The following is a 110,648-nucleotide window of genomic DNA, read 5'->3' on the forward strand; positions in this document are numbered from 1 at the left end:
AGGTCCTCCGCGTCCTGCTGGTTCCCCGACAACCGGTACGCCAGCCGGTACACCCGCGCCGAGTGCTCCCGCACCACCTGCTCCCACGACGGGGCGACCCAGGCCGCCTCGGCGGCGGGATCGGTGGGGGCCTCGGGCACGGGAGCAGGATCGCAGACGCCGACGGCCGGCACCTCCCCAGCGGGGGTGGTCGGCTCGGGGAGGCCGGCGCTGCCGGCACGCGTTCGGCGCACGTCCGGTCCAACGGACGGGCACTCGGCCGGTGTTCCCGGGCCGGCACGCGCACGGCACCCCGACCGGGCCCCCGCCCGGTCGGCGCGATCGGGTCCGCCCACTACCCTCGCCCGGTGACCACCGCCGCCGGACCACCGCCCGCGGGTGACGCCGGCGGAGCCGCCGTGTACGCCGACTCGTTCGCCGCCGAGTCGCCCGCGCTGGCGGCCGCCCGCGAGCGCGCGCTGACCTCCGCCGGAGCGTTCGGCACGCCCCCGCCGGTGCAGCCCGCCGTCGGCGCGACCCTGGCCGTGCTCGCCGCCGGCTGCAGCGCGCGGTCGGTGGTGTCGGTGGGCAGCGGCGGCGGCGTCGCGGGGCTCTGGCTGCTGCAGGGCATGCGCCCGGACGGCGTCCTGACCGCGCTGGACGGCGACCCCGCTGAGCTGCGCGCGGCGCGGCGGGCGTTCACCGAGGCGCGGGTGCCCAGCGGGCGCACCCGGCTGATCTTCGGCACGGCCGCGGAGGTGCTCCCCCGGCTCTCGCCCGGCGCCTACGACCTGGTGGTCTGCGACGGCCCGCCGGCCGAGTACGCCGCCCAGCTCCCCGGCCTGCTCGGGCTCATCCGGACCGGCGGCTCGCTGGTGTGCCACGGGCTGCTGTCCGACGGTCGGATCGCCGACCGGTCGGCGCGGGACGCGCACACCGTGGCCTGGCGGGACGTCGTCAAGCGGGTGCGCGAGGACGAGACGCTGACCAGCGCGGTGCTGCCGATCGGCGCCGGCCTGCTGGTGGCCACCAAGCGGGCGTGACCGCGCAGCCCGTCCCGGCGACGGTCGTGCGGGCCGCCGACGGCGAGGAGATCGACGTCGCCGGCGTGCGGCACCTGTTCAAGCTCACCGGCGGGCGGCTGGGCCTGGAGCGGTTCGAGCTCGCGCCCGGCACGGTCGGCGCGCGGCCGCACGTCCACTCCGCGCACGACGAGTACTTCTACGTGCTCACCGGCCGGCTGATGGTCGACACGACCGGCGGTGCGGTCGAGCTGGGCCCCGGCGACCTGGCCGCCGCCCCGCGCGGTGCCGTGCACGGCTACCGCAACGAGAGCGCCGACGTCCCGGTCACCGCGCTGTGCCTCTACACGCCGCCGGGGTACGAGCAGTACTTCCGCGACGTGCACGCGGCGGTCGCCGCCGGTGCGGAGCCCACGCCGGAGCTGCTGGCCGAGCTGCGCAGCCGCTACGCCACCGAGAGCCGCTGACCCGCACGGACCGCTGGACCCCTCCGACCCGGAACCGCCCCACTCCTGGGCCGCGGGGGTTCAACGGTTCAGCGCGACGAACACGGCGAGGGCCTGGCACCCGTCCGTCCACTGCTGGGCCGGGTTGACCCGGGCGGGGAGGGGTTGAGCCGCGTGCGCACGCGGCTCAACCCGTCCCGCTGCGGGTCGACCCGCACCGGGACGAGCACCGTGGCCGGTGCGGGAGCGGGCCGGGTCAGCGGAAGGGGAACTCCGCGTCGAGCTCCCAGGGCCCGCCGCGGTAGTGCCACAGACCGAGCCCGCGGGCGGTCGCCGTCCACCGGGTGAAGCCGGCCGACAGCTGGGCGTGCAGCGCCCGGGCGGCGTCCGGGGCGACCTTGTTCTGCACGGTCACGTGCGGGTGCCGCCACTGCCGGTCCTGCGGGGTGAGGTCGGCGGCGAACTCCGCCGCGACGTCGGCCCGCAGTGCGGTCAGCTCCGGCGCGGCCAGGTCGAACGCGACCCCGCGGCCCAGGAACCGCAGGCCGGTCACCGCCACCGCGAACGGCGGCCGGTCGGCGGCCAGCGCCAGGGCGCGGCGTACGTCGCCCACGCGCTCCCCAGGGAGCGCGTGGAACAGCGTGACGTGCGCGCCCACCACCAGCCGCTCGGGCGGGAAGTGGGCCGCGCGCAGGTCGTCGAACCGCTGCTGGGCCGCGGGGTCCAGCAGCAGGTCGACGATCAGCGCCGCGCTCAGGAGATGGCCCGGGCGCCCTTGCCGAGCACGGTGATCCCACCGGCGCTCACGTGGTAGCGCTCGCGGTCGTCGGCGAGGTCGACGCCGATCCGCGCGCCCGGCGGCACGTAGACGTTCTTGTCCAGGATCGCCCGGCGCACGATCGCGCCCTCGCCGATGTGCACGCCGTCCATCAGCACGCTCTGCTCGATCCGGGCACCCCGCTCGACGCGGACGCCGGGGCTGACCACCGACCCGGTCACCGAGCCGCCGTCGATGATCACACCGGCGCTGACCATCGACTCCTCGGCCCGCCCGCCGAGCACGAACTTCGCCGGCGGGAACTGGGGCGGCAGGGTGTGGATCGGCCAGCGGTCGTTGTAGAGGTTGAAGATCGGGCTGACCGAGACCAGGTCCATGTGGGCGTCGAAGTAGGCGTCGAGGGTCCCGACGTCCCGCCAGTAGCCGTGGTCGCGCTCGGTCTCGCCGGGCACCTGGTTGCTGCTGAAGTCGTAGACGTAGGCGTCACCGGACTCGGCCATCATCGGCATGATCGAGCCGCCCATGTCGTGCACCGAGTTCTCGTCGGCGGCGTCCACCCGCAGCGCCTCGAGCAGCGCGTCGGTGGTGAACACGTAGTTGCCCATCGACGCGAACGTCTCGTCCGGGTTGTCCGGCAGCCCCGGCGGGTCGGCCGGCTTCTCCAGGAACTGGCGCACCTTGCCGCTCTCGTCGGAGTCGATGACGCCGAACGCGGTCGCCTCCTTGCGCGGCACCCGCAACCCGGCGACGGTGACGCCCGCCCCGGTGGCCAGGTGCTGCTCGATCATCTGCGCCGGGTCCATCCGGTACACGTGGTCGGCGCCGAAGACGACGACGATCTCCGGGCGGTCGTCGTAGATGAGGTTCAGGCTCTGGTAGATCGCGTCGGCGCTGCCGGTGTACCAGCGCGGGCCCAGCCGCTGCTGCGCGGGCACCGGCGTGATGTAGCTGCCCAGCAGCGTCGACATCCGCCAGACCGTGGTGATGTGCCGGTCCAGCGAGTGGCTCTTGTACTGGGTGAGCACCGCGATGCGGCGGATGTCGGCGTTCACCAGGTTCGAGAGCACGAAGTCGATGAGCCGGTAGTTGCCGCCGAACGGCACGGCCGGCTTCGCCCGGTCCTGGGTCAGGGGCGCCAGGCGCTTGCCCTCACCGCCGGCCAGGACGATGCCGAGAACTCGGGGACCTCCACGCATGGGGGGAACGTAACCGGTCCCGGACCGGTTCGCCTGATCTTGGCCGCCTTCCACCACCTAGGGTGAGCCCGTGCGCATCGGCATCGTGACGCGAGAGTGGCCGCCGGACGTCTACGGGGGCGCGGGGGTGCACGTCGAGCACCTGGTCGCCGCGCTCCGCGGCCTGGACGACGGCCCGGCGGGCGGGTCGGTCAGCATCGACGTGCACTGCTTCGGCGGTCCACGGGACGACGCGACCGCCCACGCCGTCCCGGCCGGGCTGCAGGGCGCGAACGGCGCACTGCAGGCGGTCGGCATCGACGTGGAGATGGCCGCGGGCCTCGCCGGCGCGGACCTCGTCCACTCGCACACCTGGTACGCGAACACCGCCGGGCTGCTCTCCCAGCTGGTGCACGGCGCCGCGCACGTGGTGACGGCGCACTCGCTGGAGCCGCGCCGCCCGTGGAAGGCCGACCAGCTGGGCGGTGGCTACCGGCTGTCGTCGTGGGTCGAGCGCACCGCCTACGAGGCGGCCGACGCGGTGATCGCGGTCAGCCGCGGCATGAAGGCCGACGTGCTCGACGTCTACCCCGACCTCGACCCGGCGAAGGTGCACGTGGTCGGCAACGGCGTCGACGCGCAGGCCTACCGGCCGGTGCACGACCCGGACGTCGTCCGCTCGCTCGGCGTCGACCCCGACCGGCCCTACGCGCTGTTCGTCGGGCGCATCACCCGGCAGAAGGGCCTGATGCACCTGCTGGCCGCGGCCGAGCAGCTGCCGGCCGAGGCGGGGCTGGTGCTGTGCGCCGGCGCTGCGGACACCCCCGCCGAGCGGCAGGCCGTCGCCGACGCGGTGGTCGAGCTGCAGGCCCGGCGCAGCGGCGTGGTGTGGATCGAGGAGATGCTGCCGCGGGAGAAGCTGGTGCCGCTGATCACCGGGGCGACCGTGTTCGTCGTCCCGTCGGTCTACGAGCCGCTGGGCATCGTGAACCTGGAGGCGGCCGCCTGCGAGACCGCGGTGGTGGCCAGCGCCGTCGGCGGCATCCCCGAGGTCGTCGACGACGGCCGCACCGGGCTGCTGGTGCCCTACACCGAGGACGACCCGGCCGCGTTCGCCGCGGGGCTGGCCGCGCGGATCAGCGAGCTGCTCGCCGACCCCGACCGGGCGGCCGCGATGGGCCGCGCCGGGCGAGAGCGGGTGCTGGCGGAGTTCGGCTGGCCGGCGATCGCGCGCCAGACGGTCGACGTCTACCGGCAGGTGCTGGCCGCCCGCGGCTGACCACGCGCCGCGCGCCGGTGCGTTCCGCGCACCGGCCGCCGGTGGCAGCATCCGCGCATGCGGATCCGTCCCTCCCGGCTGCTGGTCCTCGCCGGCATCGCGCTGGCGCTGACGGTGGCGGTGCTGTCGGCGCTGGACGGTGACGTCCTCGGCCTCGTGGCCGGCGTGCTGATGGCCCTGCTGATCTGGTGGTGGAGCCGCCCGGCGGCCCCCTCGCCGGCGCACGTGGACGACGAGTGGGCGCGGGGCGTGCTCGCCGACGCCGGCCGCCCCACCGGCGTGGCCGCGGTCAAGGCCCTGCGGCAGGCCGAACCGGGGCTGTCGCTGGTGGACGCCAAGCAGCTCGCCGACCGCGTCGCCCGCTGAGCCGGGTCAGCCGCGGTCGATGCCGGCGGCGAGCGCGGTCAGCTCGTCGAGCACCCGGCGCACCACCCGCCGCTCGGCCCGGTCCGGCCGCAGCAGCGCGTCGACCTGCCGGCCGGCCGGCACACCGGTCAGCGGCAGCAGCCGCACGCCCGGCGGCAGCGCGGTCGTGTACCGGGGCAGCAGCGAGACACCGTGACCGGCGGCCACCACCGCCGCGGCGACCGCGAAGTCGTTGATCCGGTGCGTGATCGTGGGTGCGGTCCCCGACCGGGCGGCCACCGCGGCCAGCACCGGGGCCACCGGGAACCCCTGCCGCACCGTCGTCCACGGCTCGCCGGCCAGGTCCTCCGGCGTCACCGCCGCCTGCCCGGCGAGCCGGTGCCGTGGGCCGACGGCGACGTCGAGCGGCTCGCGGAACAGCGGCACGACCCGGACGCCGGGGCCCCAGGCCGCCTCGCCGTCCGGGCGGTGGGCGACCACGACGTCGAACCGGTCGGTGAGGTCGGGGAAGTCGACCAGCGCGACGTCCTCGTCGGTGCACTCGAGGACCACGCCGTCCATCGGGGCGACCGCGGTGAGCAGCCGCGGGAACAGCAGCTGCGCCGCGCTCTGGAACGCCGAGACGCGCACCGTGCCGACCGGCTGGTCGCGGAACGCCTCGCACGCGGCGCGGGCCCGCTCGACCGCGACGGCCACGTCGACGGCGGCGTCGGCCAGCGCCTCCCCGGCCGGGGTGAGCCGCAGGCCGCGGCCCACCCGCTCGGTGAGCGGCACGCCCATCTCGGCGGTCAGCGCCGCCAGCTGCTGGGAGACCGCCGAGGGCGTCAGGTGCAGCACGGGTGCCGCCGCGGTCACGCCGCCGTGGGTGCGCACCGCGCGCAACGTCTCCAGGGTCCGCAGGTCCATGCAGTCAGTCTGAACGGACCGTCAACAACTGTTCGCTGGAGTTGCACGTCGATCCGGGAGAGGGTCGTCGCGTGCCGATGCGTGACCGCCTGCTCGCCTGCCTCGTCGCCCTCCTGTGGGGCCTCAACTTCGTCGCGATCCACCTGTCGCTGGAGCAGTTCCCGCCGTTCGCGCTGGTGGCGCTGCGGTTCGCGGTGATCGCCGTCCCGACGCTGCTGTTCGTGCCGCGGCCCGACGTTCCGGTGCGCTGGCTGCTCGGGTACGGCACCGGCTTCGGCGTCCTGCAGTTCCTCTTCCTGTACCTGGCGATGGACACCGGGATGCCCACCGGGCTCGCCTCCCTGGTGCTGCAGTCCTCGGCGCCGTTCACCGTGCTGCTCGCCGGCTGGCTGCTGCACGAGAAGCTGTCCGCGCGGCAGCTGGCCGGCATCGGCACCGCCGTCGCGGGGCTCGGCGGGATCGCGCTGTACCGGGCGGAGGTGGGCGGTACCGCGCTGCTGCTGCCGGTCGTGCTCACCCTCTGCGGCGGGCTGGGCTGGGCGCTGGGCAACCTGTGCACCCGGCAGGCCCGCGCGACCGAGCCGCTGCGGCTGACGCTCTGGATGAGCGTGGTGCCGCCGGTGCCGATGCTGGCCGTCTCGCTGCTGACCGAGGGCCCCGCCGCGATCGGCCGCTCGTTCACCACGCTCGGCACCCAGCAGGGCGTGCTCGCGCTGGCCGGCCTGCTCTACACGGTCGTGGTCGCGACGCTGCTCGGGTCGGGCCTCTGGACGGCGCTGATGGCGCGGCACCCGTCGAGCACGGTCGCGCCGTTCTCGATGCTCGTGCCGGTCGTCGGCATCGGCGCCTCGTGGCTGCTGCTCGACGACGCCACGTCGGCGGTCGAGATCGGCTGTGGAGCGGTCGTCGTCGCCGGCGTGCTGCTCGCGACGTCCGCGCGCCGGTCCCGCCCGGCGGCCGGCGTCAGCACGCCGGTGGCGGGCCGGCCGGCACCGGAACCGGCCGGCTCGCGCTGACCGCCCGCGCTCCGCTCAGGGCCAGATGCTGGCGACGATGATCGCCGAGACGGCTAGCGTGGCGGCCGCCGTGACCAGGCTGGCCGGGTGGAAGTCGCGCTCCATGAGCACCGCTCCCAGCCGGCCGGGGGTCAGCAGGTCGAGCACCACGAAGGCCACCGCCTGCAACGCGATGCCGATGAGCCCGAACACCACCGTCCAGCCCAGCGCGTCGCCGAAGCCGCTGGTCGCGTTGGTCCAGATGGTGGTGAACGCGATCGCGCCCTGGCCGAGGAAGCCGGCCGCCAGCGCGATCGCGGCGTTGACCGAGCGCTCGGTGTAGATGTGCCGGGCCAGGTGGCCGGGGGTGAGCAGGTCGAGCGCGAGCGCGCCGAGGACGAGCAGCACGATGCCGACGGCGCTGTAGGCGACGGCGTAGCCGATGCTGGCCAGCATCGAGACCTCCGGGGACGGGAGCAGGGGGCCCGCGCAGCCTAGGGGCCAGGCCACACCGGGCGCCGGAATGGGCCCCGGTGGCGGCGCGCTGCACCCTGTGTGACCGACGCGCTGACCCTCTTCGACGTGCGTCCACCGGAGACCCCGGTCGACAGCAGGCTCCTGCAGGTCCGCACCGTGTACGCCGAGCCGGCCGCCGCGGCGTCCGCGCGTGGGCAGCAGGTGCTCGCCCGGTTCCCCGGCGCCGAGGTGGTCGAGGTGCCCTCGCACTGGCAGATCCCGGAGCTGCACGGCAACGAGGGCAACGTGGAGCGCTGGGTGCGGGTCAAGACCGAGACGCTGGTGCTCGGGGTGAAGAAGTCGGTGTCGGTGCGCCCCAACGGCCGGTCGGCGGACTTCATCGCGCCGTCGACCGCGAACGGCTGCGCGATGGCCTGCGCCTACTGCTACGTGCCGCGGCGCAAGGGCTACGCCAACCCGGTCACCGTGTTCACCAACATCGACCAGATCACCGGCGCCGTCCGCCGGCACGTCGCCCGCCAGGGCGTGAAGCCCGAGCCGAACGAGTGCGACCCGGTCGACTGGGTCTACGACCTCGGCGAGAACAGCGACTGCTCGGTCGACGCGCTGGTCAGCGACAACGTCGCCGACCTGGTCGCCACCTTCCGCACGCTGCCCACCGCCAAGGCCTCGTTCGCCACCAAGTTCGTCAACCGGCAGCTGCTCGACCTGGACCCGCAGGGCCGCACCCGGGTGCGCTTCTCGCTCATGCCCCACGACGACGCCACGCTGCTCGACGTGCGCACCAGCCGCATCGCCGAGCGGATCGCCGCGGTCGACGACTTCGTCGAGGCCGGCTACGAGGTGCACCTCAACTTCTCCCCCGTCGTGCTGCGCGAGGGCTGGGAGGCCGACTGGACGGCGCTGCTCCAGCAGCTGGACGACGAGCTCTCCGACGCCGCCAAGGCCCAGGCGGCCACCGAGATCATCATGCTGACCCACAACGAGCAGCTGCACGAGGTCAACCTCGGCTGGCACCCCAAGGCCGAGGAGCTGCTGTGGCGGCCGGAGCTGCAGCAGCCCAAGCGCAGCCAGAACGGGATGACCAACGTGCGCTACCGCAACGACGTGAAGCGGGCCGGCGTCGACCGGCTGCAGCAGCTGATCCGCGAGCACGCGCCCTGGCTGCGCGTCCGGTACGCGTTCTGATGCGGCTGTCGCTGCTGGACCGCTCGCGCACCCGCGCCGGCGAGCCCGACGCCCTCGCGCTCACCGGCACCGTCGAGCGGGCGGTGCGCGCCGAGCGGCTGGGCTACCGCCGGATCTGGGTCGCCGAGCACCACGGGGTGCCGGGCATCGCCGGCGCCGCGCCCGCGGTGCTGCTGGCCGCGGTCGCCGGGCGGACGACGTCCATCCGGATCGGCTCGGCCGGCGTGATGCTGCCGCACCACCAGCCGCTGGTGGTCGCCGAGCAGTTCGCCACCCTGACCGCGTTCGCCCCCGGCCGGGTCGACCTGGGCCTGGGGCGCTCCCCCGGCTTCACCCGGCCGGTGCGCCAAGCGCTGCGCTCGGACGCCGTCCGCGACTTCGCCGACGACCTCGGCGAGCTGCGCGACCACCTCACCGGCACCGCGCCGATCACCGTGCACCCGCGGCCGGTGACCGCCGTCCCGATGTACGTGCTGGCCACCGGCCGGGGGCTGGACGTCGCCGCGCAGCTGGGCCTGCCGGTGATCGTCGGCGGCCCGGTCCTGGGCGTGGCCGGCGACCCCGCACCGGGGCTGGCGGCGCTGGCCCGCTACCGCCGCAGCTACCGGCCCTCGGCGCAGGCGCCCGAGCCGGAGGTGGCGATCAGCCTGGACGTGCTGGTCGCCGACACCGCCGCCGAGGCCGCCGAGCTGGCGCTGCCCGAGGCGTGGGCGATGGCCCGGTCCCGGACAGAGGGCGAGTTCCCGCCGTTGCAGCCGGTGGCGGAGGCGCTGGCCGGCGCGACGACCGGCAGCCGGCGCCGCCACCTGGAGCAGACCCTCGCCATGGCGGTCACCGGCACCCCGACGCAGGTCGCAGCACGGCTGGCCGAGCTCGCCGAGCGCACCGGCGCGAGCGAGCTGGTCGCCTCCTCGAGCACGTTCGACCGGTCGGCGCTCGCCGCCTCGGACGCCGAGCTGGCCCGGCTGCTCGGCGCTCAGCCCAGCGCGGCCAGCGAGCTCGCCAGCTCGGCGCCGTCGGGCGCGTAGATCACCGGGACGCCGGCCACCCGCTCCTCCCGCCGCCCGCCGGTGACGTCGCGCAGCAGCACCGCCGCCACCCGGTCGGGCTGCTCCTCGACGAACTCCCGGTACAGCTGCGGGTCGTGCTCGCCGGTGTCGCCGACCAGCGTCCAACGCACCCCGGGCAGGTCGGCGGCGAGCCGGCGCAGCTCGGCCCGCTTGTGCGCCTGGCCGCTGCGGAACCAGCGGTCCGGCCGCGGTCCCCAGTCGGTGAGCAGCAGCGCGCCGGGCGGCAGGCCGTTGTGCTCGAGGAAGCGGGACAGCGGGCCGGCCAGGTTCCACGGGCCGTTGCTGAGGTAGAGCACCGGCACGTGCGGGGCGCCGGCGGTCAGCTCGCGCAGCAGCGCGGCCATCCCGGGCACCACCTGCCGCTGCCGCATCGGCTGCACGAAGGTGCGCCAGGCCGCCCGCAGCGGGCGCGCGATCCCGGTGACCAGCACGGTGTCGTCGATGTCGCAGACCACGCCGCGGCCGGCGTCCGGTGACGCCAGGTGCACCGGCGCGGACGCCGTCCGGCCGCCGGCGGAGAAGACGGCCGGGACCACCCCGACGTCGGCGAGCCCGGCCGGCAGGTCGACGGTGACGTCGACCAGGCCGTCGTCGTCGGCGCGGAGCCGGTGCCGCACGCCGGCGACCTCGACCTCCAGCTCGGCGCCGGGGCTCTCCAGGGTGAGGAACCGCTGCCAGCCGGGCACCGCGGAGCGGGCCGCCGGGTCGGTGCCCGGCGGGGCCAGCAGCACCCGGGCGAACAGCCGGGCCCGACCACCGCTGCCGTAGCCGGGGTGGGCCAGCACCGCCGGCGTCCAGCCGGAACGGCGGGCCGACCGGGACAGCAGCGCGCGCAGCGCGTCGTCGGCACGGCGGGCGAGAGCCGGCGGGGAGATCACCTGGTCAGCCTGCCACCGACCCGATGCGGACCGCGACGGCGCGCTTTGCCCCACCTGGGGCTGGGCTGTGCCACCGTGCACGCGCCCGACCCCCCGTGCAGCGAGGAGCCGAGATGCCGGCAGTGGAGATGCGCGCCGTGTCCAAGACCTACCGGCGCAGACGCCGGCCGCCGCAACGGGCGCTGGACGCGCTGGACCTGGTGGTGGAGTCCGGCGGCGTGCACGGCCTGCTCGGGCCGAACGGCTCGGGCAAGACCACGATGATCCGGGTGCTGCTCGGGCTCATCCGGCCCGACTCCGGCGAGGTCCGGCTGCTCGACCGGCCGGTGCCGGCCAGCCTGCCCGCGGTGATCGGCAGCGTGGGCGCGCTGGTCGAGACGCCGCTGTTCTTCCCCGGCTTCACCGGCCGGCGCAACCTCCAGCTGCTCGCCGAGACCGCCGGGGTGCCGCGGGCACGCGTCGACCAGGTGCTCGAGATCGTCGACCTCGCCGACCGCGCCGACGACCGGTTCAAGGGCTACTCGCTCGGCATGAAGCAGCGGCTGGCCATCGCCGCCGCGCTGCTCAAGCAGCCCCGGCTGCTCATCCTCGACGAGCCGAGCAACGGGCTGGACCCGGCCGGCATCCGCGACGTGCGCGAGCTGATCCGCCGGCTCGGCGACGACCCCGCGGTCACCGTGCTGGTCTCCTCGCACCTGCTCACCGAGATCGAGCAGGTCTGCTCCTCCGTGACCATCATGACCCGCGGCCGGTGCGTCGCGGCCGGGCCGGTGGCCTCGGTGCTGGCCGGCCGGTCGTCGGGCGACGTGCGGCTGCGGGTGGCCGACCGGGCCGCGGCCGCCGCCGTGCTCACCGGCGCCGGCTTCACCGTCAGCCCGGACGCCGACGCGCTGCTGGTCCGCGCCGTCCCGGCGCCCGCCGAGATCACCCGGCTGCTCGCGCAGTCCGGGCACTACCTGGAGGAGCTGACGCCGGTGGCGGCGGACCTGGAGAGCGCCTTCCTCGAGCTGACGGCGGAGCCGGCATGACCGCCGTCGCTCCCCCGCCGGACGTCGTCCAGCCCGCGGGCCGGTTCAGCGGGCTGCTGCGCGCCGAGGTGCACCGCTTCCTCGCCCGCCGGTTCATCGGGCTGCTGGTGGCGCTGGCCGCCCTCGCCGGGCTCGTCGGCCTGGTCATCGCGCTGCTGTACTTCCGCTCCCCGTCGTCCGAGGGGATCGCCGCCGCCCGCGCGGAGATCGACCGGGTGGTGGCCGAGCAGGAGCAGTACCGGCAGGAGTGCCTGCGCGACCCGTCGCTGCCGGCCGGGGCCGACCCGGCGGACTTCTGCGGCGGGCCGGTGCGCGCCGCCGACTTCTCGGTGGCCGACTTCCTGCACCCGGAGCCGTTCTCGCTGGCCGAGCTCGGCACCGGCGGCGCGATCGCGGTCGCGGTCGCGTGCTCCGCGCTGGCCTTCCTGGTCGGGGCGACGTTCGTCGGCGCCGAGTGGTCGAGCCGGTCGATGGTGTCGCTGCTGTTCTGGGAGCCGCGCCGCGGCCGGGTGCTCGGCGCGAAGGCGCTGGTGGTCGGCGGTGCCTCGCTGGTGCTCGGCGTGGTCGGGCAGGTCGCCTGGCTGGTGGCCTCGCAACTGCTGCAGGCGGTGGCCGGCGACGACCAGCCGCTGCCCGACGGCTTCTGGGGTGAGCTGAGCGGCGTCGCCGGCCGCGGCGTGCTGCTCACCGCGCTGGTCGGCCTGCTCGGCTTCGGGCTGACGAACCTGGTGCGCAACACCGGCGCGGCGCTGGGCGTGGCGTTCGTCTACCTGGTGATCGCGGAGAACGCCGCCCGGGGGCTGCTGCCCCGCGTCCAGCCGTGGCTGGTCACCGAGAACGTGGCCGCGCTGCTGCAGCCGGGCGGGATGAGCATCGTGCTCGACTGGGACATGCCGCCGGGGGCGAACCCCGCGACCTGGCAGCCGGAGGAGCACCTGATCACCAACCTGCACGCCGGGCTGCTGCTGACCGCGGTCACCGCCGTGATCGCCGGCGTGGGCATCTGGCTGTTCCACCGCCGCGACGTCTCCTGACGGCTCGCCGTCGTCCCGTGCCGCCTGTGTGCGCCCAGTGCTGCATCCCGGGCCGGGAGGCAGCACTGGGCGCACCCAGCCGGAGGGGAGCCGCCCGGTTACGGTGACCGGGTGGCCCGGGTCGTCGTGATCGGCGCCGGGCTCGGTGGCCTCGCCGCCGCCGCCCGGCTCGCGGCCGCCGGGCACGCGGTCACCGTGGTCGAGCAGGCCCCGGTGGTCGGCGGCAAGCTCGGCTGGTTCGCCCGGGACGGCCACGGCTTCGACACCGGCCCCAGCCTGGTCACCCTCCCCCAGGTCTTCCGCGAGCTGTTCGCCGCCACCGGCGACCCGCTGGACGACGTCCTCGAGCTGCGTCGCCTCGACCCGGCGGTCGCCTACCGCTTCGCCGACGGCACCCGGCTCGCCGTCCCCGGGTCGCTCGACCAGCTGCCGGCCGCCCTGGACGACGCCCTCGGCGCCGGCGCGGGCGCCCAGTGGACGGCGTTCCTCCGCCGCGCCGAGCGGATGTGGCAGGTCACCGAGCAGCCGTTCCTGCGCTCGCCGCTGGCCGGCCCCGCCACCCTGGCCCGGCTGGCCCGCAGCGCCCGCGACGTCGCGACCATCGCCCCCGGGCGCTCGCTGCGCGGGCTCGGTGCCCGGTACCTGACCGACCCGCGGCTGCGGGTGCTGCTGGACCGCTACGCCACCTACTCCGGCTCCGACCCCCGCCGCGCGCCGGCCGCGCTGGCCACCGTGCCGTGGGTCGAGCAGGCGTTCGGCTCCTGGTACGTGCCCGGCGGGCTGCGCCGGCTGGTCGAGGCGGTCGCCGACCGGGCCGTCGAGCGCGGGGCCGAGATCCGCACCGGCTGCGCGGTCACCGGGGTGCTGGTCGAGGGCGGCCGGGCCGCCGGGGTGCGGCTGGCGGACGGCGGCACGCTGCGCGCCGACGTGGTGGTCAGCAACGCCGACGCCGCCGCGCTCTACGGCGGTCTCGTGCCGGCGCCGCGGCGGGCCCGGGCGCAGCTGCGGGCGGTCACGCCGTCGTCGTCCGGGCTGGTGCTGCTGCTGGCGCTGCGCGGGCGCACCCCCGGCCTGGCGCACCACACCGTGCTGTTCCCGCAGGACTACGACGCCGAGTTCGACGCGCTGTTCGGACCACCGAAGCGGCCCGTCGCCGACCCCACCGTGTACGTCAGCGTCCCCGACGACCCGGCCACCCGCCCGGACGGCGACAGCGAGTCGTGGTTCGTGCTGGTCAACGCCCCGCGCCACGAGCCGGGCACCGGCGTCGACTGGACCGCCCCCGGGCTCGCCGACGCCGAGGCCGACCGGGTGCTCGCGACGATGGCGGCCCGCGGGCTCGACGTCCGCGACCGGGTGCGCTGGCGGGTGGTGCGCACCCCCGCCGACCTCGAGCAGGAGACCGCCAGCGTCGGCGGGTCGATCTACGGGACGTCGAGCAACGGCGCCCGGGCGGCGTTCCTGCGCCCGGCGAACCGGTCCCCGGTGCCGGGTCTGTTCCTGGTCGGCGGCTCCGCGCACCCCGGCGGCGGGCTGCCGCTGGTGACCCTCTCGGCGGCCATCACCGCGGCGCTCGTCGGCCCGGCCTGACCGGTTAGGGTCCTACCTACCGAGTAGTCAGTAGGTAGGAGGACCATGAGCGCGTTCGACGACGCTGTCACCGCGGTGCGGGGCGGCGCAGACCTCCAGCAGACGGCCCAGGAGCTGTTCGACCAGCTCACCCCGGACGAGCGGCTCGGCCTGCTCGACGGCGACTGGGAGTTCTGGGACGGCTTCCTCGCGATGCTGACCGGCGGCTACAACACCGTGCCGATCCCGCACGGCGCCGTCGAGCGCCTCGGGGTGCCCGGCACCCAGTTCGTCGACGGCCCGCGCGGCGCGGTCTCCGGCAACGGCACCGCCTTCCCCGTCTCGATGGCCCGCGGTGCCACCTGGGACCCCGGGCTCGAGGAGCGGGTCGGCCGGGTCATCGGCCGCGAGGTGCGCGCCGTCGGCGGCAACTTCTTCGGCGGCGTCTGCATCAACCTGCTGCGCCACCCCGCCTGGGGCCGCGCGCAGGAGACCTACGGCGACGACCCGCACCACCTCGGCGAGATGGGCGCGGCGCTGGTGCGCGGCACGCAGGAGTTCGTCATGGCCTGCGCCAAGCACTACGCGCTCAACTCGATGGAGAACGCCCGCTTCACCGTCGACGTCACCATCGACGAGGCGACGCTGCAGGACGTCTACCTGCCGCACTTCAAGCGCACCGTCGACGAGGGCGTCGCGGCCATCATGAGCGCCTACAACTCGGTCAACGGCGAGTGGGCCGGGCAGAACCACCACCTGCTCACCGAGGTGCTGCGCGATCAGTGGGGCTGGGACGGCATCACCGTCAGCGACTTCATCTGGGGCCTGCGCGACAGCGCCGCCTCCCTGAACGCCGGGCTCGACCTGGAGGAGCCGTTCCGCCAGCAGCGCGCCCAGCACCTGCCGGGCGAGCTCGAGGCCGGCGCCACGAACTGGGCCGCGGTCGAGCGCTCCGGCGTCCGGGTGCTCGCCGCGATGATCCGCTCCTACGCCACCCGCACCGGCGGCGAGTTCTCCCCCGAGGTCATGGCGGACGACGAGGCCCGCGCGCTGGCCCGCGAGGTCGCCGCCCGGGCGATGGTGCTGCTGCGGAACGAGCCGGTCGACGGCGCCCCGCTGCTGCCGCTGGACCCCTCGTCGGTCGCGACCGTCGCGGTCATCGGCCGGCTGGCGACCGCCGCCAACCAGGGCGACCACGGCTCCTCCGACGTCCGGGCGCCCACCGCCAGCACCCCGCTCGACGGCATCACCACCGCGTTCCCCGGTGCCCGCATCGTGCTGGTCACCGACGACGACCCGGCGGCCGCCGCGGAGGCCGCACGGGCCGCGGACGTCGCGATCGTCGTCGCCGGGTTCACCGCCGAGGACGAGGGCGAGTACGTCGGCTCGGACACCATGAGCAACCCCGACCTGCTGGCGCTCTACCCGCCGCGCCCGGACGGCGTGCGCGCCACCGGCGACGAGGTCGTCATGACCGCCGGCGAGGGCTTCGGCGGCGACCGCACCTCGCTGCGGCTGCGGCCCGTCGACGCCGACGTCATCCGGGCGACCGCGGCGGCCAACCCGCGCACCGTCGTCTCGATCGTCGCGGCCGGCCCGGTGCTCACCGAGGAGTGGCGGCACGACGTCCCCGCGATCGTGCTCATGTGGTACGCCGGGATGGAGGGCGGCGCGGCACTGGCCGACGTGCTCACCGGCGCGGCCGAGCCCTCGGGCCGGCTGCCGTTCAGCGTGCCCACCAGCGAGGAGCACCTGCCGTTCTTCGACATCGCCGCCACCGCGATCACCTACGACCGGTGGCACGGGCAGCGGCTGCTGGACCGGCTCGGCGTCGAGGCCGCGTACCCGCACGGGTACGGGCTGTCGTACACCTCGTTCACCATCGGCGACGTGCGCGCGAGCGGGGAGGCGGTGACCGCCGTGCAGGTCAGTGCGACGGTCACCAACACCGGCGACCGCGACGGCCGGCACGTCGTCCAGGTGTACGGCCGCACGCTGACCGGCGGTTACGCCGGTGAGCAGCTGGTCGTCGGCTTCGCCCCGGTCGCGGTGCCCGCCGGGCAGTCGGTGACCGTCGAGGTGCCGGTGAGCCTGCTGGCGCTGGCCCGCTGGGACGACGAGCGCCGCGAGCGGGTGCTGCCCGAGGCCGCGGACGTCGAGCTGGAGGTGGGCGCGCACGCCCACGACCCGCAGGCGGTCCGGGTCCGGCTGGGCTGACGTGCGCGAGGCGAGGGTGCGCGGCCCCGGCAGCCGCTGGACGCCGGAGGAGCGGCGCCGGCAGATCCTCGACGAGGCGACCCGCATCGTCGGCCGGCGCGGCCACTACGGGTTCAGCGTGCAGGCCGTCGCCGACGCCTGCGGGCTGACCCTCGCCGGCCTGCTGCACCACGTCGGCTCCAAGGACGGGCTGCTCGTCGCGCTGCTCGAGGACCGCGACCGCCGGGACGCCGAGGCGGTGGCCGGCCAGCTCGGGGCCGCCCTCGACGACCTGGACGGCTCCTCGCCGGCCCAGGTCGTCGAGGTGCTGCACGCGATCGTCGTCCGCAACACCACGCAGCCGGAGATCGTGCGGCTGTACACGGTGCTGCGGACCGAGTCGCTGGACGAGGGCCACCCCGCCCACGCGTACTTCCGGGACCGCGACGCCCGGGTGCTCGCCACGTTCACCCGGTTGTGCACCGGGCACGTCGAGCACCCGGCGTCCACGGCCCGGCAGCTGCTGGCGGTGATGGGCGGCCTGGAGGAGCAGTGGCTGCGCGACCCGGCCGCCGTCGACCTGGTGCAGGAGTGGGACCGCGCCGTCGCACTGCTCCTCCCCTGAACGCGCCGCTGCCCCGGTCCTCCGCGGAGGGCCGGGGCAGCGGTGGGCGGTTCAGGCGTCGCGGCGCCGGAAGACCAGCGTCGCGGCGACCAGCAGGGCCGCGGTCTCGGCGGCGAACACCGCGAACCCGGTCCACGGCGCCAGCGACGCCCCGGTGAACGGCACCACCTGGGCGACCGCACCGCCGGCGTTGCCCGGCAGCACCTTGGCGATCCACTCGCCCCACTCGCCGGGCAGCGCGTAGGCGACGTTGCCGACCACCAGCACCAGCGCGATGCCGACGGTCAGCGCGGCGGCGGTGTGCCGGATGAGCAGCCCCGCGGCGAGGGCGAACAGCCCCAGCCCGGCGAGGTACAGGCCGTTGCCGATCAGCGCCCGCACCACGCCCTCGTCGGCCAGCGAGAGGCCGACGCCCTCCCGGTCGAGGAAGAAGTTGCCGCCCAGGTAGCCCAGCAGGGCGGTGACCAGGCCCGCGGCGAACAGCACGGGGGTGAGCACCAGCGCCTTGGCCGCGACGATCCGGCCGCGGCGCGGGACGGCGGTGACGCTGGCCCGGATCATCCCGGTGCCGTACTCGCCGGTGACCACCAGCGTGCCCAGCGCCAGCGCGGTGAGCTGGGAGAACAGCAGGCCCCAGGTGAGGAACGAGCCGGCGTCCTCACCGGTGGCGCCGTCGGCGATGTCGCCGGCCGCCGCCCAGCAGACCAGGGTGGTGAGCCCGGCGCCGAGCAGGAACAGCAGGGCCAGCGACCAGCGGGTGGACCGCACGCTCCAGAGCTTGATCCACTCCGCGTGCAGCACGGCGCCGAAGCCGGGCGCCCGCACGCCGGGGACGTTGCGGTCGGGGTCGAGGGACACGACCTCGGGTCCGGCCGGTCGGGCCGGCACGGTCTGGACGTCGCTCATCGGGGGGCTCCTGCGGTCTCGGGCACGGCACCGGCGGTGGGGGTCGCCGTCGCGTGGGTCGCGTACTCGACGCTGTCGGCGGTCAGGCTCATGAACGCGTCCTCCAGCGAGGACTGGACGAGGGTCAGCTCGTGCAGGAACAGCCCGGCCCGGCCGACCAGCTCGCCGACGCCGGCCGCGTCCAGGCCCTGCACCCGCAGCGCGCCGTCGGCCCGGACGACGTCCGCGCCGTTGCGCTGCAGCAGCTCCGCGACCTCGGCGGGGCGCGGGGCGCGGACCCGCACGTAGGAGGCGGCGTGGTCGGCGATGAACTGCGCCATCGAGGTGTCGGCGAGCACCCGGCCGCGGCCGATGACGACCAGGTGGTCGGCGGTGAGCGCCATCTCGCTCATCAGGTGGCTGGACACCAGCACCGTGCGGCCCTGGCCGGCGAGCTCGCGGGCCAGCGTGCGCACCCAGCGGATGCCCTCCGGGTCCAGGCCGTTGACCGGCTCGTCGAGGACGACGACCGGCGGCTCGCCGAGCAGCGCGACGGCGATGCCCAGCCGCTGGCCCATGCCCAGGCTGAACCGGCCCACCCGCTGGTCGGCGACGTCGGTGAGACCGACCAGGTCGAGCACCTCGTCGACCCGGCGGGCCGGGATGCCGTTGCTGGCGGCCAGCCAGCGCAGGTGGTTGCGGGCGCTGCGGCCGGGGTGCAGCGCGCGGGCCTCCAGCAGCGCGCCGACGGTGCGCAGCGGCGCCGGCGACTCGGCGTAGCTGCGGCCGTTGACGGTGACGCTGCCGCGGGTCGGGCGGTCCAGGCCCACCATCATCCGCATCGTCGTCGACTTGCCGGCCCCGTTCGGGCCGAGGAAGCCGGTGACCCGGCCGGGCTGCACGGTGAAGCTGACGCCGTCCACGGCGACCTTGGAGCCGTACGTCTTCGTGAGGTCGCGGGCGACGATCATCGCTGCGCCCGCCGGAGCTGAGTGCCTGTCGGAGTCATGGCACGAGCCTGTCGGCGCCGCTCCCCCGGGACCATCGGGGAGGCCCCCCAACCGACCCTGAGGCTGCCCCGACCGGGAACCCTGGGAACGCCCTGAGCAACCGGTCCCGCACCCCCGCCGCCGGACGCGCCCCCGGTTCAGCCGCGGGCGCCGGCCAGGCCGAGGACGGCGGCCAGCCCGAGGGCGGTGCGCGGCGCGTACGGCGACCGCCACAGCCCGCCGTGCGCGGCGGCGTACGCCTCGTCCTGCCACGGGTGCTCGTGCACCGGCCCGCCGCCGGTGTGCAGGTCGTGCACCAGCAGCGCGGCCATCAGCACGTTCGACGTCGCCGGCTCGAACACCTCGACGCCGAACCGGTGCGCGCCGGCGTAGGCCGCGGCCAGCGCCCGGTTCTTCACCACCGACCGGGTGCGGGTCGGCGGGGCGACGTTCATCGACACCGTCGTCCCGGCCGCCCGGGCGACCTGCGCCCGCCAGCGCTGCACCCGCTTGGCCAGCGCGTAGTTCGGCCCCTGCTGCGGCACCAGGCTGTCGTTGATCCCCGGGTCGGCGCCCGGCAGGTAGCCGCGCTGCAGCAGCCGGCCGGCCGACAGCGTGCGCAGCGGCCGGGCCAGCAGCTTCGCCGCGGCCGGGCGCCGCTGGTAGGCCGCCACGGAGAACGCCACGGCCTCGGCCGGGACGGCGAACACGTCGGTGGGCGTGGCCAGGAAGCCCAGCGCGACGTCGGGGCGGGCCGCTCCCAGCCGGAGGGTGAGCGCGTCGACCGCCGCGGACAGCCGCACGTTCGTCGCGCCGTCGGCGTAGCCGTAGTTGCCCAGCACCAGGGTGCCCTCCAGCGCCGCGAGCCAGTCGGCGACCGCGGGGACCTCGGCGACGAGGTCCGCGCCGGCGGTCGCGGCAAGGTCGGCCGACCCGGGCGCCGCGGGCACCAGCAGCCGGCCCGCACCGCGCCGGCCGGTCTCGAGCACCCGCTGCCACACCGGCGGGCGGGGCAGGTCGACCGCCGCGACCCGGGCGCCCCAGCGCAGCAGCGCGGTCAGGGGCCCCATCTCCGCACCCGCCCCGAGCACGGCGACGCTGTGCCCGGGCAGCGCCAGCCACTCGGGGTGGGCGGCGACGGTGCGCACGGCCTCCGCGCAGTTGGGCTCGATCGACCCGGCGGCGACCCAGTGGTCCAGCCGGCGCAGCAGCGCGTCGCCGCGCAGCCGCTCCCCGTGCCAGGGCAGCGACAGCTCGCGTTCCGGTTCGGCGTCGCCGGTCACCTCGGCCGTCTCCAGCCGGCGGCGGGCGGGCGCGGTGGCCAGCGCCGCGAGCGGCTGCTCGCCGTCCGGACCGGCGACCCGCATGCGCTCGTGCAGGGCGGTGAGCCCCGCGTCGGCGATCGCCAGCGCGGCGTCGCGGGAGGCGAGGCCCGCCTCGACCGCGCGCCGGAAGTGGGGGAGGTAACCGGACCGCCAGGTGGTCTCCTGCTCCGCCGCCCGCGCGCCGGTCGGGTCGACCGGCCGCAGGGCCTCCGCCAGCACGGCGCGGCCGACGGCGGCGGTGCTGCGGCGCCCGTCCGGCCCGGCCGGGAAGACGACGCCGGTCTGCTGCTCCTGCGGTGCGGTCACCCGGGCGATCCTGCCGGACCGGCGCCTCCGCGCGGGCGCCGGTCCAGGGGGCGGGCTACTCGGTGCCCAGCTTGCCGTCGGCCAGGTCGCGGCCCTTGTCGATCTGGGACTCGTGCGTCCCGCCGGTCTTCTGGTCGGCGAGCTGCTCGCCCTTGTCGAGCACCTTGTCGCTGGTCTGCTCGTTGCTCATGGCGTCCTTGGCCTTGTCCATCAGTCCCACGGTGGTTCCCCCTCGGGTCGGGACCGCACCGGACGGCGCGGCTCACCCCTGCCCCCTGCCCGGGACACGCCGGATGAACACCTCAGTCGCGAACGATCTCCTCGCCTGGCTCCACCGGGGCGCCGGCCGCCAGCCACCGCAGCAGCGTGCGGACGCCGAACCCGGTGCCGCCCTTCACCACGTCGGCGTCGTCCTTCGCCGCGCGCGCGGGCCCGGCGACGTCCAGGTGCGCCCACGGCAGGTCGCCGGCGAACGGCTGCAGGAACAGCGCCGCGGTCGTCGACCCGGGGTTGCCCGGGGCGTTGTTCGCGTCGGCGACCCCCGATTCCAGCTGCGCCCGCAGGGAGCCGACGTGCTCGTCGGTCAGCGGCATCCGCCACAGGTCCTCACCGGCGTGACCGCCCGCGGTGCGCAGCGCCTCGGCCAGGCCGTCGGCGGTGGCGTAGAGCCCCGCCGTCCGGGTGCCCAGCGCGGTCGTCATCGCGCCGGTCAGGGTCGCGACGTCGACCAGCGCGGTGGCGCCCAGCACGAGCCGGGCGTGGGCCAGGCCGTCGGCCAGCACCAGCCGGCCCTCGGCGTCGGTGTTCAACACCTCCGTGGTGCGCCCGCCGACGTGCCGGACGACGTCGGCCGGCCGGTAGGCAGCGCCCGACACGGTGTTCTCCGCCAGCAACGCGACCGCGGTGACCGGCGTGGGCAGCCGCAGCCGGGCGGCGGCGTCGACGGCAGCGAGCACGGTGGCGGCGCCGGCCATGTCCGTGTGCATGTGCCGCATGCCGGCGTTGGTCTTGATCGACAGGCCGCCGGTGTCGAAGGTGATGCCCTTGCCGACGAGCACCGGGTGCTGCCCGGCCGCGCCGCCGGGCTGCCAGCGCGCGACGACGACCCGCGGCGGCCGGGCCGAGCCGCCGCCGACGGCGAGCACGCCACCGAAGCCGCCGGCGGCGAGCTCCGCGGGGCCGAGGACCGTCACGGTGACGCCGTCCAGGGCGCCCAGCCGGGCCTGCGCCTGGTCGGCCAGCCAGGCCGGGTCGGCGACGTCGGGTGGGGTGTTGACCAGGTCGCGGGCCCAGGCGGTGGCCCCGGCGGCGGTCCGGCCGGCCGCGGCGGCCGCGGTCACCGCCGGGTCGGCGGCGTCGGCGAGCACCACGAGCACCTCGGCGAGCCGCGGCGGGTGCGGGGCGGCGGTCTGCCGGAACCGGTACCCGGCGAGCAGCGCGGTCTCGACGACCGCGCGCACCTCGTCGGCGCCGGCCGGGGCGGCTCCGGTGTCCAGCGGCAGCACCAGCCGGCGGGCGCCGTGCTCGGCGAGGGCCTGCGCGCGGCGGACGGCGACCGCGGCGTACGAGCGCAGGTGCGGCAGGGTCGCGTCGCCGGTGCCGACGGCCAGCACGGTGCGCGGCGCCCGGCCGGGCAGCGGCACGGTCGTGACCCCGCCGGGCCGGCCCCCGTTGCCGGTGTCGGCGAGCGCGGCGGCGAGCAGGTCGGGCTGCACCGGCGGCTGGGTCCCGTGCGCGGGCGAGGTCAGCCAGGTCGGCAGGGCGCCGCGGGCGCCGACGGGGACCACCAGCACGTCGTCCGACCGCAACGGCGGGAGCGCGCCGGCGACGTCGACGCGGGGGAACGGCGCGGCCCCGGTCGCCGGGGAACCGGCGGCCGGGGCCGTGACGTCGTTCGCGGGGCTGCCCGGGGGCAGGCTCGCGGCGGTGTTCAGCTGGTCGCGCCCTTCAGGGCCTCGGCCAGCGCGGTCGCCTCGTCGGCGTTCAGCTCGACGACCAGCCGGCCGCCACCCTCCAGCGGGACGCGCATGACCAGGCCGCGGCCCTCCTTGGTGACCTCGAGGGGACCTTCACCCGTGCGCGGCTTCATGGCCGCCATGCGTGCCTCCTTCACCTGCCACCCACGCACCGGCTGGGCGCGGCGTGGCATCCGTTCTGACGAGCTCCGGTCCCATGATCCCGTATCGGGGCCCGTTCGACCAACCTGGACCCCTCACCCGCGCGCCCGGAAGCACGTCGCGACGTGGTCGTCGACCATCCCGGTGGCCTGCATCAGGGCGTAGGAGGTGGTCGGCCCGACGAACGAGAAGCCCCGCCGCTTGAGCTCCTCGGCCATCGCCACCGACTCCGGGCTCGTCGCCGGCACGTCGGCCATCGACTGCGGCCGGGGCCGCGGTGCGGTCGGCGCGAACGACCACAGCAGCGCCGACAGGCCCTCGGGCAGCTGCTGCGCGGCGCGTGCGTTGCCCACCGCGGCACGCACCTTCGCCCGGTTGCGCACGATGCCCGGGTCGGCGAGCAGCCGCGCCTCGTCGTCCTCGGTGAAGGCCGCGACCGCCTCGATCCGGAACCCGGCGAACGCAGCCCGGAACGCCGGCCGCTTCCGCAGGATGGTGATCCAGGACAGCCCGGACTGGAACGCCTCCAGGGTGAGCCGCTCGAAGAGGGCGTCGTCGCCGCGCAGCGGGGTGCCCCACTCCTCGTCGTGGTAGCGCACGTACTCCGGGGCGCTGGTGGCCCAGCCGCACCGGGGCAGGCCGGGATCTGTCGTCGGGCGGTCCACAGCCGCCGAAGCTAGCGTCTGCGGTCGTGCGCGTGCTGATCACCGGAGGGGCGGGCTTCATCGGCTCGCACGTCGTCGCGGCCCACCGGGAGGCGGGGCACGAGGTGCGGGTGCTCGACGCGCTGCTGCCCGCCGTCCACCCGCCCTACCCCGGCGGCGTACCCGGGCTGGACGGCGTCGACCTGGTCGTCGGCGACGTGCGCGACCCGGGCACCGTCGACCGCGCGCTCGACGGCGTGGACGCGGTGAACCACCAGGCGGCGATGGTCGGGCTGGGCGTGGACGTGCAGGACATGCCCGCCTACGCCGGCATCAACGACCTCGGGACGGCGGTGCTGCTCGCCGCCATGGCGCGGGCCGGGATCGGCCGGCTGGTGCTCGCCGGCTCGATGGTCGTCTACGGCGAGGGCCGCTACGAGTGCCCCGAGCACGGGATCGTCCCCGCCGCCCCGCGCCGCCGCGCGGACCTGGACGCCGGCCGGTTCGAGCCGCCGTGCCCGGTCTGCGGGCGGCAGCTCACCTGGGGCGAGGTGGCCGAGGAGACCGCGGCCGACCCGCGCAACACCTACGCCGCGACCAAGCTGGCCCAGGAGCACCTCGCGGCGGCGTGGGCCCGGTCCACCGGCGGCGGCGCGGTGGCGCTGAGGTACCACAACGTCTACGGCCCGCACATGCCCCGCGACACCCCCTACGCCGGGGTGGCGTCGATCTTCCGGTCGTCGCTGGAGGGCGGCCGGGCGCCGCAGGTGTTCGAGGACGGCGGCCAGATGCGCGACTTCGTGCACGTCAGCGACGTCGCCCAGGCGAACCTGCGGGCCCTGGAGAGCACCCCGCCCGACTCGGCGCTGCGGGCCTACAACGTCGCCTCGGGGGTGCCGCACACCGTCGGCGACATGGCCCGGGCGCTGGCCGAGGCGTTCGGCGGGCCGGCGCCGGAGGTCACCGGGGAGTACCGCATCGGCGACGTGCGGCACGTGGTGGCCAGCCCCGCCCGCGCGGAGGCCGAGCTGGGCTTCCGGGCGCGGGTGCTCTTCGAGGACGGCATGCGCGAGTTCGCCACCGCCCCCCTCCGCCCCGCCCCCTGACCCTCCCCGGATCCGGTTTCTCGCGAGGAACCGGGTCTAGGGGACGGCGGCGTCCACGTCGGCGAGCTCGGAGGGCTCCCGGCGCACCGGGCTGCGGCGGGTGGCCAGCACGCAGCCGAGCAGGATCACCGGCAGCCCGACGGCGAGGCCCAGGGTGAACGGCTCGTCGAGGAACAGCACGCCGGCCACCACCGCGACCGCCGGGTTCACGAAGGTGATCACCAGCGCCCGCTGCGGGCCGGCCTCGCGGATCAGCTGGAAGAACAGCGCCATCGCCACGGCCGTGCAGACGACGCCGAGCACCGCGACCGCGGCCAGCGCGTCGCCGGGCGCGTGCGCCACCTGGTCCATCCGCGGGACGGCGAACGGCGCGTAGACCACCGCGGTGACGGCGAGGGCGAACGCGCTCGCGGTCACCCCGGGGACGTCGGGCAGCGCACGGCTGACCACCAGCGGCGCCGTGGCGTACCCCAGGACGACGAGCGCCACCGCGCCGATGCTCAGCAGCTGCGCCCCGCCGACGTCCAGGCCGAGCAGCAGGCCGATGCCGAGCAGCCCCAGCACCATGCCGCCCAGCCGCACCGGGGTCAGCCGCTCGGGCTCCCCGGCGACCCGGGCGGCGACCGCGGACACCAGCGGCACGGCGGCGACCAGCAGCCCGGTCAGCGAGCTGGACAAGGTGGTCTCGGCCTGGCTGAGCAGCAGCCACGGCCCGGTCATCTCCAGCACGGTGAACAGCAGCAGCGGCCGCCAGTGCGTGCGGGCGGCGCGCAGCCCGCCGTGGGTCAGCGCCCAGGGCAGCAGCAGCGCCGCGCCCACCAGGCACCGGGCGAACACGACCACCACCGGCGACAGCTCGCCGACGGCCACCTTGATCAGCAGGTAGGGCACGCCCCAGATCACCGACATCGCCGCGAACAGCAGCCAGCCCCGCCTCGTCACCACGTCATTCTCACCGCGCACCGGTCGCCGGCGTGCGCAGCCCCGCTGCCACGTCCGGCCACACCCGCTTTCGGCGCCGAAACCGGCCCCGCTTTCGGCGCCGGAAGTGGTCCCGGTTTCGGCGCCGAAAGCGGGTCACCACTCGGTGCGGACGTGGGTCTCCACCCAGATCGCCACCACCGCGCCCGCGGCCAGCCAGAACCGGCGCTGCCGGGCGGGCAGGAACGCCACCGCCGGCAGCAGCCACACGTAGAACGGCAGCCAGATCCGCTCGGTCTCGCCGCGCACCAGCCCGGTCGCGTCGCTGGCCAGCACCCCGGCGAGCGCGGCCAGCGGCAGCACCGCCAGCCGGGACCGGCGCAGCGCGGCCAGCCCGCCGACCGTCGCCGGGCCCACGGCCACCGCGGCGGCGGCCAGGTTGGCGACCACGAAGAAGCCGAACGGCCGGTCGGCGTAGGAGGGGCCGGTGCGCACCCGGTCACCGGCGGCGGAGAACCCGTCGAGCCACCAGTAGCCGCCGGCCGCGAACGCCAGGACGACGACGAGCACGCCGGCCGCCGCGACGGCCAGCACCCGCAGCACCCCGCCCGCGCTGAGCCGCGACCGGTGCACCAGCACGACCCCGAGCACGAGCAGCCCGAGCGCGGTCAGCCCGAAGGAGAGGAACAGCGCCGCGCCCAGCAGCAGGCCGCCGGCGAGCGCCCGGACGTCGCGCCCCGGGCCGCCCTCGTGCGCCGCGGCCGCGGCGACCAGGGCCACGCCCCACGCGGCGACCCCGGCGAACAGCGCGTCGGCGCTGGTGGCCACCCACAGCGCCAGCGGGGCGAGCACCAGGAACGGCGCGGTGGTGCGGGCGGCGTCCTCCCCCACCACTGCGCGCACCCCGACCAGCACCGCGGGGACGGCGAGCGCGCCGCCCGCGATGCACATCGCCGCGGCCCAGGAGAGCCCGGTCAGGCCGAGCCGGTCCAGCGCCACGAAGGCGAGCGTGGCCAGCGGCGGGTGGCCGGCGACGTGCGTCGTCCAGGGGTCGGCCGAGCCGGCGGGCACCGAGTCGGTGAAGGTCCGCAGGAACTCCCCCACCGAGCCGATCCGCGGCACGTCGTGCGGGTACTCGTAGCGCACCGCCAGCGGCGCGTAGAGCCGGTACCAGCCCGAAGCCAGCGCGAGGGCGACCGCCCAGCCCGAGGCCAGCACCGCGCTGCCGGGCAGCAGCACCCACCAGCGCACCCGGTGCGCGAGCGCCGGTCCGGCGGCCACGACGACGACCGCGACGGTGACCGGCAGCCAGGTGTGCGCGGTCTCCGCCGGCCCGTACTCCCCGCGCAGCAGGAAGCCGCCGAGCAGGTGCAGCACGGTGCCGGTGTCGGTGAGGTGGCGGCCCACCCGGACGACGACGTCGACCGCCACCCCCACCACCAGCACCGCGAGCAGCGGCGCCCACCGCTGCCGGCGGGTGACCGGCGGCCCGGTCACCGGGGCGGCGGCCGGCGCGGTGGTGGTCATCGCCGGGAGCCTAGGGGTGCCCGTCGTGCCCCACCCATCCGAATGGTGGGACACGACCGAACACCGGGCGATGCACAGCGACCACAGCTACGGTCCCGGGATGCCGGACGTCGTCCTCCCCTGCCTCGACGAAGCCGGGGCGCTGCCCTGGGTGCTCTCCCGGTTGCCCGCCGGGTACCGGGCGGTCGTCGCCGACAACGGCTCGACCGACGGCTCACCGCAGATCGCCGCCGAGCACGGCGCGACCGTCGTGCACGTGCCGCAGCGCGGGTTCGGCGCCGCGGCGCACGCCGGGCTGGAGGCGGCCACCGCGGACGTCGTCTGCTTCTGCGACGCCGACGGCTCGATGGACCCGCAGGACCTCCCGCTGGTCGCCGGCCCGGTGCTGGCCGGGGACGCCGACCTGGTGCTGGGCCGCCGCCGGCCGACCACCCGCGGCGCCTGGCCGGTGCACGCCCGGGTCGCCAACACCGCGCTGGGCGTGATGTTGCGCCGGCGCACCGGCCGCGCCCTGCACGACCTCGGGCCGATGCGCGCCGCCCGCCGGGAGGCGCTGCTGGACCTCGGGATCACCGACCGGCGCTTCGGGTACCCGCTGGAGATGGTGACCCGGGCGGCCGACGCCGGCTGGCGGATCACCGAGGTCGACACCCCGTACGCCGTCCGTGCCGAGGGCACCAGGTCGAAGGTCACCGGCACCGTCCGCGGCACCGTGAAGACGATCAACGACATGCGGAAGGTGCTCGCGCGGTGACCCAGCTGCTGGTGATCACCAAGGCACCGGTGCCCGGGCGGAGCAAGACCCGGCTGACCCCGCCGTGCACCCCGGAGCAGGCGGCGCAGATCGCCTCCGCCGCGGTCGGCGACACGCTCGACACCGTGCGCGCCACCCCGGTCGCCCGCCGGGTGGTCGCCCTCGACGGGGCGCCCGGCGACCTGGACCTGTCGGGCACGGACGTCGTCCCGCAGGTGGACGGCGACCTCGGCACCCGGCTGGCCGCCGCGTTCGGCGCCGCGATGGCCGGCCCGGACGGCGACCGGCCGACGCTGCTCATCGGCATGGACACCCCGCAGGTCTCCCCCGCGCTGCTCACCGACTGCCTCGACCGGCTCGTCGCCGCCGGCCCGGGAGCGGTGGTGCTCGGGGTCGCGCCGGACGGCGGCTGGTGGGCGCTCGGGGTGCACACCCCCGCTGCGGCGCAGGTGCTGCCCGACGTGGCGATGTCCCGCGACGACACCGCGGTGCACACCCGGGCCGCGCTCGAGGGCGCCGGGTTCACCGTGCTGGACCTGCCCGAGCTGACCGACATCGACCACTTCCCGGACGCCGTCGCGGTGGCGGCGCTGTGCCCCGCGGGCAGCCGCACCCGCCGGGTGGTCGCGGAGATCGCCGGCGGGCTCCCATGACGCTGGACCGGCTGCTCGGGGCACGGCTGCCCGGCCCACCGGCCGCGCTGCGCCGCGGCCCGTTCCGGGAGGGCGCGTTCAGCAGCCCGCTGCACTCCGAGCGCCGCGCGGCCCGCACCGGCGTCCTGCTGGGGCTGGCCTTCGCGGTCTGCTTCCTCACCGGGCTGGTCAGCCACCTGGTGCAGCACCCGCCGTCGTGGTGGGTCTGGCCGGCGTCGCCGTCCTGGCTGTACCGGGTCACCCAGGGCGTGCACGTGGCCACCGGGCTGGCGAGCATCCCGCTGCTGCTGGTCAAGCTGTGGACGGTCTACCCGAAGCTGTTCGCCTGGCCGCCGGCCGGGTCGCCGGCCCGGCTGGTCGGCCGGCTGTCGCTGCTGGTGCTGGTCGGCGCCAGCACGATGCAGCTGCTCACCGGCCTGGTGAACATCGCCGAGTGGTACCCGTGGGCGTTCTTCTTCACGACCACCCACTACTGGACCGGCTGGCTCGCCATCGGCGCGGTCGCCGTGCACGTCGGCGCGAAGGCACCGGAGATCCGCCGCGGCCTGGCCCGGCGCGGCAGCCCGGCCGCCACGGCCGGGCTGCCCGCCGGGGAGGCCACCGCGCAGGCGGCGGCCGACGACGCCGCGGAGACCAACGCCGTGCCGCGGCGGGCGTTCGTGCTGGCCGGCGGGCTGGCGGTCGGCGCGGTCACGCTGGCCACCGTCGGGCAGACGGTCTCGCCGCTGGCCCGGGTGTCGGTGCTCGGCCCGCGCGAGCCGGGCGTGGGCCCGCAGCGGCTGCCGGTCCGGCAGACCGCGCACAAGGCCGGCACGGCCGACGTCGGCGCCGACTACCGGCTCACCGTCGCGGGGCCGCGCCCGCTGTCGCTGTCGCTGGCCGACCTGCAGGCCCTCCCCCAGGCGACCGAGCGGCTGCCGATCACCTGCGTCGAGGGGTGGAGCGCGAACGCCACCTGGACCGGCGTGCGGCTGGCCGACCTGCTCGAGGAGGCCGGGCTGCCCCGCGGCACCGAGGTCACCGTCGAGTCGCTGCAGACCGGCGGGCTGTACCGGGTGTCGACGGTGTCGCCACCGCACGCCCGCAGCCCGCGCACCCTGCTGGCGCTGCGCCTGGACGGCGAGCAGCTGGCCCCCGACCACGGCTACCCGGTGCGGCTGATCGCGCCGAACCGGCCCGGGGTCATGCAGACCAAGTGGGTCACCCGGATCGCCCCGGGCAGCGGCGGGATCGGCGCATGAGCACCCCGCTCACCGACGCGCTGCGGCCCTGGTGGCGGTGGCTGTTCGTGCTGCCCGGGCTGGCGGCGGTCGGCTACGGCGCGCACGGGCTGCTCACCGCAGGTGGCCGGGTGCCGCTGGGCTCGTGGGCCACCTGGTTCGTCGGCAGCGCGCTGCTGCACGACCTGGTCCTCGCCCCGCTGTGGATCGGGCTGGGCTGGCTGGCGGCGCGGTGGCTGCCCCGGGCGGCCCGCCCGGTGGTGGCCGTCGCCGCGGCGGTCAGCGGGGTGCTCACCCTCGTCGCGCTGCCGTTCGTGCTGGCCCGCGGCCGCGATCCGCGCAACCCGTCGTTCCTGCCCCGCGACTACGGCCTGACCCTGCTGCTGGTCGTGGCGGCGGTCTGGGCGCTGGCCGCGGTCTGGGCGGCGGTCGCCGTCCGGCGCGCCCGCGGCTGACCCAGCTTCCTCGCTAGGAAGCGGCCCGGTTCCTCGCTGGAAGCGGCCCGGTTCCTCGCGAGAGAGCAGGCAGGTTCCTCGCGGGAAAGCGGACGGAGGGGTCAGTGCCGGCGGGCGAAGTCGGCGAACCGGCGCAGCGACAGCCGCACGCCCACCACCACCGCCGGCCGGACCAGCGGCCAGGCCAGCCGGCCGAGCAGCCCCAGCGGCAGGTCGAGGTCCTCGGTCCAGACGAACCGCGACCCGGCGCCCGACGGCTCCACCAGGAAGGTGCCGGTGCCGCGGACGACCGGCCCCACGTGCCGGACGTCGGCCCGGAACGGCGGCTCCCAGCGGGTGAACAGCATCGGGTCGGGGACGCCGAGCCGCCGGCCGGCCACCCCCAGCCCGGTGACCGCGCGGATCCGCGCGCCCACCCCGCGGCCGCCGCCGTCGGTGGCCCGGACGTCGGTGAGCAGCATCCACTCGCCCTGCCGGTCCCAGTCGATCAGCGCCGACCACACCTGCGGCGGCGGTGCGGCGATCTGGATGCTCTCGGTGATCTCAGGCACCGGTGCTCCCCTCCTCGGCGTGGCGGTCCCCGGCGGCGGGCGCCGGCCGGTCCAGCTGGGCGCGCAGCGACGCGAGCTCGGTGTCGCGCTGGTCCAGGGCGGTGGCGAACTGCTCGAGCAGCCAGTCGACCTCGGTCATCCGGTAGCCGCGGGCGGTCACCGACAGCCGCAGCGCGCGGACGTCGTCGCCGACCACCGGCCGGTCGTCGGGCAGCTCCACCGGCGAGCGGTCCAGCTCCGCGGGCGGCTGCGTCTCGCCCCGGCCGAGCAGCACCGAGGCGCCCAGGAACAGCAGGCCGCCGACCAGCAGCAGGCCGATGACGAAGACGATCGCCGACACGGTCAGCTGCCGTTCGGGGGCGCCGGCGGGTCGACCGGCGCGGCCGGGGCGCCGCGCTCCTGCCGGGCGGCCGGCGACACCTGCCGGCCGGCCTCCCGCTCGCGGCCGAGCTCCGCGGCCTGGATGACCGCGACCGCCTCGGCGACGTCGTCGGTGACCACGAACAGGTCGAGGTCGGCCGGGCTGACCATGCCGTCGGCGAGCAGCGTCGAGCGGATCCACTCGACCAGCCCGGACCAGTACCCGGTGCCGAACAGGATCACCGGGAAGCGGGTGACCTTGCGGGTCTGCACCAGGGTCAGCGCCTCGAACAGCTCGTCGAGGGTGCCGAAGCCGCCGGGCAGGATGACGAACGCCTGGGCGTACTTCACGAACATCGTCTTGCGCACGAAGAAGTAGCGGAAGCTGATGCCGACGTCGACCCACTCGTTGAGCGACTGCTCGAACGGCAGCTCGATGCCCAGCCCCACCGACATGCCGCCGGCCAGGTGGGCGCCCTTGTTGGCCGCCTCCATCGCGCCGGGCCCGCCGCCGGTGATGACCGCGTAGCCGGCCTCGGCCAGCGCCCGGCCCAGCTGCACGCCCGCGTCGTAGTACGGGGAGTCGGCCTTGGTGCGCGCACTGCCGAAGACGCTCACCGCGCGGGGCAGCTCGGCGAGCAGGCCGAAGCCCTCGACGAACTCGCTCTGGATGCGCAGCACCCGCCACGGGTCGGTGTGCACCCAGTCGGTGGCCCCGCGCCGGTCGAGCAGGCGCTGGTCGGTCGTCGTCCCGTCGCTGCGCGGGTCGGGCTCGCTGCCGCGCAGGGTGATCGGGCCGCGCTGGCGCGTCGGGCGTGCCCGGCGGGGAGCGTCGTCGGAGGTCATGCGGCACTCCCGGTGAGGTAGGTGGCGAGGGCGTCCTCGGCGGGCTGGAGCCGGTCGACCCGGACGTACTCCCCCGCCTGGTGGGCGAGCGTCGGGTCGCCGGGCCCGAAGTTGACCGCCGGGATGCCGAACGCGGCGAAGCGGGCAACGTCGGTCCAGCCGAGCTTGGCCCGCGGCGGCGCGCCGACCGCGGCGACGAACTCGGCGGCCGCCGGCTCGGACAGCCCGGGCAGCGCCCCGCCGGCGGAGTCGGTCACCTCGAGGGTGACCCCGGCGGCGAGCGCGTCGGCGAAGACCTCGCGCACGTGTGCCTCGGCGGCGTCCTCGTCCCGGTCGGGCGCGTAGCGGAAGTTCACCGTCACCCGGCACTCGTCGGGGACGACGTTGCCGGCCACCCCGCCCTCGATCCGGACGGCGTTGAGACCCTCGCGGTAGTGGCAGCCGTCGATGTCGACCTCGCGGGCGGTGTACCCGGCGAGCGTGGCGAGGATGCCGGCCGCGCCGTGCACGGCGTTGACCCCGAGCCAGGACCGCGCGCTGTGCGCCCGCTTGCCGGGCACGGTGAGCACCACCCGCAGGGTGCCCTGGCAGCCGGCCTCGATGCCGCCGTCGGTGCCCTCGAGCAGCACCGCCAGGTCGCCGTACAGCCAGCCGCGGCGCTCCCGCGCCACCCGGCCGAGCCCGTTGCGCGCGGACTCGACCTCCTCGCAGTCGTAGAAGACGAAGGTGACGTCGCGCGCGGGCGCGGCGCCGGGCACGCCGAACCGGCCGGCCAGCCGCAGCATCACCGCGTCGCCGGACTTCATGTCGCTGGTGCCGCAGCCGTACAGCCGCTCCTCGCCGTCGACGGTCTCCAGCCGGCTGGGCAGGTTGTCGGCCAGCGGCACGGTGTCCAGGTGCCCGGCCAGCACGATCCGGCTGTCCCGGTCGGCGTTGGTGCGGGCCAGCACGGTGTTGCCGACCCGCTCGACCTCCAGGCCGCCCAGCGCGCGCAGCGCCGCCTCGACCGCGTCGGCCAGCGGGGCCTCGGTGCCGGAGACCGAGGGGGTGTCGACCAGCGCCCGGGTCAGGGTCAGCACGTCGGCGGACAGGTCCAGCGGGAGGACGGCGGTCACGGGGGCCGAGCCTAACCGGGCTGGTGCGGGTGCCGCCGTCCGTGCGGGTCGTGCCGGCGCACTGGGTAGCCTCGGTGCCCGTGACGACCGCACAGACCACCGGCGCCAACGGCGTCGGCATCGCCACCGTGGCCTCCGACGGCACGGTGCTGGACACCTGGTACCCGGCTCCCGCGCTGAGCAGCGCCGACCAGGGCGACACCGGCACCCAGCAGATCGGCGTGCTGGAGCTCGAGGGCCTGCTCGGCCCCGACTACTCGGCCCTGGTGCGGATCGACGACGTCCGCGGCGTGAACGTGATCGCGGTGGCCACCACGATCGCCGACCTCGCCCAGCCGCCGGTCGACGCGCACGACGCCTACCTGCGGCTGCACCTGCTGTCGCACCGGCTGGCCACCCCGCGCTCGGTCAACCTCGACGGGATCTTCGGGGTGCTCGCGAACGTGGCGTGGACCAGCGCCGGCCCGGTGCCCGCCACGGAGCTCGACGCCGTCCGGGCCCGGCTGCGGGTCGCCGGCGGCCACCTGACCGTGTTCGGCGTCGACAAGTTCCCGCGGATGGTCGACTACGTGCTGCCGGCGGGCGTCCGGATCGCCGACGCCGACCGGGTGCGGCTGGGCGCCCACCTGGCCGAGGGCACCACGGTGATGCACGAGGGCTTCGTCAACTACAACGCCGGCACGCTCGGCCCGTCGATGGTCGAGGGCCGGATCAGCGCCGGCGTGGTCGTCGGCGCGAACTCCGACATCGGCGGCGGCGCCTCGATCATGGGCACGCTCTCCGGTGGCGGGAAGCAGGTCATCTCGATCGGCGAGGGCACCCTGCTGGGCGCCAACGCCGGGGTGGGCATCTCGCTCGGCGACGGCTGCGTGGTCGAGGCCGGGTGCTACGTGACCGCGGGCTCGAAGGTGACGCTGCCCGACGGGTCGACGGTCAAGGCCGCGGAGCTCTCCGGCCGCGACGGGCTGCTGTTCCGCCGCAACTCGGTCACCGGCGCGCTCGAGGCGGTCGTCCGCAACGGCGACTGGGGCTCGCTGAACGCGGCGCTGCACGCCAACTGACGCCGGCGCGACCCCCGCCACAGCACGGTCCCACGGCTCCCCTCCGGCGCACCGGCGCCGGAGGTCCCGGGGCTCACAGGCCGCCGAATTACGATCGGCGGTGATGGCGAGCTCCCCGGTCGCGACCCGACGGCCCCCGGCCCGGTCGTCCCGCCCGGCGGGCCGCACCGGCGCGAAGCGGCCCCGGTCGGGCACCCGCCCGCGCAGCGGGACCCGGCGCCGGCGGCGGTCCCGCAGCGGTCTGCCGAGGCTGGGTCCGGCCGGCTGGCTGCTCGTCGCGGTCGGCGTGCTGGTCGTGCTGGCCTGGAGCTGGCACCCACCGACAGGCCCCGCCCCTGGGGCTGCCGCGTGGACGTCCGGCTGCCGGGTGCCGGGATCGGACACGACGCTCACCCAGGAGCAGTACGGCAACGCCAGCACGATCGCCCGGGTTGCGCACGACCGGCAGCTGCCCGACCGCGCGGTGGCGCTGGCCCTGGCGACCGCCATGCAGGAGTCCCGGCTGCGCAACCTCGACTACGGCGACCGCGACTCCCTGGGGCTGTTCCAGCAGCGGCCGTCCCAGGGCTGGGGCTCGCCCGCCCAGGTGCAGGACCCGGTGTACGCGGCCGGGAAGTTCTACGACCACCTGGTCCGCATCCCCGACTGGCAGACCGGGGACTTCACCCTGACCGCAGACGCCGTCCAGCGCAGTGCATTCCCGCTCGCTTACGGACGGTGGTCGACGTTCGCCGAGCGCTGGGCCCCCGCCCTGCGATCGGGCGACGTCGACTGCGCCTAGCGCGGTCACGACGAGCGGTCCGCGAGGGCGGCGAGCAGCGCTGCGCCGGCGGCCAGCGAGGTCACCGTCCGCACGGTGTTCCAGGCCGTCCAGCGGGTGAGGAACGACTCCCACACCGAGCCCGCGGCGTCCGGGTCGGCCGCGGCGAGCGTGTCGTTGAGCGGCACGTTGCCCAGCCCGGTCACCAGCACGGCACCGGCCAGGTAGAGGCCCACGCCGGCCAGCACCAGCACCCGCCGGTCGCCGCGCAGCTCGAGCACGGCGACGAGCACGCACAGCACCGCGGTGCCGAAGAGCAGCAGCATGAACACCGGCCGGACGGCGACCCGGTTCACCGACTGCATCGCCCGCACCCCCTCGGCGGTGGACAGCGCCCGCAGCGCCGGCAGCACCATCACGCTGAACACCAGGAACGCCCCGGACACCAGCAGCGCTCCGGCCGCGGTGACCCCCACCAGCGGCCTCATGACCAGGCCCCCGCGGCGGCGCCGGCCCGGAGGTGGTCGGTGACCTCGCGCGCCGGCCGGCCCAGCAGCCGGGCCACGCCGTCGGTGGTCCGGGCGTTGCGCCCGTCGAGCACCTCGGTGAACAGCTGCACGAGCAGGTCCGCCACCTCGGCCGGCACCCCGTCGGCGGCCAGGCCGGCGCGGAACTCCGCCGCGGTCACCGACCGGAACACGACCGGCCGGCCCAGCGCCGCGGCGATCTCGTCGGTCACCGCACCGAAGGTCAGCGCCCGCGGTCCGGTGAGCTCGTGCACGACCCCGTCGGGCCCGTCGCCGAGCAGCACCGCCACCGCCGCGTCTGCGATGTCGTCGGCGTCGAGGAACGGCTCGGCGACGTCACCCACCGGCAGCGCCAGCTCCCCCGACCGCACGGCGCCGGCGAACTGGCCCTCGGTGAAGTTCTGCGCGAACCAGCTGCACCGCAGCACGGTGGCCCGGACGCCGGCCGTCCCCAGCACCGCCCGCTCCGCCGCCTCGGCGCCCGGCTCGCCCCGGCCCGACAGCAGCACGACCCGCTGCACCCCGGCGGCGGCCGCCCGGGCGGTGAACTGCCCGACCACGGCGTCGGCGCCGGGCACGGCGAGGTCGGGGGCGTAGGCCAGGTACACGCCGGTGACCCCGGCGAGGGCGGCGTCCCAGGTGGCCGGGCGCTCCCAGTCGAACCCGGTGCTGCGCGCGGCTCCCCGCACCGGCACCCCGCGCGCCTGCAGGCGCGCCACCACGCGGCGACCGGTCGTACCGGTCCCGCCCGTCACCAGCTGCGTTCCCGTGCTCATGTCCCTCGTGCTCACGTCCCCAGTGCTCATGGGTCGAGTACAGCCAGCCGCGCTGCGCCGGGACATCGCCGAGGCTCCCGAGGACATGCGCGCGCGTCTACCGTCGCGGCCGTGGACGCGGTGACCGGTCTGCTCAGCGGCCCCCGGGCCAGCGGCGCCTTCCTGCTGCGCTCGGTGCTGGAGCCGCCGTGGTCGATGCGGATCGCCGACCGGGCCCCGCTGACCGTGCTCGCGGTGCTGCGCGGATCGGCGTTCGTGCTGGTCGGCGGCGCCCCGCCGGCGCAGCTGCGCCCTGGGCACGTCGCGCTCCTGCGCGGACCGGAGCCCTACACGGTGGCCGACGACCCCGCCACGGCGCCGCAGGTGCGCATCGGCCCGGGCCAGGAGTGCACGCCGCTGCCCGGGCAGCCGGCCATGTCCGGCCTGGGCACCCGCACCTGGGGCAACGACTCCGCCGGCGGCACCGTGCTGCTCACCGGCACGTACACCAGCCCCGGGGCGGTCGGTGACCGGCTGGTGCGGGCGCTGCCGCCGCTGGTCGTCGTCCCGCCGGACGACGGCACCGGTGCGGTCGCGGCGCTGCTGGCGGCGGAGACGGCGCGCGAGGCGCCCGGCCAGGAGGCGGTGCTCGACCGGCTGCTCGACGTCGCGCTGGTGTCCGCCGTCCGGGCCTGGGCCGCGCGGCCGGGCGCCGGCGCACCCGGCTGGTACCTGGCGGCCGCCGACCCGGTGGTCGGCCCGGCGCTGCGGCTGCTGCACGACCGGCCGGCGCACCCGTGGACGGTCGGTTCGCTCGCGGCCGCCGTCGGGGTGTCCCGGGCCGCGCTGGCCCGGCGGTTCACCGACCTGGTGGGCGAGGCACCGATGGGCTACCTGACCGGCTGGCGGATCGCGCTGGCCGTCGACCTGCTCGCCGACCCGGCGCTCACCCTGGAGGCCATCGCCCGGCGGGTGGGCTACGCGACGCCGTTCGCGCTGAGCACCGCGGTCAAGCGGGTCACCGGGCGGAGCCCGGCGCAGCTCAGGCCGTGAGCCGCTCGACCGCGGCGCCGATGCGCTCGTCGGTGGCGGTCAGCGCCATCCGCACGTGCTGCTCCCCCGCCGGGCCGTAGAAGCTGCCCGGCGCGGCGACGACGCCGAGCCCGGCGAGCCAGTCGATCGTCGCCCAGCAGTCCTCGCCGCGGGTGACCCAGAGGTACAACCCGGCCTCGGAGTGGTCGATCCGGGCGCCGGCCGCGCGCACGGCGGCGGCCAGCCGTTCCCGGCGCGCCCGGTAGCGCTCGCGCTGCTGCGCCACGTGCTCGTCGTCGGCGAGCGCGGCGGTCATCGCCGCCTGCACCGGCGTGGGCACCAGCAGGCCCAGGTGGCGGCGCACCTCCCACGCCCGGCGCACCAGCACCGGGTCGCCGGACAGCAGCCCGGCCCGGTAGCCCGCGGCGGTCGACTGCTTGGACAGCGAGTGCACCGCCAGCAGCCCGGTGTGGTCGGGGCCGGCGATCGCCGGGTGCAGCACCGACCGCGGCGCGACGTCCCAGCCCAGCTCGATGTAGCACTCGTCGGCGACCACCGGCACGCCGTGCGCGCGGCCCCAGGCGACCCAGGTGCGCAGCTCGTCGTCGGTGAGCACCCGGCCGTGCGGGTTGCCCGGCGAGTTCAGCCAGACCAGCACGGTGTCCCCGGGGTCGGCCGGCGGGGTGTCCGAGCGCAGCACCGACAGCCCGGAGACCACCGCGCCCACCTCGTAGGTGGGGTAGGCGACCTCGGGGATGACCACGGTGCCCGCGTGCAGCCCGAGCAGCGTCGGCAGCAGCGCGACGAGCTCCTTGGAGCCGACCGTCGGGATCACCGACGGGTCGGCGCCCAGCGGGTCGGCCAGCTGCACGCCCAGCCGCCGCGACAACCAGCCCGCGGCCGCCTCGCGCAGCGGCGCGGTGCCCAGCGCGGTCGGGTAGCCGGGCGCGTTGCCCGCGGCCGCCAGCGCGGCGCCGAGCAGCGGCGGGGTGTCGTCGACCGGCGTCCCGATGGACAGGTCGACCACCCCGCCGGGGTGCTCAGCGGCGCGCGTCCGGGCCGCCGCCAGCGAGTCCCAGGGGAAGTCGGGCAGCCCGCGGGCGGGGGCCGACGCGGTCAGTGGCCCTCGCCCTGCGGCGGCAGGGCGGCGACCAGCGGGTGGTCCTTGCCGACCTTGCCGGTCTTGGCCGCGCCGCCGGGGCTGCCCAGGTCGGAGAAGAACTCCACGTTGGCGTTGTAGAAGTCCTTCCACTTGTCCGGGACGTCGTCCTCGTAGTAGATGGCCTCCACCGGGCAGACCGGCTCGCAGGCACCGCAGTCGACGCACTCGTCGGGGTGGATGTAGAGCATCCGGTCGCCCTCGTAGATGCAGTCGACCGGACACTCGTCGATGCACGCCTTGTCGAGGACGTCGACACAAGCCTGGGTGATGACGTAGGTCACGGGTCTCCTCCGGGACGCGCGGGCGGCACCCCCGGAGCAGCTCCGGGGGCCGGTTGATCGTGGACAAGTATCACCCGGGGCCCGGCATGCGGGCACGACGGGTGCCCGGCCGACGGGTACCCCATGGGGGCAGGTGCTGCGGGAGGCGGCTCAACCACCGGGCGGGACGACCGATGACCGGGACGTGGCAGAGGCTGGACGGCGACGCAGCGCCCCGCGACGGCCGGCGTCCGCGTGCCCCTACGACGCGGTCGCCGCGCTCGAGGGGCTGCTCGCCCGGCTGCGCTCGGCGACCGGCGCCTCGCGCGTCGCCGTCTGGGTGCACGAGGCGAGCACCGGGGTGGCCGTGCCGTTCCGGCAGGTGCGCAGCGGGACGCCGGCGGGCACCGGGACCACCGACGACCGGGTGCCGCTCGCCGTGGACCACTCCCCCGTGCTCACCGCGATCATCCGCGAGCGCCGCACGCTCACCCAGCGGCTGGCGGAGGCCGAGGCGGCGGTGGCCGCGGAGGCCGCCTCGTACGGCGTCCGCTCGGCGCACGGCGAGCCGCTGCTCGTGCACGGCGCCGTGGTCGGCGCACTCTTCCTGGAGCCGGCCGCGGCCGCCTCCCCCACCCTGCTGCGGCAGGCGACCCCCGAGCTGGCCGAGTCGCTGTCGGCGGCCTGGGCCCAGCACCGCGCCGAGCGGCGGCTGGCCCAGGCCGAGGCGCTGCTGGACCTCGTCGAGCGGGCGCACCAGGCCGACTCCGTCGACGAGCTGCTGACCGGCGCGTGCCGGCAGCTGGCCGGGCTGGCCGAGGTCGACCGCGCGGTGGTGCTGCTGCAGCGCGACGGCCGGCTGGTGCCCTGGGCCGCGAGCGCGCCCGAGGGCCGGCCGGCCCCCGACCGACGGCCCGACGCGCCGGTGCTGCCGCTGGCGCTGGCCGTGCTGCGCACCGGGACGGCCACCGCGGCCGACCGGGGCGACCCCCTGCTCCCGGCCGCGGCCGCCGCCGCGCTGGACATCGGCTCGGCGCTCGCGGTGCCGCTCACGACGGCGTCCGGGCCGGTCGGCGTCCTGGTGCTGGACAGCCCCCGGCCACACCCCTTCCCCGAGGACGTGCGCCGGCTGGCCACCTCCGCCGGCGCCCACGTCGGCGCCGCGCTGGAGCAGGTGCGCGCCCGGCAGGCGCGGGCCGTGTCGCTCGCGACGTCGGAGGTGGCGCGGCAGCTGCTGGTCGACGGTGCGTCGGCGCGCAGCGTCGCCGAGGCCGCCGAGGCGCTGGCCGCCGCCGTCCAGCGGCTGCTGGGCACCGACCGCAGCGCCACGTACACGGTGACCGACGGCGTCGTCGACGACGTCCGCCCGATCGGCTGGCCCGCCGGGCGGCGGCAGGACGTCCGGGACAAGGTCATCGGGCGGCCCGCCGAGGGCTTCCCGCTGTGGCGGCACCTGGTGGCCGACCCCAGCCCGGTGTTCGTCGAGGACGCGACCACCAGCGACCTGATCCCCGCCGACGTGGTGGCCGCGATGGGCACCGGCTGCTTCGTGTGCCTGCCGCTGCTCGCCGGCGACCGGCTGCTGGGCCTGGTGCTCAGCGGGTCCGACGGCCCTGCCTCGTGGCCGGAGGAGCTGCGGGAGGCGGTCCGCCAGGTGACCCTGGAGGGCTCGCTGGTGCTGGAGAACGCGGTGCTGCGGGCGACCGAGGAGCGCCGGCTGGCCCAGCTGGCCGCCGAGGCGCACGTCGACCCGCTCACCGGGCTGGCCAACCGGCGACGGCTCACCGAGGACCTCGAGGCGACTGTCTACCGGACGCCCGCCCGCCGGTCCGCCGTCCTGATGATCGACCTCGACCGGTTCAAGGAGATCAACGACAGCTTCGGGCACGCCGTCGGGGACGAGCTGCTGTGCCTGGTCGCGGCCCGGTTGCAGGAGGCGCTCGGCCCTGGCGACCTGCTCGCCCGGATGGGCGGCGACGAGTTCGCGGTGCTGCTGCCCGGCGCCGGTGCTGCCCGCGCCCAGGACGTCGCCGACCGGCTGGTCGGCGCGCTGCGCGACGCCTTCGTGCTCGGCGGCATGCCGCTGCACGTCGACGCCAGCATCGGCATCGCGCTGTGCCCCGACCACGGCCGGGACCGCTCGCTGCTGCTGGCCCGCGCCGACACGGCCATGTACGTGGCCAAGCGGGGCCGGCACGGCGCCGTGGTCTGGACGCCGGACTCCACCCCCGACGCCCGCGAGCGGCTGGAGACCCTCGAGCAGCTGCGCACCGCGCTGGACACCGACCAGCTGGTGCCGCACTACCAGCCGCAGGTCGACCTGTGCAGCGGCCGCGTCGTCGGCGTCGAGGCCCTGGTCCGCTGGCAGCACCCGCAGCGCGGGCTGCTCGCGCCGGCCCTCTTCCTGCCGCTGGCCGAGCAGGCCGGGCTGATGCGGCGCCTGGCGCTGCGGGTGATGGAGCAGTCGCTGCGCGACCTCAGCCGCTGGCGGGCGGCCGGGGCCCACCTGTCGGTGGCCGTGAACCTGTCGATGTCCAACCTCGCCGACGTCGCCCTCCCCGGGCAGGTGGCGATGCTGCTGGAGGCGACCGGGGTGCCGGCGCACGCGCTCACCCTGGAGATCACCGAGGACGTGCTGATGGCGGACGCCGCCCGCAGCTCGCAGGTGATGAGCGGGCTGCGCGACCTCGGGGTGCGGCTGTCGATCGACGACTACGGCACCGGCTACTCCTCGCTGGCCTACCTGCGCGCGCTGCCGGTCGACGAGCTGAAGCTGGACCGCAGCTTCGTCGCCGACCTGGTCACCGACCCGCGCAGCGCCGCCATCGTGCGCAGCACCCTGCAGCTGGGCCGGGACCTGGGCATGACCATGGTCGTCGAGGGCGTGGAGGACGCCGGCGCGCTCGCCGCGCTGCGCGAGTGGGAGTGCGACCTCGCGCAGGGCTGGCACGTCGCCCGGCCGATGACCGCGGCAGCGTTCCCCGGCTGGCTGGCCGCCTGGGACGCCGCGCCGCAGCTGCTGCCCCGCGGCTGACCCCGGCGGCGGCCGTGGCGGGCCGACCGGCGAGGATCGGGTCATGGGACAGAGGCGGTCACCGCTGGGCGTCGTCGAGCTCGAGCGGGTCGCCGCCCGCGGGTGGCCGGGTCTGGCGCAGGACCGCCTGGGCGACTGGCTGCTGCGCGCCGGCGAGGGGTTCACCGGCCGGGCCAACAGCGCGCTGGTCGTCGGCAACCCCGGCCTGCCGCTGGACGACGCGGTCGCGGCGGTCGGCCGCTGGTACGACGAACGCGGCCTGGTGCCGTGCGCCCAGCTGCCGGGTGTGCAGTCCCGGGCCGCCGACGCCGCGTTCGCCCGGGCCGGCTGGGCGCGCGACGAGGACGTGCTGGTGCTCACCGCGCCGCTGACCCCGCCCACGGCGGACGTCGCGGCCGCGGCGGACGTCGTCCTCTCCCCCGCGCCGGACGACGCCTGGCTGGCCGGCTACCAGCACCACGGCGGTCCGCTGCCGGACGCGGCCGTGCGGGTGCTCACCGCCGGCGAGGGGCTGGTGTTCGCCTCCGTGCGGCTGGACCCCGCGCCGGCCCCGCTGGCGGCGGTCGGCCGCGGCGCCCTGGCCGACGGCTGGCTGGGCATCACCGCGCTGACCGTGGCCGAGGAGCACCGCCGCCGCGGGCTGGCCACCGCCGTCACCGCCGCGCTGCAGCGGTGGGCGGCCGAGCGCGGCGCCACGTCGGCCTACCTGCAGGTGACCGCGGGCAACGCGGGCGCCCGCGAGCTCTACCGGCGGCTCGGGTTCATCGAGCACCACCGCTACCACTACCGGCGCCGGGTCGGCTGACCGGCCGGGTGCCCGGGCCGGCGGTGACCGCCCGGCCCACCGCGAACGCGGCAGCGAGCACGCCGAGCAGCAGGAACCCCAGGTTGACGATCGAGGTGACGCCGTCGCCACCGGTGATCAGCAGGTCGCCCTCGCTGCGCTGCCGGGCCGCGGTGAGCGCGACACCCAGCCACACCACGGCGGGCAGCACGGCGACCAGCCGGGAGCGGGACAGCCGGTGCGCGGCGCCGACCAGCAGCACGTTGCCCACCACCGCGGCCAGCACCGACACCGGCACCGGCACGCCGCCCGGGCGCCAGGGCAGCCAGAACACCTCGACGACGGCCAGCCAGCCGGCGACGGCGACCGCCGCCACCGCCCAGCCGAGCAGCGCGACCGGGCGCATCAGCCCAGCCCGGCGAACAGGTCGTCCTCGCGGCCGTCGGCCCCGGCCGGGCCCGGCTCGCCGCGGACCAGCCGGTAGTACTCGGTGGGCAGCAGCGGCTGGCCCAGCCCGTTGGACAGCGCGAAGAACTCGCCGTGCACGACGACCTGGGTGGCGTGGGCGCGCATCGCAGCCGCCTTCCCCGCCAGGTGCGCCCGGCCGTCGACCGCCGTCGTCACCTGGTCGTCGGGCATCACGAACGGGACCTCCCCGACGTCCTCGGCGGCGGTGAACGGGGTGCCGGCGGCGGGCAGCGCGGCCAGCCCGGCGGCGAGGACCGACGCCGGCACGCACGTCCAGTAGACCTTCGCGACCTGCCACGCGGGGCCGAGGTCGGGCCGGTGGCCGGGGTCGGCGGCGAGCTCCACCGCGCGGGTCGCCACCCGGTGCGCCTGGATGTGGTCGGGGTGGCCGTAGCCGCCGTCCGGGTCGTAGGTGACCAGCACCTGCGGCCGCACCTCCCGGACCACGGCGACGGCGGCGTCGACCGCCTCGCCCGCGTCGGCGTTCCAGAAGGCGCGCGGGTGCTCGTTGGCCGGGGTGCCGATCATCCCCGAGTCGCGCCACCGGCCCGCACCGCCGAGGAACCGGTGGTCGATGACCCCGAGGGCGGCCATCGCCGCGGACAGCTCCGCGATCCGGTACCCGCCGAGCTGGTCGGCCTGGTCGGCGGCGAGCCGGGCCAGCTCGGGGGTGATGATCTCGCCTTCCTCGCCCAGCGTGCAGGTGAGCAGCGTGACCTGCGCGCCCTCGGCGACGTAGCGCGCCATCGTCGCCCCGTTGTTGATCGACTCGTCGTCGGGGTGGGCGTGCACGAGCAGCAGGCGACGGTCGGCGGTCACGGGTAGATGATCCCGGACGCCGGCACGGCTCTGCCGGGGACGGGTACGGAACACGCGCCGAGAGGCGCTGTGGCGCCCCATCGCGGGCCCGGAGGGTCCCGATGGGGCGCCACGAAACGGCTCAGCGCAGGCGCGGGAGGGCACCTGGCCGCGGTGCGACGCGGGAGCGTCGCGATGCGCACCGCCTCAGATGACCTTGAGCTCCTCGGCGTAGTGGCACGCGTTGAGGTGCCCGGCGCTGCGGTTCTCCAGCTTCGGGTCCTCGGTCATGCACTTCTGCCGCTCGCCGTCGCTGAGCACGTTGGCGAACTTCTGGCAGCGGGTGCGGAACCGGCAGCCCGACGGCGGGTTGGCCGGGCTGGGGACGTCGCCGGAGATGATGATCCGCTGGCGGTTGCGCTCCCGGCGCGGGTCCGGCAGCGGGATCGCCGACAGCAACGCCTGGGTGTACGGGTGCGCCGGCCGCTCGAACAGCTCGTCACGGGTGGCCACCTCGATGATCCGGCCCAGGTACATGACCGCGACCCGGTCGGAGATGTGCCGGACGACCGAGAGGTCGTGCGCGATGAACAGGTAGGACAGCCCGAACTCGTTCTTCAGGTCCTCGAGCAGGTTGATGACGCCGGCCTGGATGGAGACGTCCAGCGCCGACACCGGCTCGTCGAGCACCAGCACCTTGGGCTGGAGCGCCAGCGCGCGGGCGATGCCGATGCGCTGCCGCTGCCCGCCGGAGAACTCCGCGGGGTACCGGTTGGTGTGCTCGGGGTTGAGGCCGACGGTCTCGACCAGCTCGCGCACCCGGCGGCGGAGCTCCTCCTCGCTGTTGGTGAGCCCGTGGATGATCAGCGGCTCGGCGACGATGTCGAACACCGGCAGCCGCGGGTTCAGCGAGGCGTAGGGGTCCTGGAACACCAGCTGGATGTCCCGGCGCAGCGGGCGCATCTGCTTGCGGGAGAGCCCGACGAGCTCCCGGCCCTCGAACACCACGGAGCCCGCGGTGGCCTGCTGCAGGTTCAGGATCGCGCGGCCGGTCGTGGACTTGCCGCAGCCGGACTCGCCGACCAGGCCGAGCACCTCGCCCGGGTAGAGGTCCAGGTCGACCCCGTCGACGGCGCGGACGGCGCCGACGGTGCGCTTGACCAGCCCGCCGCCCTTGATCGGGAAGTGCTTCTCCAGGCCGCGGACCGACAGGATCGGCTCACCGCGCCGGGGCGCGCCGTCGCTGGAGCGCGCGGTGGTGCTGGGGGCGGTCATGCCCGGTCTCCGTCCTTCGTGCCCTGGTCTGCGTGCGTGCTCACGACGCTGCCGGTGTCGGCGGGGGTGCCCGCGCCCGGCTCGGTCTGGTCGGCCGGCGGGGTCGCGCTGACCACGGCGTCCGCGGCGTCCGCCCCGGTGGCGAGGTCGGCCGGCAGCGGCTCCCCGACCAGGAGGTCGTCGGCGGCGGCGGTCTCGAACACGTCGGCGGCGTGCCCGTGGGCCTGCGCCACCTGCTCGGTCCGGATGCAGGCCGCGTTGTGGTCGGGCCCCACCTGGAACAGCTCCGGCTCGGCCTCGTCGCACGCCGCGATGTGCAGCGGGCAGCGGGGCGCGAACGGGCAGCCCGGCGGCATGTTCACCAGCGAGGGCGGGGAGCCCTTGATGGGGGTGAGCCGGTCGCCGCTGCTGGAGTCCAGCCGCGGCAGCGAACCCAGCAGGCCCAGCGTGTAGGGCATCCGCGGCTCGTAGTAGATGTCCTCGACGCTGCCGACCTCGATCGGCCGGCCGGCGTACATGACCAGCACCCGGTCGGCGATGCCGGCGACGACGCCCAGGTCGTGGGTGATCAGCACCATCGCGGCGCCGGTCTCCTGCAGCGCGGTCTGCAGCACCTCGAGGATCTGCGCCTGCACGGTGACGTCCAGCGCGGTCGTCGGCTCGTCGGCGATGATCACCTCGGGCTGGTTGGCCATCGCGATCGCGATGACGACGCGCTGGCGCATGCCACCGGAGAACTCGTGCGGGTAGGACTTCACCCGGTCGCGGGCGTTCGGGATGCCGACCAGCTCCAGCAGCTCGACCGCGCGCGCCTCGGCGGCCTTCGAGCTGAGGTCCTTGTCGTGGATGCGCAGCGTCTCCACGATCTGGTCGCCGACCTTGTAGACCGGGTCGAGCGAGGTCATCGGGTCCTGGAAGACCATCGAGACGCCCTTGCCGCGGATCCGCGACATGCTGCGGTCGCTCTGGCCGAGCAGCTCCTGGCCGCGGTACCGGACCGAGCCGGTGACCCGCGCGGACGCCGGCAGCAGGCCCATGACGGCCAGCGACGTGACCGACTTGCCGGAGCCGGACTCGCCGACGATGCCGAGCACCTCACCGGCGCGCAGCGTGTAGTCGACGCCGCGGACGGCGTGCACCGCGCCGTCCTCGGTGGGGAACCGGACGTTCAGGTCGCTGACCTGCAGCAGCGGGGCGTCGGGGTCGAACCCGGGCAGGCTGGTGGTGCGGCCGCGGGTGAGCGTGCCGCTGGTGGACGTGCCGCCGGACGGGGTGGCGCCGACGGCCGTGGCACCGGCGGCGGGCAGACCGCTGCCGGTGGTCCCGGGGGTGGTCATGGAACTCCCTCTCAGGCCCGCACGCGGCGGTTGCTCGGGTCGAAGGCGTCACGGATCCCGTCGCCGATCAGGTTGATCGACAGCACGATGATCAGCAGGGTGATGCCCGGGAAGTAGAAGAGCCAGGGGCGGGTGCTGGCGGCCTGCACGCCGTCGGAGACCAGGCGGCCCAGCGACGTCGCGTTCGGGTCGTTGACGCCGAAGCCCAGGTAGGTCAGCGACGCCTCGAGGATGATCGCGGTCGCCGCGGCGAGCGTCGTCCAGACGATGAGCGAGCCCAGCGCGTTGGGGATCAGGTGCTTGAAGATGATCCGCTTGTTCGACGCACCGAGGGCGTGCGCAGCCTCGACGTACTCCTTCTCCCGCAGGGAGAGGAACTGGCTGCGCACGATGCGGGCGAGGTCCATCCAGCCGAACAGACCCAGGATGACGCCGACGCCCAGAGGCGTGCGCAGACCCGGGAAGTTGCTGGCCACGACGATCAGCACGACCAGCAGCGGCACGGTCAGGATGAGGTCGACGATGCGCATCAGCACGCTGTCGACCCACTTGCCGTAGTAGCCGGCCAGCGCGCCGATCAGCAGCCCCAGCGGGAACGCGATCGCGACGAACAGCACGACGATCAGCAGTGAGCGCTGGATGCCGTCCATGATCCCGGACAGCAGGTCGCGGCCGATGGCGTCGCTGCCGAGCAGGTAACCGTCGGTGCCGGGCTTGACCGACTGGGCGTTGCGGTTGAGCTCGTCGTAGGACTTCGGGTTGATCAGCGGCCCGATGAAGCCGAACACCAGCAGCAGGACGAAGATGACCAGCCCGGTCATCCCGACCTTGTTGTGCAGGAAGCGGCGCACGATCTGCTGCCGCTGGCTGCGGGCCTTGACGGTGAACTCGCGCTCGACGCCGCCGCCGGTCGGCTGACCCGGCTCGGCCGGGAGGACTGCGCCCGCGGTCTCGGTGGCCGCCTGGGTGGTGGACATGGGGTCCTTCTCTCTGGCTCTCTGGGGCGCGCCGGGTCAGGCCAGTCGGATGCGCGGGTCGAGGACCGCGTAGAGGACGTCGGCGACCAGGTTGAACACGACGACGAAGGCGGCGCTGACCAGCAGCCAGCCGAGCACCACGTTGATGTCGTTCTGCCCGATCCCGTCCTGGATGAGGTACTCGCCCATGCCGTGCCAGACGAAGACCTGCTCGGTGATGATCGCCCCGCCGAAGAGGGTGCCGATGCCGAGGGCCACGACGGTGGTCAGCGGGATGAGCGCGTTGCGCAGGCCGTGCTTGAGCACCGTCCGGCGGTAGGTCAGGCCCTTCGCCCGGGCCAGCCGCATGTAGTCGGCACCCAGCACGTCGAGCATCGCGGAGCGCTGGAAGCGGCTCCAGGCGGCGAACGACAGCAGCGCGAGGCTGACCGTCGGGAGCACCAGGTGGCCCAGCCGGTCCTGCCACAGCTCCCAGCCGCTGGCGTAGAGCTGGATGCCCGGGGTCTGCTCGCCGATCGTGTAGAGGACCTGCGACCCGAACAGGTCGTTGATCCCGCCGGCGACGAACTCCTTGAGCAGCGCGGCGAACCAGAACGTGGGCAGCGCGATGAGGATGTAGACGATGAACGTCGTCACGTAGTCCGACGGCCGGTACTGGCGGACGGCGCCCAGCACGCCCACGATGATCGCCAGCACGATGGCGATGACGATCGCGCCGACGATCATCCGACCGGTGACCTCGAGCCGGTCGACCAGCTGGCCGGCGACCGGGGTGCCGTTGATGGTCTTGCCGAAGTCGCCGTGCAGCGCGCCGGTCAGCCAGTGCCAGTAGCGCACGAAGAAGTTGTCGTTGAGCCCCAGCTGCTCCCGCAGGTTGTCGAAGAACGACTGCGGGGGCGGGGGGTTGCGGTTGTAGTACTTGGACAGCGGGTCGAAGCTGGCCGCGCAGAGCGCGAAGACCAGGAACGAGCTGACCAGCAACACGACCACCGACGCGAGGATCCGTCGGATCGTGAAGAAGAACATGCGGTGACCTTACGCCGAGAGCGGATGCCGTCCGGTCGGAACGACGGTGTCAGCGGGCTCCTGCGGTGCGCCCGACGCAGATCGTGCGCGGGGACCGAGCCGGAGTGCAACGGGGCACCGGGCCGCGGTGCAGCGGGACGCCCGGGGCGGGGAGTCCGCCGGGAACCCGCAGGTCACCGGAGCGGCACAGCGGTGTCACATCGATCCCGGACACACCACGACCCCTGGGAGGGGACCCAGGGGTCGTGGGGCCGGGAGCCGGGGCCGCCGCGTGCGGCGGCCCCGGGCCGGGTGTTGCGCGGTCCAGCGACTCAGCGGCCCGAGGGGCCAGTGGTCACTGCACCTGCCAGGTGGAGGAGTTCCAGAGCGGCCCCGCCTGGGTGGGGTTGTCCTTCACGTTCTTCACCGTGTTGCTGTAGGCGATGAAGGTCGGCTTCTGGTACAGCGGCAGGGTCGCCATCTGGTCCCAGAGCAGCTTGTCGATCTCGTTGCCGGTGTCGGCGACGGCCTTCTCGTCGGTCTCGCCCAGCCACTGGGTCAGCAGCTGGTCGATCTGCGGGGTACCGGTCCGCGAGTAGTTCTGCTGGACGGCGCCGGCGCCCTCGGGCGACTCGTAGATCGGCGGGGTGCCCGAGATGAACGGGCTCCCGACCCACGCGAACAGGGCGATCTGGAAGCCACCCGCGACGAGGCTGGTCGGCGACTCCGGACCCTTGAAGATGTCCGGGTTGGCGTTGAACTGCGCCTCGATGCCGGCTTCCTTGAGCTGCGGGATCATGACGTTGATCGTCTGCTCGCGCAGCGGGTTGTTCGCCGTGGTGTCGATCTTGAAGGTCAGCTTCTGGCCGCCCTTGGCGTAGATGCCGTCGGCACCCAGCGCCCAGCCGTCGCTCTCGAGGAGCTGCTTGGCCTGCGCGGTGTTCTTCTTCTTGTACTGGTCAGGAGCGTTGTCCTTGTACTGGTCCTGCGTGTTCAGCCACACGTGGTTGTTGAGCACCGACGCGTCGGAGGAGAACTGGCCGACGGTCTGGTCGACGATCTCCTGCCGGTCGAGCGCCATGGCGAACGCCTGGCGGACCTTGACGTCAGCGAGCGGCCCGTAGGTCGTGTTGAAGTCGAGGTGCTCGTAGTTGATGCCGAAGTTGATCTCGCTCTCGACGTTCGGCTTCAGGTCCTCGATCTGACCGACCAGGTCCAGCTGCGGCTGCGGGTAGATCACGTTGATCTCCCCGTTCTTCAGGCCCTGGACGGCGGTCGTCGGGTCGTTGCCGATGCCCTGGATGACCAGCTGCGCGGCGCGGGCCTTGTCGCTGCCCCAGTACTTCTCGTTCGGGGTCAGGATGGCGATCTGGCCGCCGACGTCGATGTTCGACTTCTTCAGCTGCCAGGGGCCGCCGGAGATGTCGCTCGGGAAGCCGTCGGCGATCGGCCAGCCGGTGGTGATGAGGTCGCAGTTGGCCTTCGGGTCGCCCTTGTCCATCAGGTGGGCCGGGAAGACCGGGGTGTTCGACCCGGTCCAGAGGGCCTTCCAGTCGGCGTAGGGCTTGGCGAGGGTCACGGTGACGGTCTTGTCGTCGTCCGAGCCCTCGACGTTGGTGACCTGGTCGAAGCCGGTCGTGCTCAGCAGCGACTCGCAGCCGCCGTCGGCCGGGTCGGTCGACCGCTGGATCTGCCAGGAGTACTTGAAGTCGGTGGCCGTGATCGGCTCACCGTCGCTCCACACGGCCTCGGGCTTGATGTGGTAGGTGATCTTCTGGCCGCCGCCGGAGGTGTCCGACGAGGGCTCGTCGGTGAACAGCTCCTTGTTGTACTCGACCGAGAGGTCGGGCTTGACGATGAAGGCCTGCGGCATGATCTGGGCCTCGATGTCGGCCACCGAGGTCGCGTTGCCGGCCGAGATGAGGGGCATCAGGTTCTCGGGCCAGTCGGTGGCCTCGCCGAAGACGATGCGGCCCTTGGCCTCGCCCGACGAGCCCCCGCCGTCGCCACTGTCGCTGCCGCCACCGCATGCGGTGAGCGCCATCGCGCCGGCCACGCCGGTCGCGACGAGCACCGCAGTGCGCTTGCTCAACTTCACGTTCGAATGCCTCCTCGGCCCGCGCCTGCGGGGAGTGGTCAGGCCGGCCCCTGTCACGGAACGGTCAGGGGACGGTCGGTGACGAGTGCGTGCGCACCCGGCGACGGCTTGGCGAACAGCCGGTCCCCAGGTGCAGACGGAACGGACCCTAGGCCCGTGGGAAGGGGTCGTCCACGACCGTCATCATTTCGTGACCTGGTGTCAAGATCGATCGGAATCCGCTGAAACATCGCCGCAACACGACGGTTTCCCCCGGAAACCCTGCGGTTCCGAGCGCCCGGCAGCGCAGAGACGACCAGTGTCGGGCATCACAGAACGGCGTCGTCCGCATTGGTGCGGTGTGCTCCCGGCCGTGGCGGGTAGTGCCCCTCCGCCAGTGCACCCCAGCCCAGGAGGAGCGTCATGAGCGGCATCGACAAGATGAAGAACAAGGCCCAGGAGCTCGGCGGCGAGGGCAAGGCCGCCGTCGGCGACGCGACCGACAACCGTGACCTGCAGGCCGAGGGCGAGAAGGACCAGGCCGCCGGCAACCTCAAGCAGGCCGGCGAGAAGGTGAAGGACGCCTTCAAGTGACCTGCGCCTGACGCAGCGGTCGCGAGAGCGCCGTCCCCTCCGCGGGGGCGGCGCTCTCGCGCGCCCCGGGGCGGGTGCACCGCCCGGGTGACCCCGGGAGCAACATGGTGAACATGGCTCAGGACATCCCCGCGGCGGTGGGGTCAGCGGCCTTCGACGCGGCCACCGCAGCCGTCGAGGCCGCGCTGGCGGCCGGCGCGCGGTACGCCGACGCCCGGCTGGTCGACCGGCGGCACGAGTCGCTGACCGCGCGGGACGGCGACGTCCGGTCCCTATCGCAGACCACGTCGGCCGGGCTCGGTGTGCGCGCCCTGGTCGGCTCCTCGTGGGGTTTCGCGGCGCTCGGCGACCCGGCCGGCGACGCCGACGCCCGCCGCACCGGCGCGCGAGCCACCGCGATCGCCCAGGCCTCGGCCGCCGTCCCCGGCCCCCCGATGGAGCTGGTCGGCGTGCCGGCCGTGCAGGGCGGCTGGGCGAGCGAGTGCCGGGAGGACCCGTTCGCCGTCCCGCTCGCGGAGAAGGCCGACCTGCTCACGGCAGTCACCGCCACCATGCGCGCCGCGGGCGTCGCCGTCGCCGAGGCGCTGTCGCAGGCCTGGGACACCCGCACCGCGTTCGTCTCCAGCGAGGGCGCCCGGATCGGGCAGCACGTGCGGGAGACGGGCGCGGGGATGCACTGCCTGACCGTCGGGGACGGCGAGACGCAGCGCCGCTCCTACCCGGCGTTCCGCGGCCAGTACGGCACCCGCGGCTGGGAGCTGGTCCGCGAGCTCGACCTGCCCGGCCACGCCGACCGGATCGCCGCCGAGTGCCAGGAGCTGCTCACCGCGCCGCAGTGCCCCTCCGGCGACACGACGCTGCTGCTGGGCGGCGAGCAGATGTCGCTGCAGATCCACGAGTCGGTCGGGCACGCGATCGAGCTGGACCGCATCCTCGGCTGGGAGGCCGCCTTCGCCGGCACCTCCTGGCTGGACCTGCAGCAGCTCGGGTCGCTCCGGTTCGGCTCCGAGCTGATGAACATCACCATCGACCCGACCATCCCCGGGGCGCTGGGCTCCTTCGGGTTCGACGACGAGGGCACCCCGGCCACCGCGCGCGACGCCGTCCGCGACGGCGTCTGGGTCGGCGTGCTCGCCGGCCGCGACTCCGCGGCGGTCGCCGGGCTGGACTACGCGGGCTCCGTGCGCGCCGACGGCTACGCCCGGCTGCCCATGGTGCGGATGACCAACGTCGGGCTCGAGCCGGGCCCGCACACCCTCGACGAGATGATCGCCGCCACCGACGACGGCGTGCTCATGGAGCACAACCGGTCCTGGTCGATCGACGACCGCCGGCTGAACTTCCAGTTCGGCTGCGAGATCGGCTGGGAGGTCAGGAAGGGCCGGCGCGGTCGCATGCTGAAGAACCCCTCGTACACCGGCATCGGGCCCCGGTTCTGGCAGTCGCTGGACATGCTCGGCGGCCGCGCACCCGGCGAGTGGCGGGCGTGGGGCACGCCCAACTGCGGCAAGGGGCAGCCCGGCCAGGTCGGGCACACCGGGCACGGCGCCGCGCCCGCCCGGTTCGCCGGCGTCCGGGTGGGGGTGCGGGGATGAACCTCGACGACCTCTCCACCGCCGTCCTCGACGAGGTGCGCCGGCAGGCCGGCGCCGACGCCGCGGCCACCGTCCGCGCCCAGCAGGCCGCGCTCGCGCTGACCCGGTTCGCCGGGTCGGCGATCCACCAGAACGTCGCCGACGAGCAGGTGACGGTGCACCTCGAGCTGACGGTGGACGGCGGCCGTACCGCGACCGCCTCCACCACGCGCGCCGCCGCCGTCCCCGACCTGGTGGCGGCCACCCTCGCCGCGGCCCGGCTGCGCCCGCGGGACGCCGGCTGGCCGGGGCTGGCCGGCGCCGCTCCCCTGCTCTCGCCCGGGTCGTACGACCCCACCACCGCCGAGGCCTCCCCCGCTGCCCGGGCCGAGGCGGTCGCCGCCTTCGTCGAGGCCGCCGGCGGGCTGGAGACGGCCGGCTTCGTGCAGACCGCCGCGCTCACCACCGTGCTCGCCACCACCGCCGGCCAGCACGTCCGCGGCGCCACCACCTCCGCGATCTGCGACGGCATCGCCCGGCTGGCCGGCGCCGACGGCGTGGCCCGCGCGATGGCCGGCCGGCTCGCCGACGTCTCCCCCGCCGCATTGGGCGCCCGCGCCGCCGCCAAGGCCCGCGCGGGTGTCGACGCGGCCCCGGTCGAGCGGGGCCCCTGGCCGGTCGTGCTCGAGCCCGCCGCGGTCGCCGACGTCATCGGTGGACTGGTCTCCGGGCAGTTCAACGGCAAGGCCGTGGTCGACGGCACCTCCGGTCTGCAGCTCGGCTCGGCGCAGTTCGACCCCGCGGTCACGCTGGCCGACGACCCGCTGGCCGGCGTCGGGCTGCCCTTCGACACCGAGGGCACGCCGGCCGGCCGCACCGAGCTCGTCCGGGACGGCGTCCCGGTGGGGCTGACCACCGACCGGCGGACCGCCGCGGCGCTCGGGCGGACGTCGTCCGGGCACGCCTCCGACGCCAGCGCCACCTGGGGACCGGTGGCCGGCGACCCGGTGCTCACGGCCGGCGCGGGCGGGTCGGTCGACGAGCTGGTGGCCGGCCTGGAGCGCGGGCTGCTGGTCAGCGACTTCTGGTACACCCGCGTCGTCGACCCCAAGCGGTCGGTGTGGACCGGTCTCACCCGCAACGGCGTCTGGCTGGTCGAGGACGGGCGGGTCGTGCGGCCGGTGAGCACGCTGCGGTTCACCCAGTCCTACCTGGAGGCGCTGGCCCCGGGCCGGGTCGTGGTCGGCTCGGACGTCGACCCGCAGCCGTACCGGCTGATGGGCCCGATGGGCTACAACCGCGTCGCCGTCCCTGCCCTGCGCCTGGCCGCCTGGAACGTCACCGGCACCACCACCGGCTGACCCGCCCCACCCCTCCACTTTCGGCGCCGAAAGCGGGGACGCTTTCGGCGCCGAAAGAGGGTGTGGGGCTCGGCCCGCGTCATCGAGGAGTCAGGGCCTCGCGGATCCGCTCGACGACGGCGTCCAGGTCCCGCAGGTCCGCGTTGGCCAGCCGGATGACCCGCCACCCCGCCGCCCGCAGCGCCGCGTAGCGGGCGTCGTCCTCCTGCTTCTTCCGGGCGTCGAAGTGGTGCGGCCCCTCGTACTCCACGACCAGCTTCGCCTCCGGCCAGGCGAGGTCGACCTTGCCGAGGAAGTCGCCCGCCTCCACGACCACGTACTGAGGGATCGGCAACGGCAGCCCAGCGAGGTGGCAGGCGACGCGCACCCAGGACTCGGCCGGGCTCTGGGCCCGGCCGTCGACGAGCGCCAGTGCCCGGCCGGCCCGCCGGGATCCCCACCGTCCGCTCGCCGCTGTCTGCACCTGACGGAGCAGGTGATCGCTCAGCTCCCCCGCGAAGGCCATCGCGTCGAGGCAGGCGACGGCGTCCTTCAGCCGCTCGAGCACCGCGACGTCCCAGGCCGTCCGCTCGACGGACGTGATGCGGACGCCGTCGTCGGTGGTGACGACGTCGCCCGGCCCCAGCTCGGTCCGGTGGACCTGCACACCATGCGGCCCACGCCAAGCGGAACCGGGCGGCACGACGACGCGGACCGGGTCCCGAGGGTCCGCGGTGCGTCCGTCCCACCACACGGCGGCGGACCGGCCGGCCAGCACGGCGTCCGGCGGCATGACCAGAGACGCCGCCCGGGCGACCAGCTCGTGGTCGAAGCGGATCCCCGGCGACACGTAGACGCCGCGCAGCACCCGTCGGTACAGCCCCCGGGAGAGCTGCTCCTTCGTGACCACTCCCTCGGCGACGGCGTGGGCACCGATGAAGAGGCCATGCGGGGGCCGGCGCAGAGGAGGCACGACGCGGAGCGTGGCCCAGCCGACCGACCCGCCGCTGGCGCCGTCCACAGCCCCGGTTTCGGCGCCGAAAGCGGCCCCGCCTTCGGCGCCGAAAGCGGTGAGGGGTCAGAGGCGGGTGAGGAGGGCGCGGACGGCGGGGAGGAGGGGGCGGTCGGCGGGGATCCAGTCCAGCGCCTCGAGCCCCTCGGCCGGCAGCCAGCGCAGCTCCCGGTGCTCGTGCGCCACCAGCTCGCCGTCGGTCACCCGGCCCCACCAGACGCGCAGGGTCGAGGCGCCGGGCACTCCCCCGCCGACGGCGCCGTCCAACGGCACCTCGCCGAGGAAGGCCTGCGGCACGATGCCGACGCCGAGCTCCTCCCGGCACTCGCGCACCAGCGCGGCCAGGTCCTCCTCGCCGCGCTCGACCTTCCCGCCGGGGAACTCCCACAGCCCGGCCAGCGGGCCGGTGCCGCGCTGCGCGACCAGCACCCGGCGCCGGTCGTCGACCAGCGCGGCGCCCACCACCTGGGTGACGCCCTGCGCGGCCCGGGCGGCGGCCGCGGCGAACAGGTCCAGGTGCGCCTGCATCGCGCCCACCAGCCGCCGGCGCGGCACCGTCTGGTCGACCAGCCCGCCCAGCGCGCCGGGCAGCGGGGTGGCCCAGTCGACCTGCTCGTCGACCAGCGTGCCTGCGCCGGTGGGAGAGAAGGTGCGCGAGTGGACCAGCCACCGCCAGCCCCCGCCGGGGGCGGCCGTGTAGACGTCGCGCCACGGCCGCTCGGACACGACCTCCACCAGCGGGCGCGGCCACGGGCGGCCCAGGGTGCGCGCGACGTCGAAGGCGACGGTCAGCGGCGCCTCCACCAACGTGGTGAACCGCAGCTGGAACACACTGCCGAGCTTTCCAGACACGGCAGGATGGACCTCGTGCGCATCACCGCCCGGGTCGACTACGCCGTGCGAGCCGCGGTCGAGCTCGCCGCCGCGGCCCCCGAGTCCCTCACCAGCGAGCGCATCGCGCAGGCCCAGGGCATCCCCGCCCGGTTCCTGCAGGCGATCCTCGGCGACCTCCAGCACGCCCGGCTGGTCACCAGCCAGCGCGGCCGGGACGGCGGGTACCGGCTGGCGCTGCCACCGGAGGAGGTCTCGATCGCCCGGGTGATGCGGATCGAGCAGGGGTTCCTCGCCGAGGTGCACGGCCAGCGGCCGGAGGACGTCGAGTACCCGGGTGCCGCAGCCGCGCTGGCCGGCGTGTGGGTCGCCGCCCGGGAGGCCTACCGCCGGGTGCTGGAGAACGTCACCCTCGCCGACGTCGTCGCCGGCAAGATGCCCGGCCACGTGGCGGAGCTGGTCGACCTGGAGAGCGCCTGGCGCTCGTTCGGTCTGAGCGAGGTCGACTGACGGCACGACCCGCCGGCCGACGGACGCCGCTGTTCCCGTGTGGCACCATCGGGGTGTGACGGACGCCGGCGCCCTCCTCGTGGCGCGCCTGCACGTCGACCTGGCGCGGGTCTCCAGCGCCATCTGTCTCGCCGCGCGCTGATCCGGCCCCCGCTCCCGCAGCCGCTCCGAGCTGCACCCCCGCACCGGCCGCGTCGCGCACGCCCTGCCGTGCCGGCGCAGATGGAGTTGTCCTGACGTGTCCTCCCCCACCCGCACCAGCAACCGGCCCCAGCGTGGCCAGGGCCAGTGGGCGCTGGGCTACCGGGAGCCGCTGAACCCGAACGAGCGGATGAAGAAGGACTCCGACGGGCTCGACGTCCGGCAGCGGATCCTCGACATCTACGCGCACACCGGCTTCGGCGGCATCGACCCGGGCGACCTGCGCGGGCGGATGCGCTGGATGGGCCTCTACACCCAGCGCGCCCAGGGCATCCCCGGCGGCAAGACCGCCGTCCTGGAGCCCGAGGAGCTCGAGGACGAGTTCTTCATGATGCGGGTGCGCACCGACGGCGGGCAGCTGACCAGCGCCCAGCTGAGGGTGCTCGGCGAGATCAGCACCGAGTTCGGCCGGGACGTCGCCGACGTCACCGACCGGCAGAACATCCAGTACCACTGGATCCGCATCGAGGACGTCCCCGCGATCTGGGAGCGGCTGGCCGCGGTCGGCCTGCAGACGACGGAGGCCTGCGGCGACACCCCGCGCGGCATGCTCAACTGCCCGCTGGCCGGTGTGCTGGCCGACGAGGTCGTCGACGCCAGCGACGTGATGGCGCAGACGGTCGCCCGCTACGTCGGCGACCCGGCGTTCAGCAACCTGCCGCGCAAGTGGAAGACGTCGATGAGCGGCTGCGTCGACCAGTGCACCGAGCCGGAGATCGACGACATCTCCTTCAACGGCGTGGTCACCGCCGACGGCGAGGTCGGCTACGACCTGTGGGTCGGCGGCGGGCTGTCGACCAACCCGATGTTCGCCCAGCGGATCGGCGTGTTCGTCCGGCCCGAGCAGGTCACCGACGTGTGGGTCGCGGCCACCTCGATCTTCCGCGACTACGGCTACCGCCGGTCCCGCAACCACGCGCGGATCAAGTTCCTCATGGCCGACTGGGGTCCGGAGAAGTTCCGCCAGGTGCTGGAGGACGAGTACCTGCACGCGAAGCTCCCCGACGGCCCGGCCGCGGCACCGCCGGCGCACGAGTCCCGCGACCACGTCGGCGTCAGCAAGCAGAAGGACGGCACGAACGCGCTGGGCTTCGCGCTGCGCACCGGCCGGATCAGCGGCTCGCTGCTCACCCGGATCGCCGACCTGGCCGCCGAGCACGGCACGCAGGGCGGCCGCATCCGGACGACGACCCAGCAGAAGATGGTCGTCCTCGACGTGCCCGACGAGCGGGTCGAGGACCTGGTCGCCGCACTCGCCGAGCACGACCTGCTGGTGCGGCCCAGCGCCTTCCGCCGCGGCACGATGGCCTGCACCGGCCTGGAGTTCTGCAAGCTGGCGATCGTCGAGACCAAGCAGCACGCCCAGGACATGTACGGCGAGCTGGAGAAGCGGCTGCCGGACTTCGACGAGCCGATCGGCATCAACGTCAACGGCTGCCCGAACAGCTGCGCCCGCTTCCAGACCGCGGACATCGGCTTCAAGGGCATGATCGTCCGCAACGCCGAGGGTGAGAGCGTCGAGGGCTTCCAGGTGCACCTGGGCGGCCACCTCGGCGTCGAGGCCTCGTTCGGGCGCAAGTTCCGCGGCCACAAGATCACCAAGGACGAGACGGTGGACTACGTGGAGCGGGTGCTCCGCGGCTATCTCGAGCGCCGCGAGCCCGGTGAGCGCTTCGCGGCCTACGTCGCGCGCGCCGAGGAGGAGTGGCTGCTGTGACCGAGGGAGGGCGCCGCGAGGCGCCGGTGTCCCGGGGAAGCTCCCGACAGGCGCCGGTGTTCCACTGCCCGTACTGCGGTGAGGAGGACCTCGTCCCCGCGGGCGAGGGCTGGCACTGCGGCGCCTGCCTGCGCACCTTCACCGTCCAGCTGACCGGAACAGGGGTGGACCGAGCGTGACCGCTGCCGTCGTCCGACCGACACCCGAGCTGGCCGCCGAGGCCGACGCCCGCTTCGCGGGCATCGCCGACCCGGTCGAGCAGGCCCTCGCCGTGCTGCGCTGGGCCGGCGAGACGTTCGGCGACGGGTTCGCGATCACCTCGAGCATGGCCGACGGGCTGCTCGCCCACCTGGCCGGCACGGCCGTCCCCGGCGTCCACGTGGTCTTCCTCGACACCGGCTACCACTTCGCCGAGACGATCGGCACCCGCGACTGGATCACCGGCGTGCTGCCGATCACCCTGGTCAACGTCACGCCGCCGCAGACCGTGGCGGAGCAGGACGCCGCGCACGGCCCGCGCCTGCACGAGCGCGACCCCGACCTGTGCTGCTCGCTGCGCAAGGTGCAGCCGCTGGCGTCGGCGCTGGCCGGCTACTCCGCGTGGGGCTCCGGCGTGCGGCGGGACGAGACGGCCGCCCGGGCGGGCACCCGGCTGGTCGACTGGGACGCCAAGCGCGGCATGGTCAAGGTCAACCCGATCGCCGCCTGGACCCAGGACGTCGTCGACGCCTACCTGACCGAGCACCAGGTGCCGGTGAACCCGCTGCAGGAGCTCGGCTACGCGTCGATCGGCTGCGCCCCCTGCACCCGCCCGGTCGCCCCGGGCGAGGACCCGCGCGCGGGCCGCTGGGCCGGCAGGGGCAAGACGGAGTGCGGCCTGCACGTCTGAGCGACGACGGCGGCATGATCGGCGCATGCCGCGCCCACCCCGCCTCTCCCCCGAGGACGTCGCCGCCGGTCTCGCCGGGCTGCCGCTGTGGTCCGGCGGCCCCGACGGCATCGAGCGCACCGTGCAGCTGCCGAGCTTCCGGGCCGCGGTGGACGCCGTGGTCGCGATCGCCGACGTGGCCGAGGAGATGGACCACCACCCGGACCTGGACCTGCGCTGGCGGACGCTGCGGATCGCCGTGGTCACGCACTCCGCCGGCGGGCTGACCGAGCTGGACCTCACGCTGGCCCGCCGGGTCGACCGGCTGCTCCCGGACGCCGCTCAGCCGGGCAGCGGCGCGTAGAGGTCGACCCGGAACCCGTCCGGGTCCTGCACCGTGGCGTACCGCTGCACCCAGGGCGCGTCCCACGGCGCGGTGACGACGGTGTGGCCGGCCGCGGCGACCCGCCCGGCCACCTCGTCGACCGCGGCCGGGGAGTCGAACCGGAGCGCGAAGGCCGCGAGGTTGCCCGGCCGGGGTGGCTCCCCCAGCAGGCCGGTCATCATGGCCGCGCTGTCGATCATCAGCCGGGCACCGGACCCGGCTGACTCCACGTGGTCCTCGTCGTCGCCGGCGGGCGGGAACGAGAACCCGAGCAGCTCGTAGAAGGCGACGGCCCGGCGCAGGTCGGTGGCGCTCACGCCCACCGCGGAGATCTCCATGGGCGAGGAGTAGCAGCAGGGTCCGACAGGACCCTGCCGCGCGGACCGGCGCACCCTCGGTCACGACGCGCACGCCCGCCCCGACGGCACTGCCGGGCAGCACCTGGAACGACCGGCCGGGACTAGCTTCCGACCCGTGACCACCACGGCCGGCGGCACGGCCGTCGACAGCTACGCCCGGGCCTGGGCGGAGACCGACCCGGCGGCCCGGCGAGCGCTGCTGGAGCGGTGCTGGGCGGTGGACGGCGTCTACTGCGACCCGCTGGGGCGGGCCACCGGCCGCGACGGGCTGGCCGACCACATCGGCGGGTTCCAGGCGGAGCAGCCGGGCGCCCGGCTCGAGGTGGTCAGCGGCGTGGACGAGCACGACGGGTACGTGCGGTTCGGCTGGCGGCTGCTCGCGCCGGACGGGTCGGTCGCGCTCGAGGGCACGGACTTCGGGGAACTGGACGGCGACGGAGCGCTGCGCCGGATCGTCGGCTTCTTCGGCCCCCTCCCCGCGGGGGGACCGGCGAGCTGACCCGACGCCGCCTCCCCGGACGGAGGTCGGCATGGCCGCGATCGTGGTGCTGGGCGGTGGGGTCTGCGGGCTGGCCACCGCGCTGCTGCTGAGCCGGGACGGGCACGACGTCCTGGTGCTGGAGCGGGACCCCGCCCCGGTCCCCGACGACCCCGGGACGGCGTGGGACACCTGGGAGCGGGCGGGCGTCGCGCAGTTCCACCTGGCGCACTTCCTGCACGCCCGGACGACGCGGCTGACCGAGGCCGAGCTCCCCGACGTGGCCGCCCGGCTGGTCGCGGCCGGCGGGTACCGGCACGACCCGCTGGACAGCGCGCCCCCCACGCTCGGGCCGATCGAGCGCCGTCCGGGTGACGAGCGCTTCGTCACCGTGACCGCGCGCCGTCCCACGCTGGAGCAGGTGGTCGCCCGGGCGGCCGAGGAGGAGCCGGGCCTGCGGGTTGAGCGCGGCGTCGTGGTCGACGGGCTGCTGCTCGGGACGGCGGACGGCGTGCCGCACGTGACCGGGGTGCGCACCCGCGGCGGCCGGCAGGTGCCCGCGGACCTGGTCGTCGACGCGACCGGCCGCCGGTCGCCGCTGCCGGGCTGGCTGCGGGCCGCCGGGCGGCAGCCGCCCCGGGAGGAGGCCGAGGACTCGGGGTTCGCCTACTACGGCCGGTTCTTCCGCACCCCCGACGGCGGTTCGCGGCCGGAGGTCCGGGCGAGCCTCAACTCCCCGCTGGGCTCGTTCTCCCTGCTCACGCTCCCCTCGGACCGGGACACCTGGTCGGTCACCCTGGTCACCGACGCGCACGACCGGCCGCTCAAGGAGCTGCGGCACACCGACGTGTGGACCTCGGTGGTCGCCGCCTGCCCCCGGCACGCGCACTGGCTCGACGGCGTCCCGCTGACCGACGTGGTGTGCATGGCCGGGCTGCAGGACCGGCTCCGCCGGCTGGTGGTCGACGGCCGGCCGGTCGTCACCGGGCTGGTCCCCGTCGCCGACGCCTGGAGCTGCACCAACCCCTCGCTCGGCCGCGGGATCAGCCTCGGGCTGGTGTCGGCCGTGCTGCTGCGCGACGTGCTGCGCGCCGGGGCGGACGACGACCCGACGACGTTCGCCGTCCGGTGGGACGCCGCCCTGGAGCTGGAGCTGGTCCCCTGGTACCGGACGACGCTCGCCGTCGACCGCGGCCGGCTGGCCGAGATGCGGGCCGACCGGGACGGCGCCCCGGCCACCGCACCGCCCGGGGCGCCCGGGCTCGGTGCGGCCCTGGGGCAGGCCGCCGGGCAGGACGCCGACCTCTTCCGCGCGCTGCTCGAGGTCATCGGCTGCCTCACGCTGCCGTCGGAGGTCTTCCGCCGCCCCGGCCTCGCCGACCGCGCGCTCCAGCTGGCCGGCGACCGCCCGGCCCCGGGCCTGCCCGGCCCGGACCGCCGGCAGCTGCTGGAGCTGGTCGGGTGACGGGTCAGGCCTGGACGGGCAGCACCAGCAGCCGCAGCAGCCGGTCGGCCTCGGCGTCCGGGTCGGCGGTGAGCCCGGTGTGCACCGGCCCGGGCTGGACGACGGTGCTGCGCGGCGCGGTCAGCCACCGGAACCGCGATCCCAGCGCCTCGCGGCCGGCCGCCCCCACCCCGGGCGCGGCCGCGCACACGTCCGCGGACGCCTGCAGCGCGGCGCCGATCGCAGCCGGGTCGGCCGTAGGGTCCAGCGCCCGCAGCCGGTCGACGTCCAGGTGCACCCGGGAGCCGAGGTAGTCGCGCTGCCGGCAGTAGACGAGCACGCCGGCGTTCAGCGACTCCCCCCGCTCGACCCGCGGCACCACCCGGAGGACGGCGTACTCGAACGTCTCCCGCGAGGTCACCGCTGCGACATCCCCTCGGGTGGCGGCGGGCCCAGCCACGACGGGCGGTTCCGCCCGCGCGGCGCCGTCCGGCGGCCCGCTCCCCCGGCGGCCGCGGCGGCGACCACCCCGGGCAGCCACGCCTCCCGGGCCCCGAGCCGGGCCAGCAGCTGGGCGACGTAGCGCTCCCGGACGTCGTCCGGGGCGTCGTCCGGCGACGGGCCCTCCAGCCAGGCGTCGGGCACCTGCGCGAGCACCTCGGTGAGCACCGGCCGGGTCACCCGGCCGGCGAGCGCCGCGTCAGCGGCCCGGACGTCGGGCGCGCACTCGACGAGCGCGTGCTGCGCGGCGTCGTACGGGCGCGTGACGGCTGCCTCGGCGCCCGGCCAGTTGTGGTGGAACGTGAGCGCGGCACCGTGGTCGATCAGCTGCAGCCGGCCGTGCCAGAAGAGCATGTTCGGGTTGCGCCACGAGCGGTCGACGTTGCCGATGAGCGCGTCGAACCACAGCACCCGTCCGGCGAGCTCCGGGTCGACCTGGGCCGCGCCGGCCTCGAAGTCCAGCGCCCCGGGCAGGTAGTCCATGCCGAGGTTGGTGCCGGCCGAGTTCTTCAGCAGCTCCTGCACCTCGAAGTCCGGCTCGCCGACCGCGAGCTCGGGGGCGACGTCGACGGTCACCAGCGCGGGCACCGGCAGCGCCAGCCGGCGGGCCAGCTCCCCGCAGACGACCTCCGCGGCGAGCACCTTCACGCCCTGGCCGGCCGAGCGCCACTTGACCACGTAGGTGCCGAGGTCGTCGGCCTCCATCAGCCCGGGTAGCGAGCCGCCCTCACGCAGCGGCGTGACGTAGCGGGTGGCGGTGACGGCGGTGAGCACAGTGCCCGCCAGACTACGGCGTGATCAAGAGCGAAGTCGGCCCGGCGCAGAGTTAGCATCGGGTTTCCCATCGAAGCGCCCCTCCGTGATACTGAGCCACAGTGCACAATTTGTGGATTGACGAGCAGCCCAGTATCACGAGGACACAGATATGAAGTCCTGGATGACCCCTATCGAGGCACCACCCGTCTGGACTCAAGCCAGGCCGACAGGAAGCTGACACGCTACAGCCCTATTCATGCACCTCCATTGGTCAAGGTCGCTTTTGCATAAGCGCGTTATCACAATTGAGCATCTGATTTATCCCCCTCGCCGAGGATTGCGCGCTCGCGACGCTTGGGGCGCCGAGGGTAGCCATCATATGCACTCGAAAAGAGCGACTCCTCCTGCAGTACGAAGCGGAACATCTCGTTCGGCTCCGCAAAGGTTGCGCTAGTTACCAGATATTGTCGGCCTTCGAGGTCCGGAAGGCCGCACCACCGAAACCGTGATGGCCTCGCGAACGTCACTTCCTTTCCGCGACTGTCGCGCAGCCTTACCGACGAGCGTCCCCATTGGTCGACCTCGTGACCCTCAAAACCGAACTCGACACGAGTTAACCCGGAGACTTCCAAAAGGTGCACCGCTTCGCGGGCAGCTCGCAAGCATTGGATAAAGCGGTCCGAATCCGCCCTCGAGCGCCTGAAGTGGAGTTGCTGATTTCTTATCTCACTGATCCTCGAGTCCATCAAGACGCGCCCGACCTCGCGCAGTGAATGAATGACTCGATCTCGGGCCTCGGGTTGCAGATCAAGGAAAGGAAGGACATGATTGAACGGAAAGCTCTGCAGGGCGGTGAACTGAAACCGCTCGGGCCGATCCGCCGCGGGCCTCAAGTGATCATCCGCTTCTGATACGACCGTTGCGACGCGGTCTCCAAGCAGCTTGAATCCGAGACAAAGACTATAGAGCGAGGCGCGCTCGTCCGAGTAATCCGGCTGCGGATCCGCCACCCCCTTCGCCAGTTCGTTCAAATAAGTCGTACTATGCCTTCTGGCCACACTCGGTCGAAAAACGAACGGCTGAGCACTAGCAAAGTGGTCATGCGTCAAGACCCACGCCGAGAAGTGCAGAGCGTCATCGAGCAATCCCTCCAATGCTACAAAATAGTTTGCCGCCAGCGAGCGGATAGCCTCCTCGTCAAGCAATGGACTAACCGCAGCGGTCGTGAGCCTCTGCTCAAGAGCGGCGTGCCTCTTCCAATAAGACTCATGCGGATCGCTCGGATCATCCGCCATCAAACCCAGACGCCAAAGTACGTGCTCGATCACCTCGTCGTCCCCACTGCTTTCCGGGAGGGCGAATCGCAAGTGCTTTGCGGTACCCAAAACCTTCTCTTTCCGCATAGCAATAAGGCGCCCAATGACTTCGCTGGGCGTGGTTGTGCGCAGGAATTCGGCCAGCCGCGCTTCCAAAGAGGGGCCGTCGACCTCACGGAGCAGCCATTCAAGATCCTCAGCGGAACTTGCAACCTCAACTCCATACAGCTCGGAAGTTAGCCGTTGCAGTCGCAATGTCGGTACGTCCGACGAAGCGGCAGCGATGCGGACACCGCGGTATCCCAACTCGACCTGGACGCCCCAGGCTCCAGCATGACGGTCAGCGTTCACAACCGGGCGCCGAACCTCCGTACGAGGCACAACGATTTTAGAGTCCTGCACACAAGCGTCCAGGGCCTCCACAATAACCGAATCTTTCAGGAGAAGGATCAGCTGAAGCAGGCGGGCTTGGTCGAGACTTTCCGCAATCTTTACAGAAGGCCCCCGAAGCCTTAGTGCGGCGATCTTCGACCGTAGACCGGAGTTGCTATCAAGTAGTTGTCCAAAAAGAATGCGCAGCTCAGGCAGAGTCAAGCTGTCGCCAAGTAGATAGGGCAGCGACCCGGTATTTAGATCGTCGTAGCTGCCGGCCAGAGACATCCCAATATCTCGGATGAAGCTAGCCCATTGCCAGGCCCTTTTGCTGCCACGCTCGAGATGCCGATGAATTTTTGAACGGTACTTGTTGACCGGCGCTTCGTCGGATGAATCAAGGTGCACCTGATGCACTGCGTCACAGGTCAGATCAACGCAGTGCCGGAGCGGAACCCAGCGCTCAACGGACAGCGTTCGAACTTGATCGCTCCACAAGAGGCCGAACGGGCCGGTGATCCAGAAGCGCTCTTGAAAAATGCCAATCGGCTGGTCTTGAAGCAGTTGGATTGTCTCATCCAACAACAGGTGGTGCCGCTCTTCCTCGTGGAGGTCAGCGAAACGGTCGTACAGTTGACGCCCGAAAACATACGGGTAAAGAAGGGTGCCCTTCAAGAGCTCGCCAGATATGGCTTGGCTGAGCTTCCCGATGTCAATCCGGTCCACATCAATGAGCGGATCCTCATGCGCAGTGACCAGCAAGCAAAGCAGCCTGGCCTCTTTTGTTGGGACACTTTCTCGTCGCTGCAGATGGACAGCAACTTTGTCACCAATCGAAGAAAGTGCGATAGCCGAGTTCAGTTCGTCCGACGGCTTGTAGGTGTCATCGATGATCGAATTATGAAGAAGCCCGACGAGAGCTGTGACCTCTAAGAGGTTCTCGCGCCAAGCGGCGTCAGGGTACTTCTCCAGCAGTGCCTGCTTATCCAGCGTCACATGCGCAGCCTGCAACATGCGCCTCCCGATGGCTAGAAGCCAAGCCGTCAGGCGACCGGCAAGAACCTAAGTTGGACCAGACTGGAGCGGTGGGCCTCCTCCGTCGTCGCACCCTCGCCGACCTGACCGACGCACCGTTCAGCTACGCCGACGTCGGGGGCACCCGCGCCGGGGAGCTGCCGGCCGGCTACGACCACGTCGTCCGCACGGCGGTGGTCGGGCACGGCCGGGAGCAGTTCGAGCGGGCCGCGGCGGCGGTCTTCCGCTGGGCCGCGCAGCGCGGTGCCGGCCTGCGGGTGCGGGCCGACGGGCCGGCGAGCACCCCGGGCACCGTCGTCCTGATGACGGCGGGCCTGCCCCGGCTGGGGCTGGACATCCCCTGCCGGGTGGTGTGGGTCGCCGACGAGCCCGACCGGCGCGGTTTCGCCTACGGCACCCTGCCCGGGCACCCCGAGACCGGCGAGGAGTCCTTCGTCGTCTCGCTGGAGCCGGGCGGGGACGTCGTCTACACGGTGCAGGCGTTCGCGAACCTGGCCACGCCGCTGTCCCGGCTCGGCGGCCCGCTGAGCAAGCAGGTGCAGTCGTTCGCGCTGAGCCGCTACGTCGCCGCGATCCGCCGGGCCGCCCGGGGGTGAGCCGTCACCGGGCCCGGGCCCGCTCCTCCCGGAGCATGTCCTTGCTCCGCACCAGGCGCAGCAGGGTGACGACCAGCAGCCCACCGGCCATGTTGAGCAGGACCGTGTACCAGAACCAGGCCACCCAGTCGCCGTAGCCGAACGGCGCCCCGGCGTGCAGCGCACCGAAGACCAGCAGCGAGTCCAGGATCGAGTGGAACAGCTGCAGCCCGGCCAGCACGAGGGCCCCGGCGACCGCCGCGACGAGCTTGGCCGGGTCGGAGGTGGTGCCGTGCTGCATCCGGGTCATCAGCGTGATCGCCACCCCGGCGAGGAAGGCCAGCGCGGCCGACCGCAGGTCCAGCGGGGAGTCGACGAAGTGGGCGGCGCTGCTCACGATGCCGGACCGCAGCTCGGGGAAGGCGCGGACCACCACCCACATGAGCGCCCACCCGCCGACCAGGTTGCCCAGCAGCGTGCCGAGCCACAGCTTGCCGAGCTGCGCGGCGCTGGCCCGGCCGGCGGCCACCGCGGTGACCGGCACCAGGAAGCCCTCGGTGAACAGCTCGCTGCGGGCCAGCACGAGCGCGATGAACCCGACGCTGAACGCCAGCCCGGCCAGCAGGTGGCTCCCGGTCTCCGCGTACACGGCGACCATGAGCAGCACCCCGAAGCCCACCTCCAGCCCACCGGCGAGGCCGGTGGTGAGCACCTCCCGCCAGCTGCGGTGCAGTCGCTGGGCGCCCTCGCTGACGATCGTGTCGAAGGCCTCCTGCAGCTGGTCCTCCGCCGGGCCCTCGCTGTCGCCCAGTTCCTCCCGCGCCCCGCGCTGCTGTGCCATGCGGGGGCCCTACCCGGCCACGGGCGCGCGGAACGGGACGGCCGGACGCCGGGCTACAGGTCACGGCGCACCAGCAGCACCGCGGCGGCGGCCCAGCCGGCCAGCGCCCACCCCGCGCTCAGCGCCAGCCCGGCCGCCCAGCCGGGACCGTCGGCGAGGAACGGCACGCCACCGACCCGCCGTCGGCCGCCGCGGCGACCGAGCCGCCGGCGCGCTGCAGCCCCGCCGCCAGCAGGGCGGTCTGCGGGGTGCGCACCCGGACGACGGCGCGGGCGCCGAGCAGCTCGGCCATCGGCACGTCGGCCAGCAGCCGGCCCCGGCCGAGCACGACCAGGTGGTCGGCGGTGTCCTGCACCTCGCTCAGCCGGTGGCTGGAGACCAGCACCGTGCGGCCCTCGGCGGCCAGCCCGCGCAGCAGCTGCCGGACCCAGCGGACGCCGTCGAGGTCCAGCCCGTTGACCGGCTCGTCGAACAGCAGCACCTCCGGGTCGCCGAGCAGCGCGACGGCGATGCCCAGCCGCTGGCCCATCCCCAGCGAGAACCCACGCACCCGCTCGTCGGCGACGGCGTCCAGGCCGACCAGCTCCACGACCTCGTCGACCCGGTGCCCGGGCAGGCCGTTGCTCTGCGCGGGCGCCCGCAGGTGGCCGCGCGCGGTGCGGCCGGGGTGCCGGGCCCGGGGGTCGACCAGCGCGCCGACCCGGCGCATCGGGACGTCGAGCTCCGCGTAGGGGACGCCTTGCACCGCCGTCCGCCCGGCGGTGGGGCGGGCCAGGCCCAGCACGCAGCGCATCGTCGTCGTCTTGCCCGACCCGTTGGGGCCGAGGAAGCCGGTGACCCGGCCCGGCCGCACGGTGAACGTGACGTCGTCGAGGGCGGTGCGCGCCCCGTAGCGCTTGGTGAGGCGCTCGGCCTCGATCACCCGACCACCCCACCAGACGGGCGCCGGGGTGTCGGGTGCCCCGCCCCGGGTAGCCGGGACCGGAGTCGATCACAGGAGGAGCCATGCCCCCCGCACGCCAGCCCGACCAGTCCGCCCCGAGGACCGTCAGCCCCACCGGTGTCGGGTACGAGGGCCCCGAGCGGGGACGCGATCCGCGAGCCCAGGCCGGCGACTTCCTCACCACGCCCAACGGGGTGCGCATCCCCGACACCGACCACTCGCTGAAGGCCGGGCCGCGCGGTCCGGTGCTGCTGCAGGACTTCCACCTGCGCGAGAAGATCATGCACTTCGACCACGAGCGCATCCCGGAGCGCGTGGTCCACGCCCGGGGCGCCGGCGCGCACGGCGTCTTCACCGCCTACGGCACCGCCGCCTCGGTGACCCGGGCGGCCGTGCTCGCCGAGGAGGGGCTGGAGACACCGGTCTTCGTCCGGTTCTCGACCGTGCTCGGCTCGCGCGGCTCCGCCGACACCGCCCGCGACACCCGTGGCTTCGCGACGAAGTTCTACACGAAGGAGGGCACCTGGGACCTGGTCGGCAACAACATGCCGGTCTTCTTCATCCAGGACGCCCTCAAGTTCCCCGACATCATCCACGCGGGCAAGCCGCACCCGGACCGCGAGATCCCGCAGGCCCAGTCGGCGCACGACACGTTCTGGGACTTCGTCACCCTGCACACCGAGGCCACCCACCACACGATCTGGAACATGAGCGACCGGGGCATCCCGCGTTCCTACCGGATGATGGAGGGATTCGGCGTCCACACCTTCCGGCTCGTCGACGCCGACGGCGGCACCTCGCTGGTCAAGTTCCACTGGAAGCCGAAGCTGGGCGTGCACTCCCTGACCTGGGAGGAGGCGCAGCTCGCCGGCGGCGTCGACCCCGACTTCCACCGCCGCGACCTGGCCGACGCGATCGAAGCCGGGGCGTTCCCCGAGTGGGAGCTCGGGATCCAGGTGATGCCCGACACCGAGGACGAGACGTTCGAGGGCATCGACCTGCTCGACCCGACCAAGCTCGTGCCCGAGGAGCTGTGCCCGGTGCAGCCGATCGGGAAGATGGTGCTCACCGCCAACCCGACGAACTACTTCGCCGAGACCGAGCAGGTCGCGTTCCACACCGGCCACCTGGTGCCGGGCATCGAGCCGACGAACGACCCGCTGCTGCAGGGCCGGAACTTCTCCTACCTGGACACCCAGCTGACCCGGCTGGGCGGGCCGAACTTCACCCAGATCCCGGTCAACCGGCCGCACGCGCCGGTGAACGACAACACCCGGGACGGCTTCCACCAGGACGCGGTCCACCAGGGTCTGGCGCCCTACACGCCCAACAGCGTCGACGACGGCAGCCCGTTCCCGGCCGGCGCGGAGGACCGGGGCTACGTGTTCGTGTCCCGGCCGGTCTCCGGGGAGGTGGGGCGCGCCGCGCCCGCGTCGTTCGACGACCACTTCTCCCAGCCGGCGATGTTCTACGCCAGCCTCTCCGAGCCGGAGAAGACGCACGTCACCGAGGCCTACACCTTCGAGCTCGGCAAGTGCTACGAGCAGGCCGTCAAGGAGCGCGCGCTCACGGTCCTGGCGAAGATCGACGCCGACCTCTGCGCGCAGGTCGCCGCCGGGCTGGGGCTGCCCGCCCCGGCCCCGGAGCCGGTCGAGCACCTCGACCCGTCGGAGGCGCTCCGGCAGGTCAAGGACACGGTCTTCCCGGTCGACGGGCGGATCGTCGGCATCGTCGCCGGCCCGGACGCCGACCTGCCCGGCGTCACCGCGCTGCGCGAGGCGCTGGAGGCGGCCGGCGCGGTGGCCAGGGTCATCGCCCCGGTCGGCGGCGAGATCAGCCGGGACGGGGCCACGGAGGTCGTCGAGCGGACGTTCGTGACCGCCCGGTCGGTCGAGTTCGACGCGGTGGTCATCGCCGGCGGTGCCCCGAAGGAGAAGGACCTGAAGGCCGTCGTCCTGCTGCACGAGGCGTTCCGCCAGCTCAAGGCGTTCGGCGCCTGGGGCGACGGGGCGGACGTGCTCGCCGCGGCGGGCATCGACCCCTCGGCACCCGGCGTGCTCACCGCGGACAGCGGGGCAGGGCTCGCCGACGACCTGATCGCGGCGCTGGGCCGGCACAAGGTGTGGGAGCGCGAGCAGCTGGTCATGGCGAACGCGGTGGCCCCCGCCGCCTGAGCCCCGCCGTGGAGTGCCAGGGACGCGTTCTCCGCGCCCTGGCACTCCACCCGGGTCAGGCGGTGGGCTGCTCGACCTTCGTGGCCGGGTCGCCGTCGGCGGCCTGGCCGAGCGCCGCCTCGACCCGCTCCAGCAGGTAGGGCAGCGCGAGCGGGCTGCCGTACCCGAGGGCGCCCATCAGGTCGTCGGTGTAGGCGCCGAGGTAGACCGTCCGGTCCTCCTGCACGGCCGCCAGCGAGGTGAACAGCGGGCTGGTGGCGACGGCGTCGGTCGGGCCGAAGCCGCCGCCGATGAGCACGTCCTGGTCGATGAGGCCGAGCTGCTCGTTGCTGACCGCGGTGCTGGCGTCGGGCACGGTGAAGCCCAGCGCGGTGAAGAACTGGCTGCGCAGGTCGTCGGCGCCCATCAGGAAGTGGTCGGAGCCGGCGACACCGTTGTAGTCGACCGCGACCGACGTGCCGGCGAACTCCGGGTGGTCGGCCCTGGCCTGCTCGAACTTCGCCTCGACGTCGTCGACCAGGTCCTGCGCCTGCTCCTCGCGGCCCAGCGCCTTCCCGGTGAGCAGCGTCTGCTCCTGCCAGGGGGTGGCACCGTCGGCGTACTCGTCGGTCTGCGCCAGTGTCGGCGCGATCGCCGACAGCTGGTCGTAGGTCTGCTGGTCGATGAAGGAGTAGACGCCGACGATCAGGTCCGGCTTGAGCGCCGCGACCTTCTCCACGTCGATCTCCGTCTCACCGACGGTGGGCAGCTCCGCGCCCTTCGCCGACGCCGGGGCCCACGGCCGCTGGCTGGCGTCGTAGCCCAGGTTCGCCCGGGTGCCGACCGGCGTGACGCCCAGCGCCAGGACGAAGTCCAGGTCGTTGAACCCGATCGTCACCACCCGCTCCGGTGCGGACTCGACCTCGGTGGTGCCGAACTTGTTCTCGATCGACACCGGGAAGGCGCCGCCGGCGCTCCCGGACGCGCCCGCGTCGGCGGGGTCGTCGGAGCCGCCGCAGGCGGAGACCCCGGCGGCGAGGGCCACCGCCAGCAGCGGGACGGCGAGACGGGACGGACGGCGCACGGGGACTCCTCGAGATCGCGACAGGGCGCGCTGAGGTTAGCCTGCCCTCATCCCGACCGGTGAGGGTGGCCTAACTCCTGCGCTCACGCGCGCTCCGGCACCGCCAGGGCCGAGGGACCGAACCGCTCGACCCGGATGACCCCCGGGTCGACGCCCATCCCGACCAGCAGCTGGCTGGCCGCCTCCGCGAACCCGGCGGAGCCGCACACGTACGCCGTCTGGTCCGGCTCCCACAGCGGCAGCAGGTCCATCGCGGTCATCCGCGCGGCCGGCCGGATGCCGTGCGCCTCACGGGTGAGCACGACCAGCGCACCGGCCTCGGCCAGCTCGTCGGCGTAGGGCAGCTCGGCCAGCGTGCGGCTGGAGACCGCCACCCGCAGCAGGTCGAGCCGGCCCAGCGCCCGCGCGTGCCGGACCATCGCGACCAGCGGGACGACGCCGGTGCCGCCGCCGACCAGCAGCGCCGGGCGCTCGCCGTCCCAGACGAACCAGCCGCCGATCGGCCCGCGGACCTCCAGCTCGTCGCCCGGCTCGACGACGTCGGCCAGGTAGGTCGACACCTCGCCGTCGGCGAGCCGCTCCACGAACAGCTCGACCAGCGGGTCACCGGGCGCCGAGGCGATCGAGTACGACCGCTGCGCCGTGTACCCGTCCTCGGCGGTCAGCCGGACGACGTAGTGCTGGCCGGGCAGGTGGTCGACCCGGTCGTGCACGTCGAGCCGGAGCTCCACCGACGCCCGGATCGGCCGGCGCAGCCCCGCGACGGTCGCCGTCCGCCAGCCGCCGCTGGGCGCACCGGTGGCGGTGAACCCGGCGGGCTCGACCGGCTGCGGCTCGGCGCCCGGCGCGGTCGCCGGGTCCGGCAGCGCGTCAGTCACCCTGGTACCGCTGCTGCTTCCACGGGTCGCCGCGGTCGTGGTAGCCGTTGCGCTCCCAGAAGCCGGGCTGGTCCCGCTTCATCACGGTGATCTTGCTGATCCACTTGGCGCTCTTCCAGAAGTACAGGTGCGGCACCAGCATCCGCACCGGGCCGCCGTGCTCGACCGGCAGCGGCTGCCCCTCGTACTCCCACACCAGCCACGCCTTGCCGCCGGTGACGTCCTCGATCGGCAGGTTGGTCGTGTAGCCGGTCCTGGAGGTGGCCATCACGAACCGCCCCTCGGCGGTCGGCCGCGCGGCCTCCAGCAGGCTGTCGACGCTGATGCCGGCGAAGTGCGTGTCGAACTTCGACCAGGTGGTCACGCAGTGGATGTCGCCGCTGTAGGCCGCGGCCGGCAGCGCGTGCGCCTCGTCCCAGGTCCAGGTGGTCGGGTTCTCCACCTCGCCGTCGACGGTGATGGTCCAGGTCTCCGGGCTGATCCGGGGGGTGGGCTCGGCGGTGAGCACCGGCCAGTCACCCCCGGCGTCGTACTGGCCGGGGGGCAGCCGCGGGTCGTCAGCGCCACGGCGGCGGCCCAGGAAGCCTCGGGTCGGTCCTGCCACGTCGTCGTCCTCTCGGAGCGGCAGCGGTTGTCGGCGGCGATCTTCCTCCCCCGGCGGCGCCCTGTCTCCCCCTGGGTCCCTCCCGCCGGGGAACACCCCGCGGGGCGTCGCCGTCGCCCTCCGGGCGGGGTCGGCGCAGGTGAGGGTCGCCTTACATGAGGCGTTTCACGCGGGCCACGCCGCGTGTCTCCTCACAGGTGGGCTTACCTTGAGCACTTGTGGCGACAGTGACGACGCAACAGGCCCCACGACGGGCGCCGAAGACCGGGCGGTTCAGCAACTCGGTCGTCAAGAAGGCCGTGATGGCGGTCAGCGGCCTGATCATGATCGGGTACCTCATCGCCCACATGATCGGGAACCTGCACGCCTTCCAGGGCGCGGAGGAGTACAACCACTACGCGACCTGGCTGCGCACGTTCGGCGAGCCGGCCGTCCCCCGCCGGACGCTGCTCACGATCATCGAGATCGTCCTGGTGGCCAGCGTGGTCGGGCACATGTGGGCGGCGATCTCGCTGTGGCGCCAGGCCCGGCGGGCCCGCCCGGTCGCCTACGTGACCAAGAAGCGCGTCCAGCAGAGCTACGCGTCGAAGACGGTGCGCTGGGGCGGGCTGATCATCTTCGCCTTCATCGTCTACCACATCCTCGATCTCACCAACGGGTCGATCAACCCCGCCGGCACGGGCACCGAGCCCTACGAGCGGCTGATCGCGGACTTCACCAACCCGTGGATCACCATCTGGTACTGCATCGCCCTCGTCCTGGTGGGCGTCCACCTGCGGCACGGCATCTTCGCCGCCACGCAGACGCTCGGCCAGACCAACAAGCGCCGCGAGCGCGCGGTCAACGGCATCGCCTACCTGGTCTCCGCGGTGATCACGGTCGGCTTCCTGCTCGTGCCGCTGTCCATCGCCTTCGGCTGGATCGACTGAGACAGGAGTACGACGATGCCTCTCGAGCTCTTCTCCGTCGGCGAGCCGATCGCCGACACCAAGTCCCCCCGCGACGTCCCGCTGCCCGAGCGCTGGAACGAGCGCAAGTTCCGGGCCAAGCTGGTCAACCCGGCCAACCGCCGGCGGCTGTCGGTCATCGTCGTGGGCACCGGCCTCGCCGGCGGCTCCGCAGCGGCGTCCCTCGGTGAGCTCGGCTACCGGGTCAAGTCCTTCTGGTTCCAGGACAGCCCGCGCCGCGCGCACAGCGTCGCCGCGCAGGGCGGCATCAACGCCGCGAAGAACTACCGCAACGACGGCGACAGCGTCCACCGGCTGTTCTACGACACGGTCAAGGGCGGTGACTTCCGCTCCCGCGAGGACAACTCCTACCGGCTGGCCGAGGTCAGCGCGAACATCATCGACCAGGCGGTCGCCCAGGGCGTGCCCTTCGCCCGCGAGTACGGCGGCCTGCTGGACAACCGGTCCTTCGGTGGCGCGCAGGTGTCCCGCACCTTCTACGCCCGCGGCCAGACGGGCCAGCAGCTGCTGTACGGCGCCTACCAGGCGCTGGAGCGGCAGATCGGGCTGGGCAACGTCGAGACGCACCCGCGCTCGGAGATGCTCGACCTGATCGTCGCCGACGGCCGGGCCCGCGGCATCGTCGTCCGCGACCTGGTCACCGGCGAGATCACCACGCACTTCGCCGACGCCGTCGTCCTGGCCTCGGGCGGGTACAGCAACGTCTACTACCTGTCCACGAACGCCAAGGGCTCGAACGTCACCGCCGCCTGGCGGGCGCACAAGCGGGGCGCGCTGTTCGCCAACCCCTGCTACACGCAGATCCACCCGACCTGCATCCCGGTGTCCGGCGACTACCAGTCGAAGCTGACGCTGATGAGCGAGTCGCTGCGCAACGACGGCCGGGTCTGGGTGCCCAAGGAGCGCGGCGACAGCCGCGACCCGCGGCAGATCCCCGAGTCCGAGCGCGACTACTACCTCGAGCGGATCTACCCCTCGTTCGGCAACCTGGTGCCCCGCGACATCGCCTCGCGCCAGGCCAAGAACGTCTGCGACGAGGGCCGCGGGGTGGGCCCGAACGGGCTGGGCGTCTACCTGGACTTCACCGACGCGATCGAGCGGCTCGGGCTGAAGGCCATCCAGTCGAAGTACGGCAACCTCTTCGACATGTACAACCGCATCACCGGGGAGAACGCGTACGAGACCCCGATGCGGATCTACCCGGCCGTGCACTACACGATGGGCGGGCTGTGGGTCGACTACGACCTGGAGTCCAACATCCCCGGCCTGTTCGTGATCGGTGAGGCCAACTTCTCCGACCAGGGCGCCAACCGGCTCGGCGCCAGCGCCCTCATGCAGGGCCTGGCCGACGGCTACTTCGTGCTCCCCTCGACGCTGGCCAACTACCTGTCGCAGGGGCCCTTCCCGAAGGTCGACGACAGCCACCCGGCCGCCGCCGAGGCCCTGCAGACGGTGAGGTCGCAGACCGAGAAGCTGCTGTCGATCAACGGCACCCGCACGGTCGCCTCGTTCCACCGCGAGCTGGGCAAGCTGATGTGGGACCTGTGCGGCATGGAGCGCTCCGAGGAGAGCCTGCGCAAGGCGCTGGACCGGATCCCCGAGCTCAAGCAGGAGTTCTGGACCAACGTGAAGGTCTCCGGCGAGCAGGGGCGCTTCAACCAGAACCTGGAGCACGCCGGCCGGGTCGCCGACTTCATCGAGCTCGCCGAGCTGATGTGCATCGACGCCCTGCACCGCAACGAGAGCTGCGGCGGCCACTTCCGGGCCGAGAGCCAGACCCCCGAGGGCGAGGCGCTGCGCGACGACGAGAACTACGCCTACGTCGCCGCCTGGGAGTACACCCCCGACGGCACCGCGCCGGTGCTGCACCGGGAGAACCTCGAGTACGAGTACGTCCACCTCGCACAGCGGAGCTACAAGTGAACCTGACCCTGCGTGTCTGGCGTCAGCTGGACCGAGCCAAGAAGGGCAAGATGGTGACGTACCACGTCACCGACGTCTCGCCCGACATGTCGTTCCTCGAGATGCTCGACGTGCTCAACGAGAAGCTCATCCTCGACGGCGACGACCCGGTGGCCTTCGACCACGACTGCCGCGAGGGCATCTGCGGCTCCTGCGGCCTGATGATCAACGGCATCGCGCACGGCCCGGAGCAGACGACCACCTGCCAGCTGCACATGCGGTCGTTCTCCGACGGCGACGTCATCGACATCGAGCCGTGGCGCTCCGGCGGCTTCCCGGTCATCAAGGACCTGGTCGTCGACCGGTCGGCGTTCGACCGGATCATCTCCGCCGGTGGCTACATCAGCGCCCCGACCGGGACCGCGCCGGAGGCGCACTCGGTGCCGGTGCCGAAGAAGGACGCCGACGCGGCGTTCGACGCGGCCACCTGCATCGGCTGCGGCGCCTGCGTGGCGGCCTGCCCGAACGGCTCGGCGATGCTCTTCACCGCCGCCAAGGTCGCCCACCTCGGTCTGATGCCGCAGGGCCAGCCCGAGCGCGACACCCGCGTGCTGCGGATGGTCGCCCAGCAGGACGCCGAGGACTTCGGTGGCTGCAGCAACATCGGTGAGTGCTCCGCGGTGTGCCCGAAGGGCATCTCGATGGAGACGATCTCGCGGCTGAACCACGACCTGCTCGGCGCGCTGCGCGCTGGGGCGGTCCCCACCAGCTGACACCCGCTCCACCGCGCACGGGCGGGCACCCCCTCGGGGGTGCCCGCCCGTCGTCGTCTCAGGTGACCGGGACGCGCCGCGCGGCCAGCCACTCGTCGAGCTGGGCGGCCGGCAGCGGCCGGCTGATGTGGTAGCCCTGCACCACGTCGCAGGCCATGCCCTGCAGCGCGCTCACCGTCTCCTGGTCCTCGGCGCCCTCCGCGACCAGCACCAGCCCGAGGGACTGCGCCAGCTGCAGGGTGGAGGCCACCACCGCGGCGGCCCGCGCGCTGCGCGGCATGTCGGCCAGGAAGGACCGGTCCAGCTTCAGCTCGGTGACCGGCAGCGAGGCGAGGTAGGCGAGGCTGGAGTAGCCGGTGCCGTAGTCGTCGATCGAGATGCCCACCCCGGCGGTGCGCAGCTGCTCGAGCACCCCGGCCGCGCGCACGCGGTCGGCGACCAGCAGCGTCTCGGTCACCTCGAGCACCAGCACGGACGCCGGCAGCGCGTGCCGCAGCAGCGCCGCGGCCACCTCGCCCGGGAACGCCGGGTCGACCAGGTCGCTGGGGCTGACGTTGACCGAGACGCCGAGCTCCCGGCCGCCGTCCCGCCAGGCCCGGCACTGCGCCAGGGCGAGGTCGAGCACCGCGGCGGTCAGCCGGGGCATGAGCCCGCCGGACTCCGCGAGGTCGACGAAGGCGTCGGGGTACAGCAGCCCGCGGTCGGGGTGCTGCCAGCGGACGAGCGCCTCGACGTCGTGCACCTGGCCGCTGCGCAGGTCGAGCTTCGGCTGGAAGTGCAGGAGCAGCTGGCCCCCGGCGATCCCGGCGCGCAGCTCCTCCAGCGTCTCCAGCCGGTGCCGCCCCTCGCCGTCGCGGGCGTCGTCGTACACCGCGGGGCCGGTGCGCGCCGCCTTGGCGGAGTACATCGCCAGGTCGGCCAGCTGCAGCAGCTCCTCCGCCGCGGCGGAGTGCCCCGGACCCGCGGCCACGCCGATGCTGGCGTCCACGGTCAGCGACAGCGCGCCGAGCCGGAAGGGGCGCTGCAGCTCCTCGCGCAGCCGGCCGGCCAGCGCGTGCGCCCCGGCCGCGTCCAGGTCGGCGGCGAGCACCACGAACTCGTCGCCGCCCAGCCGGCCGACCAGGTCACCGGACCGCAGCTGACCGGCCAGCCGCGGCGCGACCTCCCGCAGCACCAGGTCACCGGCCGCGTGGCCCAACGAGTCGTTGATCTCCTTGAACCGGTCCAGGTCGACCACCAGGACGGCGAGCCGGTCGCCCCGGGCCAGCGCGGCGTCGGCGGCACCCAGCGCCTCGTACACCGCCCGCCGGTTGGGCAGGCCGGTCAGCTCGTCGGTGCGCGCCTGGCGGCGGCTGTCGGCGAGCGCGCGCACCTCGCGGAAGCTCAGCAGGGTGCGGGTGAGCGCGGCGAGCACGGCCGCCAGCGCGAGCCCGCCGGCCACGACGTCCCCGCTCTGCAGGTAACCGAGGAAGAGCAGGACCAGCGCGGCCACCGCGCAGATGCCCGGCAGCACCAGCCCGCTGCGGCCCTCCAGCCGCCGGGACCGCCCGGCCCGGGGCACCTGGAGCGCCGCCATGCCGAAGCAGAGGAACGCCACGCCCCAGCCGAGGTCCAGCAGGGTGCCCGCCCGGAAGGTCTCCCGGGCGACCTGCAGGACGTAGACGACGTCGGTGACCGCGAACAGCGCCATCCCGGCGCTGAGCCACCACCACGCGGGCCCCGCCCCGCGGCCGATGACGGTGATGCAGCCGAGCAGCAGCACGAGCAGGAGGCTGTCGCCGATCGGGTAGGCCAGGCTGGTGGCCACGACCCCGGGGCTGCCGTGGGTGGCGTCGAGCACCGCGCCGACGGCGAACGCGGCCCCGAAGGCCGCCGCGGTCAGCCCGGTGACCAGCCCGTCGACCCAGGTGCTCGCGGTCAGCCGGCCGACCCGGTTGCGGAGCATGAGCAGCAGCGCCACGTAGGCCAGCGGGTAGAAGCCCATCCACCCGGCGTCGGGCAGGAACGGGCGGACCTCGCTCAGCCGGTGGTCGTAGCCCAGGGCGTAGGCGGCGTTGCCGGCCAGGTAGCTGCCCAGGGCGGCGGCGAAGCAGAGCCAGGCGGCCCGCCCCTCGCGGTAGAGCAGCGCCCGGACGAGCACCACGGCTGCGAGCAGGGCGAGGAAGAAGCTGTAGCCCCCGCCGAGCAGCAGGGCGCCGGACCCGGGTACGCCGAGCGCCTGGGCGGCGACCAGCACGGCGTAGGCCGCCACACCGGCGGCGCTCACCCGGCGCAGGACGCGCAGCCGCCGGTCGACCGGGGCGGTCCGGCCGTCGCCGGCCGGAGACGTGGGCCACATGGGGAAGGAGTCGGCCGGCCGGGCGCACTGCTCGACGGTCGCGCCGTCCATCTCCCCCGGCGTGGGGAGGCCGCCGCGGCGTCAGGAGGGGCTGATGCCGAGGCGGTCGGTGAGGAAGAGGAAGGCAGCGGCGAAGTCGTTGCCCGCGACCTCGCTGCGCAGCCGGTCCCAGTCCACCTGCTCCCGCACCGCCCGCACGTGCGGCAGCAGCCGGCCGAAGTCGCAGTAGTGCTCGGTCATCGACCGGAGCTTGCTGGACAGCAGGTCGGTGGCCGGCAGCACCGGCAGCCGCACGCCGAGCAGGTCCATCTCCTCGGAGCGCTCCAGCAGGACCTGGTCGACCCGCTCGCCGACGATGCGGTGCAGGACGTCGACCTGCGCACCGTTGCAGCCGACCTTGAACAGCCAGTCCTCCGGTGGACGGGTCACCGCGAAGCCGGCCGACTCGAGGACGTCGGCCGCGCGCTCGGCGTCGTCCTCGGCGACGACGAAGTCGACGTCGTTCTCCGACTCCGGCGCGCCGTGCGCCCACAACGCGTAGCTGCCGGCCAGCGCGAACGGCACCCCGTCGGCCTTCAGGGCGGAGGCGGTGCGCTTGAGCGCCTCCCGCAGTTCGTCCCGGTCGGTGGGCAAGCGCGCTCCTCAGCTCGGGGGTCCGGACCGGGTGAGGGTCTACCCGAGCGGGTAGCGGTCACGCGTGCGCCTCGCGACCTTCAACATCCTGCACGGCCGTTCCCCCGCCGACGACCAGGTCGACGTGGGCCGGTTCGCGGCCGCGGTGAAGTCCCTGGACGCCGACGTGCTGGCGCTCCAGGAGGTGGACCGCGACCAGCCGCGCTCGCACCTGGCCGACCTGACCGCGGTGGCCGGTCACGCGATGGGGGCGGTCGACTCGCAGTTCGCCGCGGCCATCGCCGGCACCCCCGGGGCGACCTGGACCGCCGCCACCGGCAAGGAGCACCCCGGGACGGCGGCCTACGGGATCGCGTTGCTGTCGCGGTACCCGGTGCGCCAGTGGCAGGTGGTCCGGCTGCCGGCGATCCCCTTCCGCTTCCCGATGTGGCTGCCCGGGCCGCGGAAGGTGATCGTGGTCGACGAGGAGCCGCGGGTCGCGCTGGTGGCGGTGCTGGAGACGCCGCACGGCCGGCTGACCGTCGTCACCACGCACCTGTCGTTCGTGCCCGGCTGGAACCGGCTGCAGCTGCGCCGGCTGCGCCGCGACCTGGCCGGGTACCCCGGCCCGCTGGTGCTGATGGGCGACCTGAACATGACCCCGCCGACGCCGGCGGCCGTCACCGGCTGGCGCCCGATCGCCAGCGGGCCGACGTTCCCGGTCGAGCAGCCGGACCGGCAGCTCGACCACGTGCTGCTGCGCGGCGAGCTGGGCACGGTGACCGCGACGTCCGCCCCGGACCTGGGGCTGTCGGACCACCGGGCGCTCACCGTGGACCTCGACCGGTGACCGCCCCGACGCTGGTCTTCGACGGCGACTGCGGCTTCTGCAGCCGCGTCGCCGAGGTGGCCCGCCGGGTGCTGCCGGCCGGCTGCGCGGTGGTGCCGTGGCAGTGGGCGGACCTGGCCGCGCTGGGCGTGACCGCAGCGCAGGCGCAGGCCGAGGTGCTGTGGGTCGACCGGGACGGCGCGGTCTCCGGCGGCGCCCGCGCGGTCGCCCGGGGGCTGCGGGCCGCGGGGCTGCCGTGGTCGCTGCTCGGCCTGCTGCTGTCGGTGCCGCCGGTCCGCTGGCTGGCGCCTCCGGTCTACCGGCTGGTCGCGGCGAACCGCTACCGGCTGCCCGGTGGGACACCCGCCTGCCGGCTGCCACCGCCCGGCGCGGCCTGAGTCAGGCGGCGTCCTCGGCGCGGCGGTCGGCCAGCTGCAGGAGCAGCGGCGCGAGGCCGTCGGCGACCAGCGCGTAGCCGGCCGAGGAGGGGTGGAACCGGTCGGCGGAGAAGAGCGCGGCGTCCGCGGCGAACCGCGCCGACAGCTCCGGGGCGACCGGCGCGGCCACACCACCGGCCGCCTCGACCGCGGCGACCTGCCTGGCGCGCTGGTGGGCGCTGATGCCGGCCACCACGGGCCGGAACGCCGGTGGCACCCAGGCGACGGCGGACAGGTCGGGCGTGGGCACGACGAGGACGTCGCAGCCGCGGGCGGTCAGCTCGCCCACCGCCGCCCCCAGCGCCGCCGCACCGCGCTCGGCCGGCACCTGGCGGATCAGGTCGTTGGCCCCGACGACCAGCAGCGCGAGGTCGGCGTCCCGGGGCGCGCGGCACAGCTGGCCGGCGAGGTCGAGCGACGTCGCGCCGGGCACGGCCACGACGTCGGTGCGGACGTCGTGCCCGGCCGCGGTGAGCACCCGGGACAGCCGGGCGCCGAGGGTGTCCTGCGGGGAGGCGGCCCCGGTGCCGGAGGCCAGGGAGTCACCGAGGACGAGGAAGCGCATGCCTGGTGCAACGACCGCGCCCGGCCGGCTCATCCCCCGCGGGCGAAGAGCTCGGCGGCCATCCCGTCGTCGATGAACGGGTACTTGACCTTGAACTGGGTGAGCGCCTCGGCGACCGACAGCACGTGGGTCTCCCGCCGTCCGGCCGCGTCGACGGTCTGCACGGTGACCATGTCCTCGTTGATGGGCACCCAGTGGGTCTCGGCGTAGTCGGTGAAGACGTTCACGCGTCCATCGTCGGACCCCTGTCGGCGGCGGGCCAGCCGTCCTACCGTTGCGCATGGCCAGCTGGGACGACGTGCGACGGATCGCGCTGGCCCTCCCGGGGACCACCGAGGAGGTCTGCCGGGACGGGCACCGCACCGTGCGGGTGCGGGACACGGGTTACGCCTGGGAGCGTCCGCTGGGGCGGGCCGACCTGGCCGAGCTGGGGGACGCGGCGCCGGACGGGCCGGTGCTCGCCGTGCGGGTCCCCGACACCGCGCGGCGGACGGCGCTGATCGCCGGCTCCCCCGGCGTCTTCTTCACCACCGAGCACTTCGACAACCACCCCACGGTGCTGGTGCGGCTCGACGCGATCGGCGTCGACGAGCTGGCCGGGCTGCTGCGCGAGGCGCACGCCCACCGCGCGCCGCTGCCGGCGCTGCGGGCCGTCCCGCTGGCGCAGGCCGGCTGAGCCGGCGGCTCTGCTCAGCCGGCGGGAACGGGCGCGGGACGGCGCGCGTCCCGGACCGCGACCACCAGCGCCACCAGCGCGAACGCGACGCTGACCGCGAGCCCCGCGGCGTAGCCCCGGCCGTACTCGGCGGCGCGCTGCGCCCCGCCGTCGGCAGCGCCGGAGACGACGGCGTAGAAGGTCGCGCTGATCACCGCGGCCCCCACCGCGTTGCCGATCCGCTGCGAGGTCTGCAGCATGCCGCCGGCGGTCGAGCCGCCCCGGACGTCGACCTCGGCGAGCGACAGCGCCTGGTTGGGGGTGACCACGGCCCCGCCGCCGAGCCCGGAGACCAGCAGCGCCGGCGCCATCAGCAGCGCGACCACGCCCGGCCGGGCGTGCCCCGCGGTCAGCAGCGCGATCACCGCCGCGCCGGTCACGCCCACGGTGAACAGGCCCAGCGCGCCGACCAGCAGCCGCCGGCCCAGCCGGTGCAGCAGCCGCCCGCCGATCGGGGCGGACACCGCGGCGCCCACCGCGTAGGCGGTGGCAGCCAGCCCGGACTGCAGCGCGGAGAACCCGAGCCCGTCCTGCAGGAACAGCGCCAGCACCAGCGGGGTGCCGGTGTAGGCGCAGAAGAACAGCACGGCGAGCACGACGCCGTCGGCGTAGGAGCGGATCCGGAACAGGCCCAGGTCGATGAGCGGGTGCCCGCGCCGGCGGCCCGGCCCGCGCTCCCAGCCGAGGAAGGCCAGCAGCACCCCGAGCGCCGGCACGACGAGGGCGACCAGCCGCACGTCGTGGTCGGCGTCGAACTGCACGGCGGGGAACAGCAACCCGAAGACGCCCACGGTCAGCAGCGCCGCGCCGGGCAGGTCCAGCGCGCGGGTGGAGCTGCGCGGCACCTCGGCGGGCAGCAGCCGCAGGCACAGCACGAACGACACGATGCCGACCGGCACGTTGACCAGGAAGCACAGCCGCCAGCCGAAGGCGTCGCCGCCCAGCGCGATGATCGCGCCGCCGATGACCGGCCCGGCGGCGGTGGCGATGCCCACCGCGCTGCCGATCGTGCCGAACGCGCGACCCCGCTCGTGCAGCGGGAACAGCTGCTGCACCAGCCCGGACACCTGCGGGTTGAGCAGGCCGCCGGCCAGGCCCTGCAGCACCCGGCCGACGATCAGCACTCCCGGGGTGGGGGCGAGCCCGACCATGGTGCTGAAGACGACGAACGCCGCGATCCCCACCAGCAGCATCCGCTTGCGGCCCCGGTCGTCGCCCAGCCGGCCCGCGATGATCGGCACCATCCCGAAGGCCAGCGCGTACCCGGAGACCACCCACTGCAGCTCGGCGGGGCCGGCGTGCAGGTCGCGGCCGATCGAGGGCAGCGCGACCAGCACGATGCTGACGTCCAGCAGCGTGATGAACAGCGCCGAGACGCAGACGCCGAGGGCCGCCCAGCGCCGCGGGTCGGGTCCGGCGGCGGCGGTCGTCACGGTCCGCATCCTCTCCGACGCGACTGCCCGCCGCCCTTCCGGCCCACCGGCGTGTTGTTTTCGACAACTCAGTGACGGTCGGTGCTCAAGCAACCAGGCGGTCCGGTCGATCACCTCTCCAGTCACCCGAACAGGTGACCGGAGCACGAGAGGGACGAGCGATGAGCACGCAGCAGCGGACGCAGCACCGGGCCGGCGCACGGCTGGTGCGCCGCATCGCCGGGGTGGTGGCGGCCGCGGCCGTCGGCCTCGCGGTCGCCCCGGGCGTCGCCGCCGCCAAGCCGGTCAACCCCAGCGACCAGCAGATCAGCCAGGCCGAGCAGCAGCAGACCGACGCGCAGGCCGTCGTCGGCCAGATCGCCGGCGAGCTGGCCGCGGCCCAGGCCGGCCTGGACGACGCCCGCGCCCGCTCGGCCATCGCGCTGGACGAGGCGCAGGGCAAGCAGGCCGACTACGAGGCCGCCCAGGACACCGCCGCGGCCGCGACCGCCGAGGCGCAGCAGGCCGACGCCGACCTGGCCGAGGCGCGCACCGCGATCGCCGGCTTCGCCCGGCAGAGCTACATGGAGGGCACCACCGACGCCGGCCTCAAGGCGCTGACCACCGCCGACGGCCCCGCGCAGATGCTGGAGCGGGCTGCGCTGCTCGACGCGGCCGGCTCGCACCGCAGCGACGTCGTCGTCGCGACCACCGAGGCGCAGGCCCGGGCGACCGCCGCCAAGGCCGCCGCCGACACCGCGCTGGAGCAGGCCGCCGACCTCAAGGAGCAGGCCGAGCAGGCGCTGGCCGCCGCGACCGCGCTGGAGTCCGCCGCCCGGCAGCAGGCGGCCGACGTCCAGGCCCGCAGCGCCCAGGCGCAGCAGGAGCTGCAGGCCGCCCGCGAGCAGGTGCTCGGGCTGCAGGGCGCCCGCAAGGCCGCCGAGGACTACGACAGGGCGCAGCAGGCCGCGCAGGCCGCCGCCCGGGCCGCGGCCGAGAAGGCCGCCGCGGAGCGGGCCTCCGCGCCCAAGGCGCCGACCGTCTCCAGGGTCAGCTCCGGCACCACCGCCTCGGCCGGCGCCGGGTCCGGCTCGAAGGTCGAGACCGCGATCTCGGCGGCCCGCCGGTACCTCGGCACCATCTACTCGTGGGGCGGCGGTTCGCTGAGCGGCCCGAGCATGGGCTGGGGCATCGACGCCGGCATCGTCGGCTTCGACTGCTCCGGGCTCACCCGCTACGCCTACGCCCAGGCCGGGGTGTCGATCCCGCGCAACAGCAGCGCGCAGTACCGGGCGCTGCCCAAGGTGACCCGCGCCGACCTCCAGCGCGGCGACCTGGTCTTCTGGGCGCTGGACACCAACGACCCGGCGACCATCCACCACGTGGCCATCTACCTCGGCGACGGCCAGATCCTCGAGGCGCCCGAGAGCGGCAGGTCGATCCGGGTCACCTCGATGCGCTGGGGCGGCTACATCGGGGCGGTCCGCCCCACCGCCTGAGGCGGACCCGGGGGCTGCCCCGGTCCTGGCGGGTCGCGAGCCCGGGGTGCGACCCTGGACGGACCCCCGCCCACCGGAGTGCACCATGCTCTCGAAGACCTGCTACGACCAGGAGGACGTCGCCGCCTGCCGGGCCCGGCTGGCGTCCCACCTCGAGGCCTGGCACCGGCTGCCCGCCGGCGGGGTGCCCGAGCTGGCGGAGTTCGAGCCGGTCTTCTTCAACCGGCTGGTGATCGAGCTGGACCACACCTTCGCCCAGCGCACCAGGCCGCCGGCCGGGCGACCGGCCGACGCGTCGGTCGAGGTCCGGGTGCTGGCCGGCTCGCTGGTCTGCGACGGCCGGCTGGCCGTCGACCGCACGGTCCGCTGGTGCCCCGAGCGGACCGTGCTGCGCTACCGGCCCGGTGACGAGATCGCCGTCCGCGAGGCCGACTTCACGGCCCTGTCGAAGGCGTTCCTCACCGAGCTGGAGACGCTGGTCGTCTGAGCGGGCTCAGCTCCGCGCGAGCACCGGGCCGGTGCGCCGCGCGCGGGCGCGGTTGTCCGCCGCGGCCCGCCAGGCGCCGATCCAGCGCTCGACGGTGTGGTCCATCAGGTGCCCCGCGAGCACCTTCTCCCGGGCGGCGGCGGCCAGCTCGCGGCGCCGGTCGGCGTCCTTGACGCCGACGCCGAGCCACTTCGCCCAGTCCTTCGGCGCCTTGGCCGGCGCACCGAGGCCCAGCCGCTCGTACTCGGGGGTGCGGGCACGCACGCAGAAGACGCCGCGGGCGGAGTACTCCATCGGCTTCAGCCAGCTCTTGCACTCGTTGAACCGGTCCAGCCGCAGCGGCGCGATCCCGACGTCGAACAGCTCGCCCATGCGGGCGCTGTAGGCGTCGACGTCGGGGATCCACGGCTCCTCGTCGGGCTCCACCGGCAGCCGCAGCCGGTCGCGGGCGTCCCACTTCTGCCCGAGCACCAGGAAGCGGCTCGCCCCGCGGGAGGAGTCCAGGGCCTGCTGCAGCCCGGACCCCATCTCCTGCAGGTCGTAGGGGTGGGTGAAGACGTTGCCGGTCCAGCCGATGGTGACCCGCTCGGGAGCCCGCTCGTAGGCCGGGGGCAGCTCGGCGATCCGCCGCGGGATGGCGTTGGGCACGACGGCCCCGCGCCCGTGGGGGGCGTACTCCTGGAGCAGCGCCGGGGTCGACACCGTGACGAAGTCGGCCTCCATCGCGCACGCGCGGGCCCACCGCGCCACGTCCTGCCGGACGAGCACGTCGTGGCCCTGGTGGCCGTAGGGGACGCCGGAGAGGAGGTCGTCCATCTCGACGACGACCGCGACGCCCTGCGCCTGGAGCACCCGCAGCGTCTGCAGCATCGCCTGCGTCTTGGGCAGCTGCATCACCACGACGTCCGCGCCCTGGGCGTCGGCGTCGACCACCTCCGGCGCGGCCCCCTCGGTCGGCGACTTGACGAACGTCTCGATGCCCCGGCCGACCGTGATCCGGACGTCGGCACCGGCCTCCTCGACCGCCCGCGCGGGCTCCCACATCCGGTAGTGCTCGGAACCGAAGCTGGCTGCGCGCAGCATGAGGACGTGCATGGTGGCGGGGTCCTTCCGTGGATGCCGGTCGAGCCCTCCGGACCCGGGAGGACCCGGACGCCGGTGGGAGGTGCACCGGTGTCATCGGCAGTCCGCCGCCCGCACCGGCACCCCTCCCCCGGCGACCGTCAGGCGGAGGTGGCGCCCATGGCCTCGGCGACGATCTCGACCGAGCGCAACCGGGCCTCGGTGGTCGGCGCCTGGTGGGCGACGATCAGCTCGTCGGCGTCCGCCTGCTTGGCGAACTGCTCGAGGACGTGCCGCACCTCGGCGGTGGTGCCGACGGCGGTGTGCGTGAGCATCCCGCTGACGTGCTGCCCGGCGCCCTGCTCGAGCAGCAGGTCGGCCTCCTCGTCGGTGAAGGAGCGGCCGCGGCCGAACAGCCCGGTGGCTAGGGTGCGGCGGACGGCGAGCAGGTTCTGCTGCGCCTCCTCGGCGGTGTCCGCGGCGATCGCGTTCACGCCGGCGATGACGTACGGCTCGGCGAGCTGCTCCGACGGCTTGAACTCCCGCCGGTAGGCGGCCACGGCCGCCTCCAGCATCTGCGGCGCGAAGTGGCTGGCGAACGCGTACGGCAGGCCCAGCGCGGCGGCCAGGTGCGCGCCGAACATCGAGCTGCCCAGGACGAACAGCGGGACGTCGGTGCCCTTGCCGGGGATCGCGTCGACGCCGGGCACCCGGGAGTGGCCGGTGAGGTAGCCCTGCAGCTCCAGCACGTCCTGCGGGAACGTGTCGGCGGAGCCGGGGTCGCGGCGCAGCGCGTACATCGTGTTCTGGTCCGAGCCGGGCGCGCGGCCCAGGCCCAGGTCGATGCGCCCGGGGTACATCGAGGCCAGCGTGCCGAACTGCTCGGCGATGGTCAGCGGCGAGTGGTTCGGCAGCATGACGCCGCCGGCACCCAGCCGGATGGTCGACGTCTTCGCGCCGACGTGGCTGATCAGCACGCTGGTCGCCGAGGAGGCGATGGTCGGCATGTTGTGGTGCTCGGCGTACCAGACCCGCCGGTAGCCGTTGGCCTCGGCGCGCTGGGCCAGCGCGACGCTGGAGGCGATGCTCTCGCCGACGGTGGCGCCGCGGGCGATGGGGGCGAGGTCGAGGACGGACAGCGGGATGCTCATCGGTGCAGGCCTTTCACGTGGGTTGCCGACACCAACGCACCGACCCGCCGGGCACTTCCCCGCCCCGACCGGGGGAGCCGGCGGTCGTGTCCGGCGGGTGCCGGGGGCTGCGCACCCTAGGGTGACCGGGCAGACACAGGCGGCGCCCAGGCTCGCCCGATGAGAGAGGACACGCAACGTGTCGCAGGACGACCGGTTCGGGCAGCCCCACGGAGCCCAGCAGCCCGACGGCCAGCAGCCCGACGGGCAGCAGCCGCACGACGGGCAGTGGCAGGGCGGGCAGTGGCAGCAGGCCGACCAGACCCAGCAGTTCCCGGCCTACGCCCAGCAGGGGCAGCCCGGGTACGGGGCGCCCGCCTACGGGCAGCAGCCCGGGTACGGCGCGCCGGACGCCGGCCCGTACGGCTACCCGCAGCAGCAGCAGTGGCAGCAGCAGCCGCGGGGCACGAACACGATGGCGATCCTCGGGTTCGTCTTCGCGTTCGTCTTCGCCCCGGTCGGCATCGTGCTCAGCGCCCTGGGCCTCAAGCAGGTCAAGCAGCGCAACGAGGGCGGCCGGGGCCTCGCGCTGGCCGGCCTGATCATCTCGATCGTCTTCACGGTGGTCTGGCTGCTGTCGATCGTGCTGCTCGTCGCGGCCGCCGACGATGCGACCGACGACCTCTCGGGCGTGGAGACCGGCGCGTCCGCGACGGTCGAGGCGCCGCCGACCGCCGACGACCTCCCCCTGCCGTCCGACCCGGCGGACCCGTCGGGTCCGGCCTCCACGGCGCCGGCCGGCTCGGTCGCCGCGGCGTGCGACACCATCATCCCGGCCCTCACCGGGGCGCAGGACGAGCTCGGCTCGGCCGCGACCCAGGAGGAGGCGCTGGCCCAGCTCGAGTCGCTGTCGCAGCAGCTCGACGCGGCGGCCGCCGGCACCGACGACGCCGGCTTCCAGGCCGACGTCCGCCGGGTCACCGACGCCTACCGTGCGCTCGGTCGGTCGGTCGCGGCCGGCGGGACGCCGGACTTCGACGAGCTGGCCCAGGCGGCCGGGGCCCTCGGCGGCGACTGCGCGCTGGCCGGCACCACCGACTGACCCGCCCGGCGCACCGACGGCCCGGGACCCCTGCGGGGGTCCCGGGCCGTCGTCGTCCCGGCGCAGATCAGCGGCTCTGCAGCGCGTCCAGTGCGACGGCCATGGCCGCGGCCACCCGGAAGTCCAGCCGCTGGTCGGGGACGGTGATCGTGTAGCGGTCGCGGATCGCCGGGATCCGCTCGCTGCTCATCACCACCTGACCGGTGGCCTTGTCGGTGAAGTCGAAGTGGAAGACGAACGGCACCCAGATGTCACCGAGGTACGGGATGAGGTCCCAGACCCGGCGCAGCACGGCGATGAACATGCTCCGCTCGGTGCCGACCGCCTCGATCCCGGGCGCCGACAGGTTCCAGGTCGAGCGGATCAGGCTCGCGCCGAAGGCCTTGCTGAACATCCCGAGCGGCCGGCCCTGCTCGTCGAACACGTCGTGCTGCGCGCCGACGTCGAGCACCTGGCGGGCCTTGAAGGAGAACACCCGGCGCGACTTCGACTCGTCGCTGAAGAAGACGACCTCCTCCTTCAGCTTCATCCGCTTCTGCTCGGCGAAGGCGACGATCGCCCCCGGGCTGCCGTCGGGGCCGGCGGCCCGGATCTCGTAGCGGTTGACCATCATCGTGATCCGCTGGTTCACGAAGAACTTCGGCACGACCATGGCGGCCGGCTGGTGGTGCGGAGTGCTCACGGTGCGGATCTCCCATCGGTCGGACGACGTCCCGCATCCTGCCGCACCGACCCGCCGGCGGGTGCCCCCCGGAGCCGGGGTCAGCGGACGGCGAGCCGGAGCGTGAGCGTGCCGGTGCTGCCCTCGTCCCCGCGCTCGACCAGGACGCCGTCGCCACGGACCGCCCGGTACCGCCCGGACCCCCCGGTGACGGCGAGCGTCTTGCGCGGCGGCGGCGCGTTCACCAGGGAGAAGGCGATCGTGTCGTCACCGTCCAGCCGGACGACGCCGGTGCAGTTCGACAGCCCGGTGGGGTCGACGACCACGCAGCTGCCCACCTCGTCGCCCACCTGCCGGCCGTCCTGCCAGAGGGTGTCGCGGAAGACGATCGTGTCCGCGGCCGACGGCCCGGGCGCGCCGAGGTCGGTGTAGTCGAACGGGCTGAACCGGACCTCGAACTCCAGGGTGGTCTCGTACCCGTCGCGGCCCGGCCGGCCGTCTTGGGGGCTCGCGCCGGCCACCGCCGCCGGCACCGCGACCCCGGCCGCCACCAGCACCCCGCCCACCGCGAGCACCCGCCTGCGTCGCCCCATCCCGCGCCTCCTCCGTCGCCCTCACCCGCTCAGCCGCTGCTGGGCGGGGGCACAGACTGCCGGGGCGGGGCCGGGGTGCGACCGTGCGCGGTGCGCCGGGGCGGCGCGCTCGCGCGGCGGCTACCGGGGGTGCCCGGTCAGGTGGTCGGCGTCGTCGGGGTGAGCAGCTCGAGCCGCGGCGGCTCGGCGAGGTGCTGCCGGATCTCCTGGAGGAACCGCGCGGTGTGCTCGTACCGCTCGTGCGCCTGCCACGCCTCGCGGTCGCGGTAGACCTCGTAGAACAGCCGGGAGCCGGGGCTGTCCTCCACCGTGTGGACGACGTACTGCAGGGTGCCGGGCTCGTCGGCGTGGATGGCGGGGACGGTCTCGGCGACCAGCGCGTCGAAGGCCTCCTCCGCGCCGGGCTGCAGCTCGAACCGGACGACGAGGGCGAACATGCGGCGGAGCGTAACCGGGCGCGCACCGAGGTGCTCCGTTTACGCCGTACGCGCTGCGGCTAGCCCTCCCCCATGCTGCGGAACGGGTGCGCGAGGCGGCCGGGCGGTCGCCGGGCGGCCGGCGGGGGCCAGACGAGGAGCGACCGGTGACCTCCCCGGACCTGCACCGCCTGGTCTGGTGCCGGCTGTTCGAGCTGGGCATGACCGCGGAGCAGGCGTCGGAGCGGACGCACGGCGTGCTGTCGAAGGAGGCGGTGCGCGGGCTCGCCGAAGGGACGGCGTCGGTCTACGTCAGCGACCGGGTGGCCCGGGCCCTGGCGCGGTCGCTGGACGTGACCGTGCACCGGGTGCGGCTGGCCGCCGGCCTGGACGTCGAGGAGCCGGCGCTGAGCACCACCCGGCCGCACCTGCGCGTGGTGGGCGACCCGGACTGAGCCGGGCCGTCGGGCCTAGCGGTTCTGGCGGCGGGCGATGAGCACCAGGCCGCCGACGACCACGACGAGCGGCACCCAGCCGGGCAACCCGAAGGGGCCCACGATGGCCTGGACGACGAACAGCAGGACCTGGAAGGCGACGAAGAAGCCGACCAGCATCACCAGCCAGAACAGCACCGGCTTCTCCATCTGCAGTCGGCGCAGGTAGTCCATGGCATCCCCTCGGTCGCGCGGTGCGGCGGTCGCCGGCTCGTCGGTTGCATCGGCCGCGGCGACCCGCAGCTCAAGCCCGACGACCCGATGATCCCCCGGCGGAGGGCTGCGGGGGCCGGACGCCGGGACCGAGCTGCTCCCGCCCGGCCGGCACCGGGTCGACGGCGACCGCCGGAGCGGCCGGCCGCTCCCCCAGCCGGACGAGCACGATCCCGGCCAGGACGACGAGGCCGCCGACGAGCTGCACCGGCCCGGGCCGCTCCCCCAGCGCCAGCCAGGCGGCGAGCACCGCGAAGAGGACCTCGCTGAGGCCGACGAACGAGCTCAGCCGCGAGCCCAGGCGCCGGACGGCGGCGATGCCCGTCGCGTAGGCGAGCGCGGCGGCCACCAGCGAGACGCCGAGCACCGGCACCACCCAGCTCGTCGTCCACCCGGCGAACCGGGCGTCGGCGGTCGTCGTCCGCCACGGGACGACGCCGACGAGCGCCGCCGCGCCGAGCACGAGCGCGCCGACACCCAGCCCGGCCCAGGCACTGACCAGGGGCGGCAGCGCGTCCTCGGTGCGGGCGGAGAGGACGAAGTAGGCGGCCAGGCCGAGAGCGGCGACCAGGCCCCAGACGACGCCGACCGGGTCGATCCGGGCGCCGCTGGCGACGTCGAGCACGAGCACCAGGCCGCCGAGGGCGACGACCATGCCCGCGCCCGTCACGGGGCTGGGCCGGTGGCCCAGGCGCAGCCAGGTCCAGAGCACCACGAAGAGGACCCCGGAGTACTCCAGCAGCAGCGCGACGCCCACGGAGAGCCGGGAGACGGCGTTGAAGTAGGCGAGCTGCGGCAGCGCCACGGCCAGCGCGCCGAAGGCGAGGACGGCGCCCGCGTTGGACCGCAGCCGCCGCCACCGGCCGCGCAGCTGGAGGACGGCGGGGACGGTGAGCGCCAGGGCGGCCACGGCCATCCGCACCGTGACCGCGGCGCCGGCGCTCCAGCCGGAGGCGAGCAGGCCGGAGGCGAAGGTGCCGGCGGTGCCGAAGGCGGCCGCGGAGAGGACCGCCAGGAGCAGGCCGACGAGCCCGGTGCGGTTGACGAGCACGGCTGCCCCCTCGGCGTCAGGAGTCAACGGACGTACGCTCCTGATGTCCGGGGACGCTAGCAGAGTCAGGACCGAGATGCTGTTTGCTCATGACACGGAGAGCGCGCTGGCCGCTGCCGCGGCGCTGGTGAACACCGCGACCGGCGGTGGGGACGAGCTCGCGGACCCGCCGGCACTGGCTGCGTTCCTGGACACCTGGCGGTTCACCGGCGATCGCGTCGGCGACGCGGCCGAGCTGGCCGCCGTCCACCGGCTGCGCGCCGTCCTGGACGGCATCTGGGGCGCCGGCGAGGACGAGGTGGTGGCCGTGGTGAACCGGCTCCTCCGCGACGGGCACGCGCTGCCGCAGCTGGTGCGGCACGACGGGTGGGGGTACCACCTGCACGCGACCGAGCCGACCGCGTCGCTGGCCGACCGGATGGGCGTGGAGGCGGCGCTGGCCGTCGCGGACGCCGTGCGCGCCGACGAGCTCGGCCGGCTGCGCCGGTGCGCGGCCACCGGGTGCGACAACGCCCTGGTCGACCTCACGAAGAACGCCGGCCGGCGGTTCTGCGACAGCAGCTGCGCCAACCGGGAGCACGCGGCCGCCTACCGCGCCCGCCGCGCCGCCGGCTGACCGGCCGTTCCCGGCCCGGTCCGCGCCGCCGTCCCCGGCGCCCCCGACCGCGGACCCGGGACCCGGCCGGCGGCGGCACGGCGCTGCACCTCGGCGTACATCGACTCGTAGGCGTCCGCCATGACGGCGGGCCGGAAGCGACGTCGGGCGACCGCGGCGCACGCCTCGGGATCGAGCTCGTCGAGCCGGCGCAGCGCCCGGGTGAACTCCTCCTCGTCCGCAGCCAGGAAGCCCGTCACCCCGTGGTCGACGAGGGAGGGCAGGCAGCCGAGCGGATGGGCGACGACCGGCGTGCCCGCGGCGAGCGCCTCGCACACCGCCGTCCCGCCGGGTTCCTCCCAGCGGACCGGGAACAGCACCGCCCGGGACCGGCGCAGCAGGTCGTGCTTGACCGCGCCCGACACGCTGCCGATCCACCGGGCCCGCTCGCCGTCCAGCAGCGGGGCGACGCACTCCAGGAACCACCGGACGTCGGGATGACCGTGCACGGGACTGGCGGGATCGGCCAGGGCGGCGTCGAGGTGGGCACGGTCCGGCTGCCCACCGACCGGCCCGGCGAGCACCACGGGCACCCCCGCGGCCCGGCAGGCGCGCACGGCGACGTCGGTGCCCTTGGCCGCGCACAACCGGGACAGCACCAGCACGGCGTCGCTGCGCCCGGAGCGCGGGACCGGCGGCTCGTCCGGCACCGGGACGGCGAGCGGGACCGCACCGAGCGTCTGCCGCCGGAGGGCCTCGGGCCCGCGGGCCACCTGGGACTCCGAGACGCCGGCGAAGAACACCCGCCCGCCGCCGTCGAAGCCCGCGTAGAAGTCGGCGTTGCGCCGCAGGTCCCAGTGCAGCGTGTGGAGCACCGGCGGCCCGGCGGGACCGACGGCGGCGAGCACGGCCGGCCCGACGACCTCGAGGTGCGTGTGGACCACGTCGAAGGGCGCGCCGGCCGCGGCGTGCCGGCGGACCTCCTCGACCACGGCGTGCTCGTGCGCGTGCGCGATCCCGGTGACCTCCGGGTAGGGGGCGGCCAGCCGCGCGAACTGGCCGGTCCCGAACGCCGCCACCCGGCCGTCCGCGGGCAGTTCGCTGTCCCCGACGGTCGCCAGGACGACGGCGTGCCCGCGGCGCCGCAGCTCGGTGGTGAGGGTCGCGACGACGTTCTCCAGCCCGCCGTAGCCGCGGGGCGGCACCGGCAGCCAGGGGCCGGCGTCCATGAGGACCTTCACCGGTCGGCTCCCGGGACCCGTGCTCCCCGGTAGCCCGGCACCGTCCGCATCGGCGGACGCTCGCGCGCAGCCACCTCCCAGGTCACGGCCTCGATCTCGGTCCCGGTGCGCACGTACTGGACCAGCGTGTCCTCGGGCACCGCGATCCCCGGGCACCGGGCGAGCGCCGTCTGCAGCACCTGCCCGGCCATCCGGCCCAGCGCCGCATCGCTCTGGTGCGAGTGCCGGCGGGTGCCGAGGTCGACCTGGGCCAGCGCGTCGATGCCGGCGAGCTCCGCCAGGTCGATGAGCAGGCCGAGCTCGACGCCGTAGTGCGCGACGAACGGGACCTGGTCCAGCAGCTCGCGGCGGCCGGCGTACTCGCCCGACAGCGGCTGGACGAACCCGGACAGGTGCGGCCAGAGCGCGCCGAGCAGCGGGCGGGCGGTCAGCTCGGTGACCCGGCCGCCGCCGGTGGGCACCAGCCCGTCCCGGGTGTCGACCGGCCGGTCGTAGAGGCCCTTGACGTACCCGATCGACGGATCGGTCAGGAGCGGACCGAGCAGGCCGACCACGAAGGTCGTGTCGAAGGCGAGGAGGTCGGCGTCGATGAACACCAGCAGGTCACCGGAGGTCACGTAGAGGGACTTCCACAGCGCCTCCCCCTTGCCCGCCACGTGGCCCCGCTCGGGGAGGACCTCGTCGACGTGCACGACGCGCGCGCCGGCGGCCGCCGCGACGGCGGCGCTGCGGTCGGTGGAGCCGCTGTCGACCACGACCACCTCGTCGACCAGCGGCACCCGCTCGACGAGGTCGCGGCGCAGGGCCTGCACGATCGCGCCGACCGTCCGCTCCTCGTCCAGCGCGGGCAGGACGACGCTGACGGTGCGCCCTTCCCGCCGCTTGTGCTGCAGGAGGCGATCGGGCTCGTAGTCGGCCGAGCGGAAGGTGCGGTGGTGCAGCCAGCGGGCGACGTCGGCGCGCATGGGTTCCTCCCCGGTCGGGTGCAGGTCCTGTCCCCGTCGGCACTTGGTACCGGAAGAAGTGACCCACGTCACTGCTGGCGCGTGCGCTGGACGGCCCGGCCCGGCACGATGCCGGCATGGACATCCGGGTCGGGCTGGTCGGTGCCGGCGGCGTCGGTGCACGTCACGCCCGGGTGCTCGCGGCGTTCGACGACGTCGAGGTGGCCGGCGTCTGGGACCCCGACGCCGCCGCCTCGGCCGCCCTCGCCGCCGAGATCGGGTCGGCCGGCGCGTCCGGCCTGACCGACCTGCTGGACCGGGGCGTGGACGCGGTGTGGCTGTGCGTCCCGCCCTTCGCCCACGGGGAGCTCGAGCTCGCGGTCGTCCGTGCCGGCCTGCCCTTCTTCGTGGAGAAGCCGCTGGCCGCCGACCTCGACGTGGCCGAGCGGGTGGCCGCCGCCGTCACCGCGGCCGGCCTGCCCACCGCGACCGGGTACCACTGGCGGCACCTGGACACCCTCGGGCGGGCCCGCGCCGCGCTCGGCGACCGCCCGGTCCGGCTGGTGGACGCCCGCTGGTGGGGCACGACCCCGCCACCGGCCTGGTGGAGCCGGCAGGACCGCTCCGGCGGCCAGGTCGTCGAGCAGGCGACGCACGTGCTGGACCTGCTGCGGGTGCTGGCCGGCGAGGTGACCGAGGTCGTCGGCGCCGCCGCCCCGTCCAGCCGCGCGGGCCGGGACGTGCCCGACGCAGCCGCCGCGGTGCTGCGGCTGGCGTCCGGCGCCGTGGGGACCGTCAGCACCTCCTGCGTGCTGCCGGCGCCGACCTCCGCCGGGGTGGAGGTGGTGGCCGACGGCGCGTGGGTGCACCTCACCGAGACGGCGTTGCGGCTGCGCACCCGGACCGGGCCGGAGGAGGTGGAGCCGACGGTGGACCCGCGCCGGGCGGTCGACCGCGCCTTCCTCGAGGTGGTCGCGGGCCGGCCGGCGCCGCCGGCCCTGGTGGACGTCGCCGAGGCCCTGCGCACCCACCGGCTGGCCTGCGCGGTCGCGGAGGCCACCGCCACCGGGACGACGGTCCGGGTGGGCCGGTGATGCCCGGCAGCGTGCGCACGCTCGTCGTGCCCCGACCCGGGGTGCTGGCGGTCGAGGAGACGCCGGAACCGCCGCTCGCCGAGGGCGCCTTCCGGGCGGAGACGCTCTTCACCGGGCTGTCCGCGGGCACCGAGCTGACCTGGTACCGGGGCACGAGCCCCTACTTCGCCGCCGGGTGGGACGCCGAGCTCGGGCTGTTCGACCGGACCCGGCCGGCCCAGCGGTTCCCGGTGCGGCGGCTGGGCTACATGGAGGTCGCCCGCGTCACCGACAGCCGCACCCGGGCCGTCACCGAGGGGGCCGTCGTGGCGATGGCCTACGGCCACTCGACCGTCGTCCACGCCGACCCGCTCACCCAGCACGTCGTCCCCCTGCCGCCCGGCCTCGACCCGCTGCTCGGCGTCTACGTGGCCCACCTCGGGCCCATCTGCGCCAACGGCGTCCTGCACGCCGCCGCCGACGCCGGCGGGACCCGGCTCCGGGACGGCGTGGCCGGCCGGCTGGTCGTGGTGGTCGGCGGCGGGGCGATCGGGCTGCTGGTCGGGCTGCTCGCCCGGGTGCACGGCGCTGCCGAGGTCGTCGTCGTCGACGCCACACCCGAGCGGCGGGCCGCGGCCGAGGGGCTCGGGCTGACCGCCGTCGACGACACCCCGGACCTCGCGCGGGACCTGAAGACCCGGTGGCGGCACGGCCCGGCCGACCACGGGGCCGACGTGGTGTTCCAGTGCCGGGGGCAGGCGGCGGCGCTGGCGACCGCGCTGCGGTGCGCCCGGCCGCGGGGGCTCGTGGTGGACCTCGCCTTCTACACCGGAGGAGCCGGCGACCTGGCGCTCGGCGAGGAGTTCCACCACAACGGGCTGTCCGTGCGCTGCGCCCAGATCGGCCGGGTGCCCCGGGGGCTGGACCACGTCTGGGACCGCCGCCGGCTCTCGCTGGAGACGCTGGCGCTGCTCGGCGCGCACGGCGACGACGTCCGCGCCCACCTGCTCACCGACGTCGTCCCCTTCGACGAGGCGCCGGTCCTGTTCGCCGAGCTGAGCGCGCGACGGCGGCACGCGGTGTCGGCGGTGCTGTCACTGCGGGCGGCCCCCGCGGACGAGCAGCCTCCGGGCCACCTCAGACGTTGAAGCGGAACTCCACCACGTCGCCGTCCTGCATGACGTACTCCTTGCCCTCCATGCGCACCCAGCCGCGGGACTTCGCCTCGTTCATCGAGCCGGCCTCCATCAGCTGGTCGTAGCCGACGATCTCGGCCTTGATGAAGCCGCGCTGGAAGTCGGAGTGGATGACGCCGGCGGCCTCGGGCGCCGTGGCGCCGATCGGGATCGTCCAGGCGCGGGCCTCCTTGGGCCCGGCGGTCAGGTAGGTCTGCAGCCCCAGGGTGCGGAAGCCGACCCTGGCCAGCTGGTCCAGGCCCGGCTCGTTCTGCCCGATCGACTCGAGCAGCTCGGCGGCCTCGTCGGCGGGCAGCTCGATCAGCTCGGACTCGGTCTGCGCGTCCAGGAAGATCGCCTCGGCCGGGGCGACCAGCGCGCGCAGCTCGTCGAGGGTCGCCTCGTCGGCCAGCTCGTCGGCGTCCACGTTGAAGACGTAGATGAACGGCTTGGTGGTCAGCAGGGTCAGCTCGCGCAGCGGCTCGGCGTCGACCCCGGCGGCGAACAGCGTCTGCCCGCCGTTGAGCACCTCGAGCGCGGCGACGGCCGCGTCGTGCAGCGCCTTGCGCTCCTTGTCCTTGCGCGACTCCTTCTCCAGCCGCGGGACGGCCTTCTCCAGCGTCTGCATGTCGGCCAGGACGAGCTCGGTGTTGATCGTCTCGATGTCGTCGGACGGCGAGACCCTGCCCTCGACGTGGACGACGTCCGGGTCGGTGAACACCCGGATGACCTGGCAGATCGCGTCGCTCTCGCGGATGTTGGCGAGGAACTTGTTGCCCAGCCCCTGGCCCTCGCTGGCGCCGCGCACGATGCCGGCGATGTCGACGAAGCTCACCGTCGCCGGGACGACCTTCTGCGAGCCGAACAGCTTCGCCAGCTCGTCCAGCCGCGGGTCGGGCACGCCCACCACGCCGACGTTGGGCTCGATGGTGGCGAACGGGTAGTTCGCCGCCAGCACGTCGTTCTTGGTCAGGGCGTTGAACAGCGTCGACTTGCCGACGTTGGGCAGGCCGACGATGCCGATGGTGAGACTCACGGGAGACCAGCTTACGGGCGCACGTCGGCGGCGTGCGCCGCTCTACTGCAACAAGGGTCCGATGAGGATCTCGGTGCCGTCGGGCCGGAACGTTCGCCATCGGCCGCCCGGATCTCGCTCCACGGTGAAACCGTGGTGCACCTTGGTGTGGTGCCGTTCGCACAAGAGCGCTGAGTTCTCGAGGTTGGTCTCGCCGCCGTTGATCCAGTGCACGAGGTGGTGGACGTCGGCCCACCAGTGCGGTGCCCCGCAGCCGGCGAACACGCACGTCTTGTCCCGGGCCACCACCGCCCGCCGGAGGGGTGCGGGCACGATCCGGTGTTTGCGGCCGTAGTCCAGCGGCACGCCGTTGGGGCCCATCACCACCCGGGAGACCACCGCATCGCAGGCCAGCCACCGGGCTCTTGCAGCACTGATCTGCGCCCCGAAACCCATGGTCGCCGTCTGGGCGCCGGTCGACGAATCGATCAGGTCCTCCAACTGCACCTGGACGACGACGTGCGGCTTCTCCCCACGCAGCACCGGCAGCTGGCCACTGGCGAGCTGGCTGTCCGCGATCTGCACCAACGCGTCCGCCTGCTGCTGCGCCCGATTACGGGTGTCGCCCTTCGGCCGGTCGGCCTGCACCTGCGACTCGATCGCGGCCTGCACCTTCTCGCTCGCCACCGCGTCCAGGTCCCACCGGCCGGTCGTGCTGCCATCGGCGTGCTTGACGATCCGCAGGCTCCGACCCTCGGTCGGATCGGGCTCCGGCCCGTCCGGGTCCAACGCGGCCTCGAACGCCTGCACCGCAACCTTGAGTGCGTCGTGCGAGGACTCCCGAGCCACCCGCGCCCAGACCTCGTCGAAGGCGGCCAGGTCGATGCCCTGCTCCGCGGCAGCGGCGATCTCCTTCGGACCCACCGCGTCGGCGATCACGTCCACCTGCGCCGCAGTGATCTCACCCGCCGCGAACCCCTCCGCCACCAGGGGAAAGTGCGGCAGCGTCCGACCGGCCCGCACCACCTTCGACGCGTCGTTCGCCCACACCCGCTGGTGCCCGATCAGCCACGACCGCATCGACGTCAGCCCGTCCCGCTCCGGCGCCTGGATGCACTCGGCGTGGCGCACCCGGCGGGCGATCTGCGCGTCCAACCGGTTCCGCGCCGCGATCAACTCCCCCACCGAGTCCAGGGACTGCGCGTCGGTGGACGCCTCGACGTCCTCGGCCGCGAGCTCGTCGAGCGCCGACTGCAATCCGCTCACGACACCTCCCGACCGCTTCGAACGTGTGTACGAAGTCTAGCGGAAGATGACCATCCTCACCAGGCGAATCCCCAGGTCAATCGGCCAATACCAGGCCCGTGGTTTCGCGAAGAACCTTCGCCGGGGTCACGGGTCGAGTGGGCAGTTGCGGTCGCCGACACGGGCGGACACGCCGGCGTCGGCGACCACGACTGCGCACTCGGCCGGCTCAGCCGGAGGAGGCGCCCGGGCCGGGCAGCAGGCCGCGCTCGACCGCGACCAGCACCGCCCGGGTGCGGTCGTCGACGCCGAGCTTGGCGAACACCCGCAGCAGGTGCGTCTTCACCGTCGCCTCGCCGATGAACAGCTCCCGGCCGATCTCGGCGTTGGTCAGCCCGCGGGCCACCCCGCCGAGCACCTGCAGCTCCCGCGCGGTCGGCGCCTCGGCCGGCGGCTGCCGCATCCGCGACACCAGCTTGGCGGCCACCGGTGGCGCCAGCACGGTCTCCCCGCGCGCGGCGGCGCGCACCGCGTCGGCCAGCTGCGGCAGGGGCGTGTCCTTGAGCAGGTAGCCGGTCGCACCGGCCTCCACGGCGCGCACGATGTCGGCGTCCGTGTCGTAGGTGGTCAGCACCAGCACCCGGACGGTGGGGTGCGCGGCGACGATCCGCCCGGTCGCCGCGACGCCGTCCAGCCGGGGCATCCGCAGGTCCATCAGGACGACGTCCGGCGCGTGCTCGGCGACCGCGGCCAGCGCCGCCAGCCCGTCGGCGGCCTCCCCGACCACGTCGAGGTCCGGCTGCGCGGCCAGCCAGCCGACCACTCCCCCGCGCACCACCGGGTGGTCGTCGACCACCAATACCCGCACCGTCATCGTGTCCACGGCTCGGCTCCGGCCTCGATCCGCTCCTCGCTCGTTCCTCGCTGCGATGCTCCCTCGGCCGTCGTCTTCGCGACCGGCACCCGCACGGTCACGCGCGTCCCCCGCCCCGGCGCCGACGCCACGTCGACCTCGCCGCCCACCTCCGCGGCCCGGTCGCGCAGCCCGGCCAGGCCCACGCCCTGCGCGGCGTCCGGGTCGAACCCGACGCCGTCGTCCTCGACGTGCACCGACACGACCGACCCCACCCGCGCGGCCCGCAGCACCACCGCGCTCGCGGCGGCGTGCCGGCGCACGTTGGCCAGCGCCTCCTGGGCGCCGCGCAGCAGCACGATCTCCTCCCCGCGGGTCAGCCCCGGGGCACCGTCACCGAACGCGGCGAGGTCGACCCGGGTGGCGACGCCGGTCTCCCGGCCGAACCGGGCGGCCAGCCGCTGCAGCGCCTCGACCAGCGTGCTCGAGTCCAGCGCCACCGGGGCGAACGCCGCGACCATCGCCCGCGCGTCGGCGAGGTTCTCCCGGGCCACCTCCTCGATGAGCGCGACCCGCTCGGCGGCGGCGTCCGGGTCGCGGTGCAGCTGGACGGCCGCGGTCTGGGCGAGGACCACGATGCTGGTGAAGCCCTGCGCGAGGGTGTCGTGCACCTCCCGCGCGAGCCGCTCCCGCTCGGCGAGCACGCCCTGGTCCCGGTGCGCGGCGGCCAGCTCGTCGCGGGTGGCCTCCAGCTCGGCGATCAGCTGCCCGCGCTGCACGCTGAGGTCGGCGACCCGGTTCACCCACAGGCCCATGAGCAGGCTCAGCGCGGCGCCGACCAAGGTCTCCCCCGGCCCCCACAGCGGCTCGTCGCCGCGCAGCCACGCCACCCCCGGGGGCAGCACCGCCGCGGCGGTGAGCGCCAGTGTCCAGACCACGCCGGCGCGCACCGGGCCGGCGGTGAACCAGACCAGCGGGAAGGCGATCCACATGACGAACAGCAGCGCGGGCCGCTGCCAGGCCAGCACGCCGACCACCGCCACGTGCAGCGCCAGGAAGGCCCGCGCCCGGGTCTCCAGCGACGCCGGCTGCCGGTCGAACAGCGTGCCGAGCCGGCCGCGGACCACCCAGCCGCCGAGCAGCAGGTAGGCCACCGCCCAGCCGAGCAGCGCGGCCAGCAGCACCGCGCGCGACCCGTCGCCGTCCCCGGTGGCCGCCTCGACCAGCGCGACCGCGGTCAGCGCGGCGAAGGCGGTGTGCAGCACCAGCGCCACCACCCGGGCGGACGTCGGCGCGACGGCGCCGCCGTCCGTGCCCGCGGGCCGGACGGCGGCGGCCTGCCACCGGGGGGCGCCGGTCACCCGTCGGCCCGGCGCCAGCGGAACGTGCGGGCGCAGATCACGACGCCGATGATCGCCCATGCGGCCAGCACCAGGGCCACCTTCCCGTGCTCCCACCCGCCGGCCGGCTCGAACGCGGCCGCGCCGTCGGGGAGGAACACCGACCGCAGCCCCTGGTTGAGCCACTTCAGCGGGAACAGCGCCGCGACCTGCTGCATCCAGCCGGGCGTCTCGTCGGGGGCGAAGAACACCCCGGAGAAGAACTGCAGCACGATCGTCGTCGCCGACACCGCGGTGGTCACCGACGCCGCGCTCCCGGCGATCCGCGAGGCGGCGATGCCGGCCACCGACCCGGCGAGCGCCCCGAGCACCAGCACCCACGCGAAGGTGAGCCACCTCCCCGGGTCGGTGGGCAGCGGCACGTCGAACCCCCAGTGCGCGACCGGCAGCAGCAGGGCCAGCTGCGCGACCGTGGTCACCAGCACCTGCCCGGCCTTGCCGGCGAAGTACGCCACCGGCGGGGTGCCCAGCAGCTGCAGCCGTTCCAGCTGGCCGGTCTCCCGCTCGGTGGCGATCGAGGTGGCCAGCGCCTGGAAGCTGGTCAGCACGATGCCGGTGGCCGCGATGCCGGCGAGGAAGTACTGCGGGAAGGGGATGCCGCCGGGCCGCTCGTCGCCGCCGAGCACCGACCCGAACACCACCATCATCACGACCGGGTAGGCGAAGGAGAACACCACCTGCTGGCGCTCGCGGGCGAACAGCCGCAGCTCGAGGCGGGTGCGGGCCAGCGCGATGCGCGGCGCGGACGGCGGGGGCAGGACGGCGGTCATCGGGTCTCCTCCTCGGTCGTGGGGACGGCGCCGACGAGCTGGAGGTAGACGTCCTCCAGCCCCGGGCGGGTGACGGTGAGGCCGGGGACCTCGTGCGGCGTGCCGGCCAGCAGGTCGCGCAGGACGGCGGCCGGCGACTCCGTGCGCACCTCGCGCCGCACGCCGTCGGCCAGCCAGGAGACGGTGGCCGTGCGCCGCAGCGCCGCGCCCAGCTCGTCCGGGGGCGCCACCTCCGCCAGCCGGCCGCCGGTCACCACCCCGACCCGGTCGGCGAGCTCGGCGGCCTCGTCGAGGTAGTGGGTGGTGAGCAGCACCGTCGTCCCACCGGCGCGCAGGTCGCGGACCAGCTGCCAGAACTGCCGGCGGGCCACCGGGTCCATGCCGGTGGTCGGCTCGTCGAGGAACACCAGCTCCGGGCGGCCCTGCACGCCCAGCGCCACCGCCAGCCGGCGCCGCTGCCCGCCGGACAACCGGCCGATCCGGGTGCCCGCCTGCTGCTGCAGCCCGACCGCGGCCAGCAGGTCGCCGGTCGGGCGCGGGCTCGCGTGGTAGGCGGCGAAGTGGTCCAGCGCCTCGCGCACGGTCAGCGCGGGGGCGGCGCCCTCTGTCTGGCTCACCACGCCCAGCCGGGCCCGCCAGGCGCGGCCGGCGGTGGCCGGGTCCTGCCCGAGCACCTCCACCTCGCCGGCGTCGCGCCCGCGGACGCCCTCGAGCACCTCGATCGTCGTCGTCTTCCCGGCCCCGTTGGGGCCGAGCAGCGCGAAGCACTCCCCGCGCCGCACCTCCAGGTCGAGGCCGTCGAGCACGGCCCGGCCGCCGTAGCGCTTGACCAGCCCGCGCACGCGGACCGCCGGCTCACCCGGGTCGGTCCGCGACGGGAGCGGTGCCACCTGCGTCGTCGTCATGCACCGAGCCTGTCGGCGGGCGGGGCGGCGCGGGACCGCCGTCCCGTGGGTCCGGCGTCCACCGGTCGGTGGACGCCGGACGTCAGCCACGGGCGCTCAGCCGAGCAGCCGGCGGGTCTGCCGGGACCACCCGACCGGCCGGCCGTCGGCGTCCCACAGCCGGGCGTCGTCGACCGCCACCGCGTCGTCGCACCAGGTGGTGCGCTGGTCCACGCGCAGCCAGGCGCCGGCCGGGGGCACCAGCCCGGTGAGGTGCACCGTCAGCTCGACCGTGGGCAGAGCCCGCGGCGCGGTCCAGACGGCGAACAGCGACGGCGGCAGCGCGTCCACGGCCGCGGCCAGGTGCACCAGCGGGTCGGCGAGGTCGGGCAGCCGCACCCAGGCGTGCAGCCGCGGCTCGGCGCCGCCGGCCAGCGGCCGGTCCGGGCCGAGGGCGCGCACCTCCGTGTGGACGGCGATCGGCACCAGCTCGGCGGGCAGCGCCAGCGGCTCGCCGTCGGCCACCGCCGGACCGTCGTCCGCGGGCACCCCGGGCAGCGGCCGGTCGAGGGTGAGCACCTGGGCCAGCACCCGCAGGTCGCCGTCCTGGCGCAGCTCGGCGCGGACGCTGCTCGTCGTCCCCGTGCGGTCGGGCACTGCGGACACCGCCACCGGCCGGTCGGGCAGCACGCCGCGCAGCAGGTGCGCGGTGACCGCCCGCGGCGGGGCCCCGGTGAGCTCGGCCGCGGCGGCGAGCAGGTGCCCGGCCAGCAGCCCGCCCTGGACGCCGGCAAAGGTGCGCCAGCTGGGGCCGAACATCAGCGGACCCACGTCGTCAGACCAGCTGCGGGTAGAGCGCGGCCACCCCGCCGGCGAGCCCGGCCTGCACCTGCCGGCTGACCTCGTCGGCGACGACCTCCGGGCTGCCGGCCTCGATCGCGTCGACGACGAGGCGGGCGATCTCGGCCGGGTCGGACTTGGGCGCCGTGATGCCCTCGGTCATGTCGGTGTCCATGTAGCCGACGTGCACCGCGGCCACGGTGACCCCGCGCGGCGCGAGCTGCGCCCGCAGCGCGTTGGTCATCGACCAGGCCGCCGACTTGGCCGCCGCGTAGGCCCCGGTGCCCGGGAAGCTCAGCCAGGACAGCACGGACAGCACGTTGACGATGCCGCCGCCGGCCGCCTCGACCTGCGGCAGGAAGGCACGCGTGACCTGCAGCGTGCCCAGGTAGTTGGTGTCGAGCTCCGCCTGGACGTCGGCCAGGTCGCCCTCGAGCAGGTTCGTGCGGGTGTCGATGCCGGCGTTGTTGACCAGCAGCGTGACGTCTCCGGTGGCCTCGACCGCGCGGGCGATCGACGCCGGGTCGGTGACGTCGAGGGCGAGCGGGGTGACGCCGGGCAGGTCGACGGTCTCCGGCCGGCGGGCGGCGGCGTGGACCCGGGCGCCGCGGGCGGCGAGCTCGGCGGCGAGGGCGCGGCCGAAGCCGCGGTTGGCCCCGGTGACGAGAGCGGTGGTGGTGCTGAGGTCCATGGCGTCCTCCGGTCAGGTGGTCGGTTCGACATTCGAACCTACACCGCGGCCGGCTGCTTCCCGCCGTTCTCAGGTCGCGTCCGAAACCCGCCAGTGATCGGGCCCCGGCGGTGTCATGCTCGTCGCGTGACCGAGGTGCTGGACGTCGAACGCTGCTACCGCGCGGTGGCCAGCCGCGACGCGCGCTTCGACGGCTGGTTCGTCACCGCCGTGCACACCACCGGCATCTACTGCCGCCCCTCCTGCCCGGCCCGCACCCCGCTGCGCACCAACGTCTCCTTCCACCCGACCGCGGCCGGGGCGCAGGCCGCCGGGTTCCGCGCCTGCCGGCGCTGCCGCCCCGACGCCGTGCCGGGGTCACCGGAGTGGGACGCCCGCGCCGACGTCGTGGCCCGGGCCATGCGGCTGATCGCCGACGGCGAGGTCGAGCGGGCCGGCGTGCGGGGGCTCGCCGCGCGGCTGGGCTACTCCGAGCGGCAGCTGCACCGGCTGGTCACCGCCGAGCTCGGCGTCGGCCCGCTGGCGCTGGCCCGCGCCCAGCGCGCGCACACCGCCCGGCTGCTGCTGGAGACCACCCGGCTGCCGGTCGCGGAGGTCGCGTTCGCCGCCGGGTTCGCCAGCATCCGCCAGTTCAACGACACGGTGCGCGCGGTCTTCGACACCACCCCCTCGGCACTGCGGCCGGCCGTGCCCCTCGCCGACGGGGGCACCCCCGGGGAGCTCACCCTGCGGCTGGCGGCCCGCGCGCCGTTCGCCCCCGACGAGGTGCTGCTCTTCCTCGGCCTGCACGCCACCCCGGGGCTCGAGGAGTGGGACGGGACGACGTTCTCCCGGGTGCTCGACCTGCCGCACGGGCCGGCCGTCGTCCGGCTCTCCCCCGCGCCGGGCGGCGCGCCCGCGGTGACCGCCCGGCTGCGGCTGACCGAGCTGCGCGACCTCGGCCCGGCGGTCACCCGCTGCCGGCGGATGCTCGACCTGGACGCCGACCCGGCCGCCGTCGACGAGCAGCTCGGCGCCGACCCCGCGCTGGCGCCGCTGGTCGCCGCCGCCCCCGGACGGCGGGTGCCGGCCTCACCGGACGCCCCGGAGACCGCCGTCCGGGCGGTCCTCGGCCAGCAGGTCTCGATCGCAGGCGCCCGCACGCTCACCGCCCGGCTGGTCGCCCGGGCGGGCCGGCCGCTCGCCGAGCCGGTGGGCACGCTCACCCACGCGTTCCCCCGGCCCGACGCCCTGGCCGGCGCCGACCTCTCCGGTCTCGGGCTCACCGGCGCCCGGGAGCGGACGCTCGGCGCGCTGGCCGGCGCGCTCGCCGACGGCACGGTGCGACTGGACCCGGGTGCCGACCGGGAGGAGGCCGGCCGCAGCCTGCTCGCCCTGCCCGGCATCGGCCCGTGGACGGCGGCCCTCGTGGCGCTGCGCGGGCTCGCCGACCCCGACGTCTGGCTGCCCGGCGACCTGGCGCTGCGCCGGAGCCTCGCGGCGCTGGGCAGCTCGGACGCCGACGCCGCCGGTCGCTGGCGGCCGTGGCGGTCCTACGCCGTGCTGCACCTGTGGTCCCTCGCCGTCCCCTCGCTGTCCACCCGTCCCCTCCCCGAACGGAGCGCGTCATGAGCCCTCCTGCTGCCCGCTACGCCACCGTCGCGACCCCGCCGGGGCCGTTCACCGTGGTGGTCACCGACGACCACCGGCAGGAGGTGGTGCTCGCCAGCGGCTGGACCGACGACGTCACCGAGCTGCTGCCGGTCGTGCACCGCTCGTTGCGGCCGACCTGGGTCGAGCGCGCCGAGTCGCTCGCGGCGCTGGCGGCGGTCGAGGCGTTCGCCGAGGGCGACCTCGCCGCGGTCGACGACGTGCCGGTGCGGCAGCGGTCCGGGCCGTTCCTCACCGACGCGTGGGAGGTGCTGCGCACGGTGCCCCCGGGCGCTCCGGACACCTACGCGGAGTTCGCCGCGCGGTGCGGCCACCCCACGGCCGTGCGGGCCGCCGCGGCCGCCTGCTCCCGCAACGCCGCCGCGCTGTTCGTGCCCTGCCACCGGGTGCTGGCCACCGGCGGCGGGCTGGGCGGCTTCCGCTGGGGCACCCCGGTGAAGCGCTGGCTGCTCGACCACGAGGCGGCGCACGCCACGGTCGACGCCTGACCCCGGCCTCCGCGGTTCTGTCGGACCCCTCCGGCAGGGTCACCGAGCATGGACGCCGCCTCCCTGCTGCTCGGTCTCCTGCTGGGCGCCCTGCTGGCCACCGCCACCGTGCTGGGCGGGCTCGCGCTGCGGCGCGAGCGCACCCCGGCGGTGGAGGCGCTCGAGCCGGTGCACGAGTCGCTCGACCACCTGCACCGGCTGCTGGCCGGGATCGAGCGCGACCGGGCCACCGCGCACGGCGAGCTGCGCGAGCAGGTCGGCGCGGTCAACCAGACCTCCGCCCTGCTCCGGCAGGAGACCGCGGCGCTGGTCACCGCCCTGCGCACGCCGCACGTCCGCGGCCGCTGGGGCGAGCTGCAGCTGCGCCGGGTGGTCGAGGTCGCCGGGCTGCTGGAGCACTGCGACTTCGTCGAGCAGCCCACCGCCACCACCGACGACGGCGCGACGGTGCGGCCCGACCTGGTCGTCACCCTCGCCGACGGGCGCACCGTCGTCGTCGACGCGAAGGTGCCCTTCGCCGGCTACATCGAGGCGGTGCAGGCCACCGACCAGGCGGTCCGCGACCGGCGGGTGGCCGAGCACGCCCGGCAGCTGCGCACCCACGTCGACGCGCTGAGCGCCCGCCGCTACCCCACCGCGTTCGGCCAGGCCGCCCCGTTCACCGTGCTGTTCGTGCCCTCCGACGGGTTCCTCAGCACCGCACTGGAGGCCGAGCCGGGGCTGCTCGAGCACGGGTTCTCCCGCGACGTGGTCATCGCCACCCCCAGCACGCTGCTCGCCCTGCTGCGCACGGTCGCCTACTCGTGGCGGCAGGAGCGGCTCGCCCAGGACGCCGCAGCGGTGCTCGAGGTCGGCCGCACCGTGCACAGCCGGCTGAGCACGCTGTCCGGGCACCTGACCAAGCTGGGCTCGGCGCTGGGCTCGGCGGTCAGCCGCTACAACGAGACGGTCGGCTCCTACGAGCGCTCGGTGCTGGTCGCGGCCCGCCGGTTCGACGACCTCGGGGTGGCCGGCGAGCCGCTGCCCACCCCCGCCGTCTCCGAGGCCACCGTCCGGGCGCTGCGCGCCGTCGGCACCGAGGGCCCGGCGGCGCCCCAGCCGCCGGCCCGGCCCGCCGTGCCGCGCCCCGACCTGCCGGCCTACGGGGAGCGCGACGGCGCGACCGGCTGACCGGCCGGCGGCCGCCCACCGGCCGCCCGCACCGCCGTACCGGTCCGTCACACCCGGCACGCCGTTCCCACCGGCCCCGTCCGCCCGGCGGGCCCCGGCCGATCCCGCGCCACTCCCGGAGATGTCCAGCCAAACCCCAGCGGGGATCGTTACGGTTGCCCGGATCGACGGGGTGCTCCCCTGCCCCGACGACGAGGAGGAGGTGCACCATCACTCCGGTCACTGCAGCCGACGCCAGGCGGGAGGACGCCATGCGCGCAGAGCGCTGGGACGCCGGTCCGTCCGGCGCCGTCCCGTCGCCCCGCTCCGGTTCGGGCAGCCCGCGCAACCGTCCGCCGGCCCGCGACCGCCAGTACGGCGAGCGCCACCCGGCCGATCGCGGCTACGGCGAGCGCCAGCCGGCCCCGCGGCCGCCGCAGCGCCGCCCCGGCGACGAGCGCACCTCCCGGCCCGCCCCCCAGCGCCGCGGCGCCGAGAGCAGCGGGCAGCCCCGCCCGGCGGCGTCCCGGTCCGGCGCGACGCAGCCGGCCACCGGGTCGAAGCTGCGCGGCGCGGTCGCCGTCCTCGGCGTCTTCCTGCTGACGCTGGCCGCCGCCGCGCTCGATTCCTACACCGGGGTCGGCCTCGGGATGATCACCACCGTCGTGCTGGCCCTCGCCAGCCTGGCCGGCACCGCGCTGGTGCGGCGCAGCGACCTGCTCACGATGGTCGTCGCCCCGCCGCTGGTCTTCGTCGGCGTCGCGGTCGTCAACATCGCGCTGGCCCCCTCCGCCACCCTGAGCCTGCCGACGCTGGCCACGTTGCTCATCCGCGGGTTCCCCGCGATGGCGATCGGCGTGGCCATCGCGCTGGCCGTCGGCCTGGTCCGGCTGGCCACCCGCCGGTAACGGTCCCGCACGCACGAAGGGCCGGTCTCCCCCGCAGGGAGACCGGCCCTTCGCCGTGGTCAGGAGCCGCTGCTCACTCCGCGTCGACGGCGAGCGCGGCGCGCCACGGCTTGAGCTCGTGCGGCAGGGCGAACACCAGCCGCTCCTCGGCGGCGGTGATCGTGGAGACGTCGGCGTAGCCGCGCTCGGCCAGCCAGTCGAGCACCTCGCTGACGAGGACCTCCGGCACCGACGCGCCCGAGGTCACGCCGACCGTGCCGACGCCGGCGAGCCACGCCTCGTCGATCTCGGCGGCGAAGTCGACCAGGTGCGAGTCGCGGGCGCCGGCCTCCAGCGCCACCTCGACCAGCCGCACCGAGTTCGAGGAGTTGGTGGAGCCGACGACGATGACCAGGTCGCAGTCCGGCGCCATCTGCTTGACCGCCTGCTGGCGGTTCTGGGTGGCGTAGCAGATGTCGTCGCTGGGCGGGCTCTGCAGGCCGGGGAAACGGGTCTTCAGCGAGTCGACGGTCGACAGCGTCTCGTCGACCGACAGCGTGGTCTGCGACAGCCAGACGACCTTCTCCGGGTCGCGCACCTGCACGTTGGCGATGTCCTCGGCGCCGTCGATCAGCTGGGTGTGCGCCGGGGCCTCCCCCATGGTGCCCTCGACCTCCTCGTGCCCGCGGTGGCCGATGAGCAGGATGTCGTAGTCGTCCTTGGCGAAGCGCTTGGCCTCCATGTGCACCTTGCTCACCAGCGGGCAGGTGGCGTCGATGGTGCGCAGCGAGCGCGCCTCGGCCTCGGCCTTCACCGCCGGGGAGACCCCGTGCGCGCTGAACACGACGACGGCGCCCTCGGGCACCTCGTCGGTCTCGTCGACGAAGACCGCGCCCCGGCGCTCCAGGGTCGCCACCACGTGCTTGTTGTGGACGATCTGCTTGCGCACGTAGACCGGGGCACCGTGGATCTCCAGGGCCCGCTCGACGGCCACGACCGCACGGTCCACCCCCGCGCAGTAACCCCGGGGGTCGGCGAGCAGGACGCGTCCGCGCGAGTCAGCCATGCCCCCATGGTAAGTGGGCCGCCGCGATCGGTCGGGAGATCACGGACACGGTCGGGTGGGGTCGGGCTGCCGGGCGGCGACCAGTGCGGCACGCTGGGCGCATGGCTCGAGAGATCCCCGAGGCAGTCCGCGCCGTCGCCGGGCTGGCCGCCACCGTGCTGGACGAGGCCCGCAAGCTGCCCGAGACCCTGCCGGGTCTGCCGGTGCGCCTGGTCGGTGCCGCCATGCAGACCTCCCTCAGGGTCCAGCAGCAGTACGCCGGGCTGGTCGCCCGCGGGGACGAGCTGCTCACCGGGCTGCGCGGCGACTCCGGCGCCGGCCTGGCCACCTTCGACGACGACGACGACGAGCAGCCCTCCGCGGCCCCGGTGGTCGGGACGCCGGCCCGCGACTCGGCGTTCGACCGGGTCAGCGAGGCCGACCTCGACGCCCTGCACGACGAGCAGGACGACGACCTCGGTGCCGTCGCCGAGGTGGTCGACCTGCCCGCCGACGCGGCCGCGGACCTGGTCACCGCCGTGGTCGACGAGCTCGCCGACGACGTGGCCGAGGAGGTCGCCGAGGAGCTGCCCGAGGCGCTGCCGGACGACGTCGCCGACGAGCTGACCGCCGACGCGGTCGCCGGCGCGGCCGACACCGAGGTCGACGACGAGACCGCCATCGAGGAGGCCGTCGCCGAGGACCTGGTCGCCGACGCCGTCGTCACCGACGAGGACCTGGCCGCCGAGGCCGCGCCCACCCTCGACGACACCGCGCCCCCGGTGGCCGCGCTGGCCGAGGCCACCGAGGAGCTCAGCGACCTCGGCGGCCCGGACGCCGCCGCCGAGGCCGCGGACGAGCTGGCGACCACCGACGGCAACGGCGGCGGGCCCGCCGTCACCGCGCCGATCGAGGGCTACGACAGCTTCTCCATCCCGGCGCTGCGCGGGCACCTGCGGGCCTACCCGGCCGAGAC

At 74.9% G+C, this 110,648-nt stretch carries 115 protein-coding genes (1 of these 115 running past the window's edge); 52 read left to right on the forward strand and 63 right to left on the reverse strand.

The annotated features are described in order from the left end of the window. The first annotated feature begins 347 nt into the window (after window positions 1–347). Both AB0J00_RS12740 and AB0J00_RS12745 read left to right on the forward strand, forming a co-directional pair. A complete protein-coding gene (locus AB0J00_RS12740; protein WP_357744700.1) occupies window positions 348–1,022 on the forward strand; it encodes a class I SAM-dependent methyltransferase in 675 nt (224 codons plus the stop codon). Next, on the forward strand, window positions 1,019–1,468 hold the full coding sequence (locus tag AB0J00_RS12745; RefSeq protein WP_357744702.1) for a cupin domain-containing protein: 450 nt from the start codon (window positions 1,019–1,021) through the stop codon (window positions 1,466–1,468). The genes AB0J00_RS12740 and AB0J00_RS12745 overlap by 4 nt, the downstream gene beginning before the upstream one ends. 235 nt (window positions 1,469–1,703) lie before the next feature. Here the strand turns inward: AB0J00_RS12745 and AB0J00_RS12750 are convergent, their stop codons facing one another. Together AB0J00_RS12750 and glgC are read right to left on the reverse strand one after the other, a co-directional pair. Continuing rightward, the gene (locus AB0J00_RS12750; RefSeq protein WP_357745181.1) at window positions 1,704–2,204 is read right to left on the reverse strand and encodes a 2'-5' RNA ligase family protein; all 501 of its coding nucleotides are present in this window, start codon (window positions 2,202–2,204) and stop codon (window positions 1,704–1,706) included. Beyond that, on the reverse strand, window positions 2,201–3,421 hold the full coding sequence (gene glgC, locus AB0J00_RS12755; RefSeq protein ID WP_357744704.1) for a glucose-1-phosphate adenylyltransferase: 1,221 nt from the start codon (window positions 3,419–3,421) through the stop codon (window positions 2,201–2,203). The genes AB0J00_RS12750 and glgC overlap by 4 nt, the downstream gene beginning before the upstream one ends. A gap of 70 nt (window positions 3,422–3,491) precedes the next feature. Here glgC and glgA point away from each other — a divergent pair, with 70 nt between their 5' ends. Continuing rightward, entirely contained in the window at window positions 3,492–4,679 is a 1,188-nt protein-coding gene (gene glgA / locus AB0J00_RS12760; protein WP_357744707.1) for a glycogen synthase, read from the forward strand. A gap of 57 nt (window positions 4,680–4,736) precedes the next feature. Further along, window positions 4,737–5,045 carry a hypothetical protein gene (locus AB0J00_RS12765; protein WP_357744710.1) on the forward strand — a complete coding sequence of 103 codons (309 nt, stop codon included), beginning with the start codon at window positions 4,737–4,739 and terminating at the stop codon, window positions 5,043–5,045. Between the two features lie 6 nt (window positions 5,046–5,051). Here the strand turns inward: AB0J00_RS12765 and AB0J00_RS12770 are convergent, their stop codons facing one another. Then, the gene (locus tag AB0J00_RS12770; protein ID WP_357744712.1) at window positions 5,052–5,951 is read right to left on the reverse strand and encodes a LysR family transcriptional regulator; all 900 of its coding nucleotides are present in this window, start codon (window positions 5,949–5,951) and stop codon (window positions 5,052–5,054) included. Window positions 5,952–6,028: 77 nt separating this feature from the next. On the opposite strand from AB0J00_RS12770, the gene AB0J00_RS12775 reads away from it, so the two are divergent. Continuing rightward, window positions 6,029–6,967, forward strand: coding sequence for an EamA family transporter (locus AB0J00_RS12775; protein WP_357745183.1), 939 nt, complete (start codon window positions 6,029–6,031; stop codon window positions 6,965–6,967). Between the two features lie 15 nt (window positions 6,968–6,982). Here AB0J00_RS12775 and AB0J00_RS12780 read toward each other — a convergent pair whose 3' ends face one another. Then, entirely contained in the window at window positions 6,983–7,402 is a 420-nt protein-coding gene (locus tag AB0J00_RS12780; protein WP_357744714.1) for a DUF350 domain-containing protein, read from the reverse strand. A gap of 99 nt (window positions 7,403–7,501) precedes the next feature. Between AB0J00_RS12780 and AB0J00_RS12785 the strand changes: the two genes are divergently transcribed. Together AB0J00_RS12785 and AB0J00_RS12790 are read left to right on the forward strand one after the other, a co-directional pair. After that, the gene (locus AB0J00_RS12785; protein WP_357744717.1) at window positions 7,502–8,611 is read left to right on the forward strand and encodes a spore photoproduct lyase family protein; all 1,110 of its coding nucleotides are present in this window, start codon (window positions 7,502–7,504) and stop codon (window positions 8,609–8,611) included. Then, window positions 8,611–9,639, forward strand: coding sequence for an MsnO8 family LLM class oxidoreductase (locus tag AB0J00_RS12790; protein WP_357744719.1), 1,029 nt, complete (start codon window positions 8,611–8,613; stop codon window positions 9,637–9,639). Before AB0J00_RS12785 ends, AB0J00_RS12790 begins: the two co-directional genes overlap by 1 nt. Here AB0J00_RS12790 and AB0J00_RS12795 read toward each other — a convergent pair. Further along, entirely contained in the window at window positions 9,588–10,559 is a 972-nt protein-coding gene (locus tag AB0J00_RS12795; protein WP_357744722.1) for a phosphatase domain-containing protein, read from the reverse strand. The two genes, AB0J00_RS12790 and AB0J00_RS12795, sit on opposite strands and share 52 nt — an antisense overlap. Before the next feature lie 113 nt (window positions 10,560–10,672). Here AB0J00_RS12795 and AB0J00_RS12800 point away from each other — a divergent pair, with 113 nt between their 5' ends. From AB0J00_RS12800 to AB0J00_RS12820, 5 genes are all read left to right on the forward strand, one after another. Continuing rightward, window positions 10,673–11,587 carry an ABC transporter ATP-binding protein gene (locus AB0J00_RS12800; RefSeq protein ID WP_357744725.1) on the forward strand — a complete coding sequence of 305 codons (915 nt, stop codon included), beginning with the start codon at window positions 10,673–10,675 and terminating at the stop codon, window positions 11,585–11,587. Then, on the forward strand, window positions 11,584–12,621 hold the full coding sequence (locus AB0J00_RS12805; protein ID WP_357744728.1) for a hypothetical protein: 1,038 nt from the start codon (window positions 11,584–11,586) through the stop codon (window positions 12,619–12,621). The genes AB0J00_RS12800 and AB0J00_RS12805 overlap by 4 nt, the downstream gene beginning before the upstream one ends. Window positions 12,622–12,732: 111 nt before the next feature. Next, window positions 12,733–14,211, forward strand: a complete 1,479-nt coding sequence (crtI, locus tag AB0J00_RS12810) for a phytoene desaturase family protein (protein WP_357744730.1) — start codon at window positions 12,733–12,735, stop codon at window positions 14,209–14,211. Window positions 14,212–14,256: 45 nt separating this feature from the next. Next, entirely contained in the window at window positions 14,257–16,407 is a 2,151-nt protein-coding gene (locus tag AB0J00_RS12815) for a glycoside hydrolase family 3 C-terminal domain-containing protein (protein WP_357744732.1), read from the forward strand. A gap of 1 nt (window position 16,408) precedes the next feature. Next, the gene (locus AB0J00_RS12820) at window positions 16,409–17,011 is read left to right on the forward strand and encodes a TetR/AcrR family transcriptional regulator (protein ID WP_357744735.1); all 603 of its coding nucleotides are present in this window, start codon (window positions 16,409–16,411) and stop codon (window positions 17,009–17,011) included. 51 nt (window positions 17,012–17,062) lie between these two features. Here the strand turns inward: AB0J00_RS12820 and AB0J00_RS12825 are convergent, their stop codons facing one another. From AB0J00_RS12825 to AB0J00_RS12855, 7 genes are all read right to left on the reverse strand, one after another. Continuing rightward, window positions 17,063–17,917, reverse strand: coding sequence for an ABC transporter permease (locus AB0J00_RS12825; protein ID WP_357744737.1), 855 nt, complete (start codon window positions 17,915–17,917; stop codon window positions 17,063–17,065). Next, entirely contained in the window at window positions 17,914–18,867 is a 954-nt protein-coding gene (locus tag AB0J00_RS12830) for an ABC transporter ATP-binding protein (protein ID WP_357744739.1), read from the reverse strand. Before AB0J00_RS12830 ends, AB0J00_RS12825 begins: the two co-directional genes overlap by 4 nt. A 176-nt stretch (window positions 18,868–19,043) precedes the next feature. Beyond that, entirely contained in the window at window positions 19,044–20,516 is a 1,473-nt protein-coding gene (locus AB0J00_RS12835) for a hypothetical protein (RefSeq protein ID WP_357744742.1), read from the reverse strand. Between the two features lie 55 nt (window positions 20,517–20,571). After that, window positions 20,572–20,727 (reverse strand): antitoxin, encoded by a 156-nt coding sequence (locus AB0J00_RS12840; RefSeq protein WP_357744744.1) that lies wholly within the window; start codon window positions 20,725–20,727, stop codon window positions 20,572–20,574. Between the two features lie 91 nt (window positions 20,728–20,818). Beyond that, window positions 20,819–22,309, reverse strand: coding sequence for a leucyl aminopeptidase family protein (locus AB0J00_RS12845; RefSeq protein WP_357744747.1), 1,491 nt, complete (start codon window positions 22,307–22,309; stop codon window positions 20,819–20,821). 137 nt (window positions 22,310–22,446) lie between these two features. Further along, entirely contained in the window at window positions 22,447–22,614 is a 168-nt protein-coding gene (locus AB0J00_RS12850; protein WP_357744749.1) for a DUF3117 domain-containing protein, read from the reverse strand. 114 nt (window positions 22,615–22,728) lie between these two features. Further along, a complete protein-coding gene (locus AB0J00_RS12855) occupies window positions 22,729–23,298 on the reverse strand; it encodes a DNA-3-methyladenine glycosylase I (protein WP_357744751.1) in 570 nt (189 codons plus the stop codon). A gap of 26 nt (window positions 23,299–23,324) precedes the next feature. Between AB0J00_RS12855 and AB0J00_RS12860 the strand changes: the two genes are divergently transcribed. Beyond that, the gene (locus AB0J00_RS12860) at window positions 23,325–24,383 is read left to right on the forward strand and encodes an NAD-dependent epimerase/dehydratase family protein (protein WP_357744754.1); all 1,059 of its coding nucleotides are present in this window, start codon (window positions 23,325–23,327) and stop codon (window positions 24,381–24,383) included. A gap of 36 nt (window positions 24,384–24,419) precedes the next feature. On the opposite strand, the gene AB0J00_RS12865 is transcribed toward AB0J00_RS12860, so the two are convergent. Both AB0J00_RS12865 and AB0J00_RS12870 read right to left on the reverse strand, forming a co-directional pair. After that, on the reverse strand, window positions 24,420–25,325 hold the full coding sequence (locus tag AB0J00_RS12865; RefSeq protein WP_357744758.1) for a DMT family transporter: 906 nt from the start codon (window positions 25,323–25,325) through the stop codon (window positions 24,420–24,422). Window positions 25,326–25,460: 135 nt separating this feature from the next. Next, entirely contained in the window at window positions 25,461–26,831 is a 1,371-nt protein-coding gene (locus AB0J00_RS12870) for a hypothetical protein (RefSeq protein WP_357744760.1), read from the reverse strand. 100 nt (window positions 26,832–26,931) lie between these two features. Here AB0J00_RS12870 and AB0J00_RS12875 point away from each other — a divergent pair, with 100 nt between their 5' ends. The 4 genes from AB0J00_RS12875 to AB0J00_RS12890 are packed head-to-tail and all read left to right on the forward strand — an operon-like array spanning window position 26,932 to window position 29,913. Further along, window positions 26,932–27,585, forward strand: a complete 654-nt coding sequence (locus AB0J00_RS12875) for a glycosyltransferase family 2 protein (protein WP_357744763.1) — start codon at window positions 26,932–26,934, stop codon at window positions 27,583–27,585. After that, a complete protein-coding gene (locus AB0J00_RS12880; RefSeq protein ID WP_357744766.1) occupies window positions 27,582–28,238 on the forward strand; it encodes a DUF2064 domain-containing protein in 657 nt (218 codons plus the stop codon). Before AB0J00_RS12875 ends, AB0J00_RS12880 begins: the two co-directional genes overlap by 4 nt. Then, entirely contained in the window at window positions 28,235–29,479 is a 1,245-nt protein-coding gene (locus tag AB0J00_RS12885) for a molybdopterin-dependent oxidoreductase (RefSeq protein WP_357744768.1), read from the forward strand. Before AB0J00_RS12880 ends, AB0J00_RS12885 begins: the two co-directional genes overlap by 4 nt. Beyond that, entirely contained in the window at window positions 29,476–29,913 is a 438-nt protein-coding gene (locus AB0J00_RS12890) for a hypothetical protein (protein WP_357744771.1), read from the forward strand. The genes AB0J00_RS12885 and AB0J00_RS12890 overlap by 4 nt, the downstream gene beginning before the upstream one ends. Before the next feature lie 101 nt (window positions 29,914–30,014). Here the strand turns inward: AB0J00_RS12890 and AB0J00_RS12895 are convergent, their stop codons facing one another. The 4 genes from AB0J00_RS12895 to dapE are packed head-to-tail and all read right to left on the reverse strand — an operon-like array spanning window position 30,015 to window position 32,785. Beyond that, window positions 30,015–30,464 (reverse strand): SRPBCC family protein, encoded by a 450-nt coding sequence (locus AB0J00_RS12895; RefSeq protein WP_357744773.1) that lies wholly within the window; start codon window positions 30,462–30,464, stop codon window positions 30,015–30,017. Continuing rightward, on the reverse strand, window positions 30,457–30,804 hold the full coding sequence (locus AB0J00_RS12900; RefSeq protein WP_357744775.1) for a DivIVA domain-containing protein: 348 nt from the start codon (window positions 30,802–30,804) through the stop codon (window positions 30,457–30,459). Before AB0J00_RS12900 ends, AB0J00_RS12895 begins: the two co-directional genes overlap by 8 nt. Window positions 30,805–30,806: 2 nt before the next feature. Further along, window positions 30,807–31,670, reverse strand: a complete 864-nt coding sequence (locus AB0J00_RS12905; RefSeq protein ID WP_357744777.1) for a TIGR00730 family Rossman fold protein — start codon at window positions 31,668–31,670, stop codon at window positions 30,807–30,809. Beyond that, the gene (gene dapE / locus AB0J00_RS12910) at window positions 31,667–32,785 is read right to left on the reverse strand and encodes a succinyl-diaminopimelate desuccinylase (RefSeq protein ID WP_357744780.1); all 1,119 of its coding nucleotides are present in this window, start codon (window positions 32,783–32,785) and stop codon (window positions 31,667–31,669) included. Before dapE ends, AB0J00_RS12905 begins: the two co-directional genes overlap by 4 nt. Before the next feature lie 80 nt (window positions 32,786–32,865). Here dapE and dapD point away from each other — a divergent pair, with 80 nt between their 5' ends. Both dapD and AB0J00_RS12920 read left to right on the forward strand, forming a co-directional pair. Continuing rightward, on the forward strand, window positions 32,866–33,846 hold the full coding sequence (dapD, locus tag AB0J00_RS12915) for a 2,3,4,5-tetrahydropyridine-2,6-dicarboxylate N-succinyltransferase (protein ID WP_357744783.1): 981 nt from the start codon (window positions 32,866–32,868) through the stop codon (window positions 33,844–33,846). 367 nt (window positions 33,847–34,213) lie between these two features. After that, a complete protein-coding gene (locus AB0J00_RS12920; RefSeq protein WP_357744786.1) occupies window positions 34,214–34,627 on the forward strand; it encodes a hypothetical protein in 414 nt (137 codons plus the stop codon). 5 nt (window positions 34,628–34,632) lie between these two features. Here the strand turns inward: AB0J00_RS12920 and AB0J00_RS12925 are convergent, their stop codons facing one another. Further along, window positions 34,633–35,094 (reverse strand): anthrone oxygenase family protein, encoded by a 462-nt coding sequence (locus AB0J00_RS12925; RefSeq protein ID WP_357744789.1) that lies wholly within the window; start codon window positions 35,092–35,094, stop codon window positions 34,633–34,635. Next, window positions 35,091–35,909, reverse strand: coding sequence for an NmrA family transcriptional regulator (locus tag AB0J00_RS12930; protein ID WP_357744792.1), 819 nt, complete (start codon window positions 35,907–35,909; stop codon window positions 35,091–35,093). Before AB0J00_RS12930 ends, AB0J00_RS12925 begins: the two co-directional genes overlap by 4 nt. A 111-nt stretch (window positions 35,910–36,020) precedes the next feature. On the opposite strand from AB0J00_RS12930, the gene AB0J00_RS12935 reads away from it, so the two are divergent. Continuing rightward, window positions 36,021–36,941 (forward strand): AraC family transcriptional regulator, encoded by a 921-nt coding sequence (locus tag AB0J00_RS12935; protein ID WP_357744794.1) that lies wholly within the window; start codon window positions 36,021–36,023, stop codon window positions 36,939–36,941. Here the strand turns inward: AB0J00_RS12935 and dapC are convergent. Next, window positions 36,931–38,040: a succinyldiaminopimelate transaminase gene (dapC, locus tag AB0J00_RS12940; protein ID WP_357745186.1), complete on the reverse strand. Its 1,110-nt coding sequence runs from the start codon at window positions 38,038–38,040 to the stop codon at window positions 36,931–36,933. The two genes, AB0J00_RS12935 and dapC, sit on opposite strands and share 11 nt — an antisense overlap. Beyond that, window positions 38,037–38,363 (reverse strand): ferredoxin, encoded by a 327-nt coding sequence (fdxA, locus tag AB0J00_RS12945; protein ID WP_091448234.1) that lies wholly within the window; start codon window positions 38,361–38,363, stop codon window positions 38,037–38,039. The genes dapC and fdxA overlap by 4 nt, the downstream gene beginning before the upstream one ends. A gap of 184 nt (window positions 38,364–38,547) precedes the next feature. Here fdxA and AB0J00_RS12950 point away from each other — a divergent pair, with 184 nt between their 5' ends. Next, window positions 38,548–41,376 carry an EAL domain-containing protein gene (locus AB0J00_RS12950; RefSeq protein ID WP_357744798.1) on the forward strand — a complete coding sequence of 943 codons (2,829 nt, stop codon included), beginning with the start codon at window positions 38,548–38,550 and terminating at the stop codon, window positions 41,374–41,376. Between the two features lie 43 nt (window positions 41,377–41,419). Then, window positions 41,420–42,181 (forward strand): GNAT family N-acetyltransferase, encoded by a 762-nt coding sequence (locus tag AB0J00_RS12955; RefSeq protein ID WP_357744800.1) that lies wholly within the window; start codon window positions 41,420–41,422, stop codon window positions 42,179–42,181. Here AB0J00_RS12955 and AB0J00_RS12960 read toward each other — a convergent pair. The 7 genes from AB0J00_RS12960 to AB0J00_RS12990 all read right to left on the reverse strand — a co-directional run bounded on the left by AB0J00_RS12960 (window position 42,138) and on the right by AB0J00_RS12990 (window position 50,118). Next, complete coding sequence (locus AB0J00_RS12960; RefSeq protein ID WP_357744802.1) at window positions 42,138–42,566, reverse strand: hypothetical protein; 429 nt, start codon at window positions 42,564–42,566, stop codon at window positions 42,138–42,140. The two genes, AB0J00_RS12955 and AB0J00_RS12960, sit on opposite strands and share 44 nt — an antisense overlap. Then, window positions 42,566–43,447, reverse strand: a complete 882-nt coding sequence (gene mshB, locus AB0J00_RS12965) for an N-acetyl-1-D-myo-inositol-2-amino-2-deoxy-alpha-D-glucopyranoside deacetylase (protein WP_357744805.1) — start codon at window positions 43,445–43,447, stop codon at window positions 42,566–42,568. The genes AB0J00_RS12960 and mshB overlap by 1 nt, the downstream gene beginning before the upstream one ends. 186 nt (window positions 43,448–43,633) lie before the next feature. Then, a complete protein-coding gene (locus tag AB0J00_RS12970) occupies window positions 43,634–44,701 on the reverse strand; it encodes an oligopeptide/dipeptide ABC transporter ATP-binding protein (RefSeq protein WP_357744807.1) in 1,068 nt (355 codons plus the stop codon). Further along, window positions 44,698–46,038: an ABC transporter ATP-binding protein gene (locus AB0J00_RS12975; protein ID WP_357744809.1), complete on the reverse strand. Its 1,341-nt coding sequence runs from the start codon at window positions 46,036–46,038 to the stop codon at window positions 44,698–44,700. Before AB0J00_RS12975 ends, AB0J00_RS12970 begins: the two co-directional genes overlap by 4 nt. Before the next feature lie 11 nt (window positions 46,039–46,049). Continuing rightward, complete coding sequence (locus AB0J00_RS12980) at window positions 46,050–47,015, reverse strand: ABC transporter permease (protein ID WP_357744812.1); 966 nt, start codon at window positions 47,013–47,015, stop codon at window positions 46,050–46,052. A gap of 36 nt (window positions 47,016–47,051) precedes the next feature. Continuing rightward, window positions 47,052–48,041 (reverse strand): ABC transporter permease, encoded by a 990-nt coding sequence (locus AB0J00_RS12985; RefSeq protein WP_357744815.1) that lies wholly within the window; start codon window positions 48,039–48,041, stop codon window positions 47,052–47,054. Window positions 48,042–48,375: 334 nt separating this feature from the next. Continuing rightward, window positions 48,376–50,118 (reverse strand): ABC transporter family substrate-binding protein, encoded by a 1,743-nt coding sequence (locus tag AB0J00_RS12990; RefSeq protein ID WP_357744817.1) that lies wholly within the window; start codon window positions 50,116–50,118, stop codon window positions 48,376–48,378. Between the two features lie 402 nt (window positions 50,119–50,520). Here AB0J00_RS12990 and AB0J00_RS12995 point away from each other — a divergent pair, with 402 nt between their 5' ends. From AB0J00_RS12995 to AB0J00_RS13005, 3 genes are all read left to right on the forward strand, one after another. Then, complete coding sequence (locus AB0J00_RS12995; RefSeq protein WP_357744820.1) at window positions 50,521–50,691, forward strand: CsbD family protein; 171 nt, start codon at window positions 50,521–50,523, stop codon at window positions 50,689–50,691. Between the two features lie 113 nt (window positions 50,692–50,804). Then, window positions 50,805–52,286: a TldD/PmbA family protein gene (locus AB0J00_RS13000; protein ID WP_357744822.1), complete on the forward strand. Its 1,482-nt coding sequence runs from the start codon at window positions 50,805–50,807 to the stop codon at window positions 52,284–52,286. Next, window positions 52,283–53,626 (forward strand): metallopeptidase TldD-related protein, encoded by a 1,344-nt coding sequence (locus AB0J00_RS13005; RefSeq protein ID WP_357744823.1) that lies wholly within the window; start codon window positions 52,283–52,285, stop codon window positions 53,624–53,626. The genes AB0J00_RS13000 and AB0J00_RS13005 overlap by 4 nt, the downstream gene beginning before the upstream one ends. A 79-nt stretch (window positions 53,627–53,705) precedes the next feature. On the opposite strand, the gene AB0J00_RS13010 is transcribed toward AB0J00_RS13005, so the two are convergent. Beyond that, on the reverse strand, window positions 53,706–54,578 hold the full coding sequence (locus tag AB0J00_RS13010) for a DUF559 domain-containing protein (RefSeq protein ID WP_357744825.1): 873 nt from the start codon (window positions 54,576–54,578) through the stop codon (window positions 53,706–53,708). Window positions 54,579–54,683: 105 nt separating this feature from the next. Then, the gene (locus tag AB0J00_RS13015; RefSeq protein ID WP_357744827.1) at window positions 54,684–55,469 is read right to left on the reverse strand and encodes a (deoxy)nucleoside triphosphate pyrophosphohydrolase; all 786 of its coding nucleotides are present in this window, start codon (window positions 55,467–55,469) and stop codon (window positions 54,684–54,686) included. A 6-nt stretch (window positions 55,470–55,475) separates the two neighbouring features. On the opposite strand from AB0J00_RS13015, the gene AB0J00_RS13020 reads away from it, so the two are divergent. From AB0J00_RS13020 to AB0J00_RS13040, 5 genes are all read left to right on the forward strand, one after another. Beyond that, window positions 55,476–55,958: an Rrf2 family transcriptional regulator gene (locus tag AB0J00_RS13020; protein WP_357744829.1), complete on the forward strand. Its 483-nt coding sequence runs from the start codon at window positions 55,476–55,478 to the stop codon at window positions 55,956–55,958. A 55-nt stretch (window positions 55,959–56,013) separates the two neighbouring features. After that, window positions 56,014–56,100 carry a putative leader peptide gene (locus AB0J00_RS13025; RefSeq protein ID WP_357745189.1) on the forward strand — a complete coding sequence of 29 codons (87 nt, stop codon included), beginning with the start codon at window positions 56,014–56,016 and terminating at the stop codon, window positions 56,098–56,100. A gap of 96 nt (window positions 56,101–56,196) precedes the next feature. Continuing rightward, window positions 56,197–57,876 (forward strand): nitrite/sulfite reductase, encoded by a 1,680-nt coding sequence (locus AB0J00_RS13030; RefSeq protein WP_357744830.1) that lies wholly within the window; start codon window positions 56,197–56,199, stop codon window positions 57,874–57,876. A 175-nt stretch (window positions 57,877–58,051) separates the two neighbouring features. Further along, window positions 58,052–58,765: a phosphoadenylyl-sulfate reductase gene (locus AB0J00_RS13035; protein ID WP_357744833.1), complete on the forward strand. Its 714-nt coding sequence runs from the start codon at window positions 58,052–58,054 to the stop codon at window positions 58,763–58,765. A gap of 25 nt (window positions 58,766–58,790) precedes the next feature. Beyond that, window positions 58,791–59,108 carry a 4a-hydroxytetrahydrobiopterin dehydratase gene (locus AB0J00_RS13040; RefSeq protein WP_357744836.1) on the forward strand — a complete coding sequence of 106 codons (318 nt, stop codon included), beginning with the start codon at window positions 58,791–58,793 and terminating at the stop codon, window positions 59,106–59,108. On the opposite strand, the gene AB0J00_RS13045 is transcribed toward AB0J00_RS13040, so the two are convergent. Then, window positions 59,087–59,467, reverse strand: a complete 381-nt coding sequence (locus tag AB0J00_RS13045) for a VOC family protein (RefSeq protein ID WP_357744839.1) — start codon at window positions 59,465–59,467, stop codon at window positions 59,087–59,089. The genes AB0J00_RS13040 and AB0J00_RS13045 overlap by 22 nt on opposite strands. Before the next feature lie 136 nt (window positions 59,468–59,603). Here AB0J00_RS13045 and AB0J00_RS13050 point away from each other — a divergent pair, with 136 nt between their 5' ends. Next, a complete protein-coding gene (locus AB0J00_RS13050; protein WP_357744841.1) occupies window positions 59,604–59,987 on the forward strand; it encodes a nuclear transport factor 2 family protein in 384 nt (127 codons plus the stop codon). Window positions 59,988–60,018: 31 nt separating this feature from the next. Then, window positions 60,019–61,431 (forward strand): FAD-dependent oxidoreductase, encoded by a 1,413-nt coding sequence (locus AB0J00_RS13055; protein WP_357744843.1) that lies wholly within the window; start codon window positions 60,019–60,021, stop codon window positions 61,429–61,431. A 4-nt stretch (window positions 61,432–61,435) separates the two neighbouring features. Here the strand turns inward: AB0J00_RS13055 and AB0J00_RS13060 are convergent, their stop codons facing one another. From AB0J00_RS13060 to AB0J00_RS13070, 3 genes are all read right to left on the reverse strand, one after another. Beyond that, entirely contained in the window at window positions 61,436–61,831 is a 396-nt protein-coding gene (locus tag AB0J00_RS13060; RefSeq protein ID WP_357744846.1) for a DUF3037 domain-containing protein, read from the reverse strand. Beyond that, on the reverse strand, window positions 61,828–62,685 hold the full coding sequence (locus AB0J00_RS13065; protein WP_357744849.1) for a HipA family kinase: 858 nt from the start codon (window positions 62,683–62,685) through the stop codon (window positions 61,828–61,830). The genes AB0J00_RS13060 and AB0J00_RS13065 overlap by 4 nt, the downstream gene beginning before the upstream one ends. A 281-nt stretch (window positions 62,686–62,966) precedes the next feature. Beyond that, a complete protein-coding gene (locus tag AB0J00_RS13070) occupies window positions 62,967–65,351 on the reverse strand; it encodes a hypothetical protein (RefSeq protein WP_357744852.1) in 2,385 nt (794 codons plus the stop codon). Between the two features lie 89 nt (window positions 65,352–65,440). On the opposite strand from AB0J00_RS13070, the gene AB0J00_RS13075 reads away from it, so the two are divergent. Continuing rightward, window positions 65,441–65,986, forward strand: a complete 546-nt coding sequence (locus tag AB0J00_RS13075) for a DUF1990 domain-containing protein (protein ID WP_357744855.1) — start codon at window positions 65,441–65,443, stop codon at window positions 65,984–65,986. Window positions 65,987–65,990: 4 nt separating this feature from the next. Here the strand turns inward: AB0J00_RS13075 and AB0J00_RS13080 are convergent, their stop codons facing one another. Both AB0J00_RS13080 and AB0J00_RS13085 read right to left on the reverse strand, forming a co-directional pair. Next, window positions 65,991–66,806, reverse strand: a complete 816-nt coding sequence (locus tag AB0J00_RS13080; protein WP_357744858.1) for a formate/nitrite transporter family protein — start codon at window positions 66,804–66,806, stop codon at window positions 65,991–65,993. 118 nt (window positions 66,807–66,924) lie between these two features. After that, complete coding sequence (locus AB0J00_RS13085) at window positions 66,925–67,728, reverse strand: ATP-binding cassette domain-containing protein (RefSeq protein ID WP_357744861.1); 804 nt, start codon at window positions 67,726–67,728, stop codon at window positions 66,925–66,927. An 83-nt stretch (window positions 67,729–67,811) separates the two neighbouring features. Between AB0J00_RS13085 and AB0J00_RS13090 the strand changes: the two genes are divergently transcribed. Next, window positions 67,812–69,923, forward strand: coding sequence for a catalase (locus AB0J00_RS13090; RefSeq protein WP_357744864.1), 2,112 nt, complete (start codon window positions 67,812–67,814; stop codon window positions 69,921–69,923). Window positions 69,924–69,978: 55 nt separating this feature from the next. On the opposite strand, the gene AB0J00_RS13095 is transcribed toward AB0J00_RS13090, so the two are convergent. From AB0J00_RS13095 to AB0J00_RS13105, 3 genes are all read right to left on the reverse strand, one after another. Continuing rightward, a complete protein-coding gene (locus tag AB0J00_RS13095; protein WP_357744866.1) occupies window positions 69,979–70,986 on the reverse strand; it encodes an iron-siderophore ABC transporter substrate-binding protein in 1,008 nt (335 codons plus the stop codon). Between the two features lie 83 nt (window positions 70,987–71,069). Beyond that, window positions 71,070–71,864, reverse strand: coding sequence for an FAD-binding oxidoreductase (locus tag AB0J00_RS13100; protein ID WP_357744869.1), 795 nt, complete (start codon window positions 71,862–71,864; stop codon window positions 71,070–71,072). Continuing rightward, the gene (locus AB0J00_RS13105; RefSeq protein ID WP_357744872.1) at window positions 71,857–72,468 is read right to left on the reverse strand and encodes a sulfite oxidase-like oxidoreductase; all 612 of its coding nucleotides are present in this window, start codon (window positions 72,466–72,468) and stop codon (window positions 71,857–71,859) included. Before AB0J00_RS13105 ends, AB0J00_RS13100 begins: the two co-directional genes overlap by 8 nt. A gap of 227 nt (window positions 72,469–72,695) precedes the next feature. On the opposite strand from AB0J00_RS13105, the gene AB0J00_RS13110 reads away from it, so the two are divergent. From AB0J00_RS13110 to AB0J00_RS13120, 3 genes are read left to right on the forward strand one after another with little or no spacing between them, the layout of a single operon-like run. Next, complete coding sequence (locus tag AB0J00_RS13110) at window positions 72,696–73,397, forward strand: succinate dehydrogenase cytochrome b subunit (RefSeq protein WP_357744874.1); 702 nt, start codon at window positions 72,696–72,698, stop codon at window positions 73,395–73,397. A gap of 15 nt (window positions 73,398–73,412) precedes the next feature. Next, window positions 73,413–75,359, forward strand: coding sequence for a fumarate reductase/succinate dehydrogenase flavoprotein subunit (locus AB0J00_RS13115; protein WP_357744877.1), 1,947 nt, complete (start codon window positions 73,413–73,415; stop codon window positions 75,357–75,359). After that, complete coding sequence (locus AB0J00_RS13120; RefSeq protein ID WP_357744879.1) at window positions 75,356–76,111, forward strand: succinate dehydrogenase/fumarate reductase iron-sulfur subunit; 756 nt, start codon at window positions 75,356–75,358, stop codon at window positions 76,109–76,111. Before AB0J00_RS13115 ends, AB0J00_RS13120 begins: the two co-directional genes overlap by 4 nt. Window positions 76,112–76,169: 58 nt before the next feature. Here the strand turns inward: AB0J00_RS13120 and AB0J00_RS13125 are convergent, their stop codons facing one another. Together AB0J00_RS13125 and AB0J00_RS13130 are read right to left on the reverse strand one after the other, a co-directional pair. Further along, a complete protein-coding gene (locus AB0J00_RS13125; protein WP_357744882.1) occupies window positions 76,170–78,500 on the reverse strand; it encodes an EAL domain-containing protein in 2,331 nt (776 codons plus the stop codon). A gap of 30 nt (window positions 78,501–78,530) precedes the next feature. Continuing rightward, complete coding sequence (locus AB0J00_RS13130; RefSeq protein ID WP_357744885.1) at window positions 78,531–79,082, reverse strand: nucleotidyltransferase; 552 nt, start codon at window positions 79,080–79,082, stop codon at window positions 78,531–78,533. Between the two features lie 64 nt (window positions 79,083–79,146). Between AB0J00_RS13130 and AB0J00_RS13135 the strand changes: the two genes are divergently transcribed. After that, on the forward strand, window positions 79,147–79,911 hold the full coding sequence (locus AB0J00_RS13135; RefSeq protein WP_357744887.1) for an endonuclease/exonuclease/phosphatase family protein: 765 nt from the start codon (window positions 79,147–79,149) through the stop codon (window positions 79,909–79,911). Beyond that, complete coding sequence (locus AB0J00_RS13140) at window positions 79,908–80,288, forward strand: DCC1-like thiol-disulfide oxidoreductase family protein (RefSeq protein WP_357744889.1); 381 nt, start codon at window positions 79,908–79,910, stop codon at window positions 80,286–80,288. Before AB0J00_RS13135 ends, AB0J00_RS13140 begins: the two co-directional genes overlap by 4 nt. A gap of 1 nt (window position 80,289) precedes the next feature. Here AB0J00_RS13140 and AB0J00_RS13145 read toward each other — a convergent pair whose 3' ends face one another. Then, entirely contained in the window at window positions 80,290–80,892 is a 603-nt protein-coding gene (locus AB0J00_RS13145; protein WP_357744891.1) for a GDSL-type esterase/lipase family protein, read from the reverse strand. Between the two features lie 29 nt (window positions 80,893–80,921). Beyond that, window positions 80,922–81,119 (reverse strand): hypothetical protein, encoded by a 198-nt coding sequence (locus AB0J00_RS13150; protein ID WP_357744894.1) that lies wholly within the window; start codon window positions 81,117–81,119, stop codon window positions 80,922–80,924. A gap of 53 nt (window positions 81,120–81,172) precedes the next feature. Between AB0J00_RS13150 and AB0J00_RS13155 the strand changes: the two genes are divergently transcribed. Further along, window positions 81,173–81,568, forward strand: coding sequence for an MmcQ/YjbR family DNA-binding protein (locus AB0J00_RS13155; protein ID WP_357744897.1), 396 nt, complete (start codon window positions 81,173–81,175; stop codon window positions 81,566–81,568). A gap of 14 nt (window positions 81,569–81,582) precedes the next feature. On the opposite strand, the gene AB0J00_RS13160 is transcribed toward AB0J00_RS13155, so the two are convergent. Continuing rightward, entirely contained in the window at window positions 81,583–83,040 is a 1,458-nt protein-coding gene (locus AB0J00_RS13160; RefSeq protein ID WP_357744900.1) for an MFS transporter, read from the reverse strand. Between the two features lie 161 nt (window positions 83,041–83,201). Between AB0J00_RS13160 and AB0J00_RS13165 the strand changes: the two genes are divergently transcribed. Next, window positions 83,202–84,518, forward strand: coding sequence for an NlpC/P60 family protein (locus tag AB0J00_RS13165; RefSeq protein WP_357744903.1), 1,317 nt, complete (start codon window positions 83,202–83,204; stop codon window positions 84,516–84,518). Window positions 84,519–84,603: 85 nt separating this feature from the next. After that, window positions 84,604–85,005: a hypothetical protein gene (locus AB0J00_RS13170; RefSeq protein WP_357744905.1), complete on the forward strand. Its 402-nt coding sequence runs from the start codon at window positions 84,604–84,606 to the stop codon at window positions 85,003–85,005. A gap of 6 nt (window positions 85,006–85,011) precedes the next feature. Here AB0J00_RS13170 and AB0J00_RS13175 read toward each other — a convergent pair whose 3' ends face one another. Further along, window positions 85,012–86,100 (reverse strand): glycosyltransferase, encoded by a 1,089-nt coding sequence (locus AB0J00_RS13175; protein WP_357744908.1) that lies wholly within the window; start codon window positions 86,098–86,100, stop codon window positions 85,012–85,014. Window positions 86,101–86,228: 128 nt separating this feature from the next. After that, the gene (locus AB0J00_RS13180) at window positions 86,229–87,218 is read right to left on the reverse strand and encodes an LLM class flavin-dependent oxidoreductase (RefSeq protein ID WP_357744911.1); all 990 of its coding nucleotides are present in this window, start codon (window positions 87,216–87,218) and stop codon (window positions 86,229–86,231) included. 178 nt (window positions 87,219–87,396) lie between these two features. Between AB0J00_RS13180 and AB0J00_RS13185 the strand changes: the two genes are divergently transcribed. Further along, the gene (locus tag AB0J00_RS13185; RefSeq protein ID WP_357744915.1) at window positions 87,397–88,299 is read left to right on the forward strand and encodes a DUF4190 domain-containing protein; all 903 of its coding nucleotides are present in this window, start codon (window positions 87,397–87,399) and stop codon (window positions 88,297–88,299) included. Between the two features lie 67 nt (window positions 88,300–88,366). Here AB0J00_RS13185 and AB0J00_RS13190 read toward each other — a convergent pair whose 3' ends face one another. The 3 genes from AB0J00_RS13190 to AB0J00_RS13200 all read right to left on the reverse strand — a co-directional run bounded on the left by AB0J00_RS13190 (window position 88,367) and on the right by AB0J00_RS13200 (window position 89,990). Then, a complete protein-coding gene (locus AB0J00_RS13190; protein WP_357744918.1) occupies window positions 88,367–88,981 on the reverse strand; it encodes a hypothetical protein in 615 nt (204 codons plus the stop codon). 80 nt (window positions 88,982–89,061) lie between these two features. After that, window positions 89,062–89,553 carry a hypothetical protein gene (locus AB0J00_RS13195; protein WP_357744921.1) on the reverse strand — a complete coding sequence of 164 codons (492 nt, stop codon included), beginning with the start codon at window positions 89,551–89,553 and terminating at the stop codon, window positions 89,062–89,064. Window positions 89,554–89,690: 137 nt separating this feature from the next. Then, the gene (locus AB0J00_RS13200) at window positions 89,691–89,990 is read right to left on the reverse strand and encodes a putative quinol monooxygenase (RefSeq protein ID WP_357744924.1); all 300 of its coding nucleotides are present in this window, start codon (window positions 89,988–89,990) and stop codon (window positions 89,691–89,693) included. A 146-nt stretch (window positions 89,991–90,136) separates the two neighbouring features. On the opposite strand from AB0J00_RS13200, the gene AB0J00_RS13205 reads away from it, so the two are divergent. Next, window positions 90,137–90,424 carry a hypothetical protein gene (locus AB0J00_RS13205; protein WP_357744926.1) on the forward strand — a complete coding sequence of 96 codons (288 nt, stop codon included), beginning with the start codon at window positions 90,137–90,139 and terminating at the stop codon, window positions 90,422–90,424. A 15-nt stretch (window positions 90,425–90,439) separates the two neighbouring features. Here AB0J00_RS13205 and AB0J00_RS13210 read toward each other — a convergent pair whose 3' ends face one another. Both AB0J00_RS13210 and AB0J00_RS13215 read right to left on the reverse strand, forming a co-directional pair. Then, on the reverse strand, window positions 90,440–90,637 hold the full coding sequence (locus AB0J00_RS13210; protein WP_357744928.1) for a hypothetical protein: 198 nt from the start codon (window positions 90,635–90,637) through the stop codon (window positions 90,440–90,442). 70 nt (window positions 90,638–90,707) lie between these two features. Beyond that, on the reverse strand, window positions 90,708–91,754 hold the full coding sequence (locus AB0J00_RS13215; protein ID WP_357744929.1) for a DMT family transporter: 1,047 nt from the start codon (window positions 91,752–91,754) through the stop codon (window positions 90,708–90,710). Window positions 91,755–91,803: 49 nt separating this feature from the next. Here AB0J00_RS13215 and AB0J00_RS13220 point away from each other — a divergent pair, with 49 nt between their 5' ends. After that, window positions 91,804–92,343 (forward strand): CGNR zinc finger domain-containing protein, encoded by a 540-nt coding sequence (locus AB0J00_RS13220; RefSeq protein WP_357744931.1) that lies wholly within the window; start codon window positions 91,804–91,806, stop codon window positions 92,341–92,343. Here AB0J00_RS13220 and AB0J00_RS13225 read toward each other — a convergent pair. Beyond that, window positions 92,316–93,563 carry a glycosyltransferase gene (locus AB0J00_RS13225; protein ID WP_357744934.1) on the reverse strand — a complete coding sequence of 416 codons (1,248 nt, stop codon included), beginning with the start codon at window positions 93,561–93,563 and terminating at the stop codon, window positions 92,316–92,318. The genes AB0J00_RS13220 and AB0J00_RS13225 overlap by 28 nt on opposite strands. Then, complete coding sequence (locus AB0J00_RS13230; RefSeq protein WP_357744936.1) at window positions 93,560–94,528, reverse strand: glucosyl-3-phosphoglycerate synthase; 969 nt, start codon at window positions 94,526–94,528, stop codon at window positions 93,560–93,562. The genes AB0J00_RS13225 and AB0J00_RS13230 overlap by 4 nt, the downstream gene beginning before the upstream one ends. Window positions 94,529–94,644: 116 nt before the next feature. Here AB0J00_RS13230 and AB0J00_RS13235 point away from each other — a divergent pair, with 116 nt between their 5' ends. Beyond that, window positions 94,645–95,601, forward strand: coding sequence for a Gfo/Idh/MocA family oxidoreductase (locus AB0J00_RS13235; RefSeq protein WP_357744939.1), 957 nt, complete (start codon window positions 94,645–94,647; stop codon window positions 95,599–95,601). Then, window positions 95,601–96,728, forward strand: coding sequence for a zinc-binding dehydrogenase (locus AB0J00_RS13240; RefSeq protein WP_357744942.1), 1,128 nt, complete (start codon window positions 95,601–95,603; stop codon window positions 96,726–96,728). The genes AB0J00_RS13235 and AB0J00_RS13240 overlap by 1 nt, the downstream gene beginning before the upstream one ends. Here the strand turns inward: AB0J00_RS13240 and ychF are convergent. From ychF to AB0J00_RS13280, 8 genes are all read right to left on the reverse strand, one after another. Continuing rightward, complete coding sequence (gene ychF / locus AB0J00_RS13245; protein WP_357744945.1) at window positions 96,718–97,791, reverse strand: redox-regulated ATPase YchF; 1,074 nt, start codon at window positions 97,789–97,791, stop codon at window positions 96,718–96,720. The genes AB0J00_RS13240 and ychF overlap by 11 nt on opposite strands. 42 nt (window positions 97,792–97,833) lie before the next feature. Beyond that, window positions 97,834–99,036 carry a DUF222 domain-containing protein gene (locus AB0J00_RS13250; RefSeq protein ID WP_357744947.1) on the reverse strand — a complete coding sequence of 401 codons (1,203 nt, stop codon included), beginning with the start codon at window positions 99,034–99,036 and terminating at the stop codon, window positions 97,834–97,836. A 208-nt stretch (window positions 99,037–99,244) separates the two neighbouring features. After that, window positions 99,245–99,889, reverse strand: a complete 645-nt coding sequence (locus tag AB0J00_RS13255) for a response regulator transcription factor (RefSeq protein ID WP_357745192.1) — start codon at window positions 99,887–99,889, stop codon at window positions 99,245–99,247. Further along, window positions 99,886–101,229: a sensor histidine kinase gene (locus AB0J00_RS13260; protein WP_357744950.1), complete on the reverse strand. Its 1,344-nt coding sequence runs from the start codon at window positions 101,227–101,229 to the stop codon at window positions 99,886–99,888. The genes AB0J00_RS13255 and AB0J00_RS13260 overlap by 4 nt, the downstream gene beginning before the upstream one ends. Then, a complete protein-coding gene (locus AB0J00_RS13265) occupies window positions 101,226–102,038 on the reverse strand; it encodes an ABC transporter permease (RefSeq protein WP_357744953.1) in 813 nt (270 codons plus the stop codon). The genes AB0J00_RS13260 and AB0J00_RS13265 overlap by 4 nt, the downstream gene beginning before the upstream one ends. Beyond that, window positions 102,035–102,943, reverse strand: coding sequence for an ABC transporter ATP-binding protein (locus AB0J00_RS13270; protein ID WP_357744955.1), 909 nt, complete (start codon window positions 102,941–102,943; stop codon window positions 102,035–102,037). Before AB0J00_RS13270 ends, AB0J00_RS13265 begins: the two co-directional genes overlap by 4 nt. 96 nt (window positions 102,944–103,039) lie before the next feature. Continuing rightward, complete coding sequence (locus AB0J00_RS13275) at window positions 103,040–103,741, reverse strand: thioesterase family protein (protein ID WP_357744957.1); 702 nt, start codon at window positions 103,739–103,741, stop codon at window positions 103,040–103,042. A 16-nt stretch (window positions 103,742–103,757) separates the two neighbouring features. Further along, on the reverse strand, window positions 103,758–104,453 hold the full coding sequence (locus AB0J00_RS13280; RefSeq protein ID WP_357744959.1) for an SDR family oxidoreductase: 696 nt from the start codon (window positions 104,451–104,453) through the stop codon (window positions 103,758–103,760). A 126-nt stretch (window positions 104,454–104,579) separates the two neighbouring features. Here AB0J00_RS13280 and AB0J00_RS13285 point away from each other — a divergent pair, with 126 nt between their 5' ends. The 4 genes from AB0J00_RS13285 to AB0J00_RS13300 all read left to right on the forward strand — a co-directional run bounded on the left by AB0J00_RS13285 (window position 104,580) and on the right by AB0J00_RS13300 (window position 108,648). Further along, complete coding sequence (locus AB0J00_RS13285; protein WP_357744961.1) at window positions 104,580–106,064, forward strand: AlkA N-terminal domain-containing protein; 1,485 nt, start codon at window positions 104,580–104,582, stop codon at window positions 106,062–106,064. Continuing rightward, a complete protein-coding gene (locus AB0J00_RS13290; RefSeq protein ID WP_357744963.1) occupies window positions 106,061–106,591 on the forward strand; it encodes a methylated-DNA--[protein]-cysteine S-methyltransferase in 531 nt (176 codons plus the stop codon). Before AB0J00_RS13285 ends, AB0J00_RS13290 begins: the two co-directional genes overlap by 4 nt. 48 nt (window positions 106,592–106,639) lie before the next feature. Continuing rightward, entirely contained in the window at window positions 106,640–107,761 is a 1,122-nt protein-coding gene (locus AB0J00_RS13295; RefSeq protein WP_357744965.1) for a DNA recombination protein RmuC, read from the forward strand. 251 nt (window positions 107,762–108,012) lie between these two features. Then, on the forward strand, window positions 108,013–108,648 hold the full coding sequence (locus AB0J00_RS13300; RefSeq protein WP_357744966.1) for a DUF6542 domain-containing protein: 636 nt from the start codon (window positions 108,013–108,015) through the stop codon (window positions 108,646–108,648). A gap of 73 nt (window positions 108,649–108,721) precedes the next feature. Here AB0J00_RS13300 and AB0J00_RS13305 read toward each other — a convergent pair whose 3' ends face one another. Continuing rightward, window positions 108,722–109,693 (reverse strand): 4-hydroxy-3-methylbut-2-enyl diphosphate reductase, encoded by a 972-nt coding sequence (locus tag AB0J00_RS13305; RefSeq protein ID WP_357744968.1) that lies wholly within the window; start codon window positions 109,691–109,693, stop codon window positions 108,722–108,724. A 101-nt stretch (window positions 109,694–109,794) separates the two neighbouring features. Between AB0J00_RS13305 and AB0J00_RS13310 the strand changes: the two genes are divergently transcribed. Next, window positions 109,795–110,648, forward strand: partial view of a lipid droplet-associated protein gene (locus AB0J00_RS13310; protein WP_357744971.1) — the 5' portion only. It continues 103 nt past the right edge of the window; only the first 854 of its 957 coding nucleotides appear in the window; its start codon is at window positions 109,795–109,797; its stop codon lies beyond the right edge, outside the window.

It is taken from the genome of Modestobacter sp. NPDC049651, from assembly GCF_040659695.1.
In the GTDB taxonomy this organism is placed as follows: Bacteria; Actinomycetota; Actinomycetes; order Mycobacteriales; family Geodermatophilaceae; genus Modestobacter.

Bases quoted from the DNA above. Each gene is read 5' to 3' on its own strand.
- glgC (WP_357744704.1), bottom strand. From the start codon at position 3,421: ATGCGTGGAGGTCCCCGAGTTCTCGGCATCGTCCTGGCCGGCGGTGAG.
- AB0J00_RS12765 (WP_357744710.1), top strand. From the start codon at position 4,737: ATGCGGATCCGTCCCTCCCGGCTGCTGGTCCTCGCCGGCATCGCGCTG.
- AB0J00_RS12770 (WP_357744712.1), bottom strand. From the start codon at position 5,951: ATGGACCTGCGGACCCTGGAGACGTTGCGCGCGGTGCGCACCCACGGC.
- AB0J00_RS12775 (WP_357745183.1), top strand. From the start codon at position 6,029: ATGCGTGACCGCCTGCTCGCCTGCCTCGTCGCCCTCCTGTGGGGCCTC.
- AB0J00_RS12780 (WP_357744714.1), bottom strand. From the start codon at position 7,402: ATGCTGGCCAGCATCGGCTACGCCGTCGCCTACAGCGCCGTCGGCATC.
- AB0J00_RS12790 (WP_357744719.1), top strand. From the start codon at position 8,611: ATGCGGCTGTCGCTGCTGGACCGCTCGCGCACCCGCGCCGGCGAGCCC.
- AB0J00_RS12800 (WP_357744725.1), top strand. From the start codon at position 10,673: ATGCCGGCAGTGGAGATGCGCGCCGTGTCCAAGACCTACCGGCGCAGA.
- AB0J00_RS12805 (WP_357744728.1), top strand. From the start codon at position 11,584: ATGACCGCCGTCGCTCCCCCGCCGGACGTCGTCCAGCCCGCGGGCCGG.
- AB0J00_RS12815 (WP_357744732.1), top strand. From the start codon at position 14,257: ATGAGCGCGTTCGACGACGCTGTCACCGCGGTGCGGGGCGGCGCAGAC.
- AB0J00_RS12825 (WP_357744737.1), bottom strand. From the start codon at position 17,917: ATGAGCGACGTCCAGACCGTGCCGGCCCGACCGGCCGGACCCGAGGTC.
- AB0J00_RS12830 (WP_357744739.1), bottom strand. From the start codon at position 18,867: ATGATCGTCGCCCGCGACCTCACGAAGACGTACGGCTCCAAGGTCGCC.
- AB0J00_RS12840 (WP_357744744.1), bottom strand. From the start codon at position 20,727: ATGGACAAGGCCAAGGACGCCATGAGCAACGAGCAGACCAGCGACAAG.
- AB0J00_RS12850 (WP_357744749.1), bottom strand. From the start codon at position 22,614: ATGGCGGCCATGAAGCCGCGCACGGGTGAAGGTCCCCTCGAGGTCACC.
- AB0J00_RS12870 (WP_357744760.1), bottom strand. From the start codon at position 26,831: ATGACCACCACCGCGCCGGCCGCCGCCCCGGTGACCGGGCCGCCGGTC.
- AB0J00_RS12875 (WP_357744763.1), top strand. From the start codon at position 26,932: ATGCCGGACGTCGTCCTCCCCTGCCTCGACGAAGCCGGGGCGCTGCCC.
- AB0J00_RS12885 (WP_357744768.1), top strand. From the start codon at position 28,235: ATGACGCTGGACCGGCTGCTCGGGGCACGGCTGCCCGGCCCACCGGCC.
- AB0J00_RS12890 (WP_357744771.1), top strand. From the start codon at position 29,476: ATGAGCACCCCGCTCACCGACGCGCTGCGGCCCTGGTGGCGGTGGCTG.
- AB0J00_RS12905 (WP_357744777.1), bottom strand. From the start codon at position 31,670: ATGACCTCCGACGACGCTCCCCGCCGGGCACGCCCGACGCGCCAGCGC.
- AB0J00_RS12925 (WP_357744789.1), bottom strand. From the start codon at position 35,094: ATGAGGCCGCTGGTGGGGGTCACCGCGGCCGGAGCGCTGCTGGTGTCC.
- AB0J00_RS12930 (WP_357744792.1), bottom strand. From the start codon at position 35,909: ATGAGCACGGGAACGCAGCTGGTGACGGGCGGGACCGGTACGACCGGT.
- AB0J00_RS12955 (WP_357744800.1), top strand. From the start codon at position 41,420: ATGGGACAGAGGCGGTCACCGCTGGGCGTCGTCGAGCTCGAGCGGGTC.
- AB0J00_RS12960 (WP_357744802.1), bottom strand. From the start codon at position 42,566: ATGCGCCCGGTCGCGCTGCTCGGCTGGGCGGTGGCGGCGGTCGCCGTC.
- AB0J00_RS12970 (WP_357744807.1), bottom strand. From the start codon at position 44,701: ATGACCGCCCCCAGCACCACCGCGCGCTCCAGCGACGGCGCGCCCCGG.
- AB0J00_RS12975 (WP_357744809.1), bottom strand. From the start codon at position 46,038: ATGACCACCCCCGGGACCACCGGCAGCGGTCTGCCCGCCGCCGGTGCC.
- AB0J00_RS12980 (WP_357744812.1), bottom strand. From the start codon at position 47,015: ATGTCCACCACCCAGGCGGCCACCGAGACCGCGGGCGCAGTCCTCCCG.
- AB0J00_RS12985 (WP_357744815.1), bottom strand. From the start codon at position 48,041: ATGTTCTTCTTCACGATCCGACGGATCCTCGCGTCGGTGGTCGTGTTG.
- AB0J00_RS12995 (WP_357744820.1), top strand. From the start codon at position 50,521: ATGAGCGGCATCGACAAGATGAAGAACAAGGCCCAGGAGCTCGGCGGC.
- AB0J00_RS13000 (WP_357744822.1), top strand. From the start codon at position 50,805: ATGGCTCAGGACATCCCCGCGGCGGTGGGGTCAGCGGCCTTCGACGCG.
- AB0J00_RS13005 (WP_357744823.1), top strand. From the start codon at position 52,283: ATGAACCTCGACGACCTCTCCACCGCCGTCCTCGACGAGGTGCGCCGG.
- AB0J00_RS13020 (WP_357744829.1), top strand. From the start codon at position 55,476: ATGGACCTCGTGCGCATCACCGCCCGGGTCGACTACGCCGTGCGAGCC.
- AB0J00_RS13040 (WP_357744836.1), top strand. From the start codon at position 58,791: ATGCCGCGCCCACCCCGCCTCTCCCCCGAGGACGTCGCCGCCGGTCTC.
- AB0J00_RS13045 (WP_357744839.1), bottom strand. From the start codon at position 59,467: ATGGAGATCTCCGCGGTGGGCGTGAGCGCCACCGACCTGCGCCGGGCC.
- AB0J00_RS13055 (WP_357744843.1), top strand. From the start codon at position 60,019: ATGGCCGCGATCGTGGTGCTGGGCGGTGGGGTCTGCGGGCTGGCCACC.
- AB0J00_RS13080 (WP_357744858.1), bottom strand. From the start codon at position 66,806: ATGGCACAGCAGCGCGGGGCGCGGGAGGAACTGGGCGACAGCGAGGGC.
- AB0J00_RS13090 (WP_357744864.1), top strand. From the start codon at position 67,812: ATGCCCCCCGCACGCCAGCCCGACCAGTCCGCCCCGAGGACCGTCAGC.
- AB0J00_RS13115 (WP_357744877.1), top strand. From the start codon at position 73,413: ATGCCTCTCGAGCTCTTCTCCGTCGGCGAGCCGATCGCCGACACCAAG.
- AB0J00_RS13125 (WP_357744882.1), bottom strand. From the start codon at position 78,500: ATGGACGGCGCGACCGTCGAGCAGTGCGCCCGGCCGGCCGACTCCTTC.
- AB0J00_RS13145 (WP_357744891.1), bottom strand. From the start codon at position 80,892: ATGCGCTTCCTCGTCCTCGGTGACTCCCTGGCCTCCGGCACCGGGGCC.
- AB0J00_RS13155 (WP_357744897.1), top strand. From the start codon at position 81,173: ATGGCCAGCTGGGACGACGTGCGACGGATCGCGCTGGCCCTCCCGGGG.
- AB0J00_RS13165 (WP_357744903.1), top strand. From the start codon at position 83,202: ATGAGCACGCAGCAGCGGACGCAGCACCGGGCCGGCGCACGGCTGGTG.
- AB0J00_RS13170 (WP_357744905.1), top strand. From the start codon at position 84,604: ATGCTCTCGAAGACCTGCTACGACCAGGAGGACGTCGCCGCCTGCCGG.
- AB0J00_RS13175 (WP_357744908.1), bottom strand. From the start codon at position 86,100: ATGCACGTCCTCATGCTGCGCGCAGCCAGCTTCGGTTCCGAGCACTAC.
- AB0J00_RS13180 (WP_357744911.1), bottom strand. From the start codon at position 87,218: ATGAGCATCCCGCTGTCCGTCCTCGACCTCGCCCCCATCGCCCGCGGC.
- AB0J00_RS13195 (WP_357744921.1), bottom strand. From the start codon at position 89,553: ATGGGGCGACGCAGGCGGGTGCTCGCGGTGGGCGGGGTGCTGGTGGCG.
- AB0J00_RS13200 (WP_357744924.1), bottom strand. From the start codon at position 89,990: ATGTTCGCCCTCGTCGTCCGGTTCGAGCTGCAGCCCGGCGCGGAGGAG.
- AB0J00_RS13210 (WP_357744928.1), bottom strand. From the start codon at position 90,637: ATGGACTACCTGCGCCGACTGCAGATGGAGAAGCCGGTGCTGTTCTGG.
- AB0J00_RS13220 (WP_357744931.1), top strand. From the start codon at position 91,804: ATGCTGTTTGCTCATGACACGGAGAGCGCGCTGGCCGCTGCCGCGGCG.
- AB0J00_RS13230 (WP_357744936.1), bottom strand. From the start codon at position 94,528: ATGCGCGCCGACGTCGCCCGCTGGCTGCACCACCGCACCTTCCGCTCG.
- AB0J00_RS13235 (WP_357744939.1), top strand. From the start codon at position 94,645: ATGGACATCCGGGTCGGGCTGGTCGGTGCCGGCGGCGTCGGTGCACGT.
- AB0J00_RS13240 (WP_357744942.1), top strand. From the start codon at position 95,601: ATGCCCGGCAGCGTGCGCACGCTCGTCGTGCCCCGACCCGGGGTGCTG.
- AB0J00_RS13255 (WP_357745192.1), bottom strand. From the start codon at position 99,889: ATGACGGTGCGGGTATTGGTGGTCGACGACCACCCGGTGGTGCGCGGG.
- AB0J00_RS13265 (WP_357744953.1), bottom strand. From the start codon at position 102,038: ATGACCGCCGTCCTGCCCCCGCCGTCCGCGCCGCGCATCGCGCTGGCC.
- AB0J00_RS13270 (WP_357744955.1), bottom strand. From the start codon at position 102,943: ATGACGACGACGCAGGTGGCACCGCTCCCGTCGCGGACCGACCCGGGT.
- AB0J00_RS13275 (WP_357744957.1), bottom strand. From the start codon at position 103,741: ATGTTCGGCCCCAGCTGGCGCACCTTTGCCGGCGTCCAGGGCGGGCTG.
- AB0J00_RS13280 (WP_357744959.1), bottom strand. From the start codon at position 104,453: ATGGACCTCAGCACCACCACCGCTCTCGTCACCGGGGCCAACCGCGGC.
- AB0J00_RS13290 (WP_357744963.1), top strand. From the start codon at position 106,061: ATGAGCCCTCCTGCTGCCCGCTACGCCACCGTCGCGACCCCGCCGGGG.
- AB0J00_RS13295 (WP_357744965.1), top strand. From the start codon at position 106,640: ATGGACGCCGCCTCCCTGCTGCTCGGTCTCCTGCTGGGCGCCCTGCTG.
- AB0J00_RS13300 (WP_357744966.1), top strand. From the start codon at position 108,013: ATGCGCGCAGAGCGCTGGGACGCCGGTCCGTCCGGCGCCGTCCCGTCG.
- AB0J00_RS13305 (WP_357744968.1), bottom strand. From the start codon at position 109,693: ATGGCTGACTCGCGCGGACGCGTCCTGCTCGCCGACCCCCGGGGTTAC.